The organism is Polyangium sp. y55x31, assembly GCF_029946505.1.
Taxonomy (GTDB): domain Bacteria; phylum Myxococcota_A; class Polyangia; order Polyangiales; family Polyangiaceae; genus Polyangium.
Genome location: NZ_JARZHG010000005.1, coordinates 230687 through 344405, shown reverse-complemented (window position 1 = coordinate 344405; position 113719 = coordinate 230687). Strand labels below are relative to the sequence as shown.

Here is a 113719-nt window from a genome sequence, read left to right as displayed (position 1 = left end):
CTCGTCCGCTCCTGACGACGCTCCGGCTCGATCAGGCCGAGCTGACGCTCCCTCGATTCGTCGCGCTCCTCCTCGATCGGCGGCAGCTCGACGCGCTCGAACTTCACGTCCTCCTCGGCGATCGCGATCCCCGCGACCTCCACGTCGTTGCGGACGAGGACGGTCTGGTACTTGATCACGCCGTCCATCAGGCGGAGGTTGCGCTCGACCTCGGAGACCACGCGGCCCGTGCCGAGGTACTTGAGGTAGATGTACACGCCGCGGCGGTGCTTGCGGATGTCGTAGGCGAGCCGGCGGCGACCCCAGTTCTCGACCTTGGTCAGCCGGCCTTGCTCACGCCCGATCACGTCGGACAGGCGCGAGCCGACACGCTCGGCCGTGTCCGCGTCGACATCGGGCTTCAGGATGTAGATCGTTTCGTATTCTCTGGCGCGGTTCGGCGCCGTCACGAGTCGACTCATGCTTCTCCTCTTGGACGATGGCCCCGGAGACGTCGTGCCCCGGAGCGAGGACGGCGCGCGGCGCCGGCGTTCCTCACGGACAAACCAGCGTGCGCGCCTCACGAAGGTGCGAACAACGTCCGGGTTATTGTCCCTCGCGCTTTTCGCCAGGCGAAACCGACGGTTTGTCCTCCGCCGCTTTCGCGTTCGCGGGCTCGGGCGACGTGCGCGCCTCGCTCCGCTCCTTCGCTTGCTTCTTGCCGGCTTTTGGCCGGCTGTTTCGAACGTTCATCGCGGCGTCGAAGCCGCGGGTCGCGACTTCTAGCACAGAATCCGTCACGAGCTTCAAGATGTCGGGCAGTCGCGAACGTTCGACCGCGTCGAACGGCGACAGCACGTAGTCCGCCACCTCCCCGCGATACCCCGGCGGGGGCCGCCCGACGCCAACGCGGACGCGCGCGAAGTCGCCCGTGCCGACGTGGGACATGATGGAGCGCAGCCCGTTGTGCCCGGCGTGTCCGCCGCCGAACTTGAGGCGAACATCCCCGAACGGAAGATCGAGTTCGTCGTGAATCACGACGAGCTCCTTCGGGGCGATCTTGAAGAACGCGAGGGCGGGCTGAACGCTCCGGCCCGATTCGTTCATGTACGTCATCGGCTGGAGGAGCACGCCCGGCTCGTCCCCGAGCGTCGCGCGAGCCCACACGCCCGAGAACTTCTCGCGGAAGGCATCGGCGCGAGCGCGCGCCGCGAGCGCTTCGACGGCCATGAAGCCGACGTTGTGCCGGTGCGACGCGTATTTCTCGCCCGGATTGCCCAGGCCGACGACGAGCAGCATGACGAGGAAGTCGAGGTCCGAAGACGAGCGTGCCCCGCGGAGCGCCTCGCTTGGAGGCGCGCGCCGCGGGGCGGATCACTCGGACCGTTGGTGCTGAAACTACTTCTTCTTGGCGTCCTTGGCGGGAGCCGCAGCCTTCGCCGCAGGCGCCGCAGCCTTCGCGCCGGCCGCAGGAGCCGCAGCCTTCGCCGCGGGCGCCGCGCCCTTCGCGCCGGCCGCAGCAGCCGCCGGAGCGCCCGGAGCGCCCGGCGCAGCCGCCGCGCCTTCCTCGCCCTTCTCGGGCACGGCCACGACGACGACCGTCTGATCCTCGGGCAGACGCGTCTTCACGCCCTCGGGGAGCGGAACCGCGCCGGCCTTCACCGTGTCGCCGAGGTCGAGCTCGCTGATGTCGATCTCGACGACCGCCGGGATCTTCTCCGGCAGGCAGCGGATGGGCAGGGTGCGGAAGATCTGCTGGAGGATGCCGCCGCCCGCGACGCCCTTCGACTTGCCGACGCAACGAACGGGGATCTCCACGTCGACCGGCTGGTCGAGCTTGACCTGGAGGAAGTCCGCGTGGACGAGCTCGCGCGAGATCGGGTGGTAGCCGTAGTCGCGCACCATGACGGTGAGCTTGTCGCCGCCCTCGACGGCCAGCTCGATGACCGAGTTCTTCCCGTGGGCCGACTTCAGCACCTCGAGGAGGGCCTTCGGAGACACGGCAACCGGGAACGCTTCGAGGCCCTTGCCGTAGCAGATGGCAGGGATGTTGCCCGTGCGGCGGAGCCTGTTCGACGGGCCCTTTCCGCTTTCCTGACGACGGCTGGCGCTGAGCTTGATGATTTCCATCATGGGACGACTCTCCGGTTCCGATCCGAGACGCGGCGCTATAGCAGAGATCGATCGGGTTGTGCGCCTCTTCCGACGATCCTCCGAGGCGAAGCCAGTAGCCTTAGAGGAAACTGCACGGTTGTCCAGGCGCTTAGGGGGACACGAAACGACGAACGCGGGGCGAGGACGCTAGACCTAGACGAAGAGGGAGCTCACCGAATCCGAGTGGTGGATCCGGCGGATGGCCTCCGCGAGCAGGCGCGCCACGCTGACGACTTTGAACTTCCCGCACGCCTTGGCTTCCTCGGAGAGCGGGATCGAGTTGGAGACGATGACCTCGGCGAGCGGCGATTCCATGATCCGCGACAGCGCCGGGCCCGAGAGCACGGCGTGCGTGGCGGCGGCCGCGACGCTCTTCGCGCCCGCCTTCTTGAGCGCGTTCGCCGCGTTCACCAGCGTGCCCGCCGTGTCGATGATGTCGTCGAGGATGAGGCAACGCTTGCCCTCGACCTCGCCGATGATGTTCATCACCTCGCTCTCGTTCGCACGCTCGCGGCGCTTGTCGATGATGGCGAGCGTGCCATCGAGGCGCTTCGCATAGGCGCGCGCGCGCTCGACGCCGCCCGCGTCCGGCGAGACGATCACGCAGTCGCGGCTGTAGTGCTCACGAAGGTGCTGATCGAGGAACGCCGGCATCGCGTGCAGGTGATCGAAGGGGATGTTGAAGAACCCCTGGATCTGGCCTGCGTGCAGATCGAGCGCGACGATGCGGTGCACGCCCGCGGCGACGAGGAGGTCGGCCACGAGCTTCGCCGTGATCGGCGTGCGCGGCGCGGCCTTGCGGTCCTGCCGGGCGTAGCCGTAGTACGGGATGACCGCGGTGATGGAGCCCGCGGAGGCGCGCCGGAGCGCGTCCACCATGATCAGGAGCTCCATCACGCTGTCGTTCACCGGCGAGCACGTCGGCTGCACGACATACGTGTCCACGCCACGGACGTTCTCCTGGATCACGCAGAACGTCTCCCCGTCGGAGAACCGCGAAACGCGGCATTTGCCGAGCGGGAACTCGAGGCACTGGCAAATCTCCTGCGTGAGCGTGGGGTTCGCGTTCCCCGAGAAGATGCTCACTCTCTTGAACATCGGCCAGCCTCCCTGCCTGCCGAGGGTTTGGTCGACGCTCGGCCTGTCCGAGCGACCACGACAACCCCGAACGCCGAAGGGTCAACGGCGGCGCGGCTCTACCAGCCACCCCTACTTCCGTCAAGGATCTTCTGGTCAATGCATCATGGAACGACCTCGGCTTTGCGCGGGCCCTCGGCTTTGACTAGGTAGCGCGATCGTGGATCGGCAGAGCGGCTCCCAGCGCGGCGAGACGAGCGGACGTACCGGCACCCTCGTCGTGATCGGCAACTTCGACGGTCTCCACCGAGGCCACCGCGCCGTCCTGGATGAAGCCGCTCGGATGGCCCGAGAGCGCGGGCTCGATCCCGTGGTGCTCACGTTCGATCCACACCCGGCCGAGGTCCTCGGCCGCAAGGCGCCGCCGCTGCTCACGCCGCTCGCGCGCAAGATCGCGCTGTGCGAACGCGCCGTGCCGGGCCTCCGGGTCTCGGTGGCGCACTTCGATCGCGCGTTCGCCGCGCAGAGCCCACGCGCGTTTGCCGAACACGTGCTCGGCGATCTCGGCGCGCGCGTGGTGATGGTCGGGCAGAACTTCCGCTTCGGCGCGCAGCGGGCCGGCGATTTCGCGGAGCTCGAGCGGCTCGGCAAGGAGCTCGGCTTCGAGACGCGATCCCACGCGCTCGTCGGCGACACGACTGGACCCTGGTCGAGCACACGCGCGCGGGAGGCGATCGCGCGCGGTGATCTCGACGAGGCAAAGCTCGTCCTCGGTCGATGGCACGCGCTCTCGGGCTCCGTCGTGCCCGGGGACAAACGCGGGCGGACGATCGGGTTTCCCACGGCGAACATCCTCGACGCGCCGGAGGCGCTCCCTCCGTTCGGCGTGTACGCCGTCCTGATCGATCGTTTGCCTGCAGAGGGCGAGCGCGGCGCCACGGTGCTCGGGCGCGGCGTGGCGAACCTCGGCGTGCGGCCCACGGTGGATCCCGCGGCGGCGCGCCCGCGGCTCGAGGTGCACGTCTTCGATCGGGACGAGGATCTATACGGCGCGCGGCTGCGTGTGCACCTCGCTCGCCACATCCGATCGGAGCAACGTTTCGCGGGGCTCGACGCGCTGAAGGCGCAGATCGCGAAGGACGCCGAAGAAGCGCGCCGCGCGCTCGAAGGCCTCACGCCGGATCCCGAAGCAGGCTCGGCCTGGGCTTGAGCCGCGCGTTTCATCGCACGCAACGCACGCGCGCCTTCACCATCACCGGCTGGTGATCGATGCGGCCCGTGAGGCCGTCGAGGATCCACGCTTCGGACGGCGCGGCCGCGACGGGCGTCGACGACCAGAAGCGGCCTTCACCGTCGGGAAACGACGTCGCCGCGGGCGTCGGATCTTCCTCCTCGCCATGGCCGAGGCTCACGAGCTCCTTGATGCTCGGCAGCCGGAAGCCGGACGCGCCGCCGAGCGTGAGCGACGCGCAAAACGCGAGCGCGCCTTGCCATGTACCCACCTCCGGCGTGCTCACCCGCTGCCACACGAGGCCCGTGCGCTCGTCGATCAGCGTCTCGCCGTCGTCGCCCACTTCGAGGCACGACACGCGCGCAGGACCGATGACGCAGCGGGTGCGCGCCGTGAGCGTGCGATCGAGCGACGTCATCGACCCGTCGACGAACCCGACCACCCACACGCCATCCATCGCCGTCGTGGTGGTCCAGTAGAGATCCGTGGACGACGTGGGCACCTCGACCATCGAAGGGTTGATCGCGGGCCCGTCGCGCCCGTAGTCCACGAGCGAGACGAGCTCGACGCGGGAAGGCAGCCGCGCGCCGCCGCCGAGTTTTTCGCACCGCGCGCGCGCCTCCTCCCACGAGACGGGTGCTGGGGCCGCGCCGCTCTCCCACACGAGATCGAGGATCTCGTCGCGCACGCCACCTCCTTCGGACTTCCCGAACGGTGCCTCCGTGTAGCTCGGCAAGACGCCGAGCACGTGACCATCCTGGCCCGCTGCGAGGCTCGTGTCGTCGCAAGACACCGCGGAGGCGCCATCGGAGCAGAACCGCGTCGCCGAGTCGGGGAAGCCCGCGCCCGTCATCTCCATGCACGCGCCCTCGGACGCGGCCTCCGGCGCGAGCCTGCGTGGCTCGATCCCCGCCACGATCTCGCAGCCGAGCAGACCCGCGAGGAGGAGCGGCCCCACGACGAGCCGGGCGAAGGGAGGGACCACCGCTCGTTTTGTGCTCAAAATGTTCCTCCGAGGAGCAACGTCGCGCCCGATCCCGCGGACGGCGTGATCGCGATCGACGCGCGTGGATCCGCCGAGCTCTTCGAGCGCGACACCCAGTAGAGAGTCGCGCTCGTGACCAGACAGAGCGCGCCCACGCCGAGCGCCACGTCGGCAATCCGCGCGGACGTCCGACTGTCCTCGGCCACGCCGAGCGACGCGGCGTCGGGACAGAGCGCGCCGTCACACCGCGCGCGCGCCTCCTTCTCCTTCACGAGCGCGCGGATCCCGAAAAACGCTCCCGCGCCGAGCGCAGCCGCCGAGAGCCCCGCGGTCACGTGCGCCGCGATACGCGCGCCCGAGGGCCCCCGCGACGGCGCGAGCGCGGGCACCACCACCGTCACCCGTGCGCCCGGCGCGACCCGCACCGTCGTGCGGAACGGCTCCTTGCCGTCGGCCGTCGCGACGACCACGTGCTCGCCCGGATCGACCGGCGCCGGCTCGCCGAGCGACGCCTCCGCGATCGACGTTCCATCACGCTCGATCGCCATCCCCGCGGCGCGCGCGCCCGGCCCGAGCACCACCACGAGCCGCGCGAGCCTGTCTTCGAGCGCCTCGAGCCGCTCGTGGGCGATGTCCGCGCGATCGGGCCTCGCGTCCGTGCGCGCCCATGCGAGGGCCTCGCCGAGCTCGCGGTAGGCCGTCGCCGTCTTGCCTTCCGCTTCGTGACAGAGGGCGAGGTTCAGGATCGTCCCGCCGCCCGGATCGAGCCGATGGCTCTCCGCGAGCTTCGGACAAGCCTCGGCATACCGCTTCTCCACCATGAGCCGCTTGCCCTCGCGGAAGAGGGCCTCGGCCTCCTCCGCAGCGGAGTCGGCCGCGCGGGCGGTTCCTCCGGCGGCGAGGACGAGCATCACGCACCCGGGGAGAAGAAGTAGGTTGTCTCGACGAACGTATTTCTTATTTGCGACTGCCCAGCGGATCAAGGAAGCTCCCTCCTTTGCGGCGCCCCGCGGGGGCCCCAGAGGTTCGATAAGGCGAAGTCGTGCCACCTTTTGGCTCCTTGGCCCCCGGGCTCGGCGCGGGCGCCGCGGGCTCCTCGGGCCCCTCGGCGGTCGGGGCGCTCCGATCGGCCGGCGCAACCTCGATCGAGGGCTCATTTCGCGGCACGGAGGCCGCGCGGACCTGCCCCGGCAAAGGCGCGATCTCCTCGGGCGCCTCTTCGCGCGATACGACGAGCGCCCCCACGACGAGCAGCATCACGCCGAGCAAACCGAGCCCTGCGCGAATGCGCGTGGAGCGCCGCAACGCCGCGGGCAAGAGGGCCGTCGAGAGCACGCCGCGCGCGCCGTCCGCCTCGCGGCTCCCGGCCCACCCCGCATACGTGGGCAATTTTTCCGGCGTAATGCCGATCAACCGGATGACCCGCCGCACGCTGGTCTCGCTGCGCTCGGGCGCGAAGGGCCGGAGCGACGCCGCGAGCTCGGCCACGTCGGGCGTGCGCTTGCTCGGATCTTTTTCCAGGCACTGGAGGATCGCCTTTTCGAGCCCCTCCGGTACGTCGGGACGAACATCGCGGACCCGCGCGGGAGGATCCGCGGCGATGCGGAAATAAAGAGACGAAATGGTCTTCGCCTCGAACGGGCTCTGGCCGGTCAAAAGCTCGTGCAAAACGATGCCGAGGGACCAGATGTCGGTGCGCGGATCGACGTGCGTCGGATCCCGCAGCCGCTCGGGCGATGTGTACCGCGGCGAACCCACCACGAATCCATTGCCCGTGAGCGTCACCATGTCCTCCGGCTGCGCCGCGCCGCTCGGGCGCAGGACCTTGGCGATGCCGAAATCGAGGACCTTGATGAGCGGCGAGCCGTCGGCGCGACTCGTGAGAAAAAGATTCGAGGGCTTGATGTCGCGGTGGACGATGCCCAGAGAATGCGCCTCGGCGAGCGCCTCGCACGCCTGGAGGATGTAATCGACCGCGTCCTCGACGGGCAGCGGGCCGCGGCGGCCGAGCACGCCCCGGAGGTCGATTCCTGTGAGATATTCCATCACGACGAACGGCGAGCCCCACGGCAGGGTGCCCATGTCGAGCACGCGCGCCACGTGCTCGCTCTTGATCGCGCTCGCGGCCCGCGCCTCGCGGAGGAGGCGCGTCACCGAGACGTCGCTCGCCGCCACCTTGGGGTGCAGGAATTTGAGCGCGACGCGCTGCCGGAGGCTCGTGTGCTCCGCCTCGACCACGACCCCCATCCCCCCGGCGCCGAGGACGCGCAGGACCCGATATTTGCCCGCGACCACGTCCCCCGGGCGCGGCAGCGAGGCCTCGCCGAGATCGACGTCGACGTCGATCGCACATTCCGCGCTTTTCATGCCCCCCATGATCCCCGGGTTTCACGATAGCGCGCGGGGGCGGAAACACAATCGAAGGCGGGCGATCGCAGCACTTCGCCGAGCCGCGCCGTTCGGGCTGAAACGCTTGGAATGGGGACGATCCGGCAATGGTTTGTCGTCAGCGAACAATGCAGAAGATGCCCCGGACGGGGCGTCGGGCTCCCCTGCCCTGCCAGCCGCGGACCGGGCCGCCCCGGGCAGCCTCCTCGCAGGCGCTCTCGTGCGTCCCGCCTGCCGCGCGCGACAAAAATCCCCTCGGCCCTCTGCTTCTGCTAGAGCCTGCCCGTGACCGACCTCGTCGTCTTTCCATCCGAACGCCCTCTGACAGGCAGCGTCCCGGTCCCGGGCGACAAGAGCATCGCGCACCGGGCCATCCTGCTGTCGGGTCTCGCCGAAGGGCAAAGCCGCATCGAAGGCGGCGCCCTCGGCGCAGACAACATGTCCACGCTCGGCGCGCTGCGCGCGATGGGCATCACCGCCGAGCAGCAGAACGAGACGTTGCTCGTCGACGGAAAGGGCCTCTACGGCCTGCGCGCGCCGAGCGAGCCCATCGACTGCGGCAACTCGGGCACGACGATGCGCTTGCTCGCAGGTGTGCTCGTCGCGCAACGCTTCTCCACCGTGCTCATCGGCGACGAGTCGCTCTCGCGCCGGCCGATGGAGCGTATCGCGAGGCCCCTGCGCCTGCGCGGCGGCCGCATCGAGGGCAAGCTCGATCCGAAGCGCGTCGGAGAGATCACGGCGCCGCTCCATATCGGCCCTCTGCCCGAGCCCAACGTGCTCGGGCCGCTCGAGTACGAGATGCCCGTCGCGAGCGCGCAGGTGAAGAGCGCGATCCTGCTCTCGGGCCTCTACGCCGACGGACCCACGTACGTGCGCGAGCCGCTCGTGTCACGCGATCACACCGAGCGGCTCTTGCTCGCGCTCGGCGTGCCGCTGCGATCGATCGGCGCGATCATCGAGCTCGATGGCCCCTCGTTCTCGGGCAAACTCCCGGCGTTCTCGATCACGGTGCCGGGTGATCCTTCGTCCGCGTCGTTCCTCGTCGCGGCCGCGCAGCTCGTCCCGGGCAGCCGCGTGACCGTGCGTCGCGTGGGCCTGAACCCGACGCGCACCGGGCTCTTCGAGGTGCTGCGCGACATGGGCGGCGATCTCGTGCTCGAGCCGAAGGGCGAGGAGATGGGCGAGCCGATCGGCGACCTGCACGCCGGCGCGGCGGCTCTGCGGCAAGGCCGGCTCGGCGGCGAGCTCGTGGCGCGGACGATCGACGAGGTGCCGATCCTGTGCGCGCTCGCGGCGCGGGCGAACGGCACGACGCTCATCGAAGACGCGGCCGAGCTCCGCGTGAAGGAGAGTGATCGCATCGCGATGATGGCGCGCGTGCTACGAGCGTTCGGCGTGAACTGCGAGGAGCGGCCGGACGGGCTCGCCGTCGAGGGAAAGCCGGAAGGCAAGCTCGAGGCGGCCGACATCGAGAGCGGCGGCGATCACCGGATCGCCATGGCATCGTGTGTGCTCGGTCTCCTCGCGAACGGGCCCACGCGCGTGCGCGACGCCGACAACATCGCGACGAGCTTCCCGCGGTTCGTCGGTACGATGCGCGCGCTCGGCGCTCGGATCGAGGTGGAGTCGGGCGGAGGAACTCCATGAGCAGCGGACCGCGGAGGGCAGTACGAGTCGCGATCGACGGGCCGGCGGGCGCGGGCAAGAGCACCGTCGCGCGTAGACTCGCGGAGCGGCTCGGCTACCTGCTCCTCGATACGGGCGCGCTCTACCGCACGGTCGCGCTCGCGGCCGTGCGCGCGCCCATCCGCTGGGACGATCGCGAGGCGCTCGGCGCGCTCGCCGAGGATCTCGTGGCCCGCAAGCGCATGGTGATCGAGCGCGCCGAGGGCGCGACGGGCGGCGGCAGCGGCATGCGTGTCCTGCTCGACGGCGAGGACGTCTCGGCCGCGATCCGCTCGCCCGAGGTGAGCCTCGGCGCGAGCCGCGTCTCGGCCGTGCCCGCGGTGCGCGCGGCGCTGCTCGACATGCAACGCGGGCAAGGCGCCGAGGGCGGCGTCGTGCTCGAAGGTCGCGACATCGGCACGGTCGTTTTCCCGGACGCCGAGGTGAAGTTTTTCCTGACCGCATCGCCCGAGGTCCGCGCGCGCAGGCGCTACGAGGAGCTCGTCGCGCAGGGCAAGGAAGCGACCTACGAGGCCACGTTCGCCGACGTCGAGCGCCGCGACAAGGCCGACACGGAGCGACCCGTCGCGCCCCTCCGGCAGGCCGACGACGCGATCGTCGTCGACTCCAGCCACAGGGACGTCGCCGAGCTCGTCGAGGAGATGGCGCTTGTCGTCGAACAGCGCGAGCGCGCCGACTGAGGTTTTCCGCCGCGCGTTCGTGCTCGGCCTCGGCGCGCTCGCGTTCACCGCGGCGTGCGGCGGCGAGGTGCCAGCCCCGAAGACACCGTCCCGGGGCAAACGCGACCTCTTCGATCCTGCCGAGCTCTTCCCGAACGATCTGGATCTCGTGCTGCGCGTCGATCTCGGCCGCATGCGCGCGCAGCTCGGACCCATGGCGGACGCGCTCTCCGCGCGTGTCGAGGAGGAGAGCGGCGGCGAGGAGGGGCTCGTCTCGCAGGCGATCGCGCGTGCCAAGGTCGTGTGGATCGGCCTGCGCGCCGCGGACGCCGAGGTCGGCGATCGTGTGCTCGTGGTCGAGGGCGACGTGGAGGACGTGCGGCCCGATCCCAAGCTCTTCCGTCTCGTCGATCCTCCGATCGCGGACGACGTGCGGACCTGGGAGCGCACGGGGCCCCTCGGCCGCGCCACGACCGCGCGCATCCACACCTTCGCAGACCGCATGATCGTGTTCGTCACGTCGGTCGAGGTGGACAGCGTCGAGCGTGTGCTCCTGAAGGGCCCGGACGATCGCCGGCGTGATCCCGCGGCCGAGGGCCTCGTCAGCGCCGATCTCCGCGCGCGGCGCTTACCTCCCTCGCTCGAACGGCGCTTCCCTTCCATCGCCTCGATCATCGGCGGCCTCGAGCGCGCGCGTGCGAGCGCGGTGATGGTCGGCGACGCGCTCCGCGTCGACGCCGAGATCACGGCCGGCACGGGGCAAGCCGCGGGCAAAGCCGAGAACCTGCTCCGCGCGCTGCGCGAGGGCGGACAGGGCAGCCGGTACGCGCCGCTCTTCGAGGATGTACGAATCGAGCGTGTCGATCGCGCCGTGCGTGTGCGCTGGGACCTTTCCTCGGACGTCCTGCGCGCCTTGCTCGAAGGCAAGCTCGCGGCGCCGGAGAGGATGCAAGACGAGCGCTGAACGCTTACGCTCCGGGCCGATGGCCGACACGCTCGTAGATCCGATCGAGCCCGTCCCGCCCACGCAGCGCGATCCCGAGGCGCTCGGGGCCGCGCCCGCACCTCTGCCGGAAGCCCCCGCGGCCCTTCCGCCCGAAGCTCCGCCCGAACCGCCGGCCGAGCCTCGCGTCGAAGCGCCGCCCCCGAAGCCGCGCGGGTCTCGTTTCGTGCTCGTGGCCGTGGCCGCGGTCTTCGTGGTCGCGGCGATCGCGGGCCTCGCGTTCTGGAACTTCGTCCTGCGGTATCGGCCCACGGCGCGCGCGCACGTGCCTGCGGGGACGAACGTCGCGATCCGGATCGAAGCGGCGGACCTCGTGCTCTTCGGCCCCGTGCGCGAGCACCTCTTGAAGCTCGCGCTCGATGAAGGCAGCACGCCCGAAGTCGCCGCGCCCTCGCGCCCCTCGCGCGCCGCGCGCATCCACGATCAAACGGGCGTGCGTTTGCCCGCGGACCTGCGCGAGGTCGTCGTCGCGTCGATGGACGGCAAGAGCTGGGTCGCGCTGCTCGGCGGTCGCATCGAGCAAGGGAGGTTCGTCAAAGGACTCGCCGAGGTCGCGCGCGAGGAGGGCTGGACCGGGTTTCGCCGGGAAGGCGAGCTCCTCGTGGGACCTTCGATCGTGATCGCACAGGCGGACGACGGGACGATCCTCGTCGGCACGGATCGATCGATCGTGGAGGCCGCGCTCCCCGCGACGGAGGAAGGGCAGAAGCTCGGTTTGCCCGAGAAGGGCGCGGTCACGTTCGCGATCGCGCGGCAGGCGTTCGAGGCGCTCTCCGGGGCGAGCGCGATCACGCCGCGCGCGTCGGTTCTCGGCGCGGTCGAACGGGCCACGGGCACGCTCGCGCTCGGCAATTCGCCGGAGCTCGTCGTTCGTCTCGAACCGGCGAAGGCCGCGGACGCGCCGAAGCTCGAAGAAGGCGCGCGCGCGCTGCTCTCCGATCTCGGTCTCGCGCTTTTGCTCGTGCCGGACGTCGCGGGCGAGAAGGAGGCGCTCCGCGCGACTACCGTGAAGCGCGAGGGAGATGTCGTCGTGCTCCGCGCGCCCTGGCCGTACGAAGGACTGGATCGGGCGACGTCGATGCTCGCGGGCAAGCTCCGAGGGGCGGAAATCCCCGACAAAAAGCCTTGATTTGGGTCGCGCCGGCCGAACGGCGTGGGGCGGGCCGGGTTGGACAAAACGGACGTGCGCGGGGCACCGCATTGACAAGGCGCTGGCATCGGACTAGAGGGACCGCTCTCCCGGATCCGGCTCGATGCCCGACGTGTGCCCGAGGCCGGCTCAATTCGAGCCGCACGCTCGCGCGGCGCATCGCATCCGAGCTCCGGGAAATCCTAGGGAAGGACGGTTTCAAAAGACCAGATGGCTAGTAACGCGAACGTGGAGATGACGGGATCCGACATGGGATCCAGCATGGAGAGCTTCGCCGCGCTCTTCGAGCAGCGGGTCGAGTCCGATTTCGCGCGCGAGGGCGAGATCATCGCGGGGACGGTCGTTCAGGTCGGCCGTGACTCGGTGGTGGTCGACATCGGTGGCAAGAGCGAGGGCGTAATCCCGCTCCGAGAGTTCGCGGACGCCACAGGTCAGGTCGGCGTCAAGCCCGGCGACAAGGTGGACGTCTACATCGAGAGCCGCGAGAACGACGACGGCCTCGTCACCTTGTCGAAGGAAAAAGCCGACAAGATGAAGGTCTGGGATGAGATCTCGAACGCCTGCGAGGCGGACGAGCTCATCGAGGGCACCATCAGCCAGCGCGTGAAGGGCGGCCTCTCGGTCACCATCCGCGGCGGCGTGAAGGCGTTCCTCCCGGGGTCGCAGGTCGACCTCCGCCCGATCCGCAACTTGGACAAACTGATCGGCCAGACCTACAAGTTCAAGGTCATCAAGTTCAACAAGAAGCGGGGCAACATCGTCCTCTCCCGCCGCGTCCTGCTCGAGCGCGAGCGCGACGAGATGAAGCAGAAGACGCTCGAGACCCTCACCGAGGGCATGACCGTCAAGGGCACGATCAAGAACATCACCGAGTACGGTGCGTTCGTGGACCTCGGCGGCATCGACGGCCTGCTCCACATCACGGACATGAGCTGGGGCCGCGTGAACCACCCGAACGAGGTGTTCAACGTCGGCGACGAGGTCACCGTCAAGGTCCTCAAGTACAACCCCGAGACCGAGCGCGTCTCCCTGGGCCTCAAGCAGACCCAGGAGGATCCGTGGAACCACGCCGAGGAGGCCTACCCGGCGGGCAAGAAGGTCCGCGGCAAGGTCATGTCGATCACGGACTACGGCGCGTTCGTGGAGCTCGAGCCGGGCGTCGAGGGCCTGATCCACGTGAGCGAGATGAGCTGGACCAAGAAGGTCAAGCACCCGTCGAAGCTCCTCGAGGTCGGTCAGGAGATCGAGTGCCAGGTGCTCGAGGTCGACGCGCGCGCGAAGCGCATCAGCCTCGGTCTCAAGCAGCTCGAGCCCGATCCGTGGATGCTCTTCACGGACAAGTACCACCCCGGCGACAAGATCGCGGGCAAGGTCCGTTCGCTCACCGATTACGGCGTGTTCGTCGGGATCGAGGAGGGCGTCGACGGCATGGTCCACAAGAGCGACCTCTCGTGGACGGTGCGCGTCAACAACCCGAGCGACCTGCACCACAAGGGCGACGACGTCGAGGCGATCATCCTCTCGATCAACCACGACGAGAAGAAGGTCTCGCTCGGCATCAAGCAGCTCTGGGACGACCCGTGGCCGACGATGCTCAGCGAGTTCGCGCCCGGCCGCGTGATCGACGAGGCCCAGGTGATCAGCATCGTCGACTACGGCATCTTCGTGCGCCTGCGCGAGGGCGTCGAGGCGCTCGTCTCGACGGGCGACATCCTCGAGCCCGAGGGCACGAAGATCAAGGTCGGCGACCTCGTGAAGGTCGAGATCTCGAGCGTCGACACGATCGAGCGCCGCCTCTTCGCGACGATGAAGAACATCGGCGTGGAGAAGCCGCAGCCCGCCGAGCGCCCGAAGCGCGCGAAGGGCGCGGGCGGCGGCGGCAGCGCGGCGGCCGACGAGGAGAAGAACGTGCCGGGGACGATCGGCGATCTCATCAAAGAGAAGCTCGGCGGCAAGCTCGACCTCAAGAACAAGGCGAAGGATCAGGAGTAATCCTGCCCCTTCTCGGGTGACCGTTCGCGGCGCTTTCCTTCGGGGAGGCGCCGCGCGCGTTTTGTCCCTACGCTCCGCGCATGACACGACGCCTCGTCGCGCCCGTCGTCCTCGCCGCGCTCGTCACCACGCTCCCGGCGCGCGCGGATCCGCCGAGCGATCCGGATCCTTTCTTCGGCCGCGACAAGGCCCTGCACTTCGGCTTCTCGGCCGCGCTCGCGGGCGGCGCATACGGCGCCGCCGCCCTGTACGGGCTCGACGGGCGGGCGAACCGCGTCGCGGTCGGCGTGGCCGTCGCGCTTGGTGCTGGGTACACCAAGGAAATCCTCGACGCCGCGGGGTTCGGCACGCCGTCGTGGAAGGACTTCGCCTGGGACCTCCTGGGGACGGCGGTGGGGCTCGGCGTCTCGGTCGCCATCGATTACGCCCTTTCACCTTCCCCGACCGACAAATCCGGTAGGCCGGCGCCCGCGCGTTGATCGCCACCGGCCGGTGCTGGTGCTAGCGTGCCGCGATCGATGGGCAATCCGCTCTGGGCGCCGTGGCGCATGGAGTACATCCTTTCGAAAAAGGGTGGTTCCTGCGTGTTTTGCGGCATTGAGGCTGCTCCGCCGGAGGAGCTCCGCGCGCGGCTCGTGGTGTGTGACACGCCGCGCGCGTTTGTCGTGCTGAACCGTTATCCGTTCGCCGCGGCGCACCTGCTCGTCGTGCCGCACGCGCACGTCGACGCACTCGAAAAACTCTCGCACGAGGATCATCACGCGCTCTTCGACCTCGTGCGCGAGGCGACGGTGCGGCTGCGCGCGGCGGTGAAGCCCGAAGGGCTCAACGTCGGCTTGAACCTCGGCGCGGCTGCGGGCGCGGGGATCGCCGAGCACCTGCACGCGCACATCGTCCCGCGCTGGAGCGGAGACACGAACTTCATGCCGGTGCTCGCCGACGTACGCGTCGTGCCCCAGGCCCTCGAAAAGACGCGCGACTACCTCGTGCCTTTCTTCGCGGATCTGCCGGGCGTGCGTTTGCCCGCGGCGAGCGAGGGAGCCGGAACCCCGTGAGCGAAACGTCGCCGCCCGTCACTCCCCTGCCCCCGGAGCGCAAGACCGCGCGCCGCATCTTCCTCGCCACGAGCGCGGCGCTCGTCGTCTCGCTCTGCATCGTCGCGCACGAGGTGATGCTGCCCTTCGTGCTCGCGCTGGTGGTCGCGTACGTGCTGACGCCCGCGGTCCTGCGCGTCGAGCGCATGCGCGTGCCGCGCTGGGCCGCGATCCTGCTCGTCTACGCGCTGACGCTCGGCGCGATCGGCGGGTTCATCGGGATGATCGTCCCGCGCCTCGTCACGGAGGGGCAGGCGCTCGCGAGCGAGTGGCCGAACCTCACGCGCAAGGTGCGGAACGAATGGCTGCCGGCGATCGACTCGCGCCTCGTGCGCTGGTCGGGACAACGCCCCGCGGAGGAAGCCACGCCGGCGCCCACGCCGAACCCGAGCCACGAGATGGGCGCGGGCGAGCCGAGCAAGGCAGACGAGCGGCCGCCGCTCAGGATCGTGAAGCGCGACGACGGCTCGTACGACGTCTTCGTGAGCGAAGATCTGCGCCTGCACGAGGTGCATAGCGGCACGTGGGAGGTCGTGAACGAGGAGCCGAAGCGGCTGTCGAGCGCGGGCCTCTTGCGTGAAGGGTTCGACAAGGGGCTGCTCTACCTGCGCCAGAACGCGACCGTCGTGCTGCAGATCGGCCAGCGGATCGCGGGCGCGATCTCGCGCGGGATCTTCAACCTCTTCATGACGTTGATGCTCGCGGGCTACATCATCCTGACCCACGAGAAGATCCTCGCGTTCTTCCGCGACCTCTGGGATCCGACCTCGCACCACACGTTCGAGAGGTTCATGCGGAGGCTCGATCGGGGCCTGTCCGGCGTCGTGCGCGGGCAGCTCCTCATCTGCCTCGTGAACGGCGTGCTCTCGGCGATCGGCTTCTGGCTCTTCCACCTGAAGTACTGGCCGATCCTCTCGATCCTCGCGGCCGTGATGTCGCTCATCCCGATCTTCGGATCGATCCTGAGCTCGGTGCCGGCCGTGCTCATCGGCCTGACGCAGTCGCCCATGACGGCGGTCGGCGTGCTCGCGTGGATCGTCGGCATCCACCAGCTCGAGGCGAACTTCCTGAACCCGAAGATCATCGGCGACGCGGCGAAGATCCACCCCGTCCTCGTCGTCTTCTCGCTGCTCGTGGGCGAGCACTTCTTCCAGATCACGGGCGCGCTCTTCGCGGTCCCGTGCATGTCCATCGCCCAGACGATCTTCCTGCACTTCCGCGAGTCCACGATGGGCCTGACCGATCCCATGTCGACGCACCCGCCCGCGGCGAAGGTGCGTCCGGACGTGAAGGCGACGCCGCCCGAGCCCCAAGCAGGCGCCACGGGCTGACGAAGTCGGGAGGGCCCGCGCTACTGTTTCCCGTGGCACGTGGTATGAAGCGCTCGCCTTGAAGACGTCCGACAAGCCGAAGAGCAACACCCAGGAGAAACCGAAGACCGCGGACAAGCCGAAGGCCGCGGCGAAGCCGGCGAGCGCGAAGGATGCGCGCGAGGCGCTCATCGCGTCCGCGCGCGACAAGCAGGCCGCGCAGCCCGATCCGCTCCAGATGCTCGAGCCGAAGAAGCTCGCGGTCCGGATCGGCATCCCGCTCGCGATCGTCTGGATCATCGCGCTCTTCATCTCGGGCTGGGTCTCGAAGGTCGTGGCGCTCGTCGTGACGATCGCGGTCGCGGCGCTCGTCGTCTGGGTGGTCCGGTACGCGAAGCGCTCGCGCGCCGTGGCGAACCTCGTGCGCGGCGCGGATACGCCGGAAGCGCGGAAAGAAGCCATCGAGAAGCTCGAGAGCGAGTTCGGCAAGGACGACCCCGCGGCCGTGTTCGCGCGCGCGCAGCTCGAGTTGCAGGAGGATCCGAAGAAGGCGCTCGCCACGCTGGAGAGCATCAAGCTCGAAAAAGTGATGCCGCCGGTCGCGGACGAGGCGCGGGCGCAACGCGCAATGATCCACCTCGTGCTCGGCGAGACCGAGGCGGCCAAGGGCCTCGTCGACAAGATCGATCTCGGAAGGCACAAGGACGCGAAGAGCCGCGCCACGATCGCGGCGATCGTGGGTGAGGCGTGGGCGCGGGGCGGTCAGGCGAAGAAGGCCGTGGAGCTGCTCGACACGCTCGATCCGAACGACGCGACGTTCGCCGAGATCAAGCCGCAGCTCCTCCGCTCGCGCGCGTTCGCCTATGCGTGGACGAACGACACGAAGCGGATGAAGCAGATCCTGCGGCAGCTCTCGGCGATCAACCCGCAGTACCTCGCGTCGTTCATCACGAAGAAGAAGATCCCCGGCGGCGTCTCGCCGAAGGGCGTGCACCCGCTCCTCGAAAAAGAGGCCTTCGAGATGATCTCGAAGAGCGGCATGATCCCGCGCAAGATGGAGTACCGCCGGTCTTAGTCCCGAGGGGGACGCCTCGCGTCCCCCTCTCGTCCGGGCAAAGCCCGGACGATTCACCCCCCGAGGAAAGCTCGCTTCACGAGCTTTCGGAGCAGCAAAATCGCTGCTCTCGCCGGCTACGGCTTCAGGTAGCGCTCGACCGTGCTGAGGAGCGTGTCGATGCCGACGGGCTTGCGCAGGTAGCCGTTCGCCTGGATCTTCGCGGCCTGCTGCCGCAGGTTGCCGTCGGCCGAGATCACGATGACGGGGATGTCGGCGATCCTCGGATCGCTGCGCTGCTCGGTCCGGAAGAGCCAGCCGTCCATGATGGGCATCATCAGGTCGAGCAGGATGAGCTGTGGGCGCGCTCCCTCGCGAAGCAGGTCGAGGGCCTGCTTGCCATTGCTCGCGCCGCGCACCTCGTACCCCTCTTCCTCGAGGATCTGCGCGATGGTCTCACGGATGTCGGGATCGTCCTCGACGATGAGGACGCCGCGGCTGCCTTGCTCGATCGTGCCCATGGTCCCCGCCGGCAAAGGCGTGCCACTCTACTGACGCGCCTGCGGCATCGCCAGCCTTCGCCCTACCGCGCTGGACGAATCTTGGTGCGTGGGCGAACGACCCCATCGACCTGTGATGAGAACCTCTTCCATGGCCCAGGCCTGCACCTTTTGTCGTATTGCAATCGGTGAGCTTCCTGCCCACGTCGTGCTCGACGAGCCCGAGGTCCTCGCATTCCTCGATCGCAGCCCCCTGTTCCCGGGCCACTGCCTCGTCGTGCCGCGCGTGCACGTGCCGACGCTGCTCGATCTGCCGGAAAACTCGATCGCGCCGCTCTTCGGGGCCGCGCAGCGCATCGCCCGCGCGATCGAGCCGGCGCTCTCGGCGGAGGGCTCTTTCGTCGCGATGAACAACAAGATCAGCCAGAGCGTGCCGCACCTGCACGTGCACGTGGTGCCACGGCGCAAGAAGGATGGTCTGCGGGGGTTCTTCTGGCCTCGCGCGAAGTACGCGAGCGAAGACGAGATGGAGCGTGTGGCGGAGGCACTGCGTGCGGCGCTGCGATCTCCCGCATAATGCGCCCCCATGAGTGACACACCTCCGTCGTCCCGCCCGCGCTCGCCCGTGCGCGAGGTAGCGAGGCTCTGGTTTGGCCTGGAAGCGCCGGTCGGCAGGCGCGCTTATCTGCTCACGGGCGTCACGTTGATGGCGCTGAAGTACGGCATCGACGCGCTGCTCGTGTACCTCGCGTCAGGCGTGCTCTTCTCGCCGCTCGCCTATCTGAGCCCACTGCTCACGTTACGTACCAAGAGCATCCCGGACGCACCTTCGTGGCTCTTCGTGGCGATGGGCATCGCGACGCTGCCGTTCTTGTGGATCGGCGTGTCGATGAGCATCCGCCGCGCAGCGAACGCGGGTTTGTCGCCGTGGGGAGGACTCACGTTCCTCGTGCCTGGGCTGAACTACCTCGCGATGATCGTCCTCGCGGCGATCCCCGAGCGCGGGGACGCGTGGAAGCCGGACCCGACGTCGCCGTATCGCGCGGGTGGGCCGCAAGAGAAGATCCGACCGCAGATCGAAGGCACGCTGCGGAGCGCGCTGCTCGGCGTCGCCGCCGCGGTCGCGGTGGGGCTCGGGATGGCGGGGCTCAGCGTGTACGCGCTGGATCTCTACGGTTTGTCGCTCTTCTTCGTGACGCCGTTCGTGATGGGCGCGGTGAGCGCGTTCCTCCTGAACCGCGACGCGCCGCAGCCGCTCCGGCGCGCGGTCACGGTCGCGTGTTTGTCCGTGGCCATCACGGGCGGGGCGATGCTCCTCTTCGCGCTGGAGGGGCTCGTGTGCCTCCTCATGGCCGCGCCGATCGCGGGCGTGGTGGCGGTGATCGGCGCGATCCTGGGCCGCGCGATCGCGCTGCAGGCGAAGACGCCGCGATCCCACGCAGCGGCGGCGGTGCTGATGCTGCCGGGGATCGTGAGCGCGGAGGCGGCGGTCGCGAAGCCGGAGCTGCGCGAGGTGAAGACGGTGATCGAGGTCGACGCGCCGCCGGATCGCGTCTGGGAGAACGTGGTGGGCTTCGGCGAGCTCGCGCCGCCTGCGGAGTGGTTCTTCCACACGGGCATCGCCTACCCGGTGCGCGCGCGTCTCGAAGGCGAAGGCGTGGGCGCCGTGCGCTACTGCGAGTTCTCGACGGGGCCGTTCGTCGAGCCGATCACGGTCTGGGACAAACCGAACCGGCTCGCGTTCGACGTATCGAAGCAGCCGCACGCGATGAAGGAGTGGAGCCCGTTCCAGTACGTGCACGCGCCGCACCTCGACGGTAGTTTGAGGTCCAAGCGTGGGCAGTTCCTGCTGACGGAGCTGCCCGGCGGCCGGACGCGGCTCGAAGGGACGACGTGGTACGAGCTCGAGATGTCGCCGAACGTGTACTGGGCGTTCTGGTCGGACAGCGCGATCCACGCGATCCACACGCGCGTGCTCGAGCACGTGAAGAAGCTCAGCGAGAAGAAGTGACGCCGCGCGGGGCTACGCCTCGACCCCCACCCGCCCCGCGCCTCCATCCACGGTGATCTGCTGCCCCGTCGTGATCCGCGCCGTCGCGCCGGCGACGCCGACCACGGCCGGGATCCCGTACTCACGCGCGACCACCGCGCCGTGCGACATGCTCCCGCCCATCTCCATCACGAGCCCGCCCGCCGTCAGAAACAGCGGGGTCCAGCCAGGATCCGTGGAAGGCGCGACCAGGATCTCGCCGGGCTCGATCTTCGCGCCCACCGGATCCAGCACCACGCGCGCCTTGCCCGTGACACGCCCCGCGGAGGCAGGCGTACCGGACAAACCACCTTCGCCCGACGCGGCAGCGGCGATCATCTCGGGCTCCGTGCCGTCCGAGAGCACGATGCGCGGCACGTGCTTGCGGCCGAGCTCCAGCGTGTTCAGGCGGCGACGCTCGGCCACGAGCGCGCGGAGATCCGTGCCTCCGGTGACGGCGCGTAGCTCGCGCAGGTCGAGGAAAAACACGTCGTCCTCGGCAGCGAGCTTGCCCTCCTGCACGAGCAACCGGCCAGCAGCGAGCAGGAGCGAGCGCGCCTGCGCGATGATGCGCACGATGCCGAACTTCGGCGCCTCGCGCGCGCCGAGGAGCCTGCGCACGCGGGGCACCGCGAACCGCGCGACCGCGCCGCGCAAGGCGCCCTTCTCGCGCGCTCGCGCCACGAGCTCCTCCGCCTTCTGCTCCGCCTCGCGCGCGCCGCGCTCGAAGGCCACGTCCGGCGGAGACGCGTCGTCGCCGAGCGAGAGGTAGTTCGCGAGGCTTCCGAGGATGTGCGTCGGATCGTCACCCCAGCGAGGCACGCCGATGTCGATCTCCGCGACGCCGCGCGCGCCCCAGCGCGCGAGGAACGATGCGAGCTCGCGCTGGAGCACGGCCGGCAGCGATCGATCGGCATACCGCTTGGCGAGCGCGGCGGGCGCCTCGTCGCGCAAGACGCGGTGCGACGCTGGATCCGCGCCGACGCGGCGCGAGAGGGACCAAAGCTCGAGGTCCATCTCCGTCGTCGGGTTGTTCGGCAGCGATCGGAGGAGCGTGTGAACTTCTTCCTCGGTCATCAGGTCGGCGAGCGCGCGGCGGAAGAGGAGCATGCTCACGAGCGCGCCGGCGATGCTCGGGACCCCGGTGAAGATGAAGGGACCGATGCCCTCGCGGATCATGCGCTCGACGGCGTCGACATACGCGACGGGCGGCGAGCCTTCGGGCACCGTACCGATCGCGATCGCCGCGTCGACCTTCTCGCTGATGCGACCGGGCACGGCATCGGGGTTCGCGAGGGCGCGCGCGAGCGTGAGGGGCGCGCGCGTCCGCGCGAGCGCACGCACGGCCGCGCGCGCGATCCTCCAGCGTGGTGTTTCCACGAGGCCGAGTCGTTCATCGTCGATGAGCGCACGGATGGCGACGCCGCTGCGCGCCTCCATCCGCGACAAGGCGAACGCGACCAGGCGGCGGCCGATCGGATCACGAAAGAGCGCGGTGATGTCGAGGAAGAGCCGACTCGCGCCCACGGCGGCGATCGGCGGGCCGTCGAGCGGCTCGCCGTCCCAGAGGCCGATGCCACGCGCCGCGACGCCCGCGAGCGCGCGCCAGAACTGGAGCGCCATCGGCGAGAGCGGCCGGAACACGCCCTGCGCCACGTTGAAGCTGAAGTAGACGCGGAGCGGGCTCGCCGAGGACAAGGGGCCCACGGGGATCGGGAAGAGCGTGGTGATCGGGCGCGACTGCACGAGGAGGATCTTTCCTTCGGGATCGATCGCCCACTCGATGTCCTGCGGCGCGCCGAAATGCGCCTCGACGCGCGCGCCCATGGCCGCGAGATCGCGCGCCTCGGCGTCGGAGATGCAAGCCTCTGCCGAGCCATCCGTACGCTCCTCGTGACGTGTTCCTCCGCCGGGAAGCGCCTCGATCACGACACGTTTGTCGCCGAGGCGACGCGTGACGATCTCGCCCGTGTCGACGCGGACCTCCAGGTGATCGGGGTTCGTCGCGCCACTCACGACCGCCTCGCCGAGGCCCGGCGCCGCGTCGATCACCGCCTCGCGGCGTCGACCCGTCACGGGGTTCGCCGTGAAGAGCACGCCCGCGGCCCGCGCATGCACGAGGCGCTGTACGACGACCGCGAGCGAGACGTCACGCGGATCGATCGACCGATCCGCGCGATACACGACGGCACGCTCGGTGAAGAGAGAGGCCCAGCAGCGACGAACGGCGTCGAGCAGCGCGTCCTTGCCGAGCACGCCGAGGTAGGTGTCCTGCTGCCCGGCGAAGCTCGCATCCGGTAAATCCTCGGCCGTGGCCGATGAGCGCACGGCCACGGCCGCGCCGCCGAGCTCGGCGTCGTACGCACGGACGCACGCCTCGGCGATCGCCTCGGGCACGGTCACGGACGAGAGCGCCGCGCGGATCTCGGCTGCGAGCGCGGCGAGGCAGGCGCGATCACTCGGCTCCGCCTTCGCGAGCTCTTCGAGCTGCGGGCCGATGTTCGCCGCTTTCGCCGCGGCGCGGAACGCGGAGGTCGTCAGGACGAACCCCGGCGGGACCGGGACCCCGGCGCGCAGCATCTCGCCGAGGTTCGCCGCTTTTCCGCCGGCGATGGGGAGCGAGGATCGATCGAGCGCCGAGAGCGGGAGCACCGTGCCTTCTGTCGTCATCGTCGGACCTCCTTCTTCGTCATCCTCTGCGCGGCCTCCCCCAGAATGGCGAAGGCTCGCATCACGAGCGCGCGCTCCTCGTCCGAGAGCGACGCCATCACGCTGATCTGCGCGTCGGTGCGGCGATCCAAGAGCTCCGCGACGAGGCGGGCCGCGCGCGGGCTGCGGGTGACGCGCCGCGCGCGCCGATCCTCGGGATCCTCCTCGCGAACGAGCAGCTTGCGCCGCACGAGCTGATCGACGAGGCGGCTCGTCGCCGAGGGGGAACGGCCGATGACCTCCGCGAGCTCCTTCAACGTGCGCGGCACGCCGTCGTCGAGCAGGAGGAGCACGCCGAGCTGGAGGAGCGTCAGCTCGGCCTCGTCGAGCGAGGAGATCGCCCCGATCAGGAAGTCACGCGCCGTCGCCATCCGCGTGACGCGGATGCTCTCTCGCAGCGCTCGGCGGTCATCGGCTTTCATGTGCAGGATTGGAATCGTTGCATCCATGCACGTAATTGACCAGAAAAAAGGAGCCCGGTTGCGCCGGGCTCCTTCGTCGTGGCCTCAGAACTCGCAGTGGCCGGGCGTGCGCGGGAACGGGATGACGTCCCGGATGTTGCCCATGCCCGTGCAGAGCAGGACGAGGCGCTCGAAGCCGAGGCCGAAGCCCGCGTGCGGGGCCGTGCCGTACTTGCGGAGGTCGATGTAGAACTCGTAATCCTCGGGCTTGAGGCCGACCTCCTGCATGCGCTCGAGGAGCACGTCGAGGCGCTCCTCGCGCTGGCTGCCGCCGATGATCTCGCCGATCTGCGGCACGAGCACGTCCATGTTGCGCACGGTCTTCTTGTCGTCGTTCAGGCGCATGTAGAAGGCCGTGAAGTCCTTCGGGTAGTCCGTGAGGATCACGGGCTTCTTCAGGTGCACCTCGGTCAGGTACCGCTCGTGCTCCGTCTGCAGGCTCGATCCCCACTTGGCCGGGTACTCGAACTTCTGGCCAGACTTCTCGAGGACCTCGATCGCCTCGGTGTACGTCATGCGCGCGAACGGGCCCGCGACGATGTTCTGGAGGCTCTCCTTGAGGCCCTTCTGCACGAAGCTGTCGAGGAGGTTCAAGTCCTCCTGGTTCTGCTCGAGCACGGCGCGGATGACGTGCTTCAAGAACTCCTCGGCTACGAACGCATTGTGATCGAGGTCCGCGAACGCCATCTCGGGCTCGATCATCCAGAACTCGGCGAGGTGACGCGTGGTGTTCGAGTTCTCGGCGCGGAACGTGGGGCCGAAGGTGTAGATGTTGCCGAGGGCCATCGCGTAGGTCTCGCCCTCGAGCTGGCCGCTCACCGTGAGGCTCGTGCGGCGGCCGAAGAAGTCCCTCGCGTAGTCGATCTTGCCCTCGGGCGTGCGCGGGAGCTTGTCGAGGTCGAGCGTCGTGACCTGGAACATCTCGCCCGCGCCCTCGGCGTCGTTGGCCGTGATGATCGGGGTGTGGACGTAGAAGAAGCCGCGCGAGCGGAAGAAGTCGTGCACGGCCATCGCCAGCGTGTGGCGGATGCGCGTGACGGCGCCGAAGGTGTTCGTGCGCGGCCGGAGGTGCCCGATCGTGCGCAGGTAATCGAAGCCGTGGCGCTTCTTCTGCAGCGGGAAGTCCTCGGGCGCGAAGCCGTAGACGTGCACGCGCTCGGCCTTGATCTCGATCGCCTGCTCCTTGCCCTGGCTCGCGACGACGAGCCCCTCGACACGCACGCTCGAACCCGTGCCGAGCTTCTTCACGTCGGTCTCGTAGTTCTCGAGCGTGCCGTCCGCGATGACCTGCAGATTCTTCAGGCAGGAGCCGTCGTTGATCTCCAGGAAGGAGAAGTTGTTCTTCGCATCGCGGCGCGTGCGGACCCAACCACACACGCTCACGCGCTGGCCAACGGGCGACTGCTTGAAAAGCTCCTGTACGCGATGGATCTGCATGGACATGGCCCTACCTCTGGTCGACGCTTGGGGCTCCGGATCGCCTTCGGCGTCCTACGCCCCAAACCCCAAAGCACCGGAGTCGCGGTGGCGCAAGGGCTTCCCGGATCGCAGCTCAGCCCGTCTCGATCGGGAGGGCCGCGTCCCGCGCCCAGTCGCTCCAGGATCCCTCGTACAGAGCGGCGTCCTCGCGGCCGAGGATCGCGAGGGCAAGGAGATCGTGGCAGGCCGTGACGCCGGAGCCGCAGTAACAAACGACGCTCTTCGCATCGAGCGCGCCGAGCGCCCGGTAGCGCGCATCGAGCGCCTCGCGCGGAAGGAAAGCGCCGCCGGGCGAGACGAGGTTCTCCACGAAAGGCGCATTCCGGGCGCCGGGGACGTGCCCGGCGCGCGCGTCGATCGGCTCGGAGCGGCCTTCGTACCGCTCGCGAGCCCGCGCATCGAGGACGACGGCCTCCGGCAAGCCGAGCGCGGCGAGGCGAGCGACGTCGGCTTTGTCCACGACGGGTGCGCCGCCGGGCCGAAGCGCGAGAGGCGGCGCGGGCGTGACGCGAGGAGGGGCGGTGTCGAGCGCGCGGCCAGACGTGATCCATGCGCCGATGCCGCCGTCGAGGACACGTCCGCCGAGATGTCCGAAATGACGGAGCAGCCACCACATGCGCGCAGCGATGGCGCCGCCGGCGTCGTCGTAGGCGACGACGATCGAGTCCTCGGTGACGCCGAGGCGCGAGAGCAGCGCCGCGAATTTTTCCGCCGCCGGCAGCGGATGACGGCCGGGGCCTCGCGACGGATCCCCGGCGAGCTCGGCATCGAGATCGACGAACGACGCGCCCGGGATGTGGCCCGCTTCGTACGCGTCGACGCCACGCTTGCCCGAGAGATACCAGCGCACGTCGACGACGCGGACGCGCGGATCGGACGCGTGCGCCGCGAGCCAATCCACCGTGACGAGCGGGCCTTCGGACATCGGCGCTTCTCCTAGAACGTACCCGACAAACCCACGCTTCCCGGCCCGATGTACGGCACGACCACGGGCGCGAGATGCGCGTCCTTCTTCGCCGCTTTCTTCCCACCGCCCGAGGGCAAGAGCCAGAACGTGAGCGCGAGCGCGCCCATCACGCCGCCGCCGATCGCGAGGCCGAGGCCCACCGTCTGGAACGTCCGCCGCTCGTCGTCACGCGCCTTGATCTCGGCGTAGTCCGTGGCGGGCAAGCTCGTGCCCGGCTCGCGCAACGCCGCGAGGTCCTCGATCTCGCTCGTGCGCGAAGCCGCCGTGTAGAGAAACACGCCCGAGGCGGCGCCGAGCCCGACGGTCAAGCCGGTCGCGATCCAGGCGAACGTGCGACCGCCGCCCTTCGTCGGCGACAGCGCCACGCGCGCCACGCTGCCGCGCTGCACGGTGACGGTCGTGCTCGACGTCGCGCCGTCGACCTGCATCTCGACGTCGTGTTTGCCCGGCTCGACAGCGACGCGGCCGTCGTCGTCCGGATCGACGGGCTTATCGTCGACCAGCACCACGGCCGAGCCCGGCACGTCGCCGAGCGCGACGATCGCTTCCTGCGCAGGCACCGTGAGCGACTTCGTGAGCGCGGTCGTCGCGAGATCGCCGAACTTGTCCTGCGCGACGATCGTGATGTCGAGCTTGGCCTTCGGCCGGATGAAGGAAGGATCGAGCGTGCCGCGCAGAGGCCCATCGGGCGAAGGCGCGAGCGGCAGGTCGAACGAGCCTTCGATCGCGCTCGATCGAACCCGCGCGATCACGCGCAGCCACGGAGGCGCGACGCTCGCCGTCGCGGAGATCCGCACGGGCGCCCACGCCACCTCGGGCGCTTCGATCTCGAGGTCCGAGAGTTTCACGCCCGCCCGTTCGATCCGCTCTTTGCGCGCGCTCTCCGCGGCCGCGCGACAAGCCGCGCGCACCTTCGGCGATTGATCACGCGCGACCTCGGGATCGTAACCCGCCGCCACGACCGCCTTCGCGCACGCCTGCGCGCCCGCGGCCTCGCCACGCGTGACCAGCGCGGCCTGCGTTTCCAGGAGGCCCGCCTCCACCGCGAGCGTCGGCGGCAGCTCCGACTTGGGCAACGTGTTCAGCGTGCGGAGCGCGTCCGCGAACGCGCCGTTCTCGACCTGCTCGCGCGCCCTCGCCACGACGCTCGCGAGGTCCTCCCCTCGCGCCTCCGTCCCGACGGCGCCGAGGGCCGCACCTACCGAAAGCGCCACCGCGACTCGCCCGAGCCGAGCGCCCATGCGTTGCCTCCCGTTCTTCATGGCAAACCCTACTCCGCCCTGCGCAGATCCACCCGAACCGACGACGGTTTGCCCGGCTTGATCGTGACCGACAGGCTGCGCGACGCGCCGAGCTCGCTGTTGCGCAAGACCACCGAGTGCGGGCCCGGCGCGAGCGAGATCGGCGCGAGCGGCGTGGTCCCGACCGAACGACCATCCACGGTCACGTCGGCCCAAGGCGAGACGGACACGACGAGCGTGCCCGGCTCGTTCGAATTTGCTTCCTCGGCCGACGCGGACGCGGTCGGCGCAGACGTCGCGCCTTGCCCCGTTCGTTTGGGGTCCACGTTTCGCGCGCCCGTCCCTTGCGCGACCGTCGCCGTCGGCGAAGTCGAGGGCGCGCCCGTCGACGTCGCCGTGGGCTGCGCCTCGGGGCCCGTCGTGCTCGGCAGAGCCGCGATCGATTCGGTCGGCGCAGGCGTGATCGCGGACGGCGACGCCGACGTGACGGCTTGATCCGTGCGTGGCCCCGACGCGCTCCGCGAGAGCACGAAAAACGCCGTGACGCCGCCGAGGATCGTGAAGCCCGCGAGCGCGAGGATGGGCAGGACCATCGAGCGTCGCCCGCTCGCCTGCAAGCTCGACGGCGCGCCCGCGTCCGCGAAGCTCGCGACGTTCGTCACGCTGCGCGATCCAGGCGCCGATCCCGGCGCGCCCATCATCGACGGGTGATAACCGGGCGCCGAGATCCGACCTGCGCCCGTCCCCGGCTGCGGCATGCCTCCATGCGTGCCGTACGAGGGTTGCCCCGGTGCGTCGGACGAACGCGTGGTCTCGGCCGGAAACGCGCTCGGTCGCGTCGCGCCCGTGCCGAGCTGCATGCTCCACTCCTGCGGCCGCTTCGCTTGCCCCGTGCCCGGCGTACTCGATCCAGCCGCGGGCGCGCCCGCCACCTGCTCGACTCGCGCGCGGAGCTCGGCTTGTGCTTCCTTCACGGCGCTCGGCCCGAGCGCGCGCAAGGCCTCGTCCATGAGATACGCGAGCTCGCCGCCGTCGGCGATGCGCCGGCGCGGATCGAGCTCCGTCGCGCGATCGATCGCCTGCGCGAGCGGCTCCGGGATGCCCGGCAAGAGCTCGTGCACGCGCGCGACCGGCTCGCTCGCGATCATCATGAGGAGCTGCGTCTGCGTCTCGGCCTTGCGCAACCTGCGCCCGAGCAGCCCTTCGAAGAGCGTGATGCCGAGCGCGAACACGTCGGCGCGCCCGTCGAAGGGCTCGCCGCGCGCCTGCTCGGGCGGCATGTACGGGAGTTTGCCCTTGAACACGCCGGTCTCGGTCTTCTCGCCGCCGAGGCCCGAGATCCGCGCCACGCCGAAGTCGGAGAGCCGCACGCGGCCGTCGCGCGCGACGAGGATGTTCGACGGCGTGACGTCGCGATGCACGACGCCGACGTTGTTGCCGTTCTCGTCGCACATGCCGTGCACGGCCTCGAGCGCGCGCGCGACCTCGCGGCCGATGTACGCGACCGTCGCGGGCGCGAGCGTGCCCGTGCGCTTGAAGATGCGATCGAGCGCAGCGCCGTCGACGAACTCGAGCACGAGGTAGAGGCCACCCTCGGCGTTGCCGAGTTCGATCAAGCGCACGACGTTCGGATGATCGAGGCGCGCGATCACCTGCGCTTCGGCGACGAACGAGTCGGTCGCGACGTCGCCGATGTCGCCCGCGGTGAGCAGGCGCTTCACCGCGACGCGGCGGCGGAAGTTGCGCGGCCCTTCCTCCTCGGCGAGCCACACCTCGCCCATCGCGCCCTTGCCGAGCATGCGGAGGAGGCGGTACTTGCCTGCGAACAAAGGCTGGGAGCCAATGGAGCCGATGCTCATACGCGCCTCAAGGTGCCGCCGGGGGCTCGGGCTCGGGTAGGACGGCCATGCGGATCGTGGCCGACGTTTCGTCCGTCTCGAGCCAGCCGACGAAGAGCTTGCCCGAAGTGAGGACCGCATGGAGCGCGCCGATGCTGCGCGTGGAGAGCCGCGGAATCGAAGCGACGCGCGACGCCTCCGCGCTCGCCGCGTCGACGAGGTAGACCGCGATCTCCGGCGCGTCGATGGCCTCGCCCGGCGTGACGAGGATCGACTTGGCGCCTTCGCGTCCGATCCACGCGGGGCGCGGCGTGTCACGCAGGCTGGGGAGCGCGCCGATCGAGGTCTCGACGGGCGGCGTGGGATCGCCGATCACGGGCGCCGCGACCGTGCGCAGCTCGGCCGGTCCCGAGACGGGATCGGTGGGCTGCTTGTCGCCCTGCCGCGCCGAGGGCGCGATGTATGCGAGCGACGCGTCGTCCGCGGCGATGGGGATCGCGAGGCGACCGAGCTTCACTTCGGCTTCGCCACCACCGTCGGGCAAGAGCACCGCGCTCGGCCGCTCGTTGTCGAGGATCCACCACGCGCCAGTGCTCGTGCTGAACGCGCCGAGGACGCCCACGGCGACGGGCAACTTCGCGCGCGCCGGGTGGTACTCGGGATCCAGCGAGAAGAGCGTGCCGTCCTCCTGCATCGAGAAGATCGCGAGCTCCGCGACCGTCTCCAGGTTGTTGTCGATGGTCGCCGTCCGCGAACGCACGTAGCCGAGCTCGACACGATCGCCGCGGTGGAGGAGCTTCGGAAAGCTCACCGCGCCGTACCCCACGGTCGCGAGTCGCTCCTCCTTGGCCCACGCGGATTCGAACGCGGCCGGCTGATCCTCGCGCCCCTCGGGAGGCAGATCGACGCGGTATGTGACGAGGCGCGGCTCGACCGTGGGATCGTCGGGGAGCGAAGGCGCGCTGATCGCCACGAGCACACGATCACCGCCGACGGGCAGGACGTCGAAGTAAGGCTCGAGCGAATCGCCGTCTGCGACGTAGCGACCCACGATGTCCATGCGCGCGCTCACGGCGCCCTCGGGCGTGACGCGCGCGCCCACGAAGCGTTGCCCCTCGTCGGAATACGCGTACGTCTCCCACACGACGAGCACGCCCGACGCTTGCGGCACCACGCGCACGTCCGAGCCACGCAGGTACGGGACGACGCCGACGGTGATGGGCACCGGCGTGCCCGGCAGCGCGCAAACGCCGTGGATGCAGTCGTATCCCTCGGGGCAAGCGCCGCCCTCCGCGCAGAGCGCCGGCATCTCTCCGAACGAAGGTTCTCCGCAGCCCGCCCCGAACATCCCGAGCGCGGCGACGAGCGCGCTCGAAAAAACCCGTCCCCTCGATCCCCTCAAGGTGCCCCCTGTCCTTGCGCCTTGTCGATCCGCGGCCCTTCGATCGGTCGCGCGAACGCCCGCGCCCGCACCGATCGACCGAGGAGCGTCCCCATGCCCCCGCGACGCAGATCCGACACGCCGATCCAGAGGTCCATGTTCGACTCGTAGAACTCGGTCCACGCGACGTACGCCTTGTCGCCGAGGCCGAAGGCGCGCGCCGAGAAGACCAATCCGGTGCTCGTCCGCGGCACGCTCGCCACGATCCGCAGAGGCTCCGTCGGCGACCGCCACGCGACGTCGATCGTGGGCAGGTTCGGATCACGCGAGACCGGCGTGACGAGCGCGCCTCCCTCGAACGGCGTGCCCACGAACGGCGTGGTCGTCTCCGGCAGCACGAAGCCCTTGTCCTCCGTGGGCATGCCCGTCGAAGGGGCGAAGACGTAGCTCACCGCGTACGTCGCCTTCGCGGGATCGAAGTCGCCGAGCCGCATCGCGAAGACGCCGTCTTTCCAGCCGAAGAGCGGCTCGTCGCTCGTCGGCACGAACTCGGCCATCGAGCCCATGCCGCCCATCGCGGTCGCGGGATCCAGCGTCGAGAGCGCGTAGCTCTCGAAGCCCACGCGCACCGTGAGCAGGCCGCCGTCGTCACGGAAGATCTGACAGTCGCCGGAGAGCGGCGGCACGTCCGGCGGCAGGTTCGTCGACGCCTTCCACGTGGGATTCCAGAGCGAGCCTTCCCGTTCGAGGTGCAGCACCTCGACGCGACCACCACCGGAGGGAAGGGTCCACGCGATGTTGAGCGTGGTCCCGTCGATCGCGGCGCCGACGTACGGAGGCTCGACGCCGCCGAGGAACGGCGTCGTCGTCGAGAAAAGCTTCTCCACCGCGGGCGTCGAGCCGCTCGCCGACGTGCGCTCGATCCCGAGGAGCTCGAGCGTCGTCTCGTCGGACTCGACGTTCGGGAACCGCACGAGGACCACGCCGTATCGGCCATCGGGCAGCGGCACGACGGCCGAGGAGATCGTCCCGCCGCCGTACGTGTAGAGCGCGCGCGGCTCGGACAGCTTGCCGTCGGGCGCGACGCGGATCTCGTAGATCCCGCGCGCGCCCGGGGTGAACCCGTCGTTCACGATGAGCGTCGCGCCCTCGCCCTCGGACGAGAGCCAGAACATCTCCGGCGGATTGATCCAGGCGACGCGTTTGGGCCTGCGGCTCGTGGGCGTCGCGCCGTCGCGCACGCAGACCGTGGCCTGGCACGAGTAGCCTTCGGGGCAGACGCCGCCGGATTCGCACGCGAACGGCACGTCGCCGAGCTCGGGCGTGCAACCCGCGCCGAGCAGCGTCGAAAGGACCAAGACGTAACGGGCCGTCCGCCCGAGCATGCGAGCAGTCTACCCCCGGACCCGGCCGATTTGCGTCGGAAATGCGCGGCGCCCGGCTCAACCTTCGTGTGCGCCGCCGGGCGTGAGGGCCACGGGTGCCGGCGGCTTCGGCCCGCCCGCCTCGCGGGGGTGCCCTTCGAGGTGGGGAAACCACTCGAAAAACTGGTGCAAGTGGGCGTGCCGCTCCGGCTCGATGTACTCGAAGACCACCCCGCGATCGTTGATCTCCCAGAACTCGTTGGTGGTCACGGAGAGCATCTCGTTCTTGATCGAGCGCAGCCGATCGGGTCGCTCGTCGCGCATGTCGCGGTGGATCCGCCGCGCGAGATCGATCTCACCCTTCTGCAGGTAATACGTCGCGAGCTTGACCTGGGCCTTGCGCACGCCGCGGAGCGATTGCTCCTGCTGCGCCACCTCGGCCTCCTTGTCGACCTCGAGGAAGATCTGCAAGAGCTCGTCCCGCACCTCCACGCCGAGATCGTAGGCGAGCTCGTTCAGCGCGCAGAGGTCGAAGGCCACGGTCTCCGTGACGAACGCGAGCTTCATCGCGTGGGCCGTCTGCGCGTAGTACTTGAAGTGCCCCGCGATCCGCAGCGCCTCGTCGCCCCAGCCTTGCGAGAGGATCTTCTCGCCGAGGTAGCGGTACTGGTTCAGGCAGTTGTAGGCCGCGGGCACGTCCCGCGCGTTCAGCGCGCGGCGCATGTACGTGTTGAAGAACTTGATCACCGTCGCGAGCGCGGCGCGATCCTCCGCCGCGAGCGCCGCGAGCCCGATGTAACGCGTGCCGATCGCGATGCGATTGACGATGTCGGGCATCTCCGTGAGCGCCTCGCGGAAGACCATCAAGAACTGCCGCAGCGCCTTGTATTCGAGCCAGGTGCGATCGCTCTGGAGCTTGCCGAGCGCGATCTCGTTCATGCTCACGAAGTCGGCGTCCTTGAGGAGTCGCCCGCGGATCGAGAACCACCGATCGTCGAGCTCGCGCTTGTGCGGCATGTACGCGACCACGAGGTCGCAGATCGCGTCGACCGTGTTCGAGGCGATGCCCTTGTCCTTCTGCTCGATCGCGTTGAGCCCGATGTCGGCGAGGTGTTCGAGCGCCGAGAGCGCCGTCATGCGCCGGCCGTCGACCTCGTCCTCCGACTCGCCGCGTGATCGGGTGAGCGCCTGCGCGACGCCGCCTCGACGGATGCGCTCGACGATCTTGTCGGGCTCGAGGAAGTCGAAGACGTAATTGAAGTACGGCGCCATCACGAGCAGGCTCAGCGTGAGCAGCACGATCGAGCCCATGACGCCGAAGCGCGGGACGAAGGACTGCGCGGCATCGGGCGCCTGCCGGATCGCGTAGTTCACCCAGAGCGAGAAGACCGCCGAGACCACGAAGAACGCGATCACCGCGCGGTTCGTACGGTCCCGAAAGAACATGTCCGTGATGCGCGGCGTGTACCGCGTCGCCGCGAGCTGCACGATGATCGACGCGACCGTGATGACGATGCCGAGGATCGCGGCGATCACCTCGCCCGTGCCGCCCATGATCCGGCTCGCGTCGTCGGGCGACATCTCGCCGAAGAGCGCGGTCACGCCGCCGGGCTGCGCGTGCGAAATATCGAGGAGCCGGAACGCGACGAACGCCGTTACGCTGACGATCGCGAGGATCGACAGCGGGTAGAGCCACAAGCTGTTCGAGAACGCGAGGCGAGCTTTGGGCACGAGCCTCCTCGAGAGGACGAGAGCGCGGCTACGGGCTCTCGCCGCCCTCGAGGTCCTCGGCCAAGTAGCTCAGGATGACCTCGTCGAGCGATTTCTCGCTGATGAGATCCTCTCCGAAGATCGAGGTTCCCTGCGCGGGGCGCGCGGTCGCGAAGATGGCCGGGGGGCGGGTCTGCGCGTAACGACCGGCGGAGGACGGAGACGCCGCGGACGCGGGCTCCGGCGTGCCGAGCGCGCGGTAGACGCCCGCCGTAAAGAGCGCGCCGCCCTTCTTGACCGACGTGGGCGGCGGCGGGACGTCCTGCGTCTGCTGCACGAACGCCGCTGTCTCAGGCGCCTTCGTCTGCTGCTCGAGCCCGGCCAGCGAGGCGTCGATGTCCGCAGGCGACACCGACGCCAGCGGCGGCCGCGGCGAAGGCGGATTGCCTCGAAGCGCGGCCTGCAGATCCGCCGCGTTCATCAAGACGGAGGGGCGCTGCGGCAGATCCGGCTTGAAGCTCGGCGGAGGCGCCGCGGGCTCGGGCGCCGGAGGAGGCGCCGCAGGCGCGGGCGCGGCCACGGGTGCCGGAGCGGGCGCCGCGGCGGGGGCCGACGCCTCCGTCTTCTCCTCGAAAATGTGGTCGAACTGCCCGTCTCGCAAAGCGACGAACATCGCCTTGTGCTGATCCTTCATCAGCTGACGGACGATCTCCTGCACGTTCGCCTCGTTGAGGTGCTCCGCGTAGGAGGTCTTCAGGGTCTTCAGGATGCGCCCGCCGTCCGCAAAAAGATGCGTGATCACGTGCGGGTGACGGTGCCCCGAGTCTTCCGTTTGAATATGGAAGACACGTCCCTTGTGCTTGACGTTGTTGTTGAAGCCGAGAAGCGGTGAGATGACTTTCACGGCGATCGATAAGGCTCCTGAAGGCCCGAAGAGACCCTACCATAGGGTCCGCCGACGCGACCAGGAAACGACGTGCCGATCGACACGACCGCTGAAATCCTGCGCGCGCCCGGGCAACGCTCTCCCGACTTATCGCCCTTCCTCAAGGAAGACATCGCTCGAACTCGTCGGCATTGTTCGCGCGCATCGCACAGTCGGCCTCGTCCACCGTGAGGTAGGTCGGGCAGCGGGCGAACTTGGGATCGGTCGAAGCGATCGTACGCGCCTGGGCCTTGCGCGAAGCGAGCTCCGATGCAGGCGGCTTGTCTGTGATCGCGTGGATGATGTGCTCCACGTAACGATCGAGCAGAGCCGCGCACGTGTCCGGCGAAGGATGCGACGCGAGGGAGCGGCGGATCGGCTTCGACAGGACGAACCCCACGACCGAGAGCACGATCAAGAGCGTCGCGACCACCTCCGCGCGGGTCGCGGGCGTGCTCAATCGAGGCACAGATCGACCTGCTCGGCCGTCGTGGCCTTGCGCACGCACTCCATCGCGCGCTGCGTGATCCGGCGGCCGACGCACTTGCTGACGAGCTCTTCCCCTCGCGCGGCGCGGACGGCGGCTGTCCTCTTCTGCACCTCGGCAGGGTCGGTGACGTTCTGCGCGGCGAGCTCGATCGCGGCGCTCTTGTCCAAGATCTCGTCACACTCGGCCCGCGTCGCCGGACGACCACACCCGACCGCGACGAACCCGAGCACCAGCGTCAGGAAGGCCCCGGCGAGGCCCCTCCTCGCGCTCGAACCACCCTGCTCCATTACCCGCTGGCCCATGGCGTCGAGACCTTGGCGTGCCTACGCCCGAGGCGCAACCTCGCCGCGCGAGGGGCCGCAGCCTCACACGCAGGGACGTGTCGAATTCTGGACGCTTGTATGGGCCTTGCTAATCTCGATCCGTGAGCAAGGCGAAGGACAACCCAGCTTCCTTCGCCCCCGCAGGAGCGGGGAAGACGGCCAAGCCAAAGGCGCCGCGGCGTACATCGCGTGAAGACGAGCGCGAACGCGAGGCGGACGTCGCCGTTGCAGCCACGGAGAAAACTTCTGCACGCCGCCAGCGCGCGAAGGCTCCGGCGAAGAAGCGACCCGCGCGGCCGAAATCCGTGCTCGCCGAGGACATGCTCCGCCGCGCGCTCGAAGCGCCGACGCCGCGCTCGCGCGCACTCTGGGCGAGGCGCGGCCTCGCCGCGCGCGCGCAGCTCGATCGCACGACGCAGGCGATGCTGCTCCGTCAGCTCTACCTCGCCTACTACGAGGAGTGCCGCTTCGCGCAGGCCGCCGCCATCGCCGAACAAGCGCTGACGCTCGACGTGCTGCCCGACGTCGCCCATCAAGACGCCGCGCGCGCAAAGCAGGCGCTCGGCGACGTCGAAGGCGCGGCCGCGCATCTCCGGCTCGCCGCGCGTATCGGCCCCGCGAGCCGCAAGGCGTTCCACTACTGGACCCTCGGCAGCCTCTTCTACCTGCACCACCGCTACCCCGAGGCGATCGCCGCGATCTCACGCGCGGCGCGCTGGGGCACGACGGACAAGCCGCTCTACCACGGGCACCTCGCGCTCGCCCGCCTCGCGCACGGGCAAACCGTGGAGGGAATCGGCGACCTCATCGACAGGCTCGTCGTCGCGCCCGCGGGCAATGGCTACGGCCGCTTCGTGCTTGGCCTCCTGGCCCTGCATGCCGGCCGACCCGACGACGCTCGCCGTTGGCTCGAGGCCTTCGTCGACCGCACGACGTCCGGCCGGAAGGCCACGGCCGTTGCGCTCCGCGGCGAGGTCGAGGCCGCCCGCCAGGCGCTCGCTCGCCTGCCGGCCGATTGAATCGAAGATCGTGTCGCTCGCGGATCGGGCCGAGCGCCCGACCCTTTGGTAACATACGCGCCGTGCGACCCGCCTTCCGAAGTGCTCAGCCTCTCTCCGGGCCTCGATCGCTCGCGCCGCTTTGCCTCGCCGCGCTCGCGCTCGGGGTGCTCTTGCTCTCGCCCTCCGCGGCCCTCGCGGCGGAGGACAGCCGCGACCTCTTCACGCGCCTGCGCGAGGACTACGGCCTCGTCGGCGGCGCCGTGGGAGCGTTCGCCGGCGGCCTCCTCACGTGCCTCACGCCCTGCGTCTACCCGATGATCGCGATCACGGTCAGCGTCTTCGGAGCCAAGCAGGCATCGAGCCGAAAGCAGGCCGTTCTGCTTTCGCTCTCGTTCGTCATGGGCATCGCGGTCCTCTTCACCACGCTGCTCGTCGGCGCGGCGCTCACGGGCAACCTGTTCGGCGCAGCGCTGCAGAAGTGGTGGGTCAACGTCGGGATCGCGCTCGTGATGGGCGCGATGGCCGCGTCGATGTTCGGCGCCTTCGAGCTCACGCTCCCCGACGGCGTGATGCAGCGGCTCTCCAGCGTCGGCGGCGTCGGTTACGGCGGTGCATTCGCGCTCGGCCTCGTGAGCAGCTTGATCGCCGCGCCGTGCACGGGCCCCGTGCTCACCGGCGTGATCCTCTGGATCGGCAAGACGCAGAGCGTGGCGCTCGGCGCGCTCGTGGGCTTCTGCTACGCGCTCGGCCTCGGCCTGCCCTTCTTCCTCGTCGGCGCGTTCGCCGTCGGTTTGCCGAAGAGCGGCAAGTGGATGGTCTCGGTGAAGTCGTTCTTCGGCACCGTCCTGCTCGTCTGCGCGCTCTACTTCCTGCGTTACGCCATCCCCGCGATGACCAAGGTGGCACGCCATGACACGATGTTCATGGTCGCGGGCATCGGAGCGATCCTCTTCGGAATCCTGCTCGGCGCAGTGCACCTCGATTGGAGCGACGGCGGCCTCGGCGTGAAGATCCGCAAGGCGCTCGGCATCACGGTCGCGACGGCCGGCGGCTTCATCCTCTGGATCAGCATCGAGCTTCCGCCCGAGATGCCACACGTCGTGGCGACGGCGGAGGCGGCGACGGGCAAGAAGCTCCTCGCGTGGGAGCACTCGGAGAAGGACGCGACGGAGAGGGCGCAACGCGAGAAGCGGCCGCTGATGGTCGATTTCACGGCCGACTGGTGCGGTGCTTGCAAAGAGTTCACGAAGCACACCTTCTCCGATCCACGCGTCATGGAAAAGGCGGGCAACTTCGTCGCGGTCAAGTTCGACGCGACCGACGACGAGGATCCGCAGGTCGAGCAGGTGAAGAAGAAGTACGGGGTGGTTGGGCTTCCGACGGTGGTCATCTACGACTCGACCGGCAAGGAGCGGCAGCGGTTCACCGAGTTCGTCCCTGCCGACAAGTTCCTCACGGCCATCGAGGGCATCAACTGACGGACACGCCCAAGCCACCTCGCATCCCCTCCCCTCGCGAGGTCCGTCATGGGTAACGTCATCCGGCTTCTCTCCTTCCTCGTCACACTCCTCCTCATCCTCCCAAGCTGCTCCGGCGGCGCCCCGACCCGGGGCAGCCTCGTCGTCGGTGTCACGAGTGATCTACGCGTCGGCGTGGACGTCCTGCGTCTGCACGTGATCCGCAAGGTCAACGGCGCCATGATCAGCGACGAGGAGCTCTTCTCCGACGGCGCATCCCCCTTCGAAATCCCGCTCGAAATCGGCTTCGCAGATCTCGAAGGCGGCGACGACGTCGACGTCGAGATCGAAGCCTTCGGCAGCACGAGCACGCCACTCGTCATCCGCACCGCAGGCAGCACGATCGAGGCCGGTCGCACGCTTCTCTTGCGAGTCGATCTCTCCGCCGCGTGTGCCGGCTCCACGGCCCCGACCTGCGACGCGCCGCAGACATGCACGGGCGGCGTCTGCGGCGCCTCGTACGTGAGCCCCGCGATGCTCGAGGACTACCGCTCCGGCTGGGCCAAAGGAAAAGCAGACATCTGCAAGCCGAACGACGGCCCGCCAACGCTCATCGTAGGCAAGGGCCAAGCCGATTACCTGCCGACGAGCGATTACGATCTCGCGCAGATCGAGGCAGGCCCGCAGGGCGGCCATCACATCTGGATCGCACTGCGCATGAAGAACCTGCGCCAGTCCGGGAGCATCACGACGCTGACAGGCCACGTCGAGGAGCTCGGTCTCGACATCAACCCCTTCACCGTGATCTTCACATTCGATCCCGACGAAGGCGGCTACTGCAAGCTCTACGGCCTGCGCTTCCAGATCGACGGCGCAACGGACGTGGAGCAACTCCTCGGCAAGACGCTACTCGTGAAAGCCAGCGTGAAGGACAAGGACGGCGATGTCGGCACAGCCGAGCGCTGGGTGAAGCTGTCGTCAGATATTCTCTGACGGCTGGCAGCCGTTTCGCCGGGGTTTCACCCCGGGCCCGACCAGGGGTTGTCCACCCCTGGACCCGGACCAGGGCGCAGCCCTGGACCGAGGGTGCATCGACCGCGATGCGGTCGATGCAACGGATCAGCGTGTGGCCGTCGCGTCCGCACCGAGCCGTGTCGCCTTCCATCGCGACCAGAAGCCCCCCGTCAGCACGTCGAGTGTGCCATCCGCCTCCATCACCGTCAGCGCAGCGCGCGTGCGTGCCTCGGGATCACGCGTCTCGTCGTCGCGCTCCACGCACGCGCGTTGCCAGGTGAAGAGCACTTCGAGCACGCGCGCTTCGAGCTTGTGCCTCGCCGAGGCGCGCTCCTCGCGGAGCCGTTCGAGCGCGACCTCCTCGTCAGCGAAGACGAGCCGATCGAGGCGAAACGTCGCGCGTGCCTCGAGCCACAAGCTCGATCCTCCGGAAACCGTGACGCGATCCGGATCGTACTCCGTCGGCGCAAGCGCACGCGACTCGTCGAGCAAACGCGTCACGCGCAACCGAAGCTCGGGCAAGAGCGCGGACGCGCGCGCGCGGGAGGCCACACGATCGATCCGCGTGACATGCTCTTCGAGGCGCGCATGTTCGATCGCCGCCGACACGACGGCACGCGCAACGGACGGCGAGATCAAGAGCTGCACCACGACACGTGGTGGCCCCGGCGTAATCTCGGCAGGGGTGGAAGGCGCAGGCTCCGGCGCGGGCTCCAGCGCAGCGGGAGGATCCACATGCGTGGCCTTGGCGATGCGACCACGCGCGCGCCGCGCCCCCGCAGGCTCGGCAATCCGCTCGATCGGGACCCCGACGAGCACCATCGCGCCGAGATCGTTTCTCCCCTCGTCGCGACGAACGAACGACACCTGAAGGGAGACCCACAACGATCCCCGCGAGGCACCATCACTCCAGAGCTCGTGCGCCTGCGCGTCGTCGAGATCCGCAACCGTGTGGAATGCCCAGTCGTCGTCCAGCAACGTCGACGCGGCCCGCGACGGCGTCACGTGGAGGAGCGCGGCAAGCGCAGCGGCGAGGGCCAATAGAAGAGGAAACCGTACTTCGGAACAAACTCGTTGGACCATGCACGTACATCGACGCGGCCCGCGACGAGTTGCGTACGATCCGACGATTGTCGTCGCGCTCTACCGTTCGCGTGATCCCGGACGAACCTGCTCGCTCGCTCCGCCACGCGGAAGCTCGCTCGCGCCGCCACGCGCCGGCGCGTTCGGCCTCGATGCCTCGACGGGCACGCCGCGATCACCGAAATCGAGCGTGGGCCAGCGATCACCGATCGCCTCGATCCGCCCGGCGCCACCCGTATGCACAGGAGGCGTGGTCCCCGCGAGGATCGGCGCGAGCATCGACTCGATCTCGGCAGGCGCGGGCGCCCGAGCCTCGGCGCGCACCGGCGCCGCAGCCGCGACGCCGCCCTGCACAGGCGCGCCTCGCTCGGGCGTCCATCGCGCGACGCGGACCGAGACCGACGCGGTGGGCTCGCTCCGCGACGTCATCACCTCGGCGCCGATGGCGAACGGCTCGAACATGCCGTGCGCGAGCCAGCCGATGCTCACGCGCACGTTCGATCCCGGCCGCAAGTTGCGGAGGTAGGCGTCGCCGAAGAGCGCGTCGATGCGCAGATCCCGCTGCTCGACGATCGGGCCATCCCAGCTCGGCGTCACCTGGACCATGCGCACCACGAGCGCGCCGTCGGTATGCCGAGCCCGCGCACGCGCGAGGCTCACGGGCCGGACTTCCCAGTAGAGGTAGATCGTCGCGGGATCGACCGCGATGGCCACGATCTCGTCGACGTCGTAGCGCTCGGGCAGCGGCAGCTCCTCGATGGCATCCGCCTCGGGCGCCGACCACGCAGGCACTTCGGCTTCCACTTCCGCGACCGCTTCCGCTTCCGCAGCCGGCGCCGCTTCCGCGACCGCTTCCGTGGCCGCTTCCGCTTCCGTGACTGCTGCCGCAGCCGGCGCCGCTTCCGCGACCGCTTCCGCAGCCGGCGCCGCTTCTGCTTCCGCCTCCTCGACCGCCTTCGCCTCCGCCGCGGCCTCGACCTCCGCGGCTTCCGCCGTGCTCGTTTCCTCGGCAGGCTCGGGCTCGCTGTCACTCTCGCTCGGCGTGGTCACGACTTCCTCCCGCATCTCTTCTTCGACCGCGGGCGCCGCGCCTCCTGCGACGAGCCGCTGCCTCAGCACGCGCGCCTCCGTGTGCTCGGGCTCGCGCGCGAGCACCTCGTCGAGCACGCCGATCGCTTTGTCCACGAACCCCTGCGCCGCGTAGATCTCCGCGAGCGTCACCGTCGCGAGGGGCGGCGGCGCCGTCGGCCAGCCTTTCGCCGGCGGCGCGCTTCGCACCGCGCTCGCCACGTCGGGCAGGTGCAGACCTCGCTCGATCACCCCGACGAGCAGATCCCTCGCTCGCCCCATCCATCCACGCGACCGCGCGCGGTCTCGCTCGCTCCGCGCCGTGCGCGTGACGATCTCGTCGACGAGCTCCGGAATCGTGAGCGCGCGCGGGCGGGCGACGCCGAGCTCTTCTGCCAGAGCGATCAGCTCCTCCCGCGTCAAACCCTCGAGCTCGTGCCGCTCCATTTCGCGCGCAACCTAGCACGAAGCGCGGCGCGACGAGAGCGTCCGAGGCGTGGCCGTTTCATTGCGTCCGTTCGTCCGGAGCATCTCCGCAGAATGCCATCGGAAAACCGCTGGGTCGCGGCGCGGGCGCACTAGAATTCGAACATGGCCCCGCCCCATGTGCTCGCCTTCCGCGGCCAGGACCGCGCCGAACGAAGGCCGAGCACGCGCGCCGCCGGCTGGACGCATTTCGCCTTCACGAGCCTCGCCTCGCTCGCCGTCATCATCTTCGCCGCCTCTCACGTCGAGCGTGTCCGCCTCCTCGAAGCGCTCGTCGTACCGAGCACCTTCCTGTTCGCGAACCTCGTCGAGTACCTCGTGCACCGCGGCCCGATGCACCGCCGCAAGAAGCTCCTGCCGATCCTCTACGAGCGCCACACCTTGCGGCACCACCGCTTCTTCACGCGCGAGGCCATGGCCTGCGACTCCGCGGCCGACTTCCCCATCGTCCTCTTCCCCCCCGTGATGATCCTCGTGGTCCTCGGCGGCGTCGCGCTCCCCGTCGCGCTCCTCCTCTTCGCCGTCGCCACCCCGAACGCCGGCTGGCTCTTCGTGGCCACCGCCATGGCGTACTTCCTCACCTACGAGTGGCTCCACTTCGCCTACCACCTGCCGGAGCGCTCGCTCATCGCGAAAAGCCGCCTCGTCCGCGCCCTGCGGCAAAGGCACGCGCTCCATCACGACCTCGGCCGCATGGCGCACGAGAACTTCAACATCACGTTCCCGCTCTGCGACTGGCTCTTCGGCACGCTCGGGCAGCAGAGAAACGACGACCGAGAGGGTTGATGCGCGTCGACCCCCGCTCCTCACGATGTGGAGCCACCCCCGACGCGCGTCGACACCCGCTCCTCACGATGAGGAGCCACCCCTGACGCTCGTCGACACCCGCGGACCACGATGAGGAGCCACCCCTGACGCCCGTCAACGGGCGCTCCTCATCGTGAGGAGCGCCCCTCGACGCGCGTCGACACCTGCTGACCACGTTGACCAGCGGCCCTCGACACGCGTCGACACCCGCGGACCACGATGACCAGCGACCCTCGACACGAGGATCCGGGCACGAGAGACGATGTTCGGAGATTTTGGGGGCTGGGGATCGAGGGCTGGGTTCAGCCCACCGACTTCATCATCGCGACCGGCGCCGCGGCGTTCGCGCGGAACCCGCCTGCCGAGAGCGTCTCCACCGGCGTCTTCCGGCGCGCCGGCTGGTTCAGCTTCGCGCCGTCGAGCACCGCCTCGCAGAGCTCGCCGAAATCGTAGCCCTTCGCCGCGGCCGCCCGGGCGAGCAGGCCGTCCGGCGACAGCGCCGGCAGCGTGTTCACCTCGAGCACGTACTCGTTCTCGCCCGCCGTCACGAGCAGGTCGACCCGCACCGCGCCCGTGCACCCGAGCGCCCGCGCCGCCCGCTCCGCCAGGTTCTGCACCCCGCGCTCCCGCTGCGGCGACAGCGCCACCTTCACGAGCTCCGCGCCGGGATCCTCCAGCATCGCCTTCGGCGTCGCCACCTCCACCGAGCCGAGCACCTGCCCGTCCAGGATCGCGACGTTGATCTCCACGCCCGTCACGAACCGCTCCACGAGCGCGATGTCGTCGTACTCGAACGCCTGCTCCAGCGCGGCGCGCAGCTCCTCGAGGTTCGTCACCCGCGACACGCCCTGGCTCGACCCCTCTCCGCGCGGCTTCACGATCGCCGGGTAGCCGAACGAACCGTGCATCCCTTCGAGGTCGCTGAGGTCCGCGTCCTCCGACACCGTGTAGTACGGCGGCGTCGGCACGTTGTGCAGGCGGAACATCTCCTTCGCCTTCAGCTTGTCCATCGCGAGCGCGCTCGCGAGCACGGAAGACCCCGTGTACGGGATCCGCAGCAGCTCGAGGAGCCCCTGCACGCAGCCGTCCTCGCCCATGCGACCGGAGACGGCCAGGAAGGCCACGTCGATCCGCGCTTTCTGGACCACGGACGCGAGGTCGGGGCCGTAGCTCTCGCCGAGCGACAGGCGGACCACCTCGTGGCCGCGCGCCGAAAGCGCCTCCGCGACGGCATGTCCGGCGGACAGCTCCGACGACGAGCCACCCATGATCACGCCGACTCGCCTCCGCATCGATCGCCTCTTCATCGAATCCACCTCCGCCTCCGTGAACGCTCGGACCACGTCACGACCTTCTTGCCGGCGGGTATCAGACAATCGACGAAGGGGTCAACAAAACGGACAACTTCGGATCTACGCGTGGTCGTTCGGGATCTAGAACATCGGAACGATGTTCTAGGAGATCGCGAAGCGAGCTCGCTCGGGGGGTGAATCGGCCGGGCTTCGCCTGGCCGAGAGGGGGACGCGAGGCGTCCCCCTCGGGACTAGACCACCTCGACGAGCACGGCGGTGATGTTGTCCTTCCCGCCTCGTCCGTTCGCGAGGTCGATGAACCGCGTCACGGAGTCACTCGCGCCGAGCGCCGCGATCTCCGGGATCTCCTCGGTCTTCAGGTAGCCGTGCAAGCCGTCCGAGCAGAGCAAGTACCGATCACCCGCCCGCACCGAGATCACCGCCGTGTCCACCTCCACGTAGTCGCGGTTGCCCACGGCGCGCGTGATCACGTTCTTGTGCGTCGCCTTCGCCGCCTCCGCGGGCGTCAGCAGGCCTTGCTTGATCTGCCAGGCGAGCAGCGTGTGATCCTCGGTGAGCTGCACCGCGGCGCCCTCGCGGATCTGGTAGATGCGGCTATCACCCACCTGCCCCGTCACCAGCGATCGGCCGAGGAAAAGCGCCGCGCTGATCGTCGTGCCCATCCCGAGCTTGTCGCGCTCGAGCTCCGCCATCGCGAAGATCAGGTACGTCGCCGCCTGGATCGCCCCCTCCATGATCCGACACGCCGCGCGCGCCAGGGCTTCGTCGAGCTCCCCATCGATGGCCCCGAGCCCGCTGAGCCCGCGCTTCACCATCCCGTGGATCGTGTCCACCGCCTGATGGCTCGCGACCTCGCCCGCAGCGTGCCCACCCATCCCGTCCGCGACGATGTAGAGCCCGAGGTCGTCGTCGTGGAAAAACGCATCCTCGTTGCTCTTGCGATGCTTACCGACGTCGGTTCGCGCTGCGGAGCGGACGGGCCACCGCCCTCGGAGCGTCGGCGCCTCATTCTGACGCAGGGCGTCATTCCGGTCGTGCGGTGTGCTCATCGTGGAGCTCGTACTTCTGCCGACGATAATCCGCCCCGGGCCCCCCTGTCGAGAGGGCCGTCCGCTCGGGTAGACTCCATCGCCATCCATGGCAGCGCGGAGCTTCTGCACCAGCGTAACCTCCCCCGACGGGCTCTCCCGCGTTCTCCGGGAGACACGTGGAGCGGTCACCTCCCCGACAGGTGGTCTCGTCTTCGTGACCGGCCCACTCGTGCCGCACCTCCACACGCTCGCGACCCGCGTGGCAGCCGCGTGGAAAGGTGTGCCGACCGTGCTCGTCCCCGGCGCCGGCGTGCTGCACGAGCGCGCCGAGCTCGAGGGAATCCCCGCCGCGAGCGGCCTCCTCTGGAACGGCGGACAAGTGACGCCGTTCGCGCTCGGCGACACAGACGATGCGCCCCGCGCGCTCGGCGAGTCGATCGGCCAGGCCCTCGGCGCGCGCCCCTCCACGGCGCTCGTCTTCCACCGAACCGAAGGCTTCGACACGAGCTTGCTCGAAGGCATCGCAGCGGCGGCGCCGTCGGCTTGCGTGTTCGGCGCCGGCGCGGTCGGCGCGGGGGGCGTGGTGATCACGGCCGACGGTGAAGAGCGCGTGGCCCGCGCCGTGGGGATGTCGATCAAGGGGCTCGCATCACCGATCGTCGCGGCCTCGCCCGCGTGTCGGCTCGTCTCCGAGCTCGCACCGATCGACGAGGTCAACGCGGGCCTCGTGCTCCGCCTCGGCGGTCGCGGCGCGCTCGACGAGCTCTCCCGAGGCGCGCCCGGCGCCCCGAACCCGGGCGCTTCTTCTCCGCTCGTGTTCGCCGCGCTCGCCGAGCCCGACGACATCACGGACGACGGGCGCCCGCGCTTCGTGATCCGGCCTGTGCGTGGGATCGATCCCTCGCGACGCGGCGTGATGATCGGCCCGGACGCGCGCCCGGGGATGCTCATGGCCTTCGCGGTGCGGGACGCGCAGACGGCGAAGGCCGACCTCGAGACGATGGCGCGTGTCGTCTCCAAGAACGCGCTCGGCGCGGCGCCGCGCTTCGCGATCTACTTGAGCTGCGCGGGCCGCGGCCAGGCCCTGCACGGCGTGCCCGACGCCGAGGTGCGGATCCTTCGCCAGCGCTTTGGCGATCTCCCGATCGCCGGCATGCACGCGGCGTTCGAGATCAGCCCGCGCGAAGGCCGTCCATCACGGCTCGAGCTTTACACCAGCGTGCTCGCGCTCTTCCGATCGCCGAGTTAACCCGCCCGCAACGCCTCCAGCATCCGCGACACACGCTCGTCGACGATCACGCGCGCCGCCGAGAACTCCGGCGTCGCGCGGATCGGCTCGACCAGCGGGCAACGATCCATCCACAGGAGATCGATGAGCCCGCTCTGCGCGCAGGGCACGATCGAACCGACCGCGCGCGCCACGTCGCCCACGTACACCGCGAGTTCGACTTCGACCTGCCGGAAGTACGCATTCCGCCGCCAGCCCCCGTCGCGGTTCGCGATCGCTTGCTGGAAGACCGGCGAGTCGAAGGGCGAAATCTTGTCGAGCAGCGCGTCGCGGATCGCCATCTGGATCGGCGAATCGGCCTTCACGTCGCGGAGCCGGTGGGCGACGTCCTTCGTGAGCGCCTCGTCGCGGAACCACATCGCGTACCGCGTCAGGCCGGCGAAGTACGCGAACTCGCCCTCGATGGTCCGCACCTGCTCGAGGAGCTTCAGCGCGCCGTCCCAGTCGCCACGCAGCACGAAGACACGCGCGAGGTTCCGGCTCACCGAGGGCGCTGCCGGATCGAGCGACCGCGCCGTGTCGAGCACACGCGCCGCCTCGTCGAGCGGCCCCGACTCCGAGAGGATCATCCCGATGAGGCCATACGCCTCGGCGAGCGCGGGCGCGCGCGTGATCGCCTGCCGCGCGCTCCGCACCGCGCCGGCCACGTCGCCGAACTGGAACAACCCGTGCGCCATGGCGAGGTGTGCCTCCGCGAGGTGCGGCGCCACGGCGAGCGCGCGCTCGGCGGCTTGCCTCGCCAGGACCGCGTTATCCCCGTTGAAGAACGACATCCGCGCGAGCGCGCTCGCGTAGCCGGACAGGATCGTCGGATCCTGCGGCGCGCGCGCGAGCGCCTGTTCGAGCAGCTTCACGGCTTCGCGCACGTGCTGCACCCAGAACTTCCGGTACTCGACGCGCGCCTTCAGGTAGAGCTCGACGGCCACGGGATCCGTCGGCGACTCGCGCGCGGGCTGCGCCATGTCGACCGTCAGCGCGTCGGCGATCGCCTTCGCGACCTCGTCGTTCACCACGAAGAGATCTTTCTCCGGCCGATCGAATCGCTTCGCCCAGAGCTGGAACCCATCGGCCACGCTGAGCACACGCGCGCTGATCCGCACGCCCGCGGGCGTCCTGCGCACGCTGCCCTCGACGACCACTTGCACCGCGAGCTCACGCCCGATCTCGCGCGGATCCTGATCCACGCCTTTCCAGCGCATCACCACGCCGCGCGGCCTGAGCTTCAGGCCCTGCGTCATCGACAACGTATCGATCAGATCGTCGGTGAGACCTTCGGCGAGGTACTCGTCGTCCGGCGGCCCGCTGTTCCGGAATGGCAGCACGGCGACCGTCTTCTCGCTCGACGCCTGCGCGGCCGGCGGCGGCGTTCCTCCGGTCGACACGGACACGCTCGGCGTCACGAGCGTCGTCACGGGCAGCCTGTTCATGGCCGGCATGGTCAGGCTCGAAAGCTCCTCGGCCACTTCCTGCGCCGTGCGATATCGCTCCTCGCGCTCGCGGGCCATGCACTTGAGGACGAGCGCCCCGCACGCCGTCGGCAAATCGGGCCGCTTCGCGCGTGGATCCGGCGGCGGCTGCACCAGCCGCGCCGCCGCGATGCTCACGATCGACTCCCCGCGCCACGCTTTTTCGCCCGTGAAAAGCTCGTACAACATCGCGCCGAGCGCGTAGATGTCCGCGCGCGCGTCGATGTCGGCGAGCCCCTGCACCTGCTCGGGCGCCATGTAGGCCGGTGTCCCGATCACCGCGCCGACTTGCGTGCGCGACCCGTCGGGGTCGTGCATCCGCGCGATGCCGAAATCGGTGATGACCACGCGCCCGTCCTTCGCCATGAGCACGTTCTCGGGCTTCAGATCCCGATGCACCACGCCGGCCGCGTGCGCGGCGGCGAGCCCTGCGCAGATGGCCGTCACGATCTCCACGACGCGGGCGACCGGCATCGCGCCGTGCCGCGCGAGGACCACGTTGAGGGGCTCGCCCTCGACGTATTCCATGGTCAGGTACTTGTCGGCGCCGTGCTCGCCGATGTCGAAGACGCGGGCCACGTTCTTGTGGGTGACGCGGCGCGCGAGCTTCACTTCGCGGCGGAACCGTTCGAGCATCCCGGGCTCGTTCACGAGGTCTTGCCGCAGCACCTTCAGCGCCACGACCTCTTCGAGCTCCTCGTCGCGGGCGCGGTAGACGCTGCCCATGCCGCCGACGCCGAGCAGGCCGAGGAGCGAGTATCGCCCGGCGACGCGTTCGCCCGGCGCGCTCGAAAGAAGCAAGCCCGTCGGCGCCTCGCTGAGGGGGTCTGCGGACGTGGGGGTCGCCTTGAAGTCGGTCATGTACGGCTATGACGGAGGCTAACCGATCTGGGCCTCGTTCGGTGCTACCCTCCGCCGCCCATGGAAGCCGCCGTCGCGGTCCGCGCACTCACGAAGGTCTACCGGGTCCATGAGCGCCCGGCGGGCCTCGCGGCTGCGCTGCGCAGCGTTTTCCGCCGAACGTACAAGGAAGTGCGCGCGGTCGAAGACCTCTCCTTCACGATCGAGCCCGGCGAACGCGTCGGCTTCCTCGGCCCGAATGGCGCGGGAAAAACGACCACCTTGAAGATCCTCTCGGGCCTTTTGCACCCGACGAGCGGCGAGGTGAAGGTCTCGGGCCACGTCCCGCGGCAGCGCGAGGCCAGCTTTTTGCGGGCGATCACGCTCGTCATGGGCCAGAAGCAGCAGCTCCTCTGGGACTTGCCGCCGGCCGAGACCTTCGACCTGAACCGCGCCATTTACAGCGTCCCCGACCGAACGTTCGCCGAGACCTTGCGCGAGCTCGAAACCTTGCTCGACATCGGCGCCCTCGCGAAAAAGCCGACACGCCAGCTCTCGCTCGGCGAGCGCATGAAATGCGAGCTGGCGGCGGCGCTCCTGCATCGCCCGGGCATCCTCTTCCTCGACGAGCCCACGATTGGCCTCGACGTCTCCATGCAGCTCGTCGTGCGTGATTTCATCCGCAAGTACAACGAGAAGCACGGCGCCACGATCCTGCTCACCTCCCATTACATGGACGACGTCGCCTCGCTTTGCCCGCGCGTCATCGTCATCGACCGGGGCAAACTCCGCTACGACGGCGACCTCGCCACCCTCGTGAAGACGATCCGCCCCGACAAACGTATCGTCCTCGTCTTCCCCGCCCCGCCGGATCGTGCGGCGCTCGAGCGGGTCGGGACGGTCGTCGAGCTCGAAGGGACGCGGGCCGTCCTGCGCGTCCCGCAATCGGAGGTGCGCGAGGCCGTGGGCCACCTCGTCGCGAGCGCGGACGCGAGTGACCTCACGATCGAGGATCCGCCGCTCGAAGAGGTCATGCGGGATCTCTTCGCGCGCCCGGCCGAGGAGCCGAGCGAGGCCACGAAATGAATCCTTTGAAGGCCTATCCGACGCTCTTGCGGGTAGGCTTCTCGGCGGCGCTCGCGTATCGCGCCGAGCTCGTGATCTGGATGCTGACGACCACGATGCCGCTCGTCAGCCTCTCGATCTGGACCGCCGTCGCGCGGGAGGCGCCCGTCGGTCGTTATGGCCCCGGCGAATTCGTGGGGTATTTCCTGGCCGCGCTCGTCGTCCGCCAGGTCACGGGCTCCTGGCTCGTCTGGGAGATGAACCAGGAAATCCGCCAGGGCACGCTCTCGCAGCGCCTCTTGAAGCCGATCCACCCGCTCTGGATCTACAGCGCGGAGAACCTCGCCGCCTTGCCGCTCCGGGCCGCTTTGTGCCTCCCGGTCGTCGTCGTGGCCGTCATTTATGCCGACCTCACCCGGAGCGGCCTCCTCCTCGCGATCTTTTTCGCCTCCCTCGTGGGCGCGTGGCTCATCAATTTCTTCACGATGGCCATCATCGGCTCGCTCGCGTTTTTCCTGGAGAGCTCGACGAGCGTCTTTCAGCTCTGGCTGATCACGTTCATGTTGCTCTCGGGTTACGTCGTCCCGCTCGAGCTCTTCCCCGGCTGGGTGCGCGGCGTCGCGGAGGCATTGCCGTTCCGCTACACCCTGGGATATCCCGTCGAGGTCGTGATTGGCCTCATGGACACGAAGACCGCGCTTCGGGGCCTCGCCGTGCAATACGCTTACGCGGCGGCCGCCGCGACCACCGCCATCCTCGTCTTCCGCGCGGGCGTGCGGCGATTCGGGGCGTTCGGCGGCTAGACCCTTCGGACACGATGTCACGAGGCAGGGAGGAACCCCGACGGCGCGCGGGCTCCTGCACTTCATCGCGCTCCGGCGGCGATTTTCGCCCGACGGACCTGGGGACCTCCCTTGTGGTCAGTCGCAAACCCACCCGATTCCGGGGATCGATACGCAGTCGAACCAGGGATTGCCCATGAGTGAGAAGCTGCAATGGTACCAGGTGCCACCGAGATCGCTGTCGCAGTCGATGCCTACGCAGCCGGTTGGGTTACTCAGGTCGCAATAGCTCGTCGGGTCGGGCCCGCCCGTGGACAGATCGAGGTAATCCCTCGCGCAGGCCGCCTCGGGTCGCGTCGGGCAGACCCAATATTCGACGACGCTGTCCGTGAGCGTCGCTTCGGCTTCCATGCACACGTTCTGACCGGCGACGTCGAGACCACACTCGGCGGAAGGATCGGGATCAGCGCTCGCAGATCCGGGGGCGCCCACCATGAATGCAAGCAACGTTGCGGCGCCGACAGCGATTCGATTGAAAGATACGTTCATGAGCTTCTCCTTCGTTCTCTGGGTCATCCAGCGACGCCAGCACGTATGGCAAGGCGCGTGCCCGAGAGCCGTCGGGAGCGTGCGCGTGCATCCGCGCCTCGTGCGCAGCGGCTCGTGTGGGTCGCGCTTTGGTTTCGCATGCCCGCCCCGGGGTCGCGGCGGCCGACGGGGAAGTTGCCACATGTCACGTCGGCGTGACGCTGTAACGATTGAATGACAGCCGCCGTCACGGCCGCATGACACGGGGACGCAGGCGGGGGGCCGCCGGCAATTGCTACATGACCCCGTTTGGGCGTGCTCGCGTGCTTGCGGGACAAGCGGCTCCACCGCAAGCCGTTCGCCCGCTCCCGCTTCCGCGTGATTCGTGCTTGCTTGCGCGATCCACGTACGGGTACACTGCGTTGTACGATGACGGAGAACTGCGACCACAAGGCACCCTTTGGGCCCTCGGGGGAGAGCCCAATGGACCAGGCGCTGTGTCGACGGGTGTTGGATATCGCGCTCGAGAACGGGGGCGACTATGCGGACCTGTTCTTCGAATATCGAGCGAGCAGCGGATTTTCCTTCAGCGACGGCACGCTGAAGGCCGCCTCGCGCAATGTATCCGCGGGCGTCGGGGTGCGTGTCCAACGGCGCGGCATGACAGGCTTCGCATCAACGGAGGACCTCTCGTTCGAGGCGCTGGAGCGCGCGGCCAAGACCGCATCGGAAATCGCCGTCGGAGGGGGAGGCAAGCGAGCTTTCGCCCTCGAGTCTCGCCCCCTTCCGCGCCGATACGAGGTGGAGGACGTTTCCCTCGACGCGCCTCTTCGCGAAAAACGGCTTCTGTGCGAGCGTGCGGCATTGGCCGCCCTCAGCTTCGATCCTCGCGTCACCGCGGCGGAGAGCTCCTTCTCGGAAGAAGTTCGTGAGATCCTGGTCGCCACGTCCGACGGCATTTTCGCGCATGATGTGCAGCCACTCTTCCGCGTCGGCGTGCGTGCGCGAGCAGAGGACCACCGATCGTGGCGGGAAGGAACCAGCGGGGGAGGAGGGCGCGTCGGATTGGGCTATTTTCACGGCACTCCCCCAGAATGGCACGGTCGGGAAGCCGCGCGCCAAGCCGTCCAACTCTTGGATTGCCGTCAGGGCCCGACGGGCGACGTCGTGGTCGTCCTGGGGTCCGCAGACTGCGGGATCATCTTCCAGCAGGCGGTGGCTCAATCGCTGGAAGCGGATTACGTATTCACACGAACGAGCGCGCTCGTGGATCTCATGGGACGCCAGATCGCAAGCGAGTTCTTTACCTTGATCGACGATGCGTCCGTCCCAGGCTCGCGCGGCAGCCTCAACGTCGACGATGAAGGCATCGTCCCTCACCCGACCGTGTTGATCGAGCAAGGTCGGGTGTGCGGCTACCTGCATGATCGGCGGTCGGCGCGGCTGCTCGGTCATTCGACGACGGGAAACGGGAGGAGGGCGAGCTTTGGCGCGAGCTCCATGCCCCGCTGCACCAATACGTTGGTTCTTCCTGGTCCCGACGAGCCGGAGTCCATTCTTCGGAGTGTGAAGCATGGCATCCTGGTGTTGAAGCTCGGCGGCGGGCAGATCGACATGTCGAACGGTGACTTCGTCTTCGGCACGACGGAGAGCTACCTCATCGAAGACGGCAGGGTGACCGCGCCGCTCGCGCCGCAGAACATCCTTGGCAATGCGATCGAAATGCTCGGCAACGTGACGATGCTCGGCTCCGACGTTTTCATCTCGGATGGCATCTGGACGTCCGGCAAACACGATCAAAGCGTGCCGATAGGCGTCGGATGCCCCGTGATGAGGATCGAATCGCTCTTCGTTGCCTCGTAGCGGGCTGCTTACGAGCTTGCTGCGTTCAGACGCCCTTCATCCAGCCGACGGCGGCGCCCGTCGGATCTCGAATGATGGCGACGCGTCCGACGTTCGGCACGTCCATCGGGGGCCGCACCACGGTGGCGCCGCGGGCCACGGCCTTTTCGACACGCGCGTCCACGTCGTCCACCCCGATGAGCGAGAACCAGTACGACTCCGTGGCGTCGGGAATGGCGCCCGCCTCCATCCCGCCGAGCCCCGCCACGATTTGCCCGTCCGACTTCGCGACCCAGTATTTACCGTCCGGGATGGCGAACTCCTCGAACGTCCAGCCCAGCGTCTCGGCGTAAAACGCCTTCGCGGCCTCCACGTCCTTCGTCGCCAGCTCGTTCCAAACGAATGTGCCGTGCATGGTTTGTCCTTCCTCCTTCGCGCGCGTGCGCATACCAGCACGGCCGGGCCCTTCGTAGCAAGCCTCTTTTCAGCCGAGAAACCCGCCCGCCGCGGCTCGGGAAAACCCCGCGTGTTGACTCGCGCGCATCGCCGATTGCGAGAACATCCGGAACGCCCGCCGGATCTCCCCCGCGTCGCTCCGCGGCGTCAGGATCCATCGATCTTCGATTCCCATCGCCCGGAACACGTCCCGGAACGGCGTATGCCCGTCATCGATGCCCATCGCCGCCACGATGTGCTGCTCACTCGCCAGCATGTCGCGCACGAGCGCCCGCACGTCGCTCGGCCTGGCTTTGCACGACCCCTCGTCGGCCCCGTCCGTGAGGATCAACGTCACGCTCCGCACGGGCACACCGCTCTGGGCAAACTCCTGCGTTTTCGCGATGACCGTCCCGAGGAGCACCACCGTTTGATCGTAGAGCGGCGTCCCCAGCGTGGGATCGTAGTTCTTCGGGGTCATCCGCTCGGCGAGCGCGACCGGCCGGTATGGATACAGCACGAATCCATTCAAGTACCGCGTATGCGCCAGGATCGAATCCTTCTGCTTCGACGACGCGAGCGCCTCGACCACCGTGTTGTGCCCTTCCCGCACGGCATCGGCGTTCCCGGAAAAACGGATCGACCCCGAATCGTCGGGCATGATCGTCACGAGCACGACCTCGGACGCCTGCACGTCGTCCACGCCCACGCCGAGCCCGGCCTGGATCTGCGCGCCGATGTCGATCGCCGCGAGCGCGGCGAGCGCCTCCGGCGAGAGCGTCCCTTCCTCCTCCGCCGCCTCGAACAGCCGCCGGATCTCGTTCTCTTTCCCATTCCCGTTCTTCATGACGACCTCCTCTCCTATTTCAACCAGCTCCCGATCGCGTCCGTGCTCTTCACCAGGTTCATCCCCGCCGCCGCGAACTTCGCGAGCGCCTTGTCGGCCTCGGGCGTGAAATCCGCCGCGAACCCGCCCTTGCCGTCCGGCACCGTCACGGCCGACATGCAATCGGTGAGCAGATAAATCTTCCTCGCCAGCGCCGCATCGACCGAGGCAATCTCGCCCAGGATGTCGTCGATCGAGCTCTTCACGCAATGGCTCGCCGCCTGCCCTGCGATGATCACCGCGTCCGCCGCGAGCAGCGTCTTCAAGAACAGCGTGTTCTTTTGCCCGAGCGGCTGCCCGTCGAAGCGCGTGAGCACCTCCGGCGACAGCACCGAATAGTTCTCCGTCAGCGGATTGCCTCCCTTCACCTCCACCCACGACTGCGCCCCGCGCACGTACGAATGGAACAGCCGCGCCTCGTGAATCGCCCCCACGAGCGCGTGCCCGTCGCTCCCGAGCAGACAATGCGGCGGCCACAGATAGAGCGTGTACTTCCCGGCCTTCTCCAGCTCCTCGCAATAATGCCGCACCTGCTTCACGAGCCACGGGTAGTTCCCGCCGCAGAGCCATTTCGCCATGGCCGGGTTCGGCCGCACCTCGCCCGCGTCGATGTCGCGCGTCGTGATCACGCGGTGCGCCGAAAGCGGCTTGCCCTCGCGGTCCACCCAGAACGACGGGAAGAAGATCTGGTGCGAGAAATGCGTGTCCATCGTCGTCGTGATGGCCGTGAGCGCGTCGAGGTTCTTGTAAATGAACTCCGTGATCCGCCGGCTATCGTCGATCGCGCCCCGCCCGCTCTTTCCCGCCACGAAAAGCGCGCCCTCGGGATGGCAAAAATCCTTCTGCACGTCGATGAGCAAGAGGTGCACGTTCGTCTTGTCCGCGCCGGCCGGACGGATATCGAGCGCCTTGCGCCAGTCCTCGGCGGCCACGAAAAGCAGCTCCTCCTTGGGACGATGCCCCCAATTCTCGGGGCTCTTGTGATCGTAAAAGACCGGAAGCGGAAGTTCCTTGTGTTTCATGATGTCCCTCTCGTTCCTTTCTGCAAAATCAACCCATGGCGAGCGCCGTGATCTCACGCGCCCCCGCGACCCAGAGCCCCGCGGATCCCGCGAGGATCCGCGCGCCTTCCTGCACGAACGGCTCGGTATCCGGAAACCGCCGCGCCTCGGCCGGCCCGCCCGGGCCGAGCTCGACCCGCACGAGGCCGCCATCCGTGGCCGCGAGCAGCGCGCCCCCAATCGCCTTTTTCCCTGCAATCGACCCGAGCCACGACCCGTCGCCCGCCTCGGCCTCGGCCACGCCGAGCAATACGCCGCCCTCGGCCACCACGGCGCACCGGTTCATCGTCCGACCGGCGCGCACGTACGTCACGAAAAACCAAACCCTGTCGCCGTCGATGGCGGCGTCCGCGGCCACGATCTGCCCACTCGGCCAGGGCAACTTCACCGTGTCGCGAATGCCGCGCCGCTCGGTATCCCACGTGAACGCGACCGAGACCGCGCCCGCTCGGTAAAACCCGAACCCGAGCCGCTCACCGACCCAGATTCGCGTCTGCCCGGCGAGCACCTCGCCCCAAAGCTCCGCCGCGCCTTCCGCGAGCCCTGCAAGGGGTGAACCCGAAGGCCGCGCGGCGCGCCGGAACAGGCGCCCTCCATGGACGAACCATCGATATCGCTCATTCACCACGAACGCAGGTTCCTGCCCGAGAACGTCCACCGAAATCGCCTGCTCCGCTTGCCCCGCCTCGAATGCCACGACCCGCCCGCGCCGCCCGATGAACGTGGTTTTCCCCTGGATCCAGAACCGGAGCGCCCCTTCGAGCGGCCCCCGCGCGAGCTCCGCCCCGTCCTCCCGCTTGTACACCCCTCCCTCGTGCACCACGTACGCCGGCGCGTCGCCGCAAAGCGAAGCCGCGACAATCGTTCCCGACGTGGCGAATCTGCGGGACGCCTTCACGTGCCCTCGCACGACCACCACCTCACGCGGAACGCCGTGATCACAGACCGGGCAACGCACCCGCGCATGCTCGGCCCCGCACGACACACACGCCGTGAAACGCAGGTTTTCCAGCAGCGCGAGCGGAAACGGCGCCCGCGCGTCACGCTCGAAGATCGACGAGAACAAGTGCAGGAGGTCGTCCGGTAAAACCCGGTACGGAATCGCTGGCTTCGGATACCGCACCTCGGGCTCGAACACCGTGATCCGCCGCAGCGGCCTCGCCGCCTCGGCGACACGTTTCGCTGGATCCCGCGGCCGATACACGCCGCCGTAGGGCCCCACGCAGAGCAGGGTGCCCATCACCATCACGGCGAACGCATACCAATCCGATTCCGCCGAAAATGGCCGCACGGGCCGCGGCCGCGGCGCGCTCGCGTCACAGAGCAGCGGATCGACGAACCGCTCGGTGTACACGGGGCACGGAAAGCGGCCGAACTGAAAGCTGTCCGCGTCCACGATGTGCGTCTCGCCATCCCGCACGAGCACGTTCAGATCGTTGAAATCACCAATCACCGCACCCGCGTGATGAATCGCCGCCACGGTCGTCCGGAGATCCCGGAGCACCTGCGCCGCCGCTTCGCTCCCGAGCGCCCTGCGCCGCGCCGGCTCGCCGAGGCCCATGAGCGGCTCGGCCCCCGCAATCAAGCGCATCGTGTACCCGAGGATCGTGCGCCCCTTCCGATCCTTGGCGAGCGCCATCGGCGAAGCCACACGCTCCGGCAATCCCGCCGGGAAATGCGGCATCTTCTCCTGCACGAGCGCGAGCCTGTCCGTCGCCGCGCGCACCTCGACCGAAATGCCTTCGACGTCCGGATGATCCGGCCCCTTCCACAACTTCAGCGCGACACCGCCGCCGAGGTCGAAGACGTCCGCCTCGCCGCCCTTGCCGATCGAGGCCTGCGGGCTCACGCGAATGCGTTTGTCGTCGATGTACACATCCATGGCACACGTCTCCCGTCCTCGCCTCGCGGCGAGCCCGAACGGCCACTTCATGGCAAATTCTCTCCTACGCGGCGGCGCTGATCTTCTTGCGACGCACGACGAGCAGCGTCGTATCGTCTTCGAGCAGCCCCGGCTCCTTGTGGATCCGCCGCTCCTCCCAGATCGGCCGCGTCACTTCACGATTGACGAGCGAAAGCGACCGCCGCACCGCATCGACGTTCCGAAAATACCGTTCCTCCGACCAGAACGTCCGCAACGGCGGCACACGCTCTCCATGCGCGCCGGGGATCACCGCTCCTGCGAGCGCATCGTAATCGGCGGCTCCATCCGTGCCGACGAGCGCCGAGGTGAACGCCGACGCGGGCAGCACGCGATGAATCGAAAACTGCGGCCCCGCCCCTGAAAGCGCATACCCGAGGTACGGCGGCGCATTGCCGGGAAACGGCCCGAGCCGCACGACCTCGTCCCCCACGACGAAGATCCCGTCCCCGACGCCGAACACGACGGCCCGCTCGTCCGAGATCGCCACCCCGAGCACGGTGAACAGGAAAAACTCGGCTACGCCCCGCGTATGCCCGACGCCCATGTCCTGCGCGGCCGAGGCGAGCGAAATGAGCAGCCGCTCCCGCACGCGTTCGAACGTCGCCGCCAGGGCGATCGACGCGCCGGCCTCCATCTCGCGGAGCACCTGCGTGGCGACGATCCGCGCCCCCATCGACGCGCCGATCTCGCTGTGCGCGCCGCTCCCGCACCCGTCACAAACCACGCCGACGATCCCGCATTCGCCCGAACGAACCGCGAATGCATCCTGATTCGGCTTCCCGGCGAGGACGTGTGATCGCCCCGTCACGCTGCCGGCGGCCACCTCGAATCGCCCGTCCTCGCGCATGACATCCTCCTCGCCTCAAATCTCGAACAAAAAGCCCTCTTTTTCGAGCTTGCGATACGTCTTCTCGTCGAACGTGTAGAGCCGCGCCGCCCGGTGCGCGACGTCCTGCTCGACCTCGTCGAGCTCGATCAAGAGCCCCGTCGCGGCGACCTTCTTGCGGAAATTCCGCTTGTCGAGCTCCTGCCCGAGAACCCTTTCGTACACGCGCTGGAGCTGCGTGAGCGTGAACTTCTTCGGCAAAAGCTCGAACCCGATCGGCGCGTATCGCACCTTTCCTCGAAGCCGCGCAATCGCCTTGTCGACGATGTCTTCATGATCGAACGCGAGCCGCGGCAAATCGTCGATCGCGAACCACGCAGCCTCGCGCGCATCCGTGGCGGCAGAGACCGCGTGCTCGGCGAGCTTCACGAGCGCGTAATAGGTCACGGAGACGACGCGCTCGCGTGGATCCCGATCGACGGCGCCGAACGTGTAGAGCTGTTCGAGGTACACCTTTTCGATGCCGGCCTCTTCCCGAAGCTCGCGCCGCGCGGCCTCGTCGAGCGTCTCGTCGAGGCGCACGAACCCTCCGGGCAAGGCCCAGCGCCCGGCGAACGGCTCGACGCCACGCCGGATGAGCAGGACCTTGAGATCCTCCTCGTCGAGGCCAAAAACGACGCAATCCACGGCGAGCGCCGGGCGCGGATGCTTGTAGGTCACGCTCATGATCAGGTCCGTGTAGGATGTACACGAACCTTAGTGTCGAACCGACACCATGTCAAGAGCGCGCGTGATCACGCCTGGAAGATCGGCGAAAGGTGGAGGACCGATCAGGTCAGGCGCCGACCTTCTCCACCCGCCCATCCGCATGCCGCGCGAACCGCCCCTCGCGGCCGTGCACCGGATCGTCGCTCGTCCACGGCCACCCGCCGAACCGCGTCCGCTGGTAATCCATCATCGCGCGCTGGATCTGCTCGCGGCTGTTCATCACGAACGGACCGTATTGCACCACCGGCTGCCCGATCGGACGCCCCTGCAAAAGCAGGATCTCCGTCTCCGCGTCGCCGGCCTCGAGCCGCACGTCCACGTCGCTCCGGACCCGCGCCGCCACGTGCCCCGAAAGCGCGTGCTCTCCGATGCGCAAGGACGCGCCCTTGAAGAAGTACAATGTCCGCACCGATTGCGGATGCGCCGCCTTCGGCAGCGTCCACGCGGCGCCTGGGGCCATTCGAATGCTCCAGATCGCCACGTCCGTATCCGGCCGCGACGCCCACGAGCGCGGCGGCGGCGACGGCGCGCGTTTCCCGTCGAGCTGCCCCGCGATGACCGTCACCTCCGTGGATCGTCCCGCCTCGTCGAGGAACGTGCATCGCGGGATCGTGCTGCTCCACAACATCGCGAAATGCGGCGGCACGAGCTTGTCCTCCGCCGGCAGGTTCAGCCAGATCTGGAACAACTCCACCGGGTTCGGGTTCGTCCGATCGAGCAGCGGGAACATCTCGGAATGGCAGATCCCCTCGCCCGCCGTCAGCCATTGCACGTCGCCCGCGCCGAAGCGCGCCGCGGCGCCGAGCGAATCCGCGTGATCGATGAGCCCGCGCCGCACGATCGTCACCGTCTCGAAGCCGCGGTGCGGATGCTGCGGGAAGCCGGGCACGACCTCGCCGTGGTACATGCGCCAGCCGTCCTTGCCGGCAAAGTCCTGGCCGATGTTGCGGCCCGCGAGCGACGCCGCCGGCCCCATGCGCTCGTTGCCCGCGGGGTACGCGTCGTCGTGGTGCACGCAAAACAGGAACGGATCGGCCGTCTCCCAGGGGAAACCGAGGGGCCGCGTTTCGAGAACGACATCGCTTCTGGAGCTCATCTCAATATCCGATTCCCACGGCGGTCTGGACGTACTTCATCGCCATCATCTCTGCCACCATGAACTCGGCGAGGTCTGCGCGGCTCACCTCGTACGATTTGCCGGCGGGCCCGTCCTTCACGATCTTGTAATCACCCCTCTTCGGTCCGTCGAGGAGGCGCGGCGGGCGCACGATGGTCCAGTCCGAGTCGCTCGCGTGCAGCCGCTCCTCCGCCCTTCGTTGATCGGCATACACGTGCCGCGCCATCCATCGGCCCACGGTCCGGTACCAGAGCGGCTCGTTCGGATCCTCGATCGTCCCGGCCGACGTCACGCACACGAACCTGCGCACGCGGGCCTCGGCCATCGCCCACAGGATGGCCGCGAACCCATCCGAAAACAGGTTCGTCTCGCCGAAGTCCTTTCCTGTCCCGAGCGCCGAGATCACCGCGTCCACGCCGCGCATCGCGGGCCCGACCTGCCCCCACTCGAGCACGTCTCCTTGCACGAGCTCGAGGCGCGGCGACCAGGCGCCGACGGCCGCGGGCCTGCGCGCGAACGCCCGCACCTCGTACCCCGCGTCGAGCGCCTGCGCGACGACCTCCCGCCCGGTGGGCCCCGAAGCCCCGAAGACCAAGACCTTCATGCGGTGATCATCGTACGTCACGCGCGACGTCGCAACGCGGATCGCTTACAATGCTTCCATGCGCAGGCTGCCTCCGCCGCCCCCGAGCTCCGAGATCACGCCCGAAGCGCGATACCTGCGCCGCCGCGAGATCCTGAAGAGCGTGGGCCTCTTCGTGGGGACGGCCGCGGCGATGGGCACAGGCCTCGTCGCGCTCACGGGCCGCGGTCGCCGCGCAAACATCACCGCCGAGCCGCTGCCCGCGGACCTCGTCGTGCCGCCGCCCACGCCCGCCGCGCCCTCGGGCTCGGCCGCCGCGCGGAATCCTTTCACGACGGACGAGCCTCGCACGCCGTACGAGGACGTGACGACGTACAACAATTATTACGAGCTCGGCCTCGACAAGGAAGACCCGGCGCGCAACGCGAAAACGCTGAAACCCAAACCGTGGACCGTGGTCTTCGAGGGCGAGATCAAAAAGCCCCAGCGCGTCGACATCGACACGCTCTTGAAATGGTTCCCCCTGGAGGAGCGCGTCTACCGCATGCGATGCGTGGAGACGTGGTCGATGGTGATCCCGTGGCTCGGTTTTCCTCTGGGAAAACTCCTCGAACGGCTCGAACCGACGTCGCGGGCGAAGTACGTCGCGTTCAATACGCTGATGGATCCGGAGCAGCTCCCGTTCCAGCTCACGGACGTGCTCGAATGGCCTTACCGCGAGGGCCTGCGCCTCGACGAGGCCATGCACCCGCTCACGATGCTCGCGGCCGGGCTCTACGGAAAATCGCTCCCCGGGCAAAACGGCGCGCCGCTCCGGCTCGTCGTGCCGTGGAAGTACGGGTTCAAAGGGATCAAGTCGATCGTGCGGATCGCGCTCGTCGAGAAGGAGCCGCAGACGTCGTGGAACATGGCGGCCCCGCGTGAATACGGGTTTTACGCGAACGTGAACCCGCTCGTCGCCCACCCGCGCTGGAGCCAGGCGATGGAGCGGCGCATCGGCGACCTCGAAAAACGCCCGACGCTCCCGTTCAACGGCTACGCCGAGGAGGTCGCGCACCTCTACGCGGGCATGGACCTCCGGATGCATTACTGATGACGAGCGCAATCTCCACCCCGGACAAACCCGCGGCGCCTCGCGGGGGCGCGGGCAAGCTCGGCTGGCTCGTCCCCGCGATCGTCACGGGAGGCCTCGTTCCGGCCGTCGTGCTCGCGGCGCGCGCGGCGCGAGGCGACCTCGGGGCGAACCCGATCGCCGAGGCGATGAACCAGCTCGGGCTGCTCGCGCTCGTCCTTCTGGTCCTCTCGCTCGCCGCGACGCCGCTCCAGATCGTCACGGGCTGGAAATGGCCGATCCGCATCCGCAAATCGCTCGGCCTGCTCGGCTTCTTTTACGTCTGCGCGCATTTCCTCGTGTACGCGCTCGTCGACCAATCACTCGCCCTGCGCGCCATCGCCGAGGACATCACGAAGCGACCGTTCATCCTCGTCGGGTTCGCCGCGTTCGTCCTGCTCATTCCGCTGGCCGCGACGTCGACGGCCAAGGCCCTCAAGCGGATGGGCTTCGCCCGGTGGAAACGATTGCATCGGCTCGCGTACGTGGTCGCGATCCTCGGCGTCATCCATTTCGTGATGCGTGTGAAGAAAGACGTGACCGAGCCGGCCATCTACGGGGCCGTGCTCGCGGGGCTCTTCCTGATCCGGATCATGGACTGGGTGCGGAAACGCGGAAACAAGCGCGGAGCCGCGCGCGGCTAGGCCGGCCCTCCCGCCAATCGACCGACGCCGAACCGCGCCGCCACGGCGAGCAGGGTGCCCACGTTTCGCACGTCCTCGGTCGGGAGCAAGATCCGCTTGCCCGAGGTGAGCCGCACTTCGAGCCAGCGAAACGAGAGCTGCATGGCGTCGACGTCGTACTCGCGCGAGCTGCGATTCCCATAATGAATGCCGGAGGGGTCGACCCGGAGCGGGCCGAACCAGAGCCGTTCTCCCGCGTCGAGCGCAGCGAGCGTGTCGGCGAGCACCGGCGCGGCCGTCTCGTGTTGCACCCGCGTGGCCAGGTCCCGCGCGTTTTCGATCTCCGCCGGGAGCCGGATCACGGCGCCGTCGCGCGCGCCGAGGCGCACGATGAACTCGGGCGAACGTACGGGCTCGTAGAATCGCGCCCAGACCCCGGTCACATCCTCCCAGAGGAACGTGTGTTTCCCCGTATGCGTGGCGACGACGAGCCCCTCCTCGTGCACGGTCACGCGCGCCCGCGTGTCGCGCAGGAAGATACGTAGCGAAACGGCCGCGACGGTCGCGAACATGCCCACGATGAAGAACGTGGCGACCCAGAGGCCGGGATCCGAGCCGCCCGCGAGCGACGAGACGAGCGACGCGAGCGCGGCGAGGCCCGTGGACGCGCCGACGAAGAGCGAGGACGCGCGGCGAAGCTTGCTCGGGCGGTACGTCGCGAGCGGCGGGCCGAACCTCAGCGGAGCCGCGCGGTAGGGGCTCATCGCATGGGCGCGCGTGTCGCTCTGGGCTTCGAGGCGCGGGGGCACGGGGGAGCGCGAGTATAGCCTCGTTTTCAACGCCTGGGGGCTACGCTCGGACGAGCCGAGCTACGCCCCCATACCCCCCTTGCAACGTGCTACCCTCCGCGCGCGAACGCGTGATGCGGTATCTCTCCCTGCTCGGCCTCCAGCTCCGCAAGTCCGTGACCCTCGCGATGCAGTATCGCTGGGATTTCATGGTCAGCGGCGCCCTCGCCCTGCTCTGGACGGTCACGGGCCTCGTGCCGTTCCACGTCGCGTTCCATGATCGGCCGCCCGTCGGGGGCTGGACGTACGAGAGCGCGCTCGTCGTCGTGGGCTTTTTCACGCTGCTCCGGGGCGTGCTCGACGGCGCGGTGAACCCCTCGCTCCTCTCGGTCGTGCAGCAGATCCGCGAGGGCACGCTCGATTTCGTGCTGCTCAAGCCCGCCGACGCGCAGTTCCTCGTCTCGACCACGAAGTTCGAAGTCTTCCGCATGTTCGACGCGCTCGCCGGGCTCTCCCTCGTCACCTTCGCTTTCGTGCGCCTCGGCCGCGCCCCGACCGCGGGCGGCGTCTTCACCGCCCTCGCCATGCTCGCCGCGGCCACGGTGGTCCTTTATTCGATCTGGATCCTCGTCATCGCCGCGGCCTTCTGGGTGGTTCGCGTCGACAACCTCGCTTATCTCTTCGACTCGCTCTTCGATTTCGCGCGCTGGCCCGTGTCCGTGTTCAAGGGGGTGTGGAAGTTCGTCTTCACGTTCGTCATCCCGCTCGGCGTGATGACGACCTATCCGGCCGAAGCGCTGCTCGGCGCGCTCGCCACGCAGACCGCCGTGGCCTCGATCTGCGGCGCGACATTGCTCGCCGTGGTCGCGCGGATCGTCTGGATACGCGCGATCGGCCATTATACCTCCGCTTCGAGCTGACCCCCCCGATGCCCTCCGATCTCGCCCTCGACACCGCCGTCACGCCCGTCCCCGGTTCGCCCGGGCATTACACGACGAACCTGCCCGACGCCTGGAGCTGGAACCTGCCTTCGGGCGGCGTGCTCATGACCGTGGCCCTGCGCGCGATCGAACACACGATCGCCGATGCGACGTTCCGCCCCATATCGGCGACGACGCTCTTCTGTAGCCCCGTCCCGGCCGGTCCGCTCGACGTCCGCGTCGAGATCCTCCGGCGCGGCAATGCGGCCGTGCAGGCGCGCGCCGCGCTCCGCGCCCAGGCGTCCCCGGGCACGGACCTCGAAGTGAGCGCCACGTTCGCGCGCGAGCGGCCGGGATTCGAGCTCCTCGACACGTCGATGCCACGCGTGCCGGATCCCGAAGATGCGCTGCCGATCGTGGAGCCGCGCCGCACGACCCTTGGCCGGAGCCATTACCCGTTCCTCGACAATTTCGACTCGCGCCTGGCGCTCGGGCACGTCTGGTGGAAGCCGGACTGGCCTGCGGGCTCGGCTCGTTATGCGCGGTGGATGCGTTACAAGGTCCCGCAGCGCCTCGCGGACGGCACGCTCGATCCGTTCGCGATCCCGCCCATCGCGGACCTCATGCCGCCGGCCCTGCGCCAGAAGCTCGGCCCGGACGGCCCGCATTTCCACGCGCCGAGCCTCGACCTCACGGTGCATTTCCTCGACTCCACGCCGAGCGAATGGCAACTCGTGAGCGTGTGGGCGCGGAGAGCGCGGGCAGGTTATGCGACGGCGGAGGCGGAGGTCTGGAGCGCCGACGGAAAGCTCACGGCGTACGCGACGCAGACGATGTTTCTGCGGAAGCCGGCGCGGTAGCCGGCAAGAACGGCGCGACGAGGAGCCCGAGGTAACTCTTCGGCGTCGCGAACGGGACGCCGAGGTCGTACGTCTCGTCCTCTTTGGGGCAATGGTGCGTCCCGAAGATCACGTCGAGCAGGGGCGCGATGTTCGCGAAGTTGTGCGCTGTGCGTTCGAGGCGCGCGTGGTGCCAGTGGTGGAGCTCGGGCGCGCCGAGGAGCCATTTCAGCGGGCCGAGGGGCAGGCGCACGTTGGAATGAATGAAGATGGCCCACGCGCCGCGGAAGACGATGAAGCCCGCGAGCGCCCGCGGCGAGAAGCCGAGCAAGAGCGCCGGCAGGTTCGTCGCGAGCTGCGTGAGGACGCCGTCGACCGGGTGCTCGCGATGCGCCGCGACCCAGTCGAGGTGCTCGCTCGTGTGATGCACGGCGTGGAAGCGCCAGAGGAAATCGAAGCCGTGACAAGCCCGGTGATACCAGTAGACGCAGAGGTCGCCGAGCAAGACCACGAGGACGGCCTGGATCCAGAAAGGTTGCGCCGCGAAAAACCCTCGGAGACCTTCGGGGAGGTAGCCGCCGATCCACGCCGAGGCCATGCGCGTGACGGAGATCGCGAGGGCATTCCAGACGAGGTATTGCCCGAAGAAAAAGCAGAGGTCGAGACCGAAGGCAGGCCGGAAGATCCGCTGGTGTCTGGCCGAAAAAACCCGTTCCAGCGGGACGAACATCACCACGAGCACGGCGAGGCTCGCGAGCGCGGCAAAGAGCGCGTCGAGTGCTTGCAAAAGCTCACTGCGGGGCATGGGCGTTGTTCGAGGGCGGCACATTTTGAAGAATGCCCGACTCGCCCTTCGGGGCCGCGGAGCCCTGGGAGCTGGGCCGGAACATCCTCCCCGATTTCGTCGTGCCGAACATTTCGTCGCCCACGTCGAGCGAGCCCGTGGAGTCCGGCGCGGCGGCAGATGCGGCCGGCGCGGCGGAAGGCGCGGGCGGCGGGACGGCGGCGCGTGGCTCGGGGACGGCCGAGGGCGCGGGGGGCTCGCTGCGGGAGCAGCCGGTCGAGAGCGAGGCTTGTGTCACGAGGACGCCGAGGACGCCGATGGAGAGCGTCACCGTGGCCATGCGGAGGAGGAGCGAAGAGCGAGGCGATGCAGCCATGGCGCGTTCGACGTACGAGGCGACCGCGCGCGTTGACGAATTCTTCGAGGACCCGCACGATGCCTCGCGATGGAACGAACGAAGGTGCGATCGGCGGCCCTCCTCGCGCTCGTCGCGGCGCTCGCCCTGCCCTCGCGCGCGCTCGCGGACGCCGTCCCGCCCGCGCCGACCTCCTGTCCCGCGGACACGCACGGCATCACGGGGCACGCCGGGACGGGCTGCGCGCCCGACCACTGCCCCGTCACCGGGTCGGCAGGCGGCGTCTGCGCCGGCGGTCGGCCTTGCTGCTTGATCGAGGTGTGCAACGCCCGCGACCGAAACCCCTGCGGGCCGGGACAGGAGTGCGTCGAGGTGCGCGCGTGCGTCGCGCCGGGCGTCATCCGCACGCCGGGATCGGGGCGCAGCTTTCGCGAGGCCGTGAGCCACGTGAACGAGGACAAGGGCTGCCTCACCCCGGGCTCGACGCAGGAGATCGTGGGCACGTGCATGGCGAAGTCGACCACCTCGGTGAGCGCCCCGGGCCGCCGCCGCGGCCCCATCTGCTCGGTTGATCTCGACGGGGCAGGCGATTCCCCGGCGCTGCCGCTCGCCGCGGCCGCGCTGGTTTGTCTCGGCGCATGGGCGCGGAGGCGCAAGCCCCGATGCTGAAATGGCTGCTCATCGGGCTCGTGGTGTTCCTGATCTACCGGCTCGCGCAGAAGCGGCCGCGTTACGAGCGGCTGTTCTCCCCGGACCACCTGATGGAGATCTCGCGTGGGCTCGGTCGCGCGAAAGAGGCCGCGCTCGCGGGTGTGGGGAAAGGGCCGCCCGCGGATCCGTTCGCCGAAGGCAATGCATTCGTCACGTCCGCCGATATCGCCGTCGCGTACACGGTCGCGAAGGCAGACCAGAAGGACGGCCACGAACACCACGTCTCGCTCTCCTACCGCGGCGGCGCGTTCGCGCGCGCGGCCGCGGGATTTCTGGCCGCGGCGATCCTCCGCTTGCTCGGCGTGGAGGAAAAACCCTGCGTGCTCGCGGTCTCGAATAGCGGCGTCTACCACCTGATTTTCAAGATCCCGGCCGCGGAAGAGTCGCGCTTCGCGGCGAAGGCCGTCCCGGCGCTCGACGAGGAGGCCGCGCGGGCGCTCGTCGGCACGGCCATGGACGAGCGGGGAGCGCTGCTCGCGCGCCTCGGCAAGCTCGACGTGAAGCTGCCGAAAGGAGGCGCGTGAAGCCGACGCACATCGCCGACCGAAAGGCCCGCGAGGAGCTCGCGCGGCTCTTCGAACGATTCGGCCAGAGGCAGCGCCCGATCCGGGTCGTCAAAAAAACCGAATACTGGCACCAGCGGGCCGCCGGCGCGGCGCTCTGGGCCGTGACGTTCGGCGGCCAGAACAAGTACCTCACCCATTACGTGACCACGCTCGGCCACACGATCTACGTGCCCGACGATTTCGACGACTGGGAGCCCACCCGCGCGCTCGAAATCCTCCGCCACGAGGCCGTGCACGTCGCGCAATTCGAGCGGTACGGCTGGGTGATCATGGTGCTCTTCTACGGCATCCTGCCCTTGCCGATGGGCCTCGCCTGGTTCCGCGCCCGCCTCGAGTGGGAGGCGTACGAGGAGACGCTGCGCGCGGTCGCCGAGATCGAGGGCCTCGCCGCGGCCCGCGCCCCCGCGCTGCGGGCGGAGATCGTGCGGCGCTTCACGGGGCCGGATTATGGCTGGATGTGGCCTTTCCCGCGCACGGTGGAGCGCTGGATCGACGAGGCGCTCGTGAAGATCGAGGGAGAGCTCGCGCGGAAGGCGTCGACACCGTCTCCCGAGAAGCGTTAGCCTCTCTCGCCCGCGCCCCGGAGGTAGCCCGCCGTGTGGATCATCCTGGCCGTCTTCGCCGTCCTCGTCGTCGCCGTCGCGATCTACGACGTGACGCAAAAGAAACACGCGATCCTTCGTAATTTCCCGATCATCGGCCATTTCCGCTACATGCTGGAAGCGGTGGGGCCGGAGCTTCGGCAATACATCGTCACGAACAACGACGAGGAGCGCCCCTTCAGCCGCGACCAGCGCCGCTGGATCTACTCGTCGGCGAAAAAAGAGAACAACTACTTCGGGTTCGGCACGGACAACGACCTCGAACAGAGCCCGAACTACCTCATCGTCAAGCACGCGGCCTTCCCGCTGCCGGAGCTGCACGCGGGCGAGCCCGGCTACGATCCGGGCTACCGCGTGCCATGCGCGAAGGTGCTCGGCGGCAAGCGGAACCGGAAGAAGGCATTTCGCGCGAATTCGGTGATCAACACGTCGGCGATGAGCTACGGCTCGCTCTCGGGCGCGGCCGTGGAAGCGATGAACCGCGGCGCGACGATCGCGGGCTGCATGCAGAACACCGGCGAGGGCGGCGTGTCGCCGCACCACCGGCACGGCGGGGACCTCGTCTGGCAAATCGGCACGGGGTATTTCGGCTGCCGCGACGAGCAAGGGCGCTTCAGCATGGAGCGATTCCTGGAGACGGTCGCGTCGGCGCCGATCCGCGCGATCGAGATCAAGCTGAGCCAGGGCGCGAAGCCCGGCCTCGGCGGCGTCTTGCCCGGCGCGAAGGTGACAGCCGAGATCGCGAAGATCCGCGGCATTCCGATCGGACAAACCTGCATCAGCCCGGCCGCGCACACGGCGTTCTCCTCGGCCGACGAGCTGCTCGATTTCGCGGAGAAGCTCGCCGAGGCGTCGGGCCTGCCCGTGGGGATCAAATCGGCGGTCGGTCAGGAGAAATTCTGGCACGAGCTCGCGAAGCTCATGACGCGCGGCGATCGCGGCGTCGATTTCATCACGATCGACGGCGGCGAAGGCGGCACGGGCGCGGCTCCGCTCGTGTTCAGCGACCACGTGGCGTTGCCCTTCAAGATCGGGATGAGCCGCATCTATCGCATCTTCGCCGAGGCCGGGATCGCCGAGGATGTGGTCTTCATCGGCTCGGGCAAGCTCGGCTTTCCGCACGCCTCGCTGCTCGCGTTCGCGCTCGGCTGCGACATGGTGAACGTCGCGCGCGAGGCGATGCTCTCGATCGGCTGCATCCAGGCGCAGGAGTGCCACACGGGCCATTGCCCCACGGGCGTCGCCACGCAAAACCGCTGGCTCGTGCGTGGGCTCGACCCGACGGACAAATCGGCCCGATTGGCGAATTACGTGACCGCGCTGCGCAAGGAGCTGCTCCAGCTCGCGCGGGCCTGCGGCGTGCCGCATCCGGCGCTCGTGACGCTCGACGAGCTCGACATCCTCGACGATCGGCTGCACGCGCGCCCGGCGTCCGCGGTGTTCGAGTATCAGCCCGGCTGGGGCCGTCCGTCGGCCGCGGACATGGAGGCGATTCGCGCGATCATGGCCGGCAAACCTGCGCCCGCGCTCCCGAGCGGCGAGGGGCTCGTCATCGCCCCGGCCTGACCCGCGTTTCCTCGAACCTTCGAAAACGAAAGCGCCGCCCGGGGGGGCGGCGCTTTTTCATTTCACGCGTGCTCCGGAGAGCACTGCGGAAACTTCACTTCGCGTCGACGGGGATCGAAACCGTCTCGGTGAACGGCTCGCACGTCGTGTCCGTGCAGACCGCACCCTTGAGCTCGGCCTCGATCGTCTTCTTGCCGGGCGCGGCGGCCGTCGCGACCACGGCGAAGCTCAGCTCTTCCTTCGAGACCTTCGCATCGGCGGCGACGAGCTTCGCCTTCTCGACCGTCACGCCCTCCGGCGCCTTGAGAACGAGCTTGTGCGGGTACTCGAGGTTGACGTGATACGCGCCCTTCGCCTTGACGGTCACGATCGCCGTCGCCTTGGCGCCGGACTTCCCAGCCGCAGGCGAAACCTTGACGTCGTACTTGTCGCCCGCGAATGCGGCACCAGCAAAAGCAAGGATAGCAACAGCAGCGAGCGAAAGGGCTTTCTTCATGACGACCGTCCTCCTACGTGATTTCGTTTCAGCACGTCCCGTGCCAGACGTCAACGCCCGCTGCACATCCGCAACGATCGCGAAAATTACCGTATCTTCGCGATTTTTCGCCGTTGCGGGCCGGGACGTCAGGAGACGCAACATACGGGGATGGATCAAGAACGGACCGGGTGGGGAAATATTCATCCACCCAGGGGGACGATCCGCTGTTCAGCCCGATAGAACTCGAACCGCTGATCCGTGCCGTGCCAGTACGCCACACGAACACGCGAAGGAATGGTGAGGCCGCCCTCGCTGCACTCCTCTTCGACGTCGACCCCGAACGGGATCCACGTGAAGCGCTTGTCCTTGGTCTGGTTCGACCAGCGAAGCAGGCTCGCCGTGCGCACGCGGCCCGCGTCATCGATGGAGATCGCCACGGTGTGCGGCTCGCCCGCGATGCGGAGCGTGGCGCGAATCGCGTCGGGCCCCTCGACCTCCCAGCGCACGCCACGCGAAGGGAGCAGCGCCGCCGGCGAGAGGATCGATTCGAGCGCGAGCCGGCCCGCCGCCGAACGTCGCACGTCGAGGCCCCGCGCATGCGCCACGGGGACCGCGCCGATCGCATAAAACTCGGTGCCCGCGTCCTCGCCTTCGAGCCAGTCGTACCCCGCGAAGCGGCCACGCCCCGTGCCGACCGTGGCCTTCCAGACGAAGCCGCGCGGCGGCGCGAGGAGCGACTCGGCCTCCATCGGTCGCCACGCGTCCGTCGGCGACAGGCGCATCTCGCCACGAATCGCGAGCCGCACGGCCGGATCGAGGGGCGCGCCCTCGGCGAGCGCATGCCGGAAGTAACGGGCCACGGGCTCGGGGAGGTCGTCGAGCTCGCGCGGATCGAAGCGACCCTCGCTCGGTCGGGGCAGAAGCGCACGCCACCGCCGCTGGATCACGCGGTCGCCATACAGCCGCCGGCCCGCGAGGATGACCGCGCCTCCGAACAACGTGCCCGTGACCCCGTAGACGATGCGGGGGATCAACCTGCCGCCGCCACGAGAAGCCATCCGCTCCTTCGCCTTCCTTTCAGGGCATCGCGCCGGCGTCCATCTTCGCACGCGAGAGCAGGATGGCCACCTCCATCGGCATCGGCGTGCCGCAGAGCTCGCTCATCGCAGGCTGAAGCGTCGCGGCGTGCGGCTCGAAGCCATCGGCGGTGACGAGCACGTTCACCGGGCCGCTGGTCCAGAGCTCGCACGAGAGCGAGGCGAGATCCGTGGGCGGAGGCTTCGTGCGATCGAGGTTGCAAACGAAATTGGCGCCGTCGTCGAGCGTCTTCCACGTGCTCGCATCCGACAGGACGAACGGCGGTTCGTCCCCGGCGCTCCACTCGACGACGATACGAAGATCCGGCGGGAGGGGCTCGTCCTCGGCGCGGATGTCGAGGACGAAGAGCGGCTCCGGGGGTCGTACGGGACAACCGCCCTCACCGCCATGTCCGCCGTCCACATCGGGCGGCGGACGATTGGGACGCTCACACGCGATGAGCGCTGCAAGGACGACCCCCAGAAGCCCTAGGCTCGAGACGAACGCTCTGCGTGAAGACACAGTGCGTCGGAGAATAACTGATTTTCCCGACGATCAGTTGGGCGGGGGCGGGGGCGGGGCGATGGCCGTGAGGTTCAGACCACCCGGGTACTGGTAACTCGTCTGCGCGCCGTACCCCATGACCTGAATGCCCACGGCCTCCGTCGCGGTGAGCACGTGCGCGCCGTTGTTTCCAGGCCCGAGCGGGAGGCGCACGATGCCGTATCCCGAGCTGATCGGCTGCGGCGTCTGCGCCACCGGCTGGCCATCGAGCACGAGCTTCGCCCCGACCGGCTGGACGACGTCGACGTAACTCTCGTCGTAATCGCTCGGCGCGAGGAAGACATACTTCAAGCGGTACTGCTCCACCGCCGTCGAGAGGCTCGCCGCCGGGTCGCCCTTCGGCTCGGCGCTGAACGGGTCGATGAGCGAGGAGCCGAGCTGGAAGGTGCCGACGGCAAACTCGTGATCGCCCGTGACCTCGAAGTTGACGTTGACCTGGCCGAGGTCGAAGACCTGGCCCGCGTTGATGCTGAGCGGCGCGCCCGGCGGGACCTCGCCCGCATACGTGAGCTTCGTGCCGTTGACGTTGCCGTAGATGCGGACGACGTGGCCGACGGGGCCGCCGCCCGGCGAGGTCGGGACCGTCACGATGTACCGCTTGCCGAGCGTCTCGGCCGGGAAGACGGACTCCTCGATGTGATCGCAGTACCCGCTCTCCAGCGGGACGTTGATGCACGGGACGCCCGCGATGACCTGCACGGGTTTCGTCGCGAAGATCTGTGAGCCGGAGGGATCGGCGTCCGGCGAGAAGACGACCTCGACGACCTCGCCTCGGTTCACCGTGAACGACGCGAGGCCGTTCGGTCCCGTGCTCGGGATGCCGCCGCCCGCGATGATCTCGCCCGCCCCGGAGAGCTTGACCTGCACGTTCGTGCCGTCCTGCGTGCCCGTGACCGCGAAGTACGAGCCGATGCTCGCCGCCGGCCAGCCGCCGATGGCCGTGACGCGGTAGTTGCCGGTCATCGCGGTGCTCGGCAAGAGGAGTGAGGCGTCGTTGCTGTAGGACAAACAGTCGTTGAGGCACTGCGTGCCGGGGCACGCGCTCCAGTCCTTGCCCGGCGGGCCGCCCTGCGGGCCGTACTCGAGCGCGTTGAACTGGTAGACCGTGACGGGGCGCGTGGTGACGAGGTGGTAGGCGCCGTTCTGCACGCGCACGGTGTTCGAGAGCGGCGTGGCGCTGCCGCACGAGTCGGCGTCCGGGCCCTTCAACTCGGGGACCCACGGGAGGTAGATCTTCGCGAGGTCGTTCGCCCCCACAGTCGCGGTGGCGACGGTCGTGGCGCCCCGCGTGACCGTGACCTCGGCAGGTTCGTCCCCCGCGTTCGCCACGACGACCGCGTAGTCGAAGATCGACCAGACGTTGTTCGCGACGACCGTGGGCCAGAAGTCACAGCCGATGTACGTGCGCGCCGCCGCAGCTTGCTCGCACGTCTTGGGATCGGCACCGGGATCACCGCCGCCGAGGCCGCCCGATCCGCCGGAGCCGACGAAGATGTCGCCGCCCATGCCGCCGCTGCCGGGTCCTCCCGGGCCGCCCGGTCCTTCGCCTCCGGCACCGCCGTCGCCGAACTCGTTACGGTTCGACGTCGCAGAGCAGGATACCGCGAGGATCCCCGGAACGAGGAGAAGCGCAAATGCAACGAAAGCTGTGTGCTTGAGCCCGGCTGAAGTCATGCGCCCGATTATCCGCCCCGCGCCGCGTCAGGCACAAGGGCGATCAGGCGCGCAAGGCGGTTCAGTGGGCGGCGCGGTTCCGCTCGTGGATGCTCTCGAGGATGATGACGGCCGTCTCCTCGATCGCGCGGCCCGTCACATCGACGACGGGCCACTCGGGGTGCGCGCGGAAGATGTTGTGCGCGAAGTCGAGCTCCGTGCGCACGTGCTCCCGCATCGCGTAATTCGTCTCGGGGGGCATGCCGAGCTGACGCAGGCGCGCCTGGCGGATCTCGCAGAGCTGGTCGAGGCCGATCGTGAGGCCGACGATGCGATCACTCGGCGCCTCTTCGATCTCGTGCGGGAGCGGGACGCCGAGCACGAGCGGGAGGTTCGCGACCTTGAGGCCGCGCTGCGCGAGCAGCGTCGAGAGCGGCGTCTTCGAGGTGCGCGAGACGCCGACGAGGATGATGTCGGCCTTGCGGAAGTTGCGCGGCTCCTTGCCGTCGTCGCTCTTCACGGCGAACTCGACGGCCTCGATGCGGCGGAAGTACTCGTCGCTGAGCGGCAGCATCGCGCTCGGCAGGTTGATCGGCTCGCGATCGAGGAAGGTGCCGAGCTTGCCGATGAGCGAGCCGATCACGTCGATCGCCTCGATGCGCAGCTCCGCCGTCGCCGAGTGGATGAACTCGCGCAGCTCGGGGCTGACGACGGTGAACACGAGGAGGGCGCCCTCCTTCGCGGCGCGCTCGAGCACCGGACGCGCGACTTCCTTCGTGCGCACGCGCGTGTGCAGGCGGATCTGTACGCCCGCCTGCGGGAACTGGAGGAGCGCTGCGCGGACGACCTTCTCCGCAGTCTCCCCCGTCGAGTCGCTCAGCACGTCGATGAACTTGGACATGGGCTTGCTCATTCTCGTCTTCGTCTCGGTCGGATCGAGGAGCGCTGACGTGGTCGTTTGAGCCACGCCGCTCGAACGACAAGCCTACCCAAAAAGGTTCTTCAACTTGTCCATGAAACTCTCACGCTCGGCCTCTTGCGGCACTTCGCCCAGGGTCGACGCGAGCCGGGAGATGATCTCCTTCTGCTCGTCCGTGAGCCGGGTCGGCACTTCGACGCCGATTTCCACGAGCTGATCACCACGGCCGCCCATGACGCGGCGCACGATGCCCTTGCCTTTGACGCGCAGGACCGAGCCCGGCTGCGTGCCCGCCGGAATGCGCAGCTTGCCCTTGCCTTCGAGCGTGGGGACCTCGACCTCGCCGCCGAGCGCGGCGATCGGGAAGGAGATCGGGAGCGAGCAGACGACATCGTCACCGACACGTCGAAAAAATTCATGCGGGGCGACGCGGATCGTGAGCTCGAGGTCGCCGGGCGCGCGATCGGGTCGCGTGCAGTTGCCGCCGCGCTCGACGAGGCGCGTCGCGCCGTTCTCGATGCCCGCGGGGATCGTGACCTCGATCGTGCGCGACTTCGCGACGACGCCCGCGCCGCGGCAGTTCTTGCACGGGTCGAGCACGATGCGGCCCGTGCCGCGGCAGCGCGTGCACGGGCGCTCGATGGCGATCGGGAAGACGCCCTGCTGCATGCGGACGCGGCCGCGGCCGAGGCAGAGGCTGCAGCGCTCGGTCTGCGTGCCCTTCGCCGCGCCGACGCCGCCGCAGTCGTGGCACGGCTCGACGCGCTCGTACGTGATCTCCTTCGTGCAGCCGAACGCGGCTTCCTCGAAGCTGATGCGGATCTCTTTCTGGAGGTTGCCGCGGTCGCCGACCTTGATGCCGAGCGCGCCGAGCAGGTCGCCGAAGAGGCCGTCGATGTTGAGGTCGTTCAGATCGACGTAGCCCGCGCCGCCGAAGGGGTTGCCTGGCTGCGCGCCGGATGCGCCCATCGGGCCGAAGCGATCGAACGCGGCGCGCTTCTGCGGATCACTCAGGATCTGGTAGGCCGCGTTGATCTCCTTGAAGCGCTGATGCGCTCCATCATCACCCGGGTTCTTGTCCGGATGGTGCTGCGCGGCGAGCTTGCGGAACGCGCTCTTGATCTCGTCCTGCGTCGCCGAGCGGTCGACGCCGAGCACATCGTAGGGATCGCGCACGGGGGCCGGAATAGCACCGATCCGGACGAGGGCCCAGGGGGTCTGGGCCGATCCGGCGCGCGTTCAGGGGAGAACTTTGCGCGTCGGGCACTCGCCGTCGCCCTGGTAGTCGCCGAGCGTGCGCGCCTGGGCGAGGACGTAGTCGTACGCGGTCTCGATGGGAACGCCGGCGAGGCTGTACTTGTCGGGCGGGAAAACGTCGGCGGCTTTCGTCTGCTCGAGTTCGTCGAGCGTGGTTTCGCCGTCGCCGTTCGCGTCCGCGTCGGCGATGTACTGGGCGTAGCGCGCCGTGACCTCGGCGCCGGCCGTGATGTTGTTGAAGAACCAATGATCGCCGTGGATCGTGGGTTTGACCGGCACGGTGCCGCCGGCCGGGACCGCGAAGCCCGGGATCCCGTCCTCCGTCGCGCAGTCGTCGTACGAGGTGCCGGCCGCGAGACCCCAGCGGAAGCTCTTCTGCGTGGCGCCGTTGCTGAGCGTGCCCGCGATGTAGAGCGAATAGCCGTTGTCGACGAGGAGCGCGACGTCGGCCTCGGCCGTGTCGCCGAGGCCCTTGGCGCCGGGTTTGGCGTTCGGCAGGTCGAAGCCGAAGCGGTCCCATCGGGTCGCGCTCACGTCCTCGAACGTCGCCACGACGTACCCGCCCGCGGGGACCTTCTTCAGGTCGAGGACGTAGACGTCGGGCGCGGAGAGCGTTTCGGTCGCGTCCGAGCGGGATGCGCGGATGTTGCCGATCGCGACGAGGAAGTGGTCGTAGGTGACGCTCCAGCCGTCTTGGATGTCCTCGTCGCCCATGCCGGCGGCGAGGCCGTTCGGGATGGTGTCCTCGGCCTCGACGAAGATCTGGGCCGAGCCCTTCTCGGACGTCGCGCCATCCTCACCGCCGCAGCCGACGACGAAAAAGGCCGCGCCTCCAAGGGCGAGGAGCTGCGCACGGATCCCGCACATTCGCATCACTTGAATCACCTCCGCAAAAGCAACTTCGATCAAGTAGCAAACGAGTTGCAGTAGCGCAAGAGCGAACGGGGGCGCTCGCGCGGCGCATCGGCGCGCGCGTGGGAGCGCCCGGGGCGGCGCGGATCACTTGGTGAGGGTGATGGTGTCGATGACCGGATCGGTCTCGTCGGGCCGGATCTCGTGCGACTCGATGGTCAGCGAGGTCTTGTTCGCCTTGAGGAACGAGTAGAAGCCGAAGACGGTCTTGCTGTCGTAGCTCGCGCTCTTGTCGGTCCACACGCTGGTGCCGTTGCCATACGCATCGGCGCCGGCGCCGGCGCAGACCATGTAGATCGTGCCCTTCGCGGGCGGCTCCTGGACGACGGGCTCGAGCGTGCCCTCGGCGAGCGGGCCGGTGAGCGGCTTCGTGCGCTCGTAGTTGTGGTCGTGGCCGAGGACCATGAGGTCGACCTGGTACTTGTCCCAGATCGGCACGAAGAACTGCCGCCCGAGCAGGACGTCCGAATCGGTGCCGTGCGACGAGGAGGAGAACTCGGCGTGATGATGCATGCCGATGATCCACGGCACGTTCGCGCGGTTCTTGTTCGCCGCGTCGAGGTCCTTTTCGAGCCACGCCTTCAGCATCGGCGCGTATTCGGGTTTTCCGGTCGGAGACGTGATCCAGAAGTCGTCGACGACCACGACGTGGACCGGGCCGATGTCGACCGAATAAAACAGCTCGTTGTAATCGCCGAAATTCTTGGTGTCCTGGGGCAGGACGACGCTGCTGTAGAAATGGGTCGTGTGGTTCTCGTGGTTGCCGTGCGTCGACAGGGTGAGGAGCTGGCCGAGCGTGAGGAGGCTATTGTCGGCGTCCTTCGCCGCGAGATCGAGCCACTTGTGCCATTCGCTCTGGTCTGTGGCGAAATTGATCATGTCGCCCGAGAAGAGCTGGGCCGTGACGCCGGCCTTCATCATGCGGCGCTGGATCAGGCGCCAGGCCTGGTTGTCCTGGCCGCGCGCGTCGCCCGAGACGCCGAGGATGACCTCGGTATTGGGATCCTTCGGCGTGGTGGTGAAGGAATGGACCTCGCTCCAGACCTCCTTGCCCGCGGGGCCGCCGCCGACGCGATAATAATAGGTCGTCGCGGGGCTCAGGCCGCAGAGGTAAGCCTCGTGCATGCGGTCGTCGCCTTGCGGGGCGAGCTGGCCCTCCGGGGTCACCCAGGTGACGCCGTTCTTGCGATTCGCGGCGGGCCAGGTCGACGGGTCGGGCGTGGTGCCCCACTGGAGCTCGCTGGCGAGGGTCTCCAGGTCGGTCTGCCAGCCGAAACCCGCGGAGGTCGCAGGGTCGGCGCGGCCCGGGGCGCCGAGCTCGACGTTGCCGCCGAGGCCGAGGCGGACGCGGCGGATGTCGGGCGCGGCCGAGACCCTGGCGCTGCCGCGCTGGAAATTGAGGTATTCGGGGCGGGTGGCGATCTCGAAATCGCAGCCGTCGGGCTGGAAGCGCTCGATGTTGGGCTCCGGCGGCGGCCCGCCCGGGCCGACGGGCTCGTCCGCGCAGGCAGGCGCGAGGAGCGCGAGGCCGGCGAGGCCCGCGAGGCCGAATGCACAGGAAGCGATTCTGGTGTTCATGAAGCCCTCTCCGTCGTCCAAAGCCTGCCGGTGCCGGCGATCGAAAAGCGCGGCGAGCTTAGGCCGAAGTGCCGCGGCGGGGAACCCCCTGCCCGCGTGGAGCGGCGCGTCAGGAGCCGGGGGCGAGGCGATAATCGCCCGACGCGGTCCGCGAGACGCGGCCCTCGCGCACGAGCTTGACGAGGTGTGCTTCGAGGCTCATCCGCGCAATGGGCCAGAGGAAAGGCGGCGTGTCGGCGTAGGCGACGGGCAGGAGCGCGTCGAGGCTCCCGCCCTCGGGAGGCATCCCCTCGAACGCCGCGACGACCTTGGCCTCACGCGCGAGGCGATGCGTGATGTAACGGCGAAAGAGCGTGGTCGGCTCGTCGATGGGCTCGCCGTGCGCGGGGAGCGCGACCGATGCCGACAAACCCGCGAGGCGATCGAGCTGCGCGAGGTACTCGATCATGTCGCCGTCCACGGGCTCGATGAGGATCGTGCCCTCGCTCGCGACCATGTCGCCGACGATCACGGCGCCCGTGTCCTCGTCGAGCAGGCAGACGTGGCCCGGCGCGTGGCCCGGGGTGTGGAGCACACGGAGCGGCATGGGGCGCGGGCCGGCGAGGACGATCCGCTCGCCATCTTCGAGGAAGCGATCGACCCGGACCTCCCCGGCGAGGCGCGCGGCCGTCTCGTGGTGCGCGAGCAGCGGCAGGCGGAGCTCGTTCGCGAAGAACGACGCGCCGCCCACGTGATCCGCGTGGTGATGCGTGAGGACGATGCCGATGGGGTGGCGGCCGTGGCTCGAAAGGGAGCGCGCCCACGCGAGCCATTCACGCCGCTCGTCGTCGAACGGCGTCGCCGGCTCGACGAGCAGGACCTCCTGCTCGCCGAGCGCGTAGCTGTTCGTGTGGGTCGCGGGAGGCAAGGTGGGCGTGAGCGCGGGAAAACGCTCCACACCCAGCGTGACACGCCACGGCCGCCCCATGTCTCTACCGCTCGAGCACGACGGCGAGCGCCTCGCCGCCGCCGATGCACAGCGTCGCCAGGCCCCGTTTGTCGCCGCGATCCTTCATCGCGTGGATCATCGTCGTGAGCATGCGCGCGCCCGTGGCGCCGATGGGATGGCCGAGCGCGACGGCGCCGCCGCGCACGTTGACGCGGGCGTTGTCGATGCCGACGAGCTTGTTCACGGCCAGCGTCACCACGGCGAAGGCCTCGTTGATCTCCCAGACGTCGATCTGCTCCTTCGTGAGCTTGGTCCGGGCGAGCGTGTTCTCGATGGCGGCCGCGGGCGCCGTCGTGAACCACTCGGGCTCCTGGGCGGCGCCGCCGTAGCCGGCGATCCGCGCGAGCGGCTCGAGGCCGAGCTCCTTGACGGCCTTCTCGCTGGCGAGCACGAGCGCGGAGGCGCCGTCGTTGATCGAGGAGGCGTTCGCCGCGGTGATGGTGCCGTCCTTCTGGAACGCGGGCTTGAGCGTGCCGATCTTGTCGGGCTTGCCGGCGGGCGGGCCCTCGTCGAGCTTCACGACCACGGCGTCGCCCTTCTTCTGCGGGACGCTGACGGGCACGATCTCCGCGTCGAAGAGGCCTTCCTTCTGCGCGGCGAGGGCGCGGCGGAAGCTCTCCTTGGCGAACTCGTCCTGCGCCTCGCGGGAGAACTCGTACTTCTTGGCACACAGCTCGCCGGCGTTGCCCATGTGGAAGTTGCCGTAGGGATCCCACAGGCCGTCGTGGATCATGCCGTCGACGATCTTGTTGTCGCCCATGCGGTAGCCGTTACGCGCCTGCGTGAGGTAGTACGGCACGTTCGACATCGACTCCATGCCGCCCGCGACCACGATCTCGGCGTCGCCGAGCGCGATGCTCTTGGCGCCGAGGATGACGGCCTGCATGCCCGAGCCGCAGACCTTGCCGACGGTCGTCGCGGGGACGTTCTTGGGGATGTTCGCGTAGATGGCGGCCTGGCGCGCGGGGGCCTGGCCGACGCCGGCGCCGAGGACGTTGCCCATGAAGACCTCGCCGACGCGATCGGCCGGGACCTTCGCGCGCGAGAGCGCGGCCTCGATGGCAGCGGCGCCGAGGCGCGGAGCAGGCAGGGCCGAGAGGGCGCCGAGGAACGCGCCGATGGGCGTGCGGGCAGCGCCGACGATGTACACGGGAACGGGCAAGGTCATCGCATCCTCCGGGAGGCTCGGGCGCAACGTAGCGCGCGCCCCGGAGAAGCGAACTACTCCAACATGTTGCACTGCACAAGCGACGCGTCCCGATCCGCCTCGAGGGCCTTGGCGAGCAGGCGCCTGCCGCGGTGGAGGCGGCTCATGACGGTGCCCACGGGCACACCGAGCTTCTCGGCGGCGTCCTTGTAGGACATCTCCTGGAGGTCCACGAGGATGAGCGCCTCGCGATACACGGGCTGGATGGCCTCGAGCGCGCGGAGCGTGGGCGGCGAGAGCGCGGTCATCTCGGAGACCGCGGGCGCGGCCGTCCACGCGTTCGGGTCGGAATAGAGGACGTCGAGGGCGCGTCGTTCGCGGCGATTGCGGCGGCACTTGGTGATGAAGACGCTGAAGAGGATCTGGTGGACCCACGCCTTCAGGTTCGTGCCGGGGCGGTACTGGTTCTCGAAGCGGAGGGCGCGCTCGACGGTGTCCTGCACGAGGTCCTCGGCGAGGGCGCTGGAGCGCGACATGCGAAGCGCGCGGCCAAAGAGCTCGGGAGCCATCGCGGCGACGCCTCGGCGGAGCTCCTCGATCGAGTTGGCCTGGAGAGACTTCGAGGGGACGGGCGTGGTGGCGAGGGCCTGAGCGAACATGGGTACGTGACCTCCTGGTGACCACGGCCTTTCGCAAGGCGGGTGCCCAGGGGTGGCAAGCCCTAAGTGCTCGGAATCATTGCTGCGTGACGGGGCGTGTGTCCCCCCGACGTGTCAAATCGACACCGGGGCGTGTCCAGGCGCCAACCTGTCGTGGGAAGGCGGGGGATCGTTCGGGCGTACGGCCGCCCTTCAGGTCGTCACGTCCCAATTCGGGCGACTACCTCAACGAAGGGACGGTGGCCGCCGTCGGCGCGTGCTCCAGATGGCGAGGATGACGACGAGAGCCTTCGTCGGGTGGTACCGGTAGTACACGTAGAACTGCGTTTTTTCGAGCAGGAGCCGGCGAACTCCGACAGGCCCGGCCTGATATTCGGCCCCGACCTCAGGAACGACGCGGAGAAGACGAACAGCCTGCGCGAGCTCGGCGACGAACTTCGGCCACAGCCCTGTCGCATTCGCCTGACACCACATCTCGATGCGCTCGAGCTCTCCGAGCGCCCGCCGAGCGAAACGAACGTCCATCATGAAGCGCGAGCGCGGAGACGAGCGATCACCTCGTCGGCGTCGACGGTGTCTCCGGCATCGTCTTGCGTGATGCCCTCGGCGAGCGCCGCGTGAAGGGCTTCACGCTCCTCGTCGTCGAGTCCATCGAAGGCATCCCCCCCGACCGCAACGAGCTCCACGACGGCTCCCTCCGGCAGCTCGGTGGGCTCATCCAACACGAGGCGGCCGTTACGCACGCTGGCTTTCAGAGCGAGCATCGGTGTGAGTCTAGCACGGGTTTCAGCCCGTTCTTTCTTCACCCATGGTAGCTCTCAGCTCGCGAGGGGGTCTCCGCCGCGGACGAGCGCCGCGAGGATCTGCGGGACGAGGTCGGGGATCTCGCCTGCGAACAGGCCTCGGTCGCAGCCGGTGCGGGCGCGCCAGAGGTCGCCGGCGAGGGCGTGGACGAGGACACCCGCGCAGGCGGCTTCGTCGGCCGACATGCTGCAAGCGAACGCGGCGATCAGGCCGGTGAGGACGTCGCCGGAGCCAGCCGTGGCGAGGGCGGGGTTGCCCGCCATGCAGATGAAGAGGCGGCCCTCGGGCGTGGCGATGATCGTGCGGGCACCCTTCAAGATGACCGTGGCGTTCGTGCGCGCGACGGCCTCGCGGACAGCGCCGAAGCGGTCCTGCTCGATCGCGGTGGCGCTGCGGCCGAGGAGGCGGCCGAGCTCGCCGGGATGCGGCGTGAGGACGAGGCGGCCTTTCGCTTGTGCGAGCGATTCGGGGCGGCCCGCAAAGTGCGTGATGGCGTCGGCGTCGACGACCTTGAAGCCGTCCCAGCCGAGCACGACGTGATCGACGGCCGCGCGCGCCTCCGCGCCGAGGCCGAAGCCCGGGCCGATGGCGACGGTGCGGCGGCCGGCGAGGGCGGCGTCGAGCGAGGGGCCGATGCGGTTCGGGTCGATCCGCGTGGTCATCACTTCGACGACGCGGGATTCGAGCGAGGTCGCGGCCTCGGGCCAGGTGCCGATCGTGACGAGGCCGGCGCCGGCGCGCATGGCGGCCTTCGCCGTGAGCAGCGAGGCGCCGAGCTTGCCGGGCGAGCCCGCGACGACGAGGACGTCGCCGGCCTTGTGCTTGTGGACGCTCGCCTCGCGAGGCGCGAAGTACGAGCCGACGGTCTCGCGGCGGATGACCTCCGCGACGACGCCGACGTGGGCGAGGATCGGCGGGTCTGGGACGCCGAGGTCGACGACGTGCACGTTGCCCGAGAGGCGCGCGCCCTCGGGCGTGAGCATGCCGATCTTGAGGTGGCCGAAGGTGACGGTGTCGTCGGCGCGCACGGCGATGCCGAGCGGCGCGCCGCTGTCGGCGTCGAGGCCCGAGGGGATGTCGAGCGCGACGCAGCGGGCGGCCGCGTCGTTGAGCACGGCGATCACGTCGGCGAGGTGGCCGGTGATGGGCCTGTCGAGGCCGGTGCCGAAGAGGGCGTCGATGACGAAGTCGGCGCGCGAGAGGGCCGTGTGCAGCGGGCCGAGGCTCGATCCCTCGGGCAGCTCGAAGAAGCGGCCGCCGAGGTCGATGTAGGCGTCGTGGTTGATGCGCGCGTCGCCCATGACCTTCTCGCTCTTGCCGGCGAGGTACACCTCGACCTCCGCGCCACGCGCATAGAGGTGGCGCGCCACGACGAACCCGTCGCCGCCGTTGTTGCCGGTGCCGCAGACGACGACGACGCGCGCTTCGAGCGGGTACGTGGCGGGCTGGCCGGGGCTGCGAACGTGGCGGACCGGGAACGAGCGGGCGCGGGCGGAGATCGCGTCGGCCTCGCGGCTCGGCGCGTTCGGGCGGCGGCGCGCTTCGATCATCGCGGAGAGGACGTCCGCGGCGCCGCGGCCGGCGTTCTCCATGAGGACGACGCCGGGCACGTGGCAGGTCTCGATCGCGTACTTGTCGAACGCGCGCATCTGCGCGCGCGTGAGGACGGGGATCATCGGGAACGGCCTCGTACGCCGCGATCGATGGCCCTTCGAAGGTCTCGCACGGCGCGGTCGAGCCCGAAGAAGACGGCATCGGCGATGACCGAGTGGCCGATGTTGACCTCGACGAGGTCGGGGATGGCGACGACGGGCCCGACGTTGTGCCGGGTCAAACCATGGCCCGCGGCAATCTCGAGGCCGAGCGCCGCGCCGCGGGCGGCGGCGCGCTTCAGCCGATCGAGCTCGTGCTCGGCTTGCTCTCCCGTGGCGTGGCAGTACTCGCCCGTGTGCAGCTCGATCTGCGCGACGCCGAGCGCCGCGGAGGCCTCGACCATGGCCTCGTCCGCGCCGATGAACAGGCTCACCTTGATCCCGCGCTCCTTGGCCATCTTCACGGCGGCCTCGATGCCGGCGCGTTGCCCGATCACGTCGAGCCCGCCTTCGGTCGTGCGCTCCTCGCGGCGCTCGGGGACGAGCGTGATCACGTCGGGACGAACCCGCGACGCGATGCCGATCATCTCCTCGGTCACGGCCATCTCCAGGTTGAGGAGCGTGTTCACCGAGGCGCGCAGGCGCGTGACGTCGTCGTCGGTGATGTGGCGCCGATCCTCGCGCAGGTGCGCGGTGATGCCGTCGGCGCCGGCCGCTTCGCAGAGGCCGGCGGCGAAGACCGGATCGGGGTAACGCGTGCCCCGCGCGTTTCGCACGGTGGCGACGTGATCGATGTTGATGTGCAGCCGAACCGCCATGATGGCGGACTCTACACCATCGACGGGATTTAGCGCGTCACGGCCGCGTTGGAAGCCTGCACGAGCAAGTCCTGGATGTGCTGCACGAGCTTGGCCGGGTCGACCACCACGCCCTCGGCGAGCAGCGCCTGCTCGTAGAGCAGCTCGGACCAGAGCTTGATCGGCTCCGCGCTCGGGTCCTTCTCGGCCAGCGCGCTCAGGTTCTTCACGATGGGACTCTCGGGGTTGAGCTCCAGGATCCGCTTCGCCTGGGGCGCGTCCTCGCCCATCATGCGCATGATGCGCTCCATGTTGACGCCGAGATCACCCTCGGCGGCGACGAGGCAGCTCGCGCTGTCGGTGAGGCGGCGCGAGGCGCGCACGTCCTTCACACGATCGCCGAGCGTGGCCTTCACGGCGGAGACCGCGCTCTTGATCTGCTCGCCGGCCTTCTCGTCGAGCTTCTCGTCCTTGTCGCCGAGATCGATGTCGCCGTGCGCGATGCTGCGCAGGCGGCGCTTGTCGTACTCGGTCAGGCCTTGCACGACCCACTCGTCGACGGGCTCCGTCATGAAGAGGACGTCGTAGCCGCGCTTCTTGAAGGCCTCGATGTGCGGGCTCTTCTCCAGCGAGCGGCGGCTCGTGCCCGTCAGGTAGTAGATCTCCTTCTGCGACTCGGGCATCGCCGCGACGTACTGCTTGAGCGAGATGAGCTCTGCTTCCGGCGTGTTCATCGAGCCGAACCGGCAGAGGTCCGCGATCGCGTCCTTGTTCTTCCAGTCGATCGACACGCCCTCCTTGAGGACCTTGCCGAACTCCTTCCAGACCTTCGCGTACCGCTCGGGCTCGCTCTCCGAGAGCTCCTTCAAGCCCTTCAGGACCTGCTTCGTGATCTGCGTCTCGATCTGCTTCAGGGCCTTGTCCTCCTGGAGCATCTCGCGCGAGACGTTGAGCGAGAGATCCTCGGAGTCGACCACGCCGCGCAGGAAGCGCAGGTAGATCGGCGCGACCTTGTCGCAGTCCTCGATGATGAGCACGCGCTTCGCGTAGAGGCGGATGGCGCGGCGATCCCGCTGGAAGAGATCCGGCGGCGCCTTCTCGGGCACGTAGAGCAGCGCCTGGAACTGGACGGGCGCGTCGATCGAGACGTGCAGGTGCCAGAGCGGCTTTTCGCCCTCGTAGCCGCCCGTCACGTGCCGAAAGAACTCCGCGTGTTGCTCCTCCGTCACCTGCGACTTCGGCAGCGACCAGATCGCCGCCCTGCGGTTCGCGACCTCGCCGTTCACCGAGATCGGGAAATGGACGAAGTCCGAGTACTTGCGGATGATCTCCTTGATCCGCCAGGCCTTCGTGTACTCGCGCGCGTCCTCCTTGAGGTGCAGCGTGATCTTCGTGCCGGGGTGCTCGCGCTCGCCCGTCGCGACCGTGAACGTGCCCGCTCCCGCCGAGCGCCAGAGCACGGGCTCGGCGCCCGGGAGCATGGAGCGCGTCTCCACGTCGACACGCGAGGCGACCATGAACGCGGCGTAAAAGCCCACACCGAACTGGCCGATGAGCTTGACCGCGCCGTCCTTGTCCTGGCTCGCGCGGAGGGCCTCGGCGTGCGCCTTCAAGAACTCGAGCGAGCCGCTCTTCGCGATGGTGCCGAGGTTCTGCACGACCTCGTCGCGGGTCATGCCGATGCCGTTGTCCTCGATGACGATGGTGCGGGCCTCGTCGTCGAGCTTGATCGAGATCGCGGGCTCGCCTTCCTGCTCGGTGACGTCCTTGCGCGTCAGGGCGAGGAAGCGGGCCTTGTCGAGCGCGTCGGAGGCGTTCGACACGAGCTCGCGCAGGAAGACCTCCTGGTTCGCGTAGAGCGAGTTGATGACGAGCGAGAGGACCTGCTGCACCTCCGCCTGGAACGGCATCTCCACGGCGGCAGGCGACGCGGCGGGGGGAGCTTCGGGGGTCGGGGGGGCTTCTTGGCTCATGGCGACGACGAAATGGATCCGGTTTTTGGAAATGCAATCCCCCTCCCCGCACGAAAAAGCGCGCTGCTACAGTGCCCCCCGTGTTCCCCACTGAACGACCCCGCAGGCTCCGCCGCTCGTCGGCGATCCGGAGCCTGGTCCGCGAAACTTCCCTCGCCCCCTCCGACTTCATCCTGCCCCTCTTCTTCCACGAGGTGCTCGACGCGCCCCGCGCCATCTCCACGATGCCGGGCGTCTTCCAGCTCCCGGTCGCCGCGGCCGCCGAACAGGCACGGCAGGCGCGCTCGCTCGGGCTCGGCGGGGTCATCCTGTTCGGCCTGCCCCGGACGAAGGATGCGAGCGGTTCGAGCGCGTACGATCCGAGCGGCCCGGTGCCGCGCGCGGTCGCGGCCATGAAAGATGCGGCGCCGGAGCTCCTCGTGATCACGGACGTCTGCGTCGACGAGTACACCGACCACGGGCACTGCGGGATCCTGAAGCCGGGCCCGCGCGGCGATCTCGAGGTCGACAACGACGCGACGCTTTCGGTCCTGGCGAAGGCGGCGGTCGTGCACGCGGCGGCAGGCGCGGACATCGTGGCGCCGAGCGACATGATGGACGGGCGCGTGGGCGCGATCCGCCGCGCGCTCGACGGCGAGGGCCACGAGGGCACGGCGATCCTGTCGTACGCGGTGAAGTACGCGTCGAGCTTCTACGGCCCGTTCCGCGAGGCCGCGGACTGCGCGCCGAAGTTCGGCGATCGCGCGGGCTACCAGATGGATCCGGCGAACACGCGCGAGGCGCTGCGCGAGGCGCGGCTCGACGAGGAGGAAGGCGCGGATCTTCTGATGGTGAAGCCGGCGCTGCCCTACCTCGACGTGATCGCGAAGGTGCGCGCGGCGTCGCCCTTGCCGCTCGGCGCGTACAACGTGAGCGGCGAGTACGCGATGATCAAAGCCGCGTCCGCCGCGGGGATGATCGACGAGAAGCGCGCGGTGCTGGAGCTTTTGACGTCGATCCGGCGCGCGGGGGCAGACTTCATCCTGACGTACCACGCCGTGGACGCGGCGCGCTGGCTCGGCTGATGGGTCACGTGATGCGCTGGGGAATCCTCGCGGCCACGCTCGCGCTCGCGGGATCGAGCGGCTGCAACACCATCAACTCGATCGGCCCGAACTGCGACCGCTCCGCCGACACGAACACGCCGGTCCGGTACACGGAGGGCACGGTGGAGAGCGGCGTCTACATGAGCGCGCCATGGGACGGGGAGCTGCTCTGGTTCCCCGCGGGCATGCGGTACGAGCTCGATCATGGGCTCGGCGAGGTGCCGCGGTTCGTGAACATCTGGCTGTCGTTCGACAAGTGCGGGACGAAGAACAGCACCGTCGCGCAAGCATCGGGCAACCAGGCAGAGCTGCGCGAGGTCGACGCGAACAAGCTCGTGATCGTGAACGGGAGCTGCGTGGATTACTGGCTGCTCGTGGTTGCGGGGACCGGGGATGGGGAGCCGGATCCGCCGGAGGATCCGGCGTCGATGCCGCACGGGAGTTGCTCGGTCGAGGATGCGGGGATGTGAGGGAAGCCCCCGCCCTCGCGGAACGACATCCCGCCCTCGCGGAACGACATCCCGCCCTCGCGGAACGACATCCCGCCCTCGCGGAACGACACCCCGCCCTCGCGGAACGACATCACGCCCTCACGGAACGACACCCCGCCCTCGCGGAACGACACCCCGCCCTCGCGGAACGACACCCCGCCCTCGCGGAACGACATCCCGCCCTCGCGGAACGACACCCCGCCCCCGCGGAACGACATCCCGCCCTCGCGGAACGCCTACTCCGCCGCGTGCGCCTCGCCTCGGCTGAACTGGAGCTGGTAGAGACGCGCGTACGCCCCACCTTGCGCGAGCAGCGACTCGTGGCTGCCCTGCTCGACGACGCGGCCCTTGTGGAACACGACGATGCGATCGACGGCGCGGATCGTCGAGAGTCGGTGGGCGATGATGAGCGCGGTGCGGCCCTGCATCGCGGCCCAGACGGCCTTCTGCAGGCGCGCCTCGGTGTCGCTGTCGATGTTCGCCGTGGCCTCGTCGAGCACGAGGATCGGAGGGTCGCGGTAGAGCGCACGCGCGAACGCGATGAGCTGACGCTCGCCCGCCGAGAAGTTCGAGCCCCGCTCCTGGACCTTCGCGTCGAGCCCGCCCTCGCGACGCTCGAAGAGATCGAGCGCGCCGATCCGCTCGAGCGCGCGGACGACACGCGCCCGATCGACCTCGACGTCACCGGCCGCGATGTTGCTCGCGATCGTGCCGGGGAAGAGGAAGACCTCCTGCGGCACGACGGCGAAGCTCTTCCGAAGCTCGTCGCGCGGCGCGGTGCGGACGTCGCGCCCGAAGACACGCACCTCGCCCTGCTTGGCCTCGTAGAGCCGCAAGAGCAGCGACGCGACCGTCGTCTTGCCCGCGCCCGTCGCGCCGACGAGCGCGATCTTCTCGCCCTTCGCCGCCTGGATCGAGACGTCGCGGAGGATGGGCACGCCGGGCTTGTACTCGAAGTCGACGTGGTCGAGCTCGAACGCGATCGCCTCGTCCTTCTTCTCGGCCTGACCATTTGCAGCCGCAGGGACCGGCGCGTCCTCCTCCTTGTTTTCGAGGAGCTGGAAGATGCGCTCCGCGCCGGCCATCGCCGACTGGAGCTGCGTCATGCGCGCCGAGAGATCGCGGATCGGGACGAAGAACATCTCGATGTACGCGACGAACGTGACGAGCGTGCCGAACGAGACGCGATCCGAGAGCGAACGAACGCCCGCGTACCAGAGCACGGCCGCGATGCAGAGGCTCTGCACGAGCTCGATCGCCGCATCGAGCGCCGCGTCGAAGACGATCGAGCGGTTGTTCGCCTGCCGGTACGCCTCGTTGATGTCATCGAACTCGGCGGCGCTCTGCTCCTCGCGCGCGTACGCCTGCACGACGGCCATGCCCGAGACCTGCTCGTTCAGGTAGGCGTTCATGCGCGCCGTCTTGGCGCGGATCTCGCGGAACGCGTCGCGGATCCGGCGCCGCGTCCACATGACGCCCAGCGCGACCGGCGGGACCGCGACGAACGTGATCAGCGCGAGCTGCCAGTCGCGGTGGAGCATGACCACGACGATGAGGACGAGACGAACGAGATCGCCGAGCGCGTTCAGCGTGCCCGAGGCGAACATCTCGTTGATGGCGTCGACGTCGTTCGTGACACGCGTGACGAGCCGGCCGACGGGCGTGCGATCGAAGAAGCCGAGCCTGCGCGTGTGCAGGAAGCGGAAGACGTGCACGCGCAGATCCCCCGACGCGCGCGCCCCCGCGAGCTGCATCAGGTAGACCTGCGGGAACGCCATACACTGCTCGATGAGCTTCAGGACGAGGATGAGGGCGCCCATCTGCATGAGCGTCCGCGCCGCCGTGTCGCGATGCTCGAACGCATCGAACGTGAGCCCCATGAGCCACGGCTGGAGCACGGCGAGGCCCGAGCCGAGGAGCAGCAGCACGAGCGAGATGACGAGCCACTTCGCGTGCGGCCGCATGAAGGGCCAGAGCCCCGCGAGGATGTTCGCGTCGATCCCCTCGTTGAGCCGCTCCTCCTCGTGAAAGCGCGCGAGCGCCTTCTCGGCCCGCGTTTTTCCAGGAGCCGCCGCCTTCGCGCCGTTCGCCTTCGGATCCACGGACAAGCTCGTCATGCGGGCACGGCCTCCGGAGAGGGCATCGAGGAGGGCAGGTCCTCGGCGCCGAACGCAGCGAGCTTCTCCTCGATCTCCTGCTCCTCGGCGAACGACGCGTAGAGGCCTCCGGCCGCCACGAGCTCCTCGTGCGTGCCCTCCTCCACGACACGCCCGCGTTCGAGCACGATGATGCGATCACAACGCTTCGCCGCGGCGACGCGGTGGGTGATCAGGACGAGCGTGCGGCGCGCGGCCTGGCGCTCGATCGCGCCGAGGATCGCAGCCTCGGTCTTCGCGTCGACCGCGGACATCGGGTCGTCGAGGACGAGGATCTTCGGCTCGCGCAGGAGCGCGCGTGCGAGGGCGACGCGCTGCCGCTGGCCGCCCGAGAGCTGCACGCCGCGCTCGCCGACGACCGTGTCGAAGCCGTCCGGCAACGACTCGATCTCCTGGAGCACGCCCGCCTCGGCCGCCGCCGCGCGGATCTTCTGCATCGCCTCCGGCGAGTCTTGCTCTTCGAGCGAGTAGCCGATGTTCTGCGCGACGGTCGTCGAGAAGAGGAACGCGTCCTGCTGCGCGTAGCCGATGCTCTCGCGCACGACGTCGAGCGGCAGATCGCAGATGTCCTTGCCGTCGAGGAAGACCGTGCCGCTCGGCGTGGGCAAGAGGCGCGGCAAGAGCGTGGCGAGCGTGCTCTTGCCCGAGCCCGTGCGCCCCACGATCGCGAGGGATCCGCCCGCCGGGATGTCGAACCGCACGTCTTCGAGGACCTTCCGCTCGCCGTGCGAGAACGCGAGGCCCTCGACGCGCAGCGCGCCGGAGACGGCCTGGGGCGCGGGCAGGTCGCCGCTCACGACCTCGGGCACCGCGTCGAAGATCGCCTTCAGCCGCACGTAGCTCGCGCGGCCGCGGGCCACGATCGCGGTGACGAAGCCGAGCGCGAGCATCGGCCAGATGAGACGGCCGAGCGCGGCCCAGAACGAGATGAACGCGCCCTTCGAGATGTCCCCGTGAAGCACGAGCGCACCGCCGTACCAGAAGACGATGATCGTCCCCGCCGCGAGGATCGACCCCATGATCGGCTGCATCGAGCCGCGGATGCGCGCGAGCATGAGGTTCTTCTCGACGTAGTCCTGGTTCGCCCGCTCGAACGTGGCGAGCTCCGCCTCCTCGAGCGCGAAGCTGCGCACGACGCGGACGCCGGCGAGGCTCGCGAGGACGCGATCGCTCATCTTGCCGAGCGCCTCCTGGTTCTCGCGCATGCGCGAGAACATCTTCCCGGAGAAGGTGCGCGTGACCAGCATGAGCACGGGGAACGTCGCGAGCGCCGCGAGCGTCAGCTTTCCGCTCACGCGCACCATGACGTAGAGCGCGCTCGCGAACGCGAGCAGCGAGTTCACCACGTTGAGGATGCCGAAGCCGAGGAGGAGGCGGACCTGCTGAAGGTCGCTCGTCGAGCGGCTCATGATCTCGCCCGTGGGCATGCGCCGGAAGAACGAGGGGCCGAGCTTGTGCAGGCGCGCGAGCAGGACCGCGCGCAGCTCGTACTCGACGTTCCTGCCGCCCGTGAACATCGTCCAGCGCGAGAGGACACGCACGACCGCGGCCGTGACGACCACGCCCAGCATGAGCAGCGCATCCTGCGCGGCGTCGCTCGCGCGGAGCTGCTCGGCCGCGTCGACGGCTTCCCTCACGAGGAAGTCGCGCTTCACCATGAGGATCTGCTGCGCCGCGAGGAGCAACGCGCCGCTCAGGTAGAGCCAAATGTTGCGCCGGAACTGAGCGCCGAGACCGGTGGGGAACTCGGCCGGATCGACCTTTCGCATCAGCGCGCTTTACGGGGCATCGGGGTCGTGGGCCGCCGGTGAGAGCTCTGGATCGCGGGCCGCTCGCGCCCCTCGGGCACGAGCGCGAGATCCGTCACCTCGATGCGCGTGGAGAGGAGGCCGAGCAGCACGCGCGCGCCGCCGCGGCCGTCGAGCTCGCCGACGACGCCGATCTTGTCCACGAACGGGCCGCTCAAGACACGCACGCGCGCGCCCTTCTCCATCGTGGCCGGCGGCGCGGCGCTCGTGCTGCTCGCAGCCGCAGGCGCAGGTGTCGGAGCCGTGGGCGCAGGCGTGACACGAGACGGCGCAGGCGTGTGCTCGCGTTCGCGTTCGCGCTCGCGCGGCGCGGCCGGTGCTTGTGACGCCTTCGCTTCTTGCGGCCTTCCGCCACGGCGATCACGATCGCGATCGCCCTCGGCCTTGCTGCCCGGCTTGAACAACGTGTCGAGCGAAGGCCTGCGCGGCGCGCCGTGCCCCGGACGCGCGCCATGCCCGAACGGAAGCGAAGACGCACGCGGCCCCTCGGCCTCGCCGCGCGCCTTCGCCTCGGCGAGCGATCGCTCGCGCGCGGCCGCTTGCTCGGCTTGCCACTTCTCGGTCTGCGCCGAGACCTCCGCGTGCGTCCGGGCGCGCTCGCGCTCGATGCCTTCGAGGCGTCGATCGAGCGCGATGTGATCGTTCTGCCGCGACCACGCGACGAGCGTGTAGATCGGCGCGAGCGCGAGCAGCGCGTCTTCGAGCTGCTCGTCGAGGATCTCCGCGTGCTCCAGCGCGACCTCGCGCGCCACGGCCCAGCCGATCCAGAGCGGCACTTGCCCCTCGGCCGCGCGCTCCAGCATCGCCTCGATCGCCTCGGGCGTCGCCGCGCTCGCGGCCACACGATCGGCGCCGACGCCCACCGCGAACTGCTCGGGCAGCGCGCGCAGCGCAGCCGTGAGCTCGGCGGCGAGCGCCGTCGGTGCGGCACCGTCCGCGACATCCTTCGCCGCGAGCCGCGCGCGCAGGTTGTCGATGTCGACCTTCGCCTCGGGGTGCACGGCGAAGCAGACTTCGACGCTGTGCGAGTCGATCCGGAGCGCGAGGAACGCGTGCCGACCGTACGGGCTCGGATCATCGATCGCGGCCGAGATCGATCGTCCCGCGTCGAGCAGCCGTTCGAGCTCCTCGCGTGCTGCCGCGTCGCGCCAGAAGAACACCCACTGGCACTCCACGCGTTTCTTGTTGCGCAGCGTCGGGTGCTCGTCCGAGCCGTGCACGTCGACCGTGATCCCGAGGTCCGCGAGGCGCGTGATCACGCCGCGCGCCCAGGCGAGCGCGCGCTGCTTCACTTCGAGGCGCGGGCGCGAGTAGGCGTTCGACGTCGCCTTCTCCGGCGCGTAGGCGTCGAAATCGCTGTCCGTCAGGTGCAAGGGGGCGTGGGTCATCACTCTCGCTCGAGGTGCGCTCTTCGCGGCCCGCAAGACACGCGCGAACGAGCGTCGCGTGCGTGGTGCGTTGCGAAGGCGGATGGCGTCGTGGCTCCCCTTGTAGCACTGGCCAAAACGCGGTGATATCCCCTCGCGTCTTCGCGCGTCACGCACAGCCGAGGCGGACCGCGGACGGCGCGTGGAGGCGAGGCACGAGCGCCTTGACCCCGAGGGGCTCCATGTCACCTTGATCTCCACGATCTCCGAGCGCTCGTCCTGCAAAGGGCGGGCGTTTTTGCCGTGAAATCAGGGGCGTGCCGAACGCGCCATGCGGGCGCGCAGACCTTCGCGCCCGCGCCCTTTGCGAAGAGTTTCCGGAGTGTCCATGGAGCAGCACCGAGACGAGCAGATCAACTGCGCGAGCTGCGGCTCGTCGTTCCTTTTTTCCGCCACCGACGCGGCCGCGCGCGCCGAGCGAGGGCTTTCGTCCCCGCCGACCCTGTGCAAGCCCTGCTGGCGCGAGAAGCGCTCGAAGAGCGCGGGCCAACGCGAAAATCCAGGCCGCGGCGCTCCGCGCGGACGCGAAGGTCGAAGGCACGAGCCCGCCGCGCGCCCCGGCCGCTACACGGGCGACGTGAACGAATACCGGAGCCCCATGCCCGATCCGCACTTCGCCATGTACCCGTCGTACGGCCGCCCCGCCGCGCCGGGGCACCGCGGCGGCGGCTTCTCCCAGCGAGGCCCGGGCCCGCGCGACGGCGGCGACGATCGCGCGCAAGGCCCGCGCGCCTCGTCCGGTCCGCGTGGCCCGCGCGGCCGCGGTTTCCCGATCACGTGCGCGGCGTGTGGCGTCGCGGCCACCGTCCCGTTCAAGCCGGCCGAAGGCCAGAAGGTCTACTGCCGAGCTTGCTTCCAGGCCGAAAAGCCGTCCTGAAGGTTCCCACCAAGCACCCTCCCACAAGGCACCGGGGGGTTTGGGGGGCAAAGCGCGGCGAAGCCGCGCGGCCCCCCATCGTCAGGCGATCAGGCGATCAGGCGATCAAGCAATCTCGCAGGTGAGCTCGGGCGTGAACCCGACCTCGCCCGCGGTGATCGCCACGCGCACGTCGAAGCTCGCCGCGCGGCGCGCCGTCTCCTCGACCATCCCCACGACCCACAGGCGCAGCGCGAGCGACGCCGGCTCGAACTCCGCGATCTGCAGGACCACCTTCCCGCTCTGGCTCGCGCCCACCTTCCACGCGCCGAAGCTGAAGAGCCGCGACCAGATCGAGATCCCGCGTCGGATCGCGATCTGCAGATCCGGCGCGGGCCGGAGCACGCTGCGCACCGTGTTGTGGAGCTCGCCCCCGATCGCGAGGCGGCCGAGCGCGCGCCACCGTGAAGGCTCGTGCAGCGAGATCGCGGTCGCGATCTCCATGTACGCGTCGAGCGCTTCGAGATCGTACGCGACGAGCGCGTTGATCGAGTCGTTCAGAAAGTCCTCGGCGTAGCGCTGCGGGAGCTGCGCCACGACCTGCTCGCGCACGCGCGGCCCCGCGTCCTCGGTGAGGGCCTTGTCCACGGCGCGCAGCACAGCTCCGCGCACCTGGTACATCCCGGGGAACCGCGACGCCGCGCGCGGCTGGACGTACCGCGACGGCGGACCCGCGCTGGAAGAGTTCACCGACGCGCTCGAAGAGCTCGCCGACGACGCCGTGTTTCGCGCCACGCCGAGCGGCTTGGGCATCGCCGGAGGCACGAGCGGCTCGACATTGCGCGAGGAAGCGATGTAGTCGCCGCGCGGCGGAGGCCCGGGATCACTCGTGCGGTTCGGGCTCCCCATGCTCGGCACGACACGCGTCGGCGCGTACGGGATCGACGGCGCGCCCGGATCGCTGAAGCTCGTCCGCACGCTCGGCCGGATCGGCGCGGGCGCGGGCGGCGGCTCGCGGAGCGGCGTCGAGATGCGATCGGGCTCGGGCAAAATCGTGGCCGGCGGCGGCGGCGGCGCGCCTTGCGATTGCGCCACGCTCGCCTGCGCGACGCGCCGGGGCAGGTTGATGATCCGGCCGAGCGCCATCGATCGCTTCATCGGATCCGACGAGAACCGCTCGAGCTCGCGCGCCACTTCCCCCGCCGTGGCGTAACGCTTCATCGGATCCTTCTGCAGGAGCTTCGCGACCACGGCTTCGAGCCGCGGATCGACGTGCACGCCCGCCGCGGCGAGCGTGGGCGCCTCGGCGTGCACCACGCGGAACGCCGTCGCCACGGCCGTCGGCGCGCGGAACGGCCGCGTGCCCGTGAGCAGCTCGTAGAGCAACACGCCGACGGCGAAGAGATCACTTCGCCCGTCGATCGGCGCATCCCCCGTGGCCTGCTCGGGCGAGAGATAGTCGGGCGTCCCGAAGACCACGCCGGTGCGCGTGCGTGGCGAGGGCCCGCTCGAATCGAGCACTTTCGCGATGCCGAAATCCAGAAGCCTTACGACCGCTTGACCTCGCGACACGTCGAACGCGACGAAGACGTTTTCGGGCTTCAGATCGCGATGGATGATCCCCACGCGGTGTGCCGCGTCGAGAGCTTCGAGGACGGGGATGCACGTCGCGACGGAGGCGTCGACGTCGAAGCGCCCGAGGCGCTGCAGCGCGGAGCCCACGCCCTCGCCTTCGAGGTGCTCCATCACGATGTAGGGGCCCATCTCGCCCACGCCCGCGTCGATCACGTCGACGATGTTCGGGTGGCGGATGCGGTTGACCGCCTGGGCCTCCTGGAAGAAGCGCTGCGCGAGCTCGGTGTTCTCCGAGAGCTCGGGGTGGAGGAATTTGATCGCGACGGCCCGGCCGGCGAGCACGTTCTCCGCACGAAAGACGTGGCCCATCCCGCCACCGCCGATGCGCTCTGCAAGGCGGTACTTGTTGTCGACGATCGCGCCGGGGGCGGGGGTTCGAGAAGCCATTCAGCCGGTGGACATGCTCGGATCCAGATGGACTCGCCTCGGGGTTCGGCCCAAAGCCCCGCCTCGAGGCAGAGCCGCTACGATACCCGTCTCCCAGGGCAAAGAGCCACTTCGGATGGTGCCAAGATAGCGAATCTCGGAGAGAGTGGGGGCCTCTTCGTTCCGCCTCCTCGTCCCTGTGCTCCGTTGCTGGTCCATCCCACGTTCCATCCCCCGGATCGCGTGACAAACTTCACATTGATGCGTCAACGTCCCGCCTTCAACCGGGATGAACGCGGAGATCCACGAGGGTTGTCGCGAGCTCCGCGAACCCCCGTCCCATGGCAGCCTGGGTCACATACTTCGGCGGAACGGGCAACGTAGGCAAGTAGGCGCGCACGTTCGCCACGCCGATCGTGGTCGTGAACGCCGCGAAGGCCGCCGCGTCGTTGCCGCTGTCGCCCACGAACGCGTGGGTCCGTCGCGCACGGGTAGGCTCCTCCCCGAACGCCGCTTCGAGGAGGCGGAGCGTGCCCGTGGCCTTGTCGGCCGGATCAAAGGAGAGGTGCAGGTGCACGCTCGACGCGAGCGTGTGAACGCCGCGCCTCGTTGCCTCCGCGCGCATGGCCGCGACGTCCTCGACGGACGCGCGGCAGTGCTCGCCGATGTCGAGGGTCACGTCCGTGAAGCGAGCGTGGTTGTCGTCGGCGAGCGCCACGGTCGGAAATCGACGGCAAAGCTCCTCCGCGAGGGCCCGGAGCTCTGCGCACCTCGATCCCGCCGCCGCGCGATCCTCCGGGAACACGAAGCGCACGCGAGGCGCGCCTGCCGGGCGTCGCTCCTTCACGAAGGCCACCGCGCCGTTCTCGGCGATCGCTGCATCCAGCGGCCACTGCCGCACGAGCACCTCGGCCCATCCCCCGGGCCGCCCCGTGCACGCGACGAGCCGCAGCCCCGCCTCCCGCAGCCGGAAGAGCGACGTATACGCGACCTCCGTGAGCTCGCCGTGATCGAGAAGCGTGTCGTCGAGATCGAAGACGAGCCCCGCGAGCCCGCGCGCCTCGTCGGCTTTCATGGAGGCGAGCGCGAGCGGCGCGGCCGGGGACGACGCGGACGTCACAACGCCTCGAGCCGCGCGATCACGCTCTTCAGATAGAGCCCCTCCGGGAACGCCGCGCTCACCGGGTGATCCGCGCCCTGGAAGTGCCGATCGAAGATGACCGCGTGCATGCGCGCCTCGCGCGCCCCGAGGGCGAGCGCGCGCGTGAGGTCGTCAATCGAGACCGCGCTCGAGCACGAGCTGAGCACGAGGATCCCGCCCGCCTTCGTGGCCCGACAGCCCGCGGAGGCGAGCGCCTTGTACACGCCGAGCGCGCCTTCTTTCGCGCCGCGCGTGGGCGAGAGCTTCGGCGGATCACAGAGCACGATGTCGAAGCCGCCCTCCGCCGAGGCCCGCGAAAGCGCCTGACGCGCGTCGTCGCGCTGGAAGTGGATCCGCCCGAGCAGCCCATTCTTCCGCGCACACTCCGCGCCGACCTCGATGGCGAGCGCGCTCTCGTCGACCGCGACGACCTCCTTCGCCCCTCCCCGCGCGGCCGCCATCGCGAACGTCCCCACGAAGGAGAACGCATCGAGCACGCGCCGCCCGTGCGCGAGCTGCTCGACCCGCGCCCGAAGCGCTCGTTGATCCAGGTAAAAGCCCGTCTTTTGCCCGAGCGCGAGCGGGATCTCGTACGAAAGCCCGCGCTCCAGGAACGAGAACCTGTCGACGCTCGCGTCCCCGCGGACCACGCCGGCAGACGCCTCGAAGCCCTCCTTCTTCGCGAGCTCGACCGAGGTCCGGTCCACGATCGCGCGCGGCGAGAGCATCTCGGTGATCGCGTCGAACACGATCCCCTCGCGCCGCTTCACGCCGATCGTGCCGATCTGCACCACGGCCACGTCCCCGAGGATGTCGACGACGAGCCCGGGCAGCCCGTCCCCCTCGGCGTGGATCAGCCGATAGGCCGTGGTCTCGTGCCCCGCGATGTGATTCGGCAGGCCGAGATCACGCCGGTGCTGGATCGCGCGTTCGATGCGGCGGCGGAAGAGCGCGCCGTCGACGGGCGAGTCGTCGCGGGTGTAAATGCGGACCGGAATGGCCGAACGGGGGGTGTAGAGGCCGTGACCCAGGGTCGCGCCGTGGGGATCGACCACCTTGACCTCGTCGCCGGGCAGGGCGCCGCCCTCGATGCGGGCGATGGCCTGCGCGAAGACCCAGGGGTGTCCGGTCCAGACGGGCCTCACGTGGCCCGGCTTGAGGGTGACGATGGGAATGGGGGACCCTGACCTACGCCCCTCGGGGCGGGGAGGACTCGGGTCGGGGGCATTGGCGGATCTCGCGCGCGCATTCATGGGCGTGCCGCTCCGGGGGTGCGTGTCCGGTCAGATAAAACAAAAGCCGCCCCCCTCGGAAGGCGTACCGATGGGCGACGGGCTGGGGTATTGTTCTCTGTAGGCAGTCGCTTGGCCACCGTGTGAACCTTTCATCACAGCCCGCCGTGGCGGACGATGCACGCGAGTGCACCGAGATCTCGCGTGAACCGTCTCTCTGAGCGTGCTGGCCGATGGCACTCCGGTTGCTAGGCTGCAAGCACAAACGAGGAGTCGTCCCATGCGCCGCTTGACCCCTGCTTTGATCGTGGCTGCCGCTGCACTGAGCCATCCCGCTGTCGCGTTGGCGGACTGCCCGCCGGGCTCGTGGTTCTGCGCGGATGAGGCGCAAGCTCCCGCGCAGCCTCCGCCTGAAGCCGACACGCTTCCGCCTCCGCCGCCCGCCGTCGAGGTGGTCGAAGAAGAAGAGGAGGCGCTTCCGCCGCCGCCCGCGCGGCCCGCGCCCCACGTTCGTCGTTCCCAACCGCCGGTCGTCATTTATCAACCCGCGCCGCAGCAGCCGCAGATCGTGCAGCAGCAGCCGGCGCAGACGCAGATCATCATCGTCGCGCCGGGTGCCCGGACGCACGTGGTTCGTCGGCACCATCCGGCGGTCCGCGTGACGCCGCCCCCGCCGCCTCCGCCGCCGGCTCGCGTGATGACCGCGCCCGCGCGCCTGCGCACGCCGATCGTGGCGCCCGCGAAGCGCCGCTGGCAGCCCGAGTGGGGCCTCAACCTGCGCCTGCAGGGCCTCTCGATCGGCGGTTCCGAGCGTCACGACAACGGACAAGGCCCGCATCCCGACGCCGGGATGGGCGGCTTCGGGCTCGGCCTGCGATATCGCCCCGTGCCCGCGTTTGCCGTCGAGGGCTCGTTCGACATCATCGGCGGGACTGACTACAACGGCTTCGATCGCGTCGAGACCCCGTTCTCGTTGAGCGGCCTTCTCTACGTGAACCCGCGCAGCCGCGCGCAGTTTTACCTGACCGGTGGCGTGCACTGGTCGAGCGCGACCGTGCAGTCGGAAAACGCGGACCCGCGTTTGTCGCCGAACCCCGATGGCAACAACTTCTCCGCCGAGTACAGCTACTTCGGCGGGCAGGGTGGCATCGGCCTCGAGTTCCGCGTCTCGCGCAGGCTCGCGCTCAACATCGACGCGCTCGCGTTCATCCGCAAGCGGACGGACGACAACGCCGAGACGGGCCCGGCCGAGTTCATCGATTCGAGCTCGGGTCGCACGACGAACACCTCCGGCGGCGGCCTCTTCCGCGGCGGCCTGACCTTCTGGTGGTGACGGCGCGCGCCGGCCTCCCGGCGCGCGGCCCCCGCCGCTGCTAGATCCTCTCCACGCGGCCCGGCCCTCTCTCATTGCCCATCGCCGGGCCGACTCCCCCACCATGCAACGACTGCGGCGCCACAAGGCCCTCCTCCTGGCCATCGCCGGGGGGATCCTCTTCGCCCTCACCTCCCCTCCGACCGACCTGTACCCCGCGGTGTTCCTCGGCCTCGCGCTCTTCGCGTGGTCCCTCGAGGACGCGCCGACGGCGTGGCACGCGTTCGGCCGCGGCGCAGCGTGGGCGACGGCCGCGGGCATCGTGGGCCTGCGCTTCGTGCCGAGCGTGGTCCAGCGCTTCACGCCGCTCGGTTCGGCGGCTGCGTACCTCGCGCTCGTCCTGCTCGCCGCGGGGCAATCGCTCATCTGGGCGATCGGCGCGGCTGCGACGCACCTCGTCCATCGCCGCGCTCGTGCGCCGTTCGTCCTCGCGTTTGCCATCGGCGTGTTCGTCGCGGTCTCGCTTCCCTCGGTCTTCGCGTGGACGCCGGCCGGCCTCGTGAGCCCGTGGCCTTCGCTCGTGCAGCTCGCGGACATCGTCGGCGAGCGCGGCGTGTCCGTGATCTTCGCCGTCTCCGCGGCCTTCCTCGCGCGCGCTCTCCAGGCGATGTTCTCCGCGGAAGCGACGTCGATGAAGGAGCGCTTCGGCGCGAAGACCACGCGCCCGCTCGCCATCGCCGCCGCCATCCCCGCGCTGCTCGCGATGTACGGCGCGCTCCGCATCCGCTTTCTCGCAACGCAACCCTCGGTGGCGCGCACGATCCGCGTCGCGCTCCTCAACCAGGCCGTCGGACCGAAGGAGCGCTGGGATCCGAAAAACCACACGGGGATCCTGCGTGATTTGCGGCGCCTCACGAAGGACGCCGAGGCGAGCGGCGTCGACCTCACGGTCTGGCCAGAGGCGGCCTACCCGTACCCGCTCATGCACGGCACGACGCAGGCGCCGCGCGGGCCACGCGCGATTCACGGCGACGGCGCGCGCGGGCCGATCCTCTTCGGGCTCATCATGCTCGAGCCGCCGAAGGCCACGAGCCCCGGCATCGTCGAGACGAACAGCCGCAACTCTGCGACCCTCGTCCTTCCCGACGGCTCGCTCCAGCCCTCGTACGACAAGCTCGAATTGCTCTGGTTCGGCGAGACCGTCCCGCTCGGCGCTTACATCCCTTGGCTGCGTCGCATCTTCCAGGCGAGCGGCGGCCTCGTGCCCGGCACCGAGCCGACGGCGCTCGTGCTTCCCCACGCGAACGACCCCGTGCGCATGGGCGTGCTCAACTGCTACGAGGACACGCTCCCGGGCGTCGGCCTCCGGATCACACGCGCGCTCCGGCCGAACTTGCTCGTGAACGTCACGAACGACGCCTGGTTCGTCGGCACCGCGGAGCCCGAGCTCCACGCGCGGCTCGCGGCCATGCGCGCGATCGAGCATCGCCTGGATCTCGTGCGCTCCGTGAACCTCGGCGTGCTCTCGTGGATCGACGCGCGTGGTGTCGTCGTCGCGCGTGATGCCTCCACGTCCCCCTCCACGCTCGTCGCGACGCCCACGCTGCGCGACGGATCCCTCACGATCTACGGTCGTTTCGGGGACAAGCCGCTCGCCTTCGGGTTCGTGGTTGCGATCACCGCGTTCGTTTGGCGATCACGTCGCAAGCCGGGTTCGAAAAACGAAACCGGCGCGAGCGGTGAAGCCCACGCCGGTTCCGGTGAAGCGGAAACGTAGACCGAAGATTCGGTTACGCGCCCACCTGATCCTTGAGGCCCTTGACCGGCGTCGCGCGGACCTTGCGGCTCGCGGGCTTGCCCTTGATGGTCATGGGCTCCTTCGTGAACGGATTGACACCCTGCCGATCGGCGGTGGCGGGCGTCGCCTTCGCCTTGAGCTTGACGAGCCCCGGGATCGTGATTTCGCCCGGACCATCCGATCCGAGTTGCTTGGCCACGAGCGCCGAGAGCGCGTCGAGGACGCCACCCACGGCCTTCTTGTCGAGGCCGGTGCTCTCGGCGAGAGCGGCCGTGATCTGGGCTTTCGTCAGCTTGCTAAGAGGCATCCTGCCCTCCTCTTGGATCGCCGCCCGATATCGGTGACGACCGCATGAAATGGCTCTGTCCGAGCACGTCCTGGACGCGAGCGGGCGACCGTTTAACAGGCGAAGAGTGGCCTCGCAAGGCAAAATCTCGCGAACGTCACCGGGGGGCGACGGTTGTCCGCGTGCTCGCCGCCGCCTCGAGCTCCCGCGTCCGTGCCGTCATCTCACGGTCCTCGGCATCCGTCCGGTGGTCGTACCCGACGAGGTGCAAAAGGCCGTGCGCAAGGAGCATCGTGAGCTCGGCGAGCAGCGGACGGTCTTGCTCCGCGGCCTGTCGCCGCGCCGTGTCAATCGACAGGATCACGTCGCCGAGGGGCCCCACATGCGGCCATCCCGCGCCGATCTCCGCGCCCTTCGCGCCCTTCGGCTTCCACCCGCGCGGACGCTCGTGCAGCGGGAAGGAAAGGACGTCCGTGGGTTTGTCCTTGTGCCGGTACGAACGATTCAGCTCGTGGATCGTCGCGTCGTCGACGAGCGCGATGCTGAGCTCGACCCCCGAAAGCCCCAGGTGATCGAGCATCTTGCCGGCGCGGCGGCGAAGCACGGCAGGCGAGGCGCCTTCGAACGGACCACCCCGCGTCGCGACCTCCACCACGTTCGGCAGAGGCGCGGGCGGGGCGGGTTTGCCCTTCTTGTTCGTCGCCACGGCTACGACTGCGGGATCTTCTTCGCGTCCGCGAGGAACTGCGCGAGCCCGATGTCCGTGAGCGGATGCTTGAGGAGCTGCTTGATCACCTTGAGCGGCAGCGTCGCCACGTGCGCGCCGATCAGCGCCGCCTGCACGAAATGCACGGGGTGGCGCACGCTCGCGGTGAGGACCTCGGTCTTGAACTCGTAGTTCCGGTAGATCTGCACGATCTGCTGGATGAGGTCCATGCCCTCGCCGGAGATGTCGTCGATCCGACCGACGAACGGCGAGATGTACGTCGCGCCCGCCTTCGCGGCGAGCAGCGCCTGCGACGCGGAGAAGCAGAGCGTCACGTTCGTCTTGATCCCCTCGGCCGCGAAGATCCGGACCGCCTTCAGGCCCTCGTCGATGAGAGGAACCTTCACGACCACGTTCTTGTGAATCTTCGCGAGCTCCCGCCCTTCACGCAAAATCTCCTGGGCCTCGACGCCGACGACCTCGGCCGAGATGGGACCGTCGACCACCTCGCAGATCTCCGCGATGGCCGCCTTCGTAGGCTTGCCCGCCTTCGAGAGGAGCGAGGGGTTGGTCGTCACGCCGTCGATGACGCCCATCGCCTGCGCCTCTTTGATCTCCGCGATGTCACCCGAGTCGATGAAGATCTTCATGCACGCTCTCCGCCGAGGTGCTTAGCGCGCGCGGCGCGGCGCGTCGATAGTGGAGCGATGGTCACCGGGACGCCCACGACGGCCGCGTCGATCCGGCGTGAAGAACACGTGACGCCGTTCGTCGGGACGCTCGGACGTGCAGCCTGCCCGGTCGTCTTCGCGTAAGATGCGAGCATGAGACCGCCGCGCTTCACCCGCCCCTCGATCTTCCTTTGCACGCTTGCCCTGACGCTACCGCTCGCCGCGATCGCTGCAGGATGCAGCGACGAACCCACCAGTTCGAACACGACGAGCAGCAGCAGCACGGGCGGCACGGCAGGCGAGGGCGGCGTCGGCGGGCAAGGAGGCCAGGGCGGCACGGCAGGCGAGGGCGGCGTCGGTGGGCAGGGCGGCGCTGGCGGTCAAGGAGGCCAAGGCGGCGCGGGCGGCGGTGGAGGCGCGCCGAGCGGCGCCGTGATCGAGTGTCCGGGCGATGCGCTCACGCCGCCGGCCGAGGGCACGTGCGCGGTCGTGAAGCAGGGGACCTCGGGCACGATCCTTCGCGGCACCGTGCTCGCGCCCGATCAGACGTTCCACCGCGGCGAGGTCGCGCTCGACAAGACGGGCAGCATCGCCTGCGTCGACTGCGATTGCAGCGCCTCGCCCGCCGCGGCCGATCCCACGATCATCGAGTGCGCCGACGGCGTCATCTCGCCCGGGCTCATCAACGCGCACGATCACATCGGCTTCGCAAACAACCCGCCGAAGACCCACGACGGCATCCGCTACACGCACCGCCATCAGTGGCGGAAGGGCGCGCCGGGGCTGCCGAAGATCTCGGTGGCCGGCGGCGCGAGCGGCGACGTCGTTCGCTTCGCGGAGCTGCGCTTCGTGATGAGCGGCGCGACCTCGACGCTCGGCGCCGGCGGTCAGGCGGGCCTGCTCCGCAACCTCGACGTGCAGGGCCGGAGTGAAGGCCTCCCGATCCCGCCCGCGGACTCCGACACGTTCCCGCTCGGCGACAGCGGCGGCCTCATGCTCGAGTCGGGCTGCGGATATCCCTCGCCCACGTCCGCCGCGTCGATCGCCGATCTGGAAGCGTACGTGCCGCACATCAGCGAGGGCATCGATCTCGCCGCGCACAACGAGATCACCTGCCAGATCTCGGGCACGAACGACATCGTCCAGCCGCAGACGTCCATCGTGCACGCCATCGGCTTCCGCGCCGACGACTTCGCCGAGATGCGCAAGGACTTCAGCACCGTCGTCTGGTCGCCGCGCTCGAACGTCGATCTCTACGGCAACACCGCGAGCGTCACCTTGCTCGACACGCTCGGCGTGCCGATCGCGCTCGGCACCGACTGGGTGGCCTCGGGCTCGATGAACCTCCTGCGCGAGCTGCGCTGTGCCGACGAGCTCAACACGCTCTACTACGACGGCCATTTCTCCGACCAGGAGCTCTGGCGCATGGTCACGACGAACGCCGCGCTCGCCGCGGGCGCGGGTGACATCGTGGGCATGCTCAAGCCGGGCTACGTCGCGGATGTCACGATCTTCGACGGCAAGGTGCGCAAGGATCACCGCGCCGTCATCGGCGCCGGCGTCGAGGACGTCGTGCTCGTCATGCGCGGCGGCAAGGTGCTCTACGGCGACGACGCGCTCGTCGCCGATCCGGGCGTCGGGGGCGCGGAGTGCGAGGCCTTGCCCGTCTGCGGGAGGGACAAGCGCGCGTGCGTCGCGAAGGACCTGAACGGCATCACGCTGAACCAGATCCGCACGGCCGGCGAGGCGTTCTACCCGCTCTTCTTCTGCAACGACCAGGCGCCGAACCTCGAGCCGAGCTGCGTCCCCTGGCGCACGGAGTACACGAACGGCATCACGGCCGAGGACGACGACGGCGACGGCATCAAGAACGACGCCGACAACTGCCCCAAGATCTTCAACCCGATCCGGCCGCTCGATCAGGGCGCGCAGGCCGACATCGACGGCGACAAGATCGGCGACGTCTGCGACGCGTGCCCCCTGGACGCGAACGACGCTTGCACCACGCTCGACGCGAACGACATCGACGCCGACGGCGTGCCGAACGGCGGCGACAACTGCCCCGAGGCGGCGAACGCGGATCAGGCCGACGCCGACGCGGACGGCCATGGCGACGTCTGCGATCCGTGCGCCGAGCCGAACTTCGGCACGCCGATCTGCCCGCCCAAGCCCACGCTCATCGAGGTGATCCGAAACCCGGCGCACCCCGAGCACCCGGCCGCGGGCTCGACCGTCGCGATCAAGGACGTCTACGTCACGGCCATCCGCCCGAACACGGGCAACAGCCGCGGCTTCTACGTGCAGGACACGTCGCTCAAGCCCTTCAGCGGCATCTTCGTCTTCACGGGCAGCACGGCGCCGCAGGTCCAGGTCGGCAACCGCGTCAGCGTCACGGGCAAGTACGAGGAGTACTTCGGCCTCGGCGAGATCACGGGCGCGATCACGACCGTCGACGATCCGGGCACGACGCTGCCGTTCGGCCCGATCGACGTCGCCGAGCCCGTGACCATCGCGACGAACGGCATGTCCGCCGAGGGCTACGAGTCGATGCTCGTGCGCGTGGTGAACGTGGCGATCACGGTCGTGAACGCGGACGCGCCGAGCGACTACGACGAGTTCAGCGTCACCGGCAACCTCCGCGTCGACGATCAGATCACGGACGCGGCGCTGAACATGGGCCTGAACAACACGTGCGCGGTGGGATCGAAGTTCACCTCGATCACCGGGGTCCACGGCTACTCGTTCAACAACTTCAAGCTCATGCCGCGCAGCAAGAACGACGTCGTGTTCGTCGACTGCGATCCGTTCGTCCCCTGAACGGTACACGCCCGAAAGGGGGATGCGCTCTGCATCCCCCTCCCCTCCCCCACACTTTCAGCTCAAAGGTTCGTCGCGATCGCCACGCCGACGAGGTTCGTCCCACCGACGAGCACGGGCGTGGTGAACGCGCCGTTCTGCAAGCGCGCGTGCTCCGCCTTGCCCGTCGTGTCCACGTAGACGAGCTCGGCCTCCGCGTCCCCTGCGCCGAGCGCGAGCGCGGGCCTGCCGAGGGCCTTGGATCCGACGTCCTCCACCGGCGAGAAGGCCGCGCCGTCGAAGCGTGACCACCGCAGGTTCCCCGTCGCGACCTCGCGGAACACGAGCAGCGCGCCTCCCTGGGGCAACGCGAGCAGCGCGGGATCCGTCGACTTCGCACCGGTGATCTCGACCGGCACCGTGCTCCACGTGCCGCCCTTGCGCGTGAGGAACGAGAGCTGCTTGTCCGACGCGCGCGAAAAGACGAGCACGAGCTCCGGGCCTTGCGCCGACGTGAGCGCCGCGATCGCAGGCGTGCTGTCGTCGACCGCGTCGCCCGCGCCGTGCGGCGTCGCCGCTTCCCACACGCCTGCCGCACGACGCTGCGTGTACAGGTTCGGATCGTTCCACCCGTCGTTCGCGATCACCGGATCCATGCCGAGCACCGTGATCGCCGCGGCCCCATCTCCCAGGCTGTACGTGCTGGCCCCGACCTTGACCTCTTCGTTCGTCGGGGAGAACCCGCTGCCCGGCGTGTACGCAGCGTACCAGTAGCGGTTGTTGTTCAGGTCCTGGTAGACGATGTGCGCGGATGCGCTCGACGCCGCGATCCCGGGCGTGGCGCGCGTCGTCACGTCCGCCCCCACGTTCGTCACGAGGCCGAAGCCGCCCGCCTCGGTCCAGGTCGAGGCGCGGATGCGATCCTTCGTCGCGCCTTCGCTGCTGCGCAGGAGCGCGACGCCCGCCTTCTGGCCGGGCAGGATCACGAACGCCGGCGCATCGGCGCTCTTCTCGCTCACGGCCGTCTCCATCGTCCAGCCGTCCTTCGTCTGGAACCGCTTCGTGATGCCGCCTTGCAGGCCGGTCGCGAACATCACGAGCGCCGGACACGCGGGGCAACCGGGCGCGTCGCAGCTCCCGGGCAAACCGGGTTCCACGGGACAACCGCCGCCCATGCCGCCGCTCCCGCCTGCGCCGCCGACACCACCTGCACCGCCGCTTCCGCCGACGCCGCCGACACCACCTGCGCCGCCGCTTCCGCCGCCGACACCACCCGCTCCGCCGCTTCCGCCGCCGACCCCGCCCGCGCCGCCGCTGCCCGAGCTCGACGACGCCGCCATCCCGCCGCTGCCGCTGCTCGACGAGCTCGCCTCGCCGACCTGCGCGTCGTCGATCGGGCAGCCGCAGAGCGCGACGCCGAGGAGCGCGAGCGAGAGCCCTCGATAGTGCCGTTTCGCCATCGTCAGAACGCTCCCTGGAGCACGAGCCCGCCATGGCCGCGCCCGACGTACGGCACGACGTGCAGGCTCTGCGCCTGCGGTTTCTTCTGCGAGAGCCCGCGCGCGATGCCGAACACCGCCGCGCCGATGCCCGCCGCGCCGGCCGCGGTCAGGCCCACGAACAGGTAAAAACTCCGGTCCTTGCGCGCGTTGTCCTCGTCGGGCCGGTACTCTTTCGTTGGATCACAAACGGGCGGCGTGCCCGGACAGTTCGTCTGGATCCGCTCCTCCGCCGCCATCTGATCGAAGCGGAAGTACACGCCCGCGCCGACCGCCGCGAGCCCGAGCCCGCCTGCGACGTACGCCCAGGCCGGCACGCCGCCCGAGGCCGGCGGCGGCTTGGGTTTGTCCAAGGGCGGCGGCGGCTTCTTTGGGGCCGCCGACGCGGGCACGAGCGCGAGCTCCACCGTCGCCTTCTGGCCCTCCGCGAGCTCCAGGTTTTTTTCGATCTTCTCGTGCCCCGGCGCGCTCGCCTCGAACGTGTGTTTGCCCGGGTCGAGCGGGATCGTCTCGCCGAGCGCCGCGAGTGGCAGGCGGATCCCGTCGCGCGCGACCTCGAGCCCCTCGGGCCGCGTGGTCACCACGAGCTCGACGTGCGCGAGGCGCGGCTCGATCTTGGCGATCCCGTCCTTCGCCACCTGTTCGAGCTGCTTCTTGCGCTCCTCGCCGAGCGTGTCCTGGTTGAGCTGCAGCGCGCGGCGGTAGTCGACGAGCGCCTGCGTCAGTTTGCCCTCGTGCTCGCGGCAATTCGCGATGTTGATCAGCGTGCTCGCCGCGGGGTTCAGCTCCATGCTCGCCTGGAACTTCGCGCAGCCCTCGTGCCAGTTGCCGTCGTTCACGAGCTTGCGGCCGCTCAGGTAGAGCGCCTCGGCCGCCGCGGGATCCCGCGGTTGGTCCTGACCGAGCGTGCGCCCGGGACACGCCGAGACGATCAAAAGCGCGGAGACGGCGAGCGCTCGTTTTCGCGCCGCCGAGGTCGGACGTTCAATATTCATCGAGCGGATTTTTCCCCTTGGGTGGGGTCTTCGACGTGCCGGTGCCCGCGGGCTTGCCGCGGTTCCACCCGCTGGTCGAGGGGAGCGGAGAGACGGGTTTGTCCGAGGACGTGGGCGCGGCCGATGCGGAAGGCGTGGCCGCCGAAGACGAGGCCGCGGGCTCCGGCGCGGGCGCGGCCGACGCGGACGTCGCAGGCTCCGGGAGCGTCGTCGGCTCGGCGCTCGCGAGCGCCGCCGGCACGACGGCCGCGGGCGCGGGGGACGAGGCCGTCGGCGCGGACGTGGGCTTCGGCGCCGCCGCCGTGGACAAGGTCGTGAGGGGCCCGCCTTTGGGCCAGATCGCGAGCGCTGCGCCGACCGATCCCACGCCCACGACGAGCAGCAGGAGCGCGAGGACGGGCGAGACCGACGAACGCCGCTTGCTCCTCGGCTCGGCCGGAGAGCTGAGCGGCTCGCCGCTCGATCGCGTGAGCGCGGGCGCCGATGGATCGCCGGGCGAGGTCGACTCCGGCGGCTCCTGCGACGAAGGCAACGGGGACGGCCCGCTCGCCTCGATGGCCGCGACGTGCGGGGGAACGGGCGGCGCGGTCGCGGTGATCACGCCGTCGGCGGGCGGCGGCTGCGAGAGCGGCAGCTCGCGCGCCGGTTCGAGCACGATCGAAGGCAATACCGCGCGTGTGCCGGGCGGCGGGGCAATGGTCGCGGGGGGTTTGACCTCGAACGTTTCGGCCAGCGCCGCGATCATGGCCACCGAGCTGTCGAAGCGCGCGCTCGTATCGAGCGCGGTCGCCCGGGAAAACCAGGCGTCGAACGCTGCGGGTAGGCTCACGCCGAGCTCCTTCGCGCGCTCGCTCGCCGGCACCTGCGCGCCCCGCGCGACCAGCATCAGATACGGATAAAGCCCTTGGGCAGACTTGCGCTCGCGCGCCCAGTACGGTTTGCCCACGAGCATCGTGAACGCGATGTGGGCGAGCGAGTACCGGTCGACGTGCGGCCCGATCGCGTCGCCGGCGATCTGCTCGGGGGCCATGTAGAGGGGCGAACCGACGCTTTTTGTCGTGTTCGAGCTCGCCGTTCCGTCGGCCACGATTTTCGCCACGCCGAAATCCAGGATCTTGAGGCGCGGCGAGCCATCGTCCCTGCGCGTCAGGAACAGGTTTTCCGGCTTGAGATCGCGGTGGATGATGCCGGCGGCGTGCGTGCGATCGAGGGCGAGCGCGGCCTGGTGGAGCAGCGTGACGACCTCCTCGAGCGGCAGGCGCTTGCGCACCTTCAAGAGGGCGCCGATCTCCTCGCCCTTGAGGAGTTCCATCACGATGAACGGCATGCCGGTCGCTTCGTCCACGCCGGCATCGAGCGTCTCGACGATGTGCTCGCTCTCGATCCCGGCCGCGACCTTGGCTTCGAGCTCGAAGCGGGCCCGCATCTCGGGGTCGCTCACGAGGCTTGGCAGCATCACCTTCAACGCGCGGCGTCGCTCGGTGTTCTTCTGCAAGACCTCGTACACTGCGCCCATGCCGCCGGCCTTGATGCAGCGCACGACCTCGTAGGCGCCATGAAAGATGGCGCCCGTCGCGAGGACGGCGATGTCCGCGTCTCGGTTCCCGGCCATGGCCCCCCGAGGGTAGCAAAACCTCCCTCCGCTGGGCTTCTTTCCGACGGCGTGAGCAAGATCCAACCCGATTGCTGCATCGCGACAAATTTCTCGCAAACCCCGAGATCGTGATGCCAAACACATTACATCACGAAGTGGCACACGCGTTTTCCAGGGGGCGCGACCGAGGTTATCGTCGTGGGCGTCGCGGGCGAGGGCTCGCGAAAGGAGAAATATGTCGCGCGTGCGGCCCCTCGTGGACCTGCGGACGATGATCGAGCTAGGGCGATGGCTCGGCCCCTGGACGGACGGGCAGGTGATGCCGCGTGACGTGAGCCGCGAGGAGCTTTTGATCGAAGGTCGCCGCGCCGAGGATCGAGCGTTTTCGGCCTTCGTCTACCGATCGCAGAGGCGCGCGCCCGTGGGCTCGCTCCTGCTCGTGCCGGGGCTGCATTACCTCGGCCCGCTCGACGCGCGGATGGATCGCTTCGCGCGGATCCTCGCGGCCGCGGGCCTCACGGTGCTCGCGCCGCGGCTGCCCGATTTCACCTCGCTCGTGCTCGGTGAACGCATCTTCGACGACATGTCGCGCGCATTCTCGGCATTGCTCGCGCTCCCGGGTCGGCCGCCGGGTCGGCCGGGCGTCTTCTCCATTTCGTTCGGGTCGCTGCCATCGCTGTGGCTCGCTTCGCGGTCGGGCCTGGCCTCCGAGGTGGGCTCCTTGATCGTATTCGGCGGGTATGCCGATTTCGGGGACACGTTGCGATTCTGCATCCACGGTCGCCCGGGCGCGGCGCACGACCCACTGAACCGCCCGGTCGTGTTCATGAACCTCCTGCCGTGGCTCGACGACAAACCCGAGGATCCGGCGCCGCTCGTCGCCGCGCTGCGAAAATACGTGGAGGCGACGTGGGGGCGGCCCGAGATGAAGGTCGACGGGAAATGGCAAGCCATTGCGCGGTCCGTCGCGGACGAGCTCGCGCCCGCGGAGCGGCCCTTGTTCTTCGCCGCGACGGGGGCCACGGGCGACACGAAGGCGCTCGTCGAGGCGGCGCTCGGTCGATCGGGCGACGCGTTCGCGTGGCTCGATCCAGGCCCGTTTTTACAGGACATCCGCTGCCCGGTGCATTTCATCCACGGCGCGGACGACGACGTGATCCCGTACGAGCAGGCGTTCGCCCTGGCCAAACGCCTGCCCGAAGGCGTTTGTCAGGGCATTCACGTGACGGGGCTTTACGGGCACACGCACAAGGCGGATCCCGGGACGACGCTGCGGGACGTGCCGGCGCTCGTGCGGGAAGGAACGACGCTGCTCAAGATGCTGTCCGCGGTGGCGCGGTGCGGGGGTGGGTGAGGAAACGAATCAGCGGGCCCGCCGCAAGGCCGCCTTCCAGCGCCGATGCGTTCGCGCCGCGCGCGCCCGCGAGAGGATGCGGTCGCCCGGCAGCCACAAAGATCGCGGCCGCTCCTCCTGCCCGCGCAAGAGCGTTTGCGTCGAGATACCCAGATCCGACGCGATCTCGTCCGCGGCGATCGCGCCCGAGAGCGCGCCGCCCTCCATGTACCCTTGCGCGTCGAGGCTCGTGTGTTCCCCGGCGAAATGGAGGTTCTTGACCCGCTCCGACTCGGACCCGGTGATCGTCGTGTATTGCCCGACCTTGTAGGCGGAGTAGCTCCCCAGCGTGTACGGGTGCGTCGGCCAGTGGAATCGCGCGACCTTGCCATTGTGGGTCGCTTTGGTTCCAGGAAAAACCTGTTCGAATTGATCCAGGAACTCGGCCGCTCGCTCCTCGGGCGTGCCCATGCCGCTCTGAACGCCGGGATCGCCGCCGGTGAAATTCGTCAGGATGCCGCTCGCGCCCGGCTGCAGGCGGCTCGTCTCCCACGTCGACTGGTACGGGAGGTCCGAGAACGTCTCGCCATTCGAACCGGCGTCGCGCCACGGCCGCGAGGAAAAACCCACCATGAGCTTCGCGTTCGTGCCGTAGCCGAGCTCGTTGATGGCGCGCTTCTTCACGTCGGGCAACGCGACCTCGATCGTCACCTCGCGGAGCTTCGTGAACGGGAGCGCGAGCACCACGTGATCCGCCGTGACCTCGAACGTGCCGCTCTCGCGCGAGAACGTGAGCACGTACCGCCCGTCCGACGCCTCGCGGAGCGAGACGAGCGTCGCGTCGAGCTCGATCTGCTCGGGGCTCAGCGCCTCGGCGAGGCGCGTGGGGAACGTGTCGTTGCCGTCCTTCGTGTGGAAGAGCTCGTCGCTGTCGCCGAAGACCTCGAAGGACGAGGTGTCCGTCGAGATCAGGAACATCATGTTGAGCACGTTCGTCACGTCGGGCTCGAGGCCGTACTCGATGTTGTACGCGACCTCGAGGAGCGTACGCACCGGCCCGCTCGCGCCGATCTGATCGAGCCACGCCGAGAGCGAGAGCTTGTCGAGCGCCTCGCCGCCGTTCGGCTTGTTGTAATAAACGAAGAGGTCTTCCTGATCCGTGAGCGTCGCGAGGGCCTCGTCGATCTTCGTCGCGATGGGCTCGAATCCCGACAGGATCTCCGCCTCCGTGAGCTTCACGCCTCCGATGTGCGCGACGAGATGCTCGAGGCTCTGGTCGTCGTCGTTGTAATCGAGCAGATCGATCCCGAGCTCGGCCGCGAGGTCGTGCATCGTCTCGTGGCCGGTGTCGATGAGCTCGCCGCCGAGCTCGCAGTGCTGGCCATCCGGGAACGTCATCCGATCGGTGTACATGCGGCCGCCGATGCGCTTCGAAGCCTCGTACACGGTCGCCGTGACGCCGAGCTTCTTCAGCCGATACGCGCAGTGCAGGCCGGCGATGCCGCCGCCCACGATCACGATCGTCGGTTCCCCTTCGACCGGAGGTTTCGCAGGGTCGTCGCCACACGCGGTCGCCGCGAGCGGCAAGGTCAGCGCCGCCGCGCTCATCTCGAGGAAGCGTCGGCGCGGCAAGCTCGCGCGCTCGCGCTGCATCGCGAGGAGCTCGTCGGCAGGGATGCCGCTCTGGCGCGCGGCCCGGCTGATCTGGAGGAGGCGGGACAAGGAACGAAGCAGCGGTGTTCTCGCCATGGATTCCCCTGGGAAAAACGCGAGCGGCGATGCGCCGCGGCGCGAAGAAAGCCCCCCGCAGGATACCTCGGACTTGCCCCCGGACCCAAGGCGCGCATAGTCACCCGCCTCATGTCCGACACCATCTCCCAGGCCCTCTTCGAGCGCGCCCGCGCCGTCATCCCCGGCGGCGTCAACAGCCCCGTCCGCGCCTTCCGCGCCGTCGGCGGAAACCCCGTGTTCATCGCCCGCGCCAAGGGCGCGCGCGTGTACGGCGAAGACGGCGCGGCGTACGTCGATTACGTGGGCTCCTGGGGCCCGGCGCTGCTCGGTCACGCGCACCCCGACGTGATCCGCGCCGTGCAGGAGGCCGCGGAGGGCGGGCTTTCGTTCGGCGCGCCGACGTCCCGCGAAGTGCGCTTCGCCGAGGCCGTGCGCGCGATGTATCCGGGCATCGAGAAGCTCCGCTGTGTCTCCTCCGGCACCGAGGCGACGATGAGCGCGATCCGCGTGGCTCGCGGCTTCACGCGCCGCGACGTCATCGTGAAGTTCGAGGGCTGCTACCACGGTCACGCCGATCACTTGCTGGTCAAAGCAGGCAGCGGCCTCGCGACGTTCGGCGTCCCCGATTCGGCCGGCGTGCCCGAGGGCACCGCGAAGACGACGCTGACGCTCGCCTTCAACGACATCCCCGCGCTCGAAGCGCTGTTTTCAGCCCGCGGCAGCGAGATCGCGGCCGTCATCGTGGAGCCCGTCGTCGGCAACATGGGCTGCGTGCCGCCCGAGCCCGGCTTCCTCGAAGCGATCATCGCCCTCTGCCGCAAGCACGGCGCGCTCTCGATCTTCGACGAGGTGATGACGGGCTGCCGCCTCGCGCGCGGCGGCGCGCAGGAGCGTTACGGCCTGCGCGCGGATCTCACGACGCTCGGCAAGATCATCGGCGGCGGCATGCCGCTCGCGGCCTACGGAGGCCGCGAGGACGTGATGAACGTGGTCGCGCCGCTCGGGCCCGTCTACCAGGCGGGCACGCTGAGCGGAAACCCCGTCGCGGTCGCGGCCGGGCTCGCGACGATCGAGCGGCTCGTGCCCGAGGTGTACGAGAAGCTCGAACGGCTCGGCGCCGCACTCGAAGCGGGCCTGAAAGACGCGGCCGCGCAGGCGGGCGTGCCGGCCACGGTGCAACGCGTGGGCTCGATGATCACGCTGTTCTTCAACGACAAACCCGTGCGGTCGTGGGCCGAGGCGTCGCAGAGCGATACGAAGCGCTTCGCGACCTGGCACGCGGGGATGCTCTCGCGGGGCATTTACTGGCCGCCGTCGCAATACGAGGCGGCGTTCCTCTCGGCGGCGCACACCGACGAGGACATCACGCGCACAGTCGAAGCCGCGCGCGCGTCGCTCGGCTGATCTCCTCCTCGACTACCGCCGCGCCTTCTTGCTGCGCGCCGCGCGGGCCACGAGGCCTGCGAGGACGAGCGCTAGCGCGGCGGGTGATCCGGGCGCCGACGGCGAAGCGCTGCAAATCCCGGACGGCTGGTCCTCCTGGAAGGGCGCGGGGCCGGGGCCGACGTCGTCCGGGATCGAGCCGCCCATCCCGCCTCCGCCGCCACCTTCGCCGCCCGCGCCGCCTGCGCCCGACGAGCTCGACGACGACGCCGCCGTCGAGCTCGACGCGCTGCTGCTCGCGT

The 113719-nt window shown here is 69.2% G+C and carries 103 protein-coding genes (2 of these 103 cut by a window edge); 36 read left to right on the top strand and 67 right to left on the bottom strand.

The annotated features are described in order from the left end of the window. The 4 genes from rpsF to QHF84_RS12950 all read right to left on the bottom strand — a co-directional run. On the bottom strand, positions 1–461 hold the 5' portion of the coding sequence (gene rpsF, locus QHF84_RS12965) for a 30S ribosomal protein S6 (protein WP_281313572.1). 79 nt of this gene lie to the left of the window's left edge; the window shows 461 of its 540 coding nt (coding positions 1–461); it begins with the start codon at positions 459–461; the stop codon falls past the left edge of the window. Positions 462–585: 124 nt separating this feature from the next. Further along, positions 586–1278: an aminoacyl-tRNA hydrolase gene (pth, locus tag QHF84_RS12960; RefSeq protein ID WP_281313571.1), complete on the bottom strand. Its 693-nt coding sequence runs from the start codon at positions 1276–1278 to the stop codon at positions 586–588. Between the two features lie 99 nt (positions 1279–1377). Further along, the gene (locus tag QHF84_RS12955; RefSeq protein ID WP_281313570.1) at positions 1378–2112 is read right to left on the bottom strand and encodes a 50S ribosomal protein L25/general stress protein Ctc; all 735 of its coding nucleotides are present in this window, start codon (positions 2110–2112) and stop codon (positions 1378–1380) included. A 174-nt stretch (positions 2113–2286) separates the two neighbouring features. Further along, positions 2287–3231: a ribose-phosphate pyrophosphokinase gene (locus tag QHF84_RS12950; protein WP_281313569.1), complete on the bottom strand. Its 945-nt coding sequence runs from the start codon at positions 3229–3231 to the stop codon at positions 2287–2289. 199 nt (positions 3232–3430) lie between these two features. Here QHF84_RS12950 and ribF point away from each other — a divergent pair, with 199 nt between their 5' ends. Next, positions 3431–4420, top strand: coding sequence for a riboflavin biosynthesis protein RibF (gene ribF, locus QHF84_RS12945; RefSeq protein ID WP_281313568.1), 990 nt, complete (start codon positions 3431–3433; stop codon positions 4418–4420). A 10-nt stretch (positions 4421–4430) separates the two neighbouring features. Here ribF and QHF84_RS12940 read toward each other — a convergent pair whose 3' ends face one another. From QHF84_RS12940 to QHF84_RS12930, 3 genes are read right to left on the bottom strand one after another with little or no spacing between them, the layout of a single operon-like run. Beyond that, the gene (locus tag QHF84_RS12940; RefSeq protein ID WP_281313567.1) at positions 4431–5444 is read right to left on the bottom strand and encodes a DUF1566 domain-containing protein; all 1014 of its coding nucleotides are present in this window, start codon (positions 5442–5444) and stop codon (positions 4431–4433) included. Then, positions 5441–6337: a hypothetical protein gene (locus QHF84_RS12935; RefSeq protein ID WP_281313566.1), complete on the bottom strand. Its 897-nt coding sequence runs from the start codon at positions 6335–6337 to the stop codon at positions 5441–5443. Before QHF84_RS12935 ends, QHF84_RS12940 begins: the two co-directional genes overlap by 4 nt. Positions 6338–6383: 46 nt before the next feature. Beyond that, positions 6384–7793: a serine/threonine-protein kinase gene (locus tag QHF84_RS12930; protein WP_281313565.1), complete on the bottom strand. Its 1410-nt coding sequence runs from the start codon at positions 7791–7793 to the stop codon at positions 6384–6386. 306 nt (positions 7794–8099) lie between these two features. On the opposite strand from QHF84_RS12930, the gene aroA reads away from it, so the two are divergent. From aroA to QHF84_RS12885, 9 genes are all read left to right on the top strand, one after another. Continuing rightward, positions 8100–9464 (top strand): 3-phosphoshikimate 1-carboxyvinyltransferase, encoded by a 1365-nt coding sequence (gene aroA / locus QHF84_RS12925; RefSeq protein WP_281313564.1) that lies wholly within the window; start codon positions 8100–8102, stop codon positions 9462–9464. Next, positions 9461–10183, top strand: coding sequence for a (d)CMP kinase (gene cmk / locus QHF84_RS12920; protein WP_281313563.1), 723 nt, complete (start codon positions 9461–9463; stop codon positions 10181–10183). The genes aroA and cmk overlap by 4 nt, the downstream gene beginning before the upstream one ends. Next, positions 10152–11126, top strand: coding sequence for a hypothetical protein (locus QHF84_RS12915; RefSeq protein WP_281313562.1), 975 nt, complete (start codon positions 10152–10154; stop codon positions 11124–11126). The genes cmk and QHF84_RS12915 overlap by 32 nt, the downstream gene beginning before the upstream one ends. Before the next feature lie 19 nt (positions 11127–11145). Next, positions 11146–12294, top strand: a complete 1149-nt coding sequence (locus QHF84_RS12910) for a hypothetical protein (RefSeq protein ID WP_281313561.1) — start codon at positions 11146–11148, stop codon at positions 12292–12294. Between the two features lie 231 nt (positions 12295–12525). After that, positions 12526–14307 (top strand): 30S ribosomal protein S1, encoded by a 1782-nt coding sequence (locus QHF84_RS12905; RefSeq protein ID WP_281313560.1) that lies wholly within the window; start codon positions 12526–12528, stop codon positions 14305–14307. A gap of 80 nt (positions 14308–14387) precedes the next feature. Then, positions 14388–14786 (top strand): hypothetical protein, encoded by a 399-nt coding sequence (locus QHF84_RS12900; protein WP_281313559.1) that lies wholly within the window; start codon positions 14388–14390, stop codon positions 14784–14786. Positions 14787–14825: 39 nt separating this feature from the next. Beyond that, positions 14826–15362 carry an HIT domain-containing protein gene (locus QHF84_RS12895; protein ID WP_281313558.1) on the top strand — a complete coding sequence of 179 codons (537 nt, stop codon included), beginning with the start codon at positions 14826–14828 and terminating at the stop codon, positions 15360–15362. Next, complete coding sequence (locus QHF84_RS12890) at positions 15359–16732, top strand: AI-2E family transporter (protein ID WP_281313557.1); 1374 nt, start codon at positions 15359–15361, stop codon at positions 16730–16732. The genes QHF84_RS12895 and QHF84_RS12890 overlap by 4 nt, the downstream gene beginning before the upstream one ends. A 58-nt stretch (positions 16733–16790) precedes the next feature. Further along, positions 16791–17786, top strand: coding sequence for a hypothetical protein (locus QHF84_RS12885; RefSeq protein ID WP_281313556.1), 996 nt, complete (start codon positions 16791–16793; stop codon positions 17784–17786). 116 nt (positions 17787–17902) lie between these two features. On the opposite strand, the gene QHF84_RS12880 is transcribed toward QHF84_RS12885, so the two are convergent. After that, the gene (locus QHF84_RS12880; protein WP_281313555.1) at positions 17903–18286 is read right to left on the bottom strand and encodes a response regulator; all 384 of its coding nucleotides are present in this window, start codon (positions 18284–18286) and stop codon (positions 17903–17905) included. 115 nt (positions 18287–18401) lie between these two features. On the opposite strand from QHF84_RS12880, the gene QHF84_RS12875 reads away from it, so the two are divergent. Both QHF84_RS12875 and QHF84_RS12870 read left to right on the top strand, forming a co-directional pair. After that, entirely contained in the window at positions 18402–18842 is a 441-nt protein-coding gene (locus tag QHF84_RS12875) for an HIT family protein (protein WP_281313554.1), read from the top strand. Positions 18843–18851: 9 nt separating this feature from the next. Then, entirely contained in the window at positions 18852–20276 is a 1425-nt protein-coding gene (locus tag QHF84_RS12870; RefSeq protein ID WP_281313553.1) for a hypothetical protein, read from the top strand. A 12-nt stretch (positions 20277–20288) separates the two neighbouring features. Here the strand turns inward: QHF84_RS12870 and QHF84_RS12865 are convergent, their stop codons facing one another. The 12 genes from QHF84_RS12865 to QHF84_RS12810 all read right to left on the bottom strand — a co-directional run bounded on the left by QHF84_RS12865 (position 20289) and on the right by QHF84_RS12810 (position 35161). Further along, positions 20289–22964 carry a PEP/pyruvate-binding domain-containing protein gene (locus QHF84_RS12865; RefSeq protein ID WP_281313552.1) on the bottom strand — a complete coding sequence of 892 codons (2676 nt, stop codon included), beginning with the start codon at positions 22962–22964 and terminating at the stop codon, positions 20289–20291. Further along, complete coding sequence (locus QHF84_RS12860; RefSeq protein ID WP_281313551.1) at positions 22961–23425, bottom strand: MarR family transcriptional regulator; 465 nt, start codon at positions 23423–23425, stop codon at positions 22961–22963. Before QHF84_RS12860 ends, QHF84_RS12865 begins: the two co-directional genes overlap by 4 nt. Positions 23426–23509: 84 nt before the next feature. Next, a complete protein-coding gene (gene asnS / locus QHF84_RS12855; RefSeq protein WP_281313550.1) occupies positions 23510–24901 on the bottom strand; it encodes an asparagine--tRNA ligase in 1392 nt (463 codons plus the stop codon). A gap of 115 nt (positions 24902–25016) precedes the next feature. Next, entirely contained in the window at positions 25017–25868 is an 852-nt protein-coding gene (locus tag QHF84_RS12850) for a sulfurtransferase (protein ID WP_281313549.1), read from the bottom strand. 11 nt (positions 25869–25879) lie between these two features. Then, the gene (locus tag QHF84_RS12845; protein WP_281313548.1) at positions 25880–27172 is read right to left on the bottom strand and encodes a hypothetical protein; all 1293 of its coding nucleotides are present in this window, start codon (positions 27170–27172) and stop codon (positions 25880–25882) included. Positions 27173–27180: 8 nt separating this feature from the next. Then, positions 27181–29010, bottom strand: a complete 1830-nt coding sequence (locus QHF84_RS12840) for a serine/threonine protein kinase (protein WP_281313547.1) — start codon at positions 29008–29010, stop codon at positions 27181–27183. Between the two features lie 7 nt (positions 29011–29017). After that, entirely contained in the window at positions 29018–30391 is a 1374-nt protein-coding gene (locus QHF84_RS12835; RefSeq protein WP_281313546.1) for a hypothetical protein, read from the bottom strand. Next, the gene (locus tag QHF84_RS12830; protein ID WP_281313545.1) at positions 30388–31755 is read right to left on the bottom strand and encodes a hypothetical protein; all 1368 of its coding nucleotides are present in this window, start codon (positions 31753–31755) and stop codon (positions 30388–30390) included. The genes QHF84_RS12835 and QHF84_RS12830 overlap by 4 nt, the downstream gene beginning before the upstream one ends. A gap of 57 nt (positions 31756–31812) precedes the next feature. Continuing rightward, entirely contained in the window at positions 31813–33465 is a 1653-nt protein-coding gene (locus tag QHF84_RS12825; RefSeq protein WP_281313544.1) for a DUF2254 family protein, read from the bottom strand. A 28-nt stretch (positions 33466–33493) separates the two neighbouring features. After that, positions 33494–34348: a hypothetical protein gene (locus tag QHF84_RS12820; protein ID WP_281313543.1), complete on the bottom strand. Its 855-nt coding sequence runs from the start codon at positions 34346–34348 to the stop codon at positions 33494–33496. A 142-nt stretch (positions 34349–34490) separates the two neighbouring features. Continuing rightward, positions 34491–34838, bottom strand: a complete 348-nt coding sequence (locus QHF84_RS12815) for a hypothetical protein (protein ID WP_281313542.1) — start codon at positions 34836–34838, stop codon at positions 34491–34493. After that, positions 34826–35161 (bottom strand): hypothetical protein, encoded by a 336-nt coding sequence (locus QHF84_RS12810; protein ID WP_281313541.1) that lies wholly within the window; start codon positions 35159–35161, stop codon positions 34826–34828. The genes QHF84_RS12815 and QHF84_RS12810 overlap by 13 nt, the downstream gene beginning before the upstream one ends. A 122-nt stretch (positions 35162–35283) precedes the next feature. Here QHF84_RS12810 and QHF84_RS12805 point away from each other — a divergent pair, with 122 nt between their 5' ends. The 3 genes from QHF84_RS12805 (at position 35284) to QHF84_RS12795 (ending at position 38633) form a co-directional block, all read left to right on the top strand. Continuing rightward, positions 35284–36201 carry a tetratricopeptide repeat protein gene (locus QHF84_RS12805; protein WP_281313540.1) on the top strand — a complete coding sequence of 306 codons (918 nt, stop codon included), beginning with the start codon at positions 35284–35286 and terminating at the stop codon, positions 36199–36201. A gap of 62 nt (positions 36202–36263) precedes the next feature. Further along, a complete protein-coding gene (locus QHF84_RS12800) occupies positions 36264–37661 on the top strand; it encodes a cytochrome c biogenesis protein CcdA (protein WP_281313539.1) in 1398 nt (465 codons plus the stop codon). A gap of 48 nt (positions 37662–37709) precedes the next feature. Beyond that, positions 37710–38633 (top strand): hypothetical protein, encoded by a 924-nt coding sequence (locus tag QHF84_RS12795; RefSeq protein ID WP_281313538.1) that lies wholly within the window; start codon positions 37710–37712, stop codon positions 38631–38633. A 126-nt stretch (positions 38634–38759) separates the two neighbouring features. Here QHF84_RS12795 and QHF84_RS12790 read toward each other — a convergent pair whose 3' ends face one another. Both QHF84_RS12790 and QHF84_RS12785 read right to left on the bottom strand, forming a co-directional pair. Then, a complete protein-coding gene (locus QHF84_RS12790; RefSeq protein WP_281313537.1) occupies positions 38760–39695 on the bottom strand; it encodes a hypothetical protein in 936 nt (311 codons plus the stop codon). Between the two features lie 102 nt (positions 39696–39797). Next, positions 39798–41252, bottom strand: a complete 1455-nt coding sequence (locus QHF84_RS12785; protein WP_281313536.1) for a DUF4912 domain-containing protein — start codon at positions 41250–41252, stop codon at positions 39798–39800. Positions 41253–41396: 144 nt separating this feature from the next. On the opposite strand from QHF84_RS12785, the gene QHF84_RS12780 reads away from it, so the two are divergent. Next, positions 41397–42077, top strand: a complete 681-nt coding sequence (locus QHF84_RS12780; RefSeq protein WP_281313535.1) for a sterol desaturase family protein — start codon at positions 41397–41399, stop codon at positions 42075–42077. 323 nt (positions 42078–42400) lie between these two features. Here the strand turns inward: QHF84_RS12780 and QHF84_RS12775 are convergent, their stop codons facing one another. Further along, entirely contained in the window at positions 42401–43405 is a 1005-nt protein-coding gene (locus QHF84_RS12775) for a D-alanine--D-alanine ligase (protein ID WP_281313534.1), read from the bottom strand. 236 nt (positions 43406–43641) lie between these two features. Beyond that, on the bottom strand, positions 43642–44460 hold the full coding sequence (locus QHF84_RS12770) for a protein phosphatase 2C domain-containing protein (protein WP_281313533.1): 819 nt from the start codon (positions 44458–44460) through the stop codon (positions 43642–43644). A 196-nt stretch (positions 44461–44656) separates the two neighbouring features. Between QHF84_RS12770 and QHF84_RS12765 the strand changes: the two genes are divergently transcribed. Next, positions 44657–45691: an FIST C-terminal domain-containing protein gene (locus tag QHF84_RS12765; protein WP_281313532.1), complete on the top strand. Its 1035-nt coding sequence runs from the start codon at positions 44657–44659 to the stop codon at positions 45689–45691. Here QHF84_RS12765 and QHF84_RS12760 read toward each other — a convergent pair. Next, positions 45688–48057: a protein kinase gene (locus tag QHF84_RS12760; protein WP_281313531.1), complete on the bottom strand. Its 2370-nt coding sequence runs from the start codon at positions 48055–48057 to the stop codon at positions 45688–45690. The two genes, QHF84_RS12765 and QHF84_RS12760, sit on opposite strands and share 4 nt — an antisense overlap. A gap of 60 nt (positions 48058–48117) precedes the next feature. Between QHF84_RS12760 and QHF84_RS12755 the strand changes: the two genes are divergently transcribed. Beyond that, positions 48118–49122 (top strand): ATP-binding cassette domain-containing protein, encoded by a 1005-nt coding sequence (locus QHF84_RS12755; protein ID WP_281313530.1) that lies wholly within the window; start codon positions 48118–48120, stop codon positions 49120–49122. Beyond that, positions 49119–49904 (top strand): ABC-2 family transporter protein, encoded by a 786-nt coding sequence (locus tag QHF84_RS12750; protein WP_281313529.1) that lies wholly within the window; start codon positions 49119–49121, stop codon positions 49902–49904. The genes QHF84_RS12755 and QHF84_RS12750 overlap by 4 nt, the downstream gene beginning before the upstream one ends. Before the next feature lie 117 nt (positions 49905–50021). On the opposite strand, the gene QHF84_RS12745 is transcribed toward QHF84_RS12750, so the two are convergent. Then, positions 50022–50432 carry a hypothetical protein gene (locus QHF84_RS12745; RefSeq protein ID WP_281313528.1) on the bottom strand — a complete coding sequence of 137 codons (411 nt, stop codon included), beginning with the start codon at positions 50430–50432 and terminating at the stop codon, positions 50022–50024. 462 nt (positions 50433–50894) lie between these two features. On the opposite strand from QHF84_RS12745, the gene QHF84_RS12740 reads away from it, so the two are divergent. Further along, on the top strand, positions 50895–52274 hold the full coding sequence (locus QHF84_RS12740; protein WP_281313527.1) for a TldD/PmbA family protein: 1380 nt from the start codon (positions 50895–50897) through the stop codon (positions 52272–52274). A 25-nt stretch (positions 52275–52299) separates the two neighbouring features. Here the strand turns inward: QHF84_RS12740 and QHF84_RS12735 are convergent, their stop codons facing one another. The 8 genes from QHF84_RS12735 to QHF84_RS12700 form a co-directional block, all read right to left on the bottom strand. Then, positions 52300–52668: a VOC family protein gene (locus tag QHF84_RS12735; RefSeq protein ID WP_281313526.1), complete on the bottom strand. Its 369-nt coding sequence runs from the start codon at positions 52666–52668 to the stop codon at positions 52300–52302. Positions 52669–52737: 69 nt separating this feature from the next. Further along, positions 52738–53535, bottom strand: a complete 798-nt coding sequence (locus tag QHF84_RS12730) for a hypothetical protein (RefSeq protein ID WP_281313525.1) — start codon at positions 53533–53535, stop codon at positions 52738–52740. 14 nt (positions 53536–53549) lie between these two features. Then, positions 53550–54596 (bottom strand): nicotinamidase, encoded by a 1047-nt coding sequence (locus tag QHF84_RS12725; RefSeq protein WP_281313524.1) that lies wholly within the window; start codon positions 54594–54596, stop codon positions 53550–53552. Positions 54597–54624: 28 nt separating this feature from the next. Then, entirely contained in the window at positions 54625–56568 is a 1944-nt protein-coding gene (locus QHF84_RS12720) for a hypothetical protein (protein WP_281313523.1), read from the bottom strand. 13 nt (positions 56569–56581) lie between these two features. Then, positions 56582–57406, bottom strand: a complete 825-nt coding sequence (locus tag QHF84_RS12715; RefSeq protein ID WP_281313522.1) for a protein phosphatase 2C domain-containing protein — start codon at positions 57404–57406, stop codon at positions 56582–56584. A gap of 15 nt (positions 57407–57421) precedes the next feature. Next, positions 57422–58111 carry an NUDIX domain-containing protein gene (locus tag QHF84_RS12710; protein ID WP_281313521.1) on the bottom strand — a complete coding sequence of 230 codons (690 nt, stop codon included), beginning with the start codon at positions 58109–58111 and terminating at the stop codon, positions 57422–57424. A gap of 109 nt (positions 58112–58220) precedes the next feature. Further along, entirely contained in the window at positions 58221–59249 is a 1029-nt protein-coding gene (locus QHF84_RS12705; protein ID WP_281313520.1) for a pirin family protein, read from the bottom strand. A 1-nt stretch (position 59250) separates the two neighbouring features. Beyond that, positions 59251–59874, bottom strand: coding sequence for an SDR family oxidoreductase (locus tag QHF84_RS12700; protein ID WP_281313519.1), 624 nt, complete (start codon positions 59872–59874; stop codon positions 59251–59253). A gap of 58 nt (positions 59875–59932) precedes the next feature. Here QHF84_RS12700 and msrP point away from each other — a divergent pair, with 58 nt between their 5' ends. Then, complete coding sequence (gene msrP, locus QHF84_RS12695; RefSeq protein WP_281313518.1) at positions 59933–60946, top strand: protein-methionine-sulfoxide reductase catalytic subunit MsrP; 1014 nt, start codon at positions 59933–59935, stop codon at positions 60944–60946. Further along, positions 60946–61608, top strand: a complete 663-nt coding sequence (locus QHF84_RS12690) for a protein-methionine-sulfoxide reductase heme-binding subunit MsrQ (RefSeq protein WP_281313517.1) — start codon at positions 60946–60948, stop codon at positions 61606–61608. Before msrP ends, QHF84_RS12690 begins: the two co-directional genes overlap by 1 nt. On the opposite strand, the gene QHF84_RS12685 is transcribed toward QHF84_RS12690, so the two are convergent. Next, positions 61605–62426: a DUF6585 family protein gene (locus tag QHF84_RS12685; protein ID WP_281313516.1), complete on the bottom strand. Its 822-nt coding sequence runs from the start codon at positions 62424–62426 to the stop codon at positions 61605–61607. The genes QHF84_RS12690 and QHF84_RS12685 overlap by 4 nt on opposite strands. Positions 62427–62509: 83 nt before the next feature. Here QHF84_RS12685 and QHF84_RS12680 point away from each other — a divergent pair, with 83 nt between their 5' ends. Together QHF84_RS12680 and QHF84_RS12675 are read left to right on the top strand one after the other, a co-directional pair. Beyond that, positions 62510–63295 carry an ABC-2 family transporter protein gene (locus QHF84_RS12680; protein WP_281313515.1) on the top strand — a complete coding sequence of 262 codons (786 nt, stop codon included), beginning with the start codon at positions 62510–62512 and terminating at the stop codon, positions 63293–63295. An 8-nt stretch (positions 63296–63303) separates the two neighbouring features. Then, the gene (locus QHF84_RS12675) at positions 63304–64155 is read left to right on the top strand and encodes a thioesterase family protein (protein WP_281313514.1); all 852 of its coding nucleotides are present in this window, start codon (positions 63304–63306) and stop codon (positions 64153–64155) included. Here QHF84_RS12675 and QHF84_RS12670 read toward each other — a convergent pair. Together QHF84_RS12670 and QHF84_RS12665 are read right to left on the bottom strand one after the other, a co-directional pair. Continuing rightward, entirely contained in the window at positions 64106–64939 is an 834-nt protein-coding gene (locus QHF84_RS12670; protein WP_281313513.1) for a sterol desaturase family protein, read from the bottom strand. The genes QHF84_RS12675 and QHF84_RS12670 overlap by 50 nt on opposite strands. Then, the gene (locus tag QHF84_RS12665; RefSeq protein WP_281313512.1) at positions 64926–65294 is read right to left on the bottom strand and encodes a hypothetical protein; all 369 of its coding nucleotides are present in this window, start codon (positions 65292–65294) and stop codon (positions 64926–64928) included. Before QHF84_RS12665 ends, QHF84_RS12670 begins: the two co-directional genes overlap by 14 nt. A gap of 69 nt (positions 65295–65363) precedes the next feature. Between QHF84_RS12665 and QHF84_RS12660 the strand changes: the two genes are divergently transcribed. Genes QHF84_RS12660 through QHF84_RS12645 form a run of 4 tightly spaced genes read left to right on the top strand, consistent with a single transcriptional unit; the run spans position 65364 to position 68718 of the window. Beyond that, the gene (locus QHF84_RS12660) at positions 65364–65942 is read left to right on the top strand and encodes a hypothetical protein (protein WP_281313511.1); all 579 of its coding nucleotides are present in this window, start codon (positions 65364–65366) and stop codon (positions 65940–65942) included. Continuing rightward, positions 65912–66508, top strand: coding sequence for a hypothetical protein (locus QHF84_RS12655; RefSeq protein ID WP_281313510.1), 597 nt, complete (start codon positions 65912–65914; stop codon positions 66506–66508). The genes QHF84_RS12660 and QHF84_RS12655 overlap by 31 nt, the downstream gene beginning before the upstream one ends. Further along, positions 66505–67113 carry a hypothetical protein gene (locus QHF84_RS12650; RefSeq protein ID WP_281313509.1) on the top strand — a complete coding sequence of 203 codons (609 nt, stop codon included), beginning with the start codon at positions 66505–66507 and terminating at the stop codon, positions 67111–67113. The genes QHF84_RS12655 and QHF84_RS12650 overlap by 4 nt, the downstream gene beginning before the upstream one ends. A gap of 33 nt (positions 67114–67146) precedes the next feature. Next, a complete protein-coding gene (locus QHF84_RS12645; RefSeq protein WP_281313508.1) occupies positions 67147–68718 on the top strand; it encodes an FMN-binding glutamate synthase family protein in 1572 nt (523 codons plus the stop codon). A 94-nt stretch (positions 68719–68812) separates the two neighbouring features. Here QHF84_RS12645 and QHF84_RS12640 read toward each other — a convergent pair whose 3' ends face one another. The 16 genes from QHF84_RS12640 to htpG form a co-directional block, all read right to left on the bottom strand. After that, entirely contained in the window at positions 68813–69214 is a 402-nt protein-coding gene (locus tag QHF84_RS12640) for a hypothetical protein (RefSeq protein ID WP_281313507.1), read from the bottom strand. Between the two features lie 182 nt (positions 69215–69396). Then, complete coding sequence (locus QHF84_RS12635) at positions 69397–70254, bottom strand: DUF6544 family protein (RefSeq protein ID WP_281313506.1); 858 nt, start codon at positions 70252–70254, stop codon at positions 69397–69399. Positions 70255–70273: 19 nt separating this feature from the next. Beyond that, positions 70274–70696, bottom strand: coding sequence for a hypothetical protein (locus tag QHF84_RS12630; protein ID WP_281313505.1), 423 nt, complete (start codon positions 70694–70696; stop codon positions 70274–70276). Between the two features lie 132 nt (positions 70697–70828). Continuing rightward, complete coding sequence (locus QHF84_RS12625) at positions 70829–72343, bottom strand: IgGFc-binding protein (RefSeq protein WP_281313504.1); 1515 nt, start codon at positions 72341–72343, stop codon at positions 70829–70831. Between the two features lie 229 nt (positions 72344–72572). Further along, a complete protein-coding gene (locus QHF84_RS12620; RefSeq protein WP_136929456.1) occupies positions 72573–73403 on the bottom strand; it encodes a pyruvate, water dikinase regulatory protein in 831 nt (276 codons plus the stop codon). Between the two features lie 72 nt (positions 73404–73475). Beyond that, the gene (dnaJ, locus tag QHF84_RS12615) at positions 73476–74585 is read right to left on the bottom strand and encodes a molecular chaperone DnaJ (RefSeq protein ID WP_281313503.1); all 1110 of its coding nucleotides are present in this window, start codon (positions 74583–74585) and stop codon (positions 73476–73478) included. Between the two features lie 63 nt (positions 74586–74648). Further along, positions 74649–75539 (bottom strand): hypothetical protein, encoded by an 891-nt coding sequence (locus QHF84_RS12610; RefSeq protein ID WP_281313707.1) that lies wholly within the window; start codon positions 75537–75539, stop codon positions 74649–74651. 126 nt (positions 75540–75665) lie between these two features. After that, a complete protein-coding gene (locus QHF84_RS12605) occupies positions 75666–77156 on the bottom strand; it encodes a metallophosphoesterase family protein (protein WP_281313502.1) in 1491 nt (496 codons plus the stop codon). Between the two features lie 109 nt (positions 77157–77265). Next, complete coding sequence (locus QHF84_RS12600) at positions 77266–78123, bottom strand: MBL fold metallo-hydrolase (RefSeq protein ID WP_281313501.1); 858 nt, start codon at positions 78121–78123, stop codon at positions 77266–77268. A gap of 4 nt (positions 78124–78127) precedes the next feature. Beyond that, positions 78128–79312: a thiolase family protein gene (locus QHF84_RS12595; RefSeq protein WP_281313500.1), complete on the bottom strand. Its 1185-nt coding sequence runs from the start codon at positions 79310–79312 to the stop codon at positions 78128–78130. 53 nt (positions 79313–79365) lie between these two features. Next, positions 79366–79950 (bottom strand): RNA polymerase sigma factor, encoded by a 585-nt coding sequence (locus QHF84_RS12590; RefSeq protein WP_281313499.1) that lies wholly within the window; start codon positions 79948–79950, stop codon positions 79366–79368. A 225-nt stretch (positions 79951–80175) separates the two neighbouring features. Next, complete coding sequence (locus tag QHF84_RS12585; RefSeq protein WP_281313498.1) at positions 80176–80478, bottom strand: type II toxin-antitoxin system RelE/ParE family toxin; 303 nt, start codon at positions 80476–80478, stop codon at positions 80176–80178. Continuing rightward, positions 80475–80756, bottom strand: coding sequence for a hypothetical protein (locus tag QHF84_RS12580; protein WP_281313497.1), 282 nt, complete (start codon positions 80754–80756; stop codon positions 80475–80477). The genes QHF84_RS12585 and QHF84_RS12580 overlap by 4 nt, the downstream gene beginning before the upstream one ends. A gap of 12 nt (positions 80757–80768) precedes the next feature. Then, entirely contained in the window at positions 80769–82430 is a 1662-nt protein-coding gene (locus QHF84_RS12575; protein WP_281313496.1) for an NAD(P)H-hydrate dehydratase, read from the bottom strand. Then, on the bottom strand, positions 82427–83164 hold the full coding sequence (locus QHF84_RS12570) for a pyridoxine 5'-phosphate synthase (protein ID WP_281313495.1): 738 nt from the start codon (positions 83162–83164) through the stop codon (positions 82427–82429). The genes QHF84_RS12575 and QHF84_RS12570 overlap by 4 nt, the downstream gene beginning before the upstream one ends. Before the next feature lie 29 nt (positions 83165–83193). Further along, positions 83194–85116: a molecular chaperone HtpG gene (htpG, locus tag QHF84_RS12565; RefSeq protein ID WP_281313494.1), complete on the bottom strand. Its 1923-nt coding sequence runs from the start codon at positions 85114–85116 to the stop codon at positions 83194–83196. Between the two features lie 80 nt (positions 85117–85196). Here htpG and hemB point away from each other — a divergent pair, with 80 nt between their 5' ends. Further along, positions 85197–86180 carry a porphobilinogen synthase gene (hemB, locus tag QHF84_RS12560; RefSeq protein WP_281313493.1) on the top strand — a complete coding sequence of 328 codons (984 nt, stop codon included), beginning with the start codon at positions 85197–85199 and terminating at the stop codon, positions 86178–86180. An 11-nt stretch (positions 86181–86191) separates the two neighbouring features. Further along, a complete protein-coding gene (locus QHF84_RS12555) occupies positions 86192–86671 on the top strand; it encodes a hypothetical protein (protein WP_281313492.1) in 480 nt (159 codons plus the stop codon). A 257-nt stretch (positions 86672–86928) separates the two neighbouring features. Here the strand turns inward: QHF84_RS12555 and QHF84_RS12550 are convergent, their stop codons facing one another. Genes QHF84_RS12550 through QHF84_RS12540 form a run of 3 tightly spaced genes read right to left on the bottom strand, consistent with a single transcriptional unit; the run spans position 86929 to position 92044 of the window. After that, positions 86929–88809 carry an ABC transporter ATP-binding protein gene (locus QHF84_RS12550; protein WP_281313491.1) on the bottom strand — a complete coding sequence of 627 codons (1881 nt, stop codon included), beginning with the start codon at positions 88807–88809 and terminating at the stop codon, positions 86929–86931. Further along, positions 88806–90617 carry an ABC transporter ATP-binding protein gene (locus QHF84_RS12545; RefSeq protein WP_281313490.1) on the bottom strand — a complete coding sequence of 604 codons (1812 nt, stop codon included), beginning with the start codon at positions 90615–90617 and terminating at the stop codon, positions 88806–88808. Before QHF84_RS12545 ends, QHF84_RS12550 begins: the two co-directional genes overlap by 4 nt. Beyond that, complete coding sequence (locus tag QHF84_RS12540; protein ID WP_281313489.1) at positions 90617–92044, bottom strand: hypothetical protein; 1428 nt, start codon at positions 92042–92044, stop codon at positions 90617–90619. The genes QHF84_RS12545 and QHF84_RS12540 overlap by 1 nt, the downstream gene beginning before the upstream one ends. Before the next feature lie 367 nt (positions 92045–92411). Here QHF84_RS12540 and QHF84_RS12535 point away from each other — a divergent pair, with 367 nt between their 5' ends. After that, positions 92412–92960, top strand: coding sequence for a CxxC-x17-CxxC domain-containing protein (locus QHF84_RS12535; protein WP_281313488.1), 549 nt, complete (start codon positions 92412–92414; stop codon positions 92958–92960). A 105-nt stretch (positions 92961–93065) separates the two neighbouring features. Here QHF84_RS12535 and QHF84_RS12530 read toward each other — a convergent pair whose 3' ends face one another. The 3 genes from QHF84_RS12530 to QHF84_RS12520 all read right to left on the bottom strand — a co-directional run bounded on the left by QHF84_RS12530 (position 93066) and on the right by QHF84_RS12520 (position 97334). After that, positions 93066–94961 (bottom strand): serine/threonine-protein kinase, encoded by a 1896-nt coding sequence (locus QHF84_RS12530; protein ID WP_281313487.1) that lies wholly within the window; start codon positions 94959–94961, stop codon positions 93066–93068. Between the two features lie 259 nt (positions 94962–95220). Beyond that, positions 95221–96060: an HAD-IIB family hydrolase gene (locus QHF84_RS12525; protein ID WP_281313486.1), complete on the bottom strand. Its 840-nt coding sequence runs from the start codon at positions 96058–96060 to the stop codon at positions 95221–95223. Then, positions 96057–97334, bottom strand: coding sequence for a class I SAM-dependent rRNA methyltransferase (locus QHF84_RS12520; protein ID WP_281313485.1), 1278 nt, complete (start codon positions 97332–97334; stop codon positions 96057–96059). Before QHF84_RS12520 ends, QHF84_RS12525 begins: the two co-directional genes overlap by 4 nt. Positions 97335–97593: 259 nt before the next feature. Here QHF84_RS12520 and QHF84_RS12515 point away from each other — a divergent pair, with 259 nt between their 5' ends. Both QHF84_RS12515 and lnt read left to right on the top strand, forming a co-directional pair. Beyond that, the gene (locus QHF84_RS12515; RefSeq protein ID WP_281313484.1) at positions 97594–98646 is read left to right on the top strand and encodes an outer membrane beta-barrel protein; all 1053 of its coding nucleotides are present in this window, start codon (positions 97594–97596) and stop codon (positions 98644–98646) included. Positions 98647–98749: 103 nt separating this feature from the next. Then, the gene (gene lnt / locus QHF84_RS12510; RefSeq protein ID WP_281313483.1) at positions 98750–100402 is read left to right on the top strand and encodes an apolipoprotein N-acyltransferase; all 1653 of its coding nucleotides are present in this window, start codon (positions 98750–98752) and stop codon (positions 100400–100402) included. Positions 100403–100415: 13 nt separating this feature from the next. Here lnt and QHF84_RS12505 read toward each other — a convergent pair whose 3' ends face one another. The 3 genes from QHF84_RS12505 to fsa form a co-directional block, all read right to left on the bottom strand. After that, positions 100416–100730 carry an HU family DNA-binding protein gene (locus tag QHF84_RS12505; protein ID WP_153822102.1) on the bottom strand — a complete coding sequence of 105 codons (315 nt, stop codon included), beginning with the start codon at positions 100728–100730 and terminating at the stop codon, positions 100416–100418. Positions 100731–100866: 136 nt separating this feature from the next. Next, complete coding sequence (ybeY, locus tag QHF84_RS12500; RefSeq protein ID WP_281313482.1) at positions 100867–101415, bottom strand: rRNA maturation RNase YbeY; 549 nt, start codon at positions 101413–101415, stop codon at positions 100867–100869. Between the two features lie 2 nt (positions 101416–101417). Beyond that, positions 101418–102065 carry a fructose-6-phosphate aldolase gene (gene fsa, locus QHF84_RS12495; protein ID WP_281313481.1) on the bottom strand — a complete coding sequence of 216 codons (648 nt, stop codon included), beginning with the start codon at positions 102063–102065 and terminating at the stop codon, positions 101418–101420. 174 nt (positions 102066–102239) lie between these two features. On the opposite strand from fsa, the gene QHF84_RS12490 reads away from it, so the two are divergent. Beyond that, positions 102240–104903 (top strand): thrombospondin type 3 repeat-containing protein, encoded by a 2664-nt coding sequence (locus tag QHF84_RS12490; protein ID WP_281313480.1) that lies wholly within the window; start codon positions 102240–102242, stop codon positions 104901–104903. A gap of 62 nt (positions 104904–104965) precedes the next feature. Here QHF84_RS12490 and QHF84_RS12485 read toward each other — a convergent pair whose 3' ends face one another. Genes QHF84_RS12485 through QHF84_RS12475 form a run of 3 tightly spaced genes read right to left on the bottom strand, consistent with a single transcriptional unit; the run spans position 104966 to position 108988 of the window. Beyond that, positions 104966–106342, bottom strand: a complete 1377-nt coding sequence (locus QHF84_RS12485) for a hypothetical protein (protein ID WP_281313479.1) — start codon at positions 106340–106342, stop codon at positions 104966–104968. Positions 106343–106344: 2 nt separating this feature from the next. Beyond that, complete coding sequence (locus tag QHF84_RS12480) at positions 106345–107376, bottom strand: hypothetical protein (RefSeq protein WP_281313478.1); 1032 nt, start codon at positions 107374–107376, stop codon at positions 106345–106347. Next, positions 107366–108988 (bottom strand): serine/threonine protein kinase, encoded by a 1623-nt coding sequence (locus QHF84_RS12475; RefSeq protein WP_281313477.1) that lies wholly within the window; start codon positions 108986–108988, stop codon positions 107366–107368. Before QHF84_RS12475 ends, QHF84_RS12480 begins: the two co-directional genes overlap by 11 nt. Positions 108989–109214: 226 nt before the next feature. Here QHF84_RS12475 and QHF84_RS12470 point away from each other — a divergent pair, with 226 nt between their 5' ends. Then, the gene (locus QHF84_RS12470) at positions 109215–110324 is read left to right on the top strand and encodes an alpha/beta hydrolase (RefSeq protein ID WP_281313476.1); all 1110 of its coding nucleotides are present in this window, start codon (positions 109215–109217) and stop codon (positions 110322–110324) included. A gap of 9 nt (positions 110325–110333) precedes the next feature. Here the strand turns inward: QHF84_RS12470 and QHF84_RS12465 are convergent, their stop codons facing one another. Continuing rightward, complete coding sequence (locus QHF84_RS12465) at positions 110334–112025, bottom strand: NAD(P)/FAD-dependent oxidoreductase (RefSeq protein ID WP_281313475.1); 1692 nt, start codon at positions 112023–112025, stop codon at positions 110334–110336. 138 nt (positions 112026–112163) lie between these two features. Between QHF84_RS12465 and hemL the strand changes: the two genes are divergently transcribed. After that, positions 112164–113438, top strand: a complete 1275-nt coding sequence (hemL, locus tag QHF84_RS12460) for a glutamate-1-semialdehyde 2,1-aminomutase (RefSeq protein WP_281313474.1) — start codon at positions 112164–112166, stop codon at positions 113436–113438. 12 nt (positions 113439–113450) lie between these two features. Here hemL and QHF84_RS12455 read toward each other — a convergent pair whose 3' ends face one another. Next, positions 113451–113719, bottom strand: partial view of an SCE4755 family polysaccharide monooxygenase-like protein gene (locus QHF84_RS12455; RefSeq protein ID WP_281313473.1) — the 3' end only. Its footprint extends 511 nt past the window's final position; 269 of the gene's 780 nt are visible here — the last part of the coding sequence; its start codon lies beyond the right edge, outside the window; its stop codon occupies positions 113451–113453.

Bases quoted from the DNA above. Each gene is read 5' to 3' on its own strand.
- QHF84_RS12735 (WP_281313526.1), bottom strand. From the start codon at position 52,668: ATGCACGGCACATTCGTTTGGAACGAGCTGGCGACGAAGGACGTGGAG.
- QHF84_RS12730 (WP_281313525.1), bottom strand. From the start codon at position 53,535: ATGAAGAACGGGAATGGGAAAGAGAACGAGATCCGGCGGCTGTTCGAG.
- QHF84_RS12840 (WP_281313547.1), bottom strand. From the start codon at position 29,010: ATGAGCATCGGCTCCATTGGCTCCCAGCCTTTGTTCGCAGGCAAGTAC.
- QHF84_RS12665 (WP_281313512.1), bottom strand. From the start codon at position 65,294: ATGGCTGCATCGCCTCGCTCTTCGCTCCTCCTCCGCATGGCCACGGTG.
- QHF84_RS12625 (WP_281313504.1), bottom strand. From the start codon at position 72,343: ATGGGCGGCGACATCTTCGTCGGCTCCGGCGGATCGGGCGGCCTCGGC.
- QHF84_RS12785 (WP_281313536.1), bottom strand. From the start codon at position 41,252: ATGGAGCGGCACGAGCTCGAGGGTTTGACGCGGGAGGAGCTGATCGCT.
- QHF84_RS12715 (WP_281313522.1), bottom strand. From the start codon at position 57,406: ATGCGCGAGGACGGGCGATTCGAGGTGGCCGCCGGCAGCGTGACGGGG.
- QHF84_RS12670 (WP_281313513.1), bottom strand. From the start codon at position 64,939: ATGCCCCGCAGTGAGCTTTTGCAAGCACTCGACGCGCTCTTTGCCGCG.
- QHF84_RS12520 (WP_281313485.1), bottom strand. From the start codon at position 97,334: ATGAATGCGCGCGCGAGATCCGCCAATGCCCCCGACCCGAGTCCTCCC.
- QHF84_RS12555 (WP_281313492.1), top strand. From the start codon at position 86,192: ATGCGCTGGGGAATCCTCGCGGCCACGCTCGCGCTCGCGGGATCGAGC.
- QHF84_RS12535 (WP_281313488.1), top strand. From the start codon at position 92,412: ATGGAGCAGCACCGAGACGAGCAGATCAACTGCGCGAGCTGCGGCTCG.
- QHF84_RS12570 (WP_281313495.1), bottom strand. From the start codon at position 83,164: ATGGCGGTTCGGCTGCACATCAACATCGATCACGTCGCCACCGTGCGA.
- QHF84_RS12660 (WP_281313511.1), top strand. From the start codon at position 65,364: ATGGAACGAACGAAGGTGCGATCGGCGGCCCTCCTCGCGCTCGTCGCG.
- lnt (WP_281313483.1), top strand. From the start codon at position 98,750: ATGCAACGACTGCGGCGCCACAAGGCCCTCCTCCTGGCCATCGCCGGG.
- QHF84_RS12595 (WP_281313500.1), bottom strand. From the start codon at position 79,312: ATGACCTTGCCCGTTCCCGTGTACATCGTCGGCGCTGCCCGCACGCCC.
- QHF84_RS12620 (WP_136929456.1), bottom strand. From the start codon at position 73,403: ATGAGCAAGCCCATGTCCAAGTTCATCGACGTGCTGAGCGACTCGACG.
- QHF84_RS12740 (WP_281313527.1), top strand. From the start codon at position 50,895: ATGGACCAGGCGCTGTGTCGACGGGTGTTGGATATCGCGCTCGAGAAC.
- QHF84_RS12515 (WP_281313484.1), top strand. From the start codon at position 97,594: ATGCGCCGCTTGACCCCTGCTTTGATCGTGGCTGCCGCTGCACTGAGC.
- QHF84_RS12690 (WP_281313517.1), top strand. From the start codon at position 60,946: ATGACGAGCGCAATCTCCACCCCGGACAAACCCGCGGCGCCTCGCGGG.
- htpG (WP_281313494.1), bottom strand. From the start codon at position 85,116: ATGAGCCAAGAAGCCCCCCCGACCCCCGAAGCTCCCCCCGCCGCGTCG.
- QHF84_RS12775 (WP_281313534.1), bottom strand. From the start codon at position 43,405: ATGAAGAGGCGATCGATGCGGAGGCGAGTCGGCGTGATCATGGGTGGC.
- hemL (WP_281313474.1), top strand. From the start codon at position 112,164: ATGTCCGACACCATCTCCCAGGCCCTCTTCGAGCGCGCCCGCGCCGTC.
- QHF84_RS12675 (WP_281313514.1), top strand. From the start codon at position 63,304: ATGCCCTCCGATCTCGCCCTCGACACCGCCGTCACGCCCGTCCCCGGT.
- QHF84_RS12480 (WP_281313478.1), bottom strand. From the start codon at position 107,376: ATGAATATTGAACGTCCGACCTCGGCGGCGCGAAAACGAGCGCTCGCC.
- QHF84_RS12935 (WP_281313566.1), bottom strand. From the start codon at position 6,337: ATGCTCGTCCTCGCCGCCGGAGGAACCGCCCGCGCGGCCGACTCCGCT.
- QHF84_RS12705 (WP_281313520.1), bottom strand. From the start codon at position 59,249: ATGAGCTCCAGAAGCGATGTCGTTCTCGAAACGCGGCCCCTCGGTTTC.
- QHF84_RS12830 (WP_281313545.1), bottom strand. From the start codon at position 31,755: ATGCTCGGGCGGACGGCCCGTTACGTCTTGGTCCTTTCGACGCTGCTC.
- QHF84_RS12930 (WP_281313565.1), bottom strand. From the start codon at position 7,793: ATGAAAAGCGCGGAATGTGCGATCGACGTCGACGTCGATCTCGGCGAG.
- QHF84_RS12875 (WP_281313554.1), top strand. From the start codon at position 18,402: ATGAGAACCTCTTCCATGGCCCAGGCCTGCACCTTTTGTCGTATTGCA.
- QHF84_RS12605 (WP_281313502.1), bottom strand. From the start codon at position 77,156: ATGAACACCAGAATCGCTTCCTGTGCATTCGGCCTCGCGGGCCTCGCC.
- fsa (WP_281313481.1), bottom strand. From the start codon at position 102,065: ATGAAGATCTTCATCGACTCGGGTGACATCGCGGAGATCAAAGAGGCG.
- QHF84_RS12870 (WP_281313553.1), top strand. From the start codon at position 18,852: ATGAGTGACACACCTCCGTCGTCCCGCCCGCGCTCGCCCGTGCGCGAG.
- QHF84_RS12575 (WP_281313496.1), bottom strand. From the start codon at position 82,430: ATGATCCCCGTCCTCACGCGCGCGCAGATGCGCGCGTTCGACAAGTAC.
- QHF84_RS12880 (WP_281313555.1), bottom strand. From the start codon at position 18,286: ATGGGCACGATCGAGCAAGGCAGCCGCGGCGTCCTCATCGTCGAGGAC.
- QHF84_RS12900 (WP_281313559.1), top strand. From the start codon at position 14,388: ATGACACGACGCCTCGTCGCGCCCGTCGTCCTCGCCGCGCTCGTCACC.
- QHF84_RS12895 (WP_281313558.1), top strand. From the start codon at position 14,826: ATGGGCAATCCGCTCTGGGCGCCGTGGCGCATGGAGTACATCCTTTCG.
- QHF84_RS12760 (WP_281313531.1), bottom strand. From the start codon at position 48,057: ATGACCGACTTCAAGGCGACCCCCACGTCCGCAGACCCCCTCAGCGAG.
- QHF84_RS12865 (WP_281313552.1), bottom strand. From the start codon at position 22,964: ATGACGACAGAAGGCACGGTGCTCCCGCTCTCGGCGCTCGATCGATCC.
- QHF84_RS12680 (WP_281313515.1), top strand. From the start codon at position 62,510: ATGCGGTATCTCTCCCTGCTCGGCCTCCAGCTCCGCAAGTCCGTGACC.
- QHF84_RS12640 (WP_281313507.1), bottom strand. From the start codon at position 69,214: ATGAAGAAAGCCCTTTCGCTCGCTGCTGTTGCTATCCTTGCTTTTGCT.
- QHF84_RS12505 (WP_153822102.1), bottom strand. From the start codon at position 100,730: ATGCCTCTTAGCAAGCTGACGAAAGCCCAGATCACGGCCGCTCTCGCC.
- QHF84_RS12490 (WP_281313480.1), top strand. From the start codon at position 102,240: ATGAGACCGCCGCGCTTCACCCGCCCCTCGATCTTCCTTTGCACGCTT.
- QHF84_RS12475 (WP_281313477.1), bottom strand. From the start codon at position 108,988: ATGGCCGGGAACCGAGACGCGGACATCGCCGTCCTCGCGACGGGCGCC.
- QHF84_RS12780 (WP_281313535.1), top strand. From the start codon at position 41,397: ATGGCCCCGCCCCATGTGCTCGCCTTCCGCGGCCAGGACCGCGCCGAA.
- QHF84_RS12600 (WP_281313501.1), bottom strand. From the start codon at position 78,123: ATGGGGCGGCCGTGGCGTGTCACGCTGGGTGTGGAGCGTTTTCCCGCG.
- QHF84_RS12860 (WP_281313551.1), bottom strand. From the start codon at position 23,425: ATGAAAGCCGATGACCGCCGAGCGCTGCGAGAGAGCATCCGCGTCACG.
- pth (WP_281313571.1), bottom strand. From the start codon at position 1,278: ATGCTGCTCGTCGTCGGCCTGGGCAATCCGGGCGAGAAATACGCGTCG.
- asnS (WP_281313550.1), bottom strand. From the start codon at position 24,901: ATGCAGATCCATCGCGTACAGGAGCTTTTCAAGCAGTCGCCCGTTGGC.
- QHF84_RS12710 (WP_281313521.1), bottom strand. From the start codon at position 58,111: ATGAGCGTGACCTACAAGCATCCGCGCCCGGCGCTCGCCGTGGATTGC.
- QHF84_RS12700 (WP_281313519.1), bottom strand. From the start codon at position 59,874: ATGAAGGTCTTGGTCTTCGGGGCTTCGGGGCCCACCGGGCGGGAGGTC.
- QHF84_RS12725 (WP_281313524.1), bottom strand. From the start codon at position 54,596: ATGAAACACAAGGAACTTCCGCTTCCGGTCTTTTACGATCACAAGAGC.
- QHF84_RS12755 (WP_281313530.1), top strand. From the start codon at position 48,118: ATGGAAGCCGCCGTCGCGGTCCGCGCACTCACGAAGGTCTACCGGGTC.
- QHF84_RS12530 (WP_281313487.1), bottom strand. From the start codon at position 94,961: ATGGCTTCTCGAACCCCCGCCCCCGGCGCGATCGTCGACAACAAGTAC.
- QHF84_RS12610 (WP_281313707.1), bottom strand. From the start codon at position 75,539: ATGCGAATGTGCGGGATCCGTGCGCAGCTCCTCGCCCTTGGAGGCGCG.
- QHF84_RS12485 (WP_281313479.1), bottom strand. From the start codon at position 106,342: ATGGCGAAACGGCACTATCGAGGGCTCTCGCTCGCGCTCCTCGGCGTC.
- QHF84_RS12720 (WP_281313523.1), bottom strand. From the start codon at position 56,568: ATGAAGTGGCCGTTCGGGCTCGCCGCGAGGCGAGGACGGGAGACGTGT.
- QHF84_RS12745 (WP_281313528.1), bottom strand. From the start codon at position 50,432: ATGAACGTATCTTTCAATCGAATCGCTGTCGGCGCCGCAACGTTGCTT.
- QHF84_RS12955 (WP_281313570.1), bottom strand. From the start codon at position 2,112: ATGATGGAAATCATCAAGCTCAGCGCCAGCCGTCGTCAGGAAAGCGGA.
- QHF84_RS12545 (WP_281313490.1), bottom strand. From the start codon at position 90,617: ATGCGAAAGGTCGATCCGGCCGAGTTCCCCACCGGTCTCGGCGCTCAG.
- QHF84_RS12770 (WP_281313533.1), bottom strand. From the start codon at position 44,460: ATGAGCACACCGCACGACCGGAATGACGCCCTGCGTCAGAATGAGGCG.
- cmk (WP_281313563.1), top strand. From the start codon at position 9,461: ATGAGCAGCGGACCGCGGAGGGCAGTACGAGTCGCGATCGACGGGCCG.
- QHF84_RS12655 (WP_281313510.1), top strand. From the start codon at position 65,912: ATGGGCGCGGAGGCGCAAGCCCCGATGCTGAAATGGCTGCTCATCGGG.
- QHF84_RS12850 (WP_281313549.1), bottom strand. From the start codon at position 25,868: ATGTCCGAAGGCCCGCTCGTCACGGTGGATTGGCTCGCGGCGCACGCG.
- QHF84_RS12750 (WP_281313529.1), top strand. From the start codon at position 49,119: ATGAATCCTTTGAAGGCCTATCCGACGCTCTTGCGGGTAGGCTTCTCG.
- QHF84_RS12845 (WP_281313548.1), bottom strand. From the start codon at position 27,172: ATGAAGAACGGGAGGCAACGCATGGGCGCTCGGCTCGGGCGAGTCGCG.
- QHF84_RS12585 (WP_281313498.1), bottom strand. From the start codon at position 80,478: ATGATGGACGTTCGTTTCGCTCGGCGGGCGCTCGGAGAGCTCGAGCGC.
- QHF84_RS12910 (WP_281313561.1), top strand. From the start codon at position 11,146: ATGGCCGACACGCTCGTAGATCCGATCGAGCCCGTCCCGCCCACGCAG.
- QHF84_RS12590 (WP_281313499.1), bottom strand. From the start codon at position 79,950: ATGTTCGCTCAGGCCCTCGCCACCACGCCCGTCCCCTCGAAGTCTCTC.
- msrP (WP_281313518.1), top strand. From the start codon at position 59,933: ATGCGCAGGCTGCCTCCGCCGCCCCCGAGCTCCGAGATCACGCCCGAA.
- QHF84_RS12635 (WP_281313506.1), bottom strand. From the start codon at position 70,254: ATGGCTTCTCGTGGCGGCGGCAGGTTGATCCCCCGCATCGTCTACGGG.
- QHF84_RS12905 (WP_281313560.1), top strand. From the start codon at position 12,526: ATGGCTAGTAACGCGAACGTGGAGATGACGGGATCCGACATGGGATCC.
- QHF84_RS12795 (WP_281313538.1), top strand. From the start codon at position 37,710: ATGGGTAACGTCATCCGGCTTCTCTCCTTCCTCGTCACACTCCTCCTC.
- QHF84_RS12950 (WP_281313569.1), bottom strand. From the start codon at position 3,231: ATGTTCAAGAGAGTGAGCATCTTCTCGGGGAACGCGAACCCCACGCTC.
- QHF84_RS12540 (WP_281313489.1), bottom strand. From the start codon at position 92,044: ATGACCCACGCCCCCTTGCACCTGACGGACAGCGATTTCGACGCCTAC.
- QHF84_RS12550 (WP_281313491.1), bottom strand. From the start codon at position 88,809: ATGACGAGCTTGTCCGTGGATCCGAAGGCGAACGGCGCGAAGGCGGCG.
- QHF84_RS12810 (WP_281313541.1), bottom strand. From the start codon at position 35,161: ATGGGCCAGCGGGTAATGGAGCAGGGTGGTTCGAGCGCGAGGAGGGGC.